Genomic DNA, 98531 nt, shown 5'->3' on the forward strand with positions numbered 1-98531 from the left:
GCTCGCAGAAGAAGCGGGATGCCGGATCAAGTCTGGCATGACGAATGGGTAGGATGATAGTTATGACCGACAAGCCGACATTGGACCAGTGGGCCGCCGCTGCCGCCAAGGAAGTGAAGGGCAAGGATCTGAACTGGGATACCCCCGAAGGTATTCAGGTGAAGCCGCTCTATACGGCCGAGGATGTGACCGTCGATCCGGGCCTGCCGGGCTTCGCGCCGTTCACGCGGGGCGTGCGCGCCTCCATGTATGCGGGGCGGCCATGGACCGTGCGGCAATATGCGGGCTTTTCGACGGCGGAGGAATCCAACGCATTCTATCGCCGCAATCTGGCGGCCGGGCAGAAAGGGCTGTCCGTCGCGTTCGACCTGGCCACCCATCGCGGTTATGACAGCGACCATCCCCGCGTGACGGGCGACGTGGGCAAGGCGGGCGTGGCGATCGACACGATCGAGGATATGAAGATCCTGTTCGACGGCATTCCGCTCGACAAGATGTCGGTCAGCATGACCATGAACGGCGCGATCATCCCGGTGCTGGCCTTCTTCATCGTCGCGGGCGAGGAACAGGGGGTCGATCGCAAGCTGCTCGACGGGACGGTCCAGAACGACATTCTCAAGGAGTTCATGGTCCGCAACACCTATATCTACCCGCCCGAACCCTCCATGCGGATCATCAGCGACATTTTCGGCTATACGTCGCGGGAAATGCCCAAGTTCAACAGCATCTCCATTTCCGGCTATCATATGCAGGAAGCGGGCGCGACGCAGGTGCAGGAACTGGCCTTCACCATCGCCGACGGCATCGAATATGCGCGCTATGGCATGGCAAGCGGGCTGGACATCGACAATTTTGCCGGGCGGTTGAGCTTCTTTTTTGCGATCGGCATGAATTTCTTCATGGAGATCGCCAAGCTGCGCGCCGCCCGCGTGCTGTGGCACCGCGCCATGACCAAGCTGGGCGCTCAGAGCGAGCGCAGCAAGATGCTGCGCACCCATTGCCAGACCAGCGGCGTATCGCTGACCGAGCAGGATCCGTATAACAACGTCATGCGCACCACGATCGAGGCGATGGCCGCGATGCTTGGGGGCACGCAGTCGCTGCACACCAATGCCCTGGACGAGGCGATCGCGCTGCCGACGGATTTTTCCGCCCGGATTGCGCGCAACACCCAGATCGTCATTCAGGAAGAGACGGGCATGTGCAATGTCGTCGATCCGCTGGGTGGCAGTTACTATGTAGAGAGCCTGACGCAGCAACTGGTGGACGCCGCGCAGGAGATTATCGACCGGGTCGAAAGCGAAGGCGGCATGGCGAAGGCCGTGGCGGCGGGATGGCCCAAGGCGATGATCGAAACGGCAGCAGCAGCGCGGCAGGCGCGGGTCGATCGCGCCGAAGACGTGATCGTGGGCGTCAACAAATATCGGCTGGCGAACGAGGATTTGCTGGAAACACTGGATATCGACAATGCCAAGGTGCGCGAGGCGCAGATCGCCCGCATCAACCGGGTCAAGGCGGAGCGTGACGAGGAAAAGTGTCAGGCCGCGTTGCAGGCGCTGCGCGATGCCGCCGCCGCGCCGCAATCGATCGAGACAAACCTTCTGGCTCATGCGGTGGAAGCGGCGCGCGCCCGCGCCACGCTGGGCGAAATCTCCTCCGCCATGGAGGATAGTTTCCAGCGCTACGGCACGCAGCCGACGCCGGTGAAGGGCGTCTATGCGGCGCCCTATGCCGGCGACAGTCGCTGGCAACAGGTTCTCGACGGCGTGCAGGCCGTCGAACGGCGCCTCGGTCGTAAACCCAAATTGCTCGTCGCAAAAATGGGACAGGATGGCCACGACCGGGGCGCCAACATCATCGCATCGGCCTTTGGCGATCTGGGGTTCGACGTCGTGTCCGGCCCCTTGTTCCAGACGCCCGAGGAAACGGTGGTGCTGGCGCTGGACAGCGGCGTCGATGTAGTGGGCGCGTCCAGCCTTGCGGCGGGGCACAAAACCTTGATCCCCGAACTCATCAATCGGCTGCGGGAAAAGGGGCGCACCGACATCAAGGTGATCGCCGGTGGCGTCATCCCGCCGCAGGATTACGACTATCTTCGTGACGCCGGGGTTCAGGGCATTTATGGGCCGGGTTCCAACGTCGTGGAGTGCGCTGCCGATGTGCTGCGCCTGCTCGGCCACAATATGCCCCCTGCCGGGCTGGAGGAAGCTGCTTGACCCGTAATTCTGCCTTTTGTGTCGTCGATGGATCGTTTATAGATTTCGTCAGACAATCGGAGGATGCCCATGTTTGACGCTCGCAACGACTGGACCCGTGAGGAAATCGCGGCGCTGTTCGATCTGCCCTTCAACGATCTGATGTTCGAAGCGCAATCGATCCACCGCAACAATTTCCCGCGCAACGAAGTGCAACTGTCCACCTTGTTGTCGATCAAGACCGGCGGTTGTCCGGAGGATTGCGGCTATTGCAATCAGTCGGCATCGGCGGAAAGCGGCCTGAAGGCCGAAAAGCTGATGAGCGTGCAGGCGGTGATGCAGGCGGCGGCGCAGGCCAAGGACGCGGGCTCCTCACGTTTTTGCATGGGCGCGGCCTGGCGCAACCCCAAGGAGCGCGACATGCCCGCCATCGTCCAGATGGTGAAGGGCGTGCGCCAGATGGGCATGGAAACCTGCATGACCTTGGGCATGCTGGACGAAAAGCAGGCCAAGACATTGGCCGATGCGGGCCTCGATTATTACAACCATAATATCGACACCTCGCCCGAACATTATGAGAAGGTCATCACCACCCGGACGTTTGACGACCGGTTGGTGACGCTGGAGAACGTCCGCAATTCGGGCATCAACGTGTGCAGCGGCGGGATCGTCGGCATGGGCGAAACGCGCGACGATCGCGTCGGCTTCCTGCACGCGCTGGCCGTGCTGCCGGCCCATCCGCAGAGCGTACCGATCAACGCGCTGGTCCCGGTCAAGGGCACGGTGCTGGGCAATATGCTGGCCGACACGCCGCTCGCCAAGATCGACGAGATCGAATTCGTGCGCACCGTTGCGGTCGCGCGGATCGTGATGCCGGAGAGCATGGTGCGGTTGTCAGCCGGGCGCGAGAGCATGTCGGATAGCTGCCAGGCGCTCTGCTTCATGGCAGGCGCGAACAGCATCTTCACCGGCGACAAGCTGCTGACCACGGCCAATGCGGGCGACAATGCGGATGCCGCGCTGTTCGCGAAGCTGGGCGTCGTGCCGATGCAGGCTGAGGTCAAGGTCGAGATGGAAGCGGCCGAGTGAAATCAGCGCTCCCCTTCGTCACCACGGACTTGATCCGGGGCCCCGCTTCTTCTCTGCCGTCGCGCGAGAAGACAGCGGGATGCCGGATCAAGTCCGGCATGACGGGGTGGGGTGAGGCTTCGGAGGGGTGATCCATTGTGCCTCCCTCCGTCATGCTGGTCTTGGTTCAGCATCCATCGCGTCTCCGGGCGCGATGCGCCGTGTGGAGGAATGAACCCTGAAACAAGTTCAGGGTGACGATTGGAAATAGAAAGGCTGACGGGCGTCGAGAAATGTCGCCCGCATGCCCGATAGGATAGGACTGGGACAGGAATTATAATGGCAATCACCAAGATCCTGATCGCGAACCGTGGCGAAATTGCGTGCCGGGTCATGCGTACGGCCAAGAAAATGGGCATCAAGACCGTCGCGGTCTATTCCGATGCCGATGCCCGTGCGCCGCATGTGCTGATGGCCGATGAAGCCGTCCATATCGGCCCATCGCCCGCCGCCCAATCCTATCTGATCGCCGACAAGATCATCGACGCCTGCAAGCAGACCGGCGCCGATGCGGTACATCCGGGCTACGGCTTCCTCTCCGAGCGGGAGAGCTTTCGCAAGGCGCTGGACGCGGAGGGGATCATCTTCGTGGGGCCGCCCGCCAATGCGATCGCGGCGATGGGCGACAAGATCGAGTCCAAGAAGCTGGCATTGGAAGCGGGCGTCAACGTCGTGCCGGGCTATGTCGGCGTGATCGACGATACCGAACATGCCGTGAAGATCTCCAATGAGATCGGCTATCCCGTGATGATGAAGGCGTCGGCGGGCGGCGGCGGCAAGGGGATGCGCCTCGCCTATAGCGAACAGGATGTCCGCGAAGGCTTCGAGGCGACCAAGCGCGAGGGGCTGAACAGCTTCGGCGACGACCGCGTCTTCATCGAGAAGTTCATCGAAAGCCCGCGCCATATCGAAATTCAGGTGCTGGGCGACCAGCACGGCAATATCGTTTACCTGAACGAACGCGAATGTTCGATCCAGCGCCGACACCAGAAGGTGGTGGAGGAAGCGCCGTCGCCCTTCGTATCACCCGAAATGCGCAAGAAGATGGGCGAACAATGCGTCGCGCTCGCCCGCGCGGTCGGCTATTTCAGCGCCGGCACGGTCGAACTTATCGTCAGCGGTGAGGACAAGACCGGGGACGGCTTCTACTTCCTGGAAATGAACACCCGGTTGCAGGTGGAGCATCCCGTCACCGAAGAAATCACCGGTGTCGATCTGGTCGAACAGATGATCCGCGTGGCCAATGGCGAGGCGCTGTCGTTCGGGCAGGCTGACGTGAAGATCAATGGCTGGTCGATCGAGAACCGCGTCTATGCCGAAGATCCCTATCGCGGCTTTCTGCCGTCCACCGGCCGCCTGATCCGCTATAACCCGCCCGAAACCGGGACGGATGACAATGGCGCGCTGATCCGTGTCGATGACGGCGTGGAAGAGGGGGGCGAAGTCTCCATCTTCTACGATCCGATGATCGCCAAGCTCATCACCTGGGCGCCGACCCGCCTCGAAGCCATCGACAAGCAGATCGAGGCGCTCGACAAGTTCGAGATTGAAGGGCCGGGCCACAATATCGATTTCGTGTCCGCGCTGATGCAGCATGAGCGGTTCCGGTCGGGCAATATCACCACCGGCTTCATCGCGGAGGAATATCCCGACGGGTTCCAGGGCGCGCCTGCTTCGGCCGAACTGCTGGTGAGGCTGTCGGCGATCGGCGCCTTTGCCGCCATGGCGCAGGCCGACCGGGCACGCCGGATCGACGGGCAATTGGGCAAGCGCCTCGCGCCGCCGACCGGCTGGCAGGTGAAGATCGGCGACGCCATCCATGATGTGGAGATCGACGGCGACGAGGTCACGGTCGATGGGGACGCCATCGACATGGCGCTGGAATATACGCCCGGCGATCGTTTGATCGAAGCGGAGTTTGGCGAGGAGGATCTGGCGGTGCGGATCGCGCCGGTGCGATCCGGCTTCGTGCTGACGGCGCATGGGGCGAGCCATCGCCTGCGCATCCTGCCTGCCCATGCCGCGCCGCATGCGCAGCATATGATCGAAAAGATCCCGCCGGACCTGTCGCGCTACCTGATCTGCCCGATGCCCGGCCTGCTCGTCGCGCTGCATGTGGCGGAGGGCGACAAGGTCGAAGCCGGCCAGCCGCTGGCGGTGATCGAAGCAATGAAGATGGAAAATATCCTGCGCGCGCAAAAGGCAGGCGTAGTGAAGAGCGTGTCGGCGGCGCAGGGCGAAAGCCTGCCGGTGGACGCCATCATCCTTGAAATGGAATAATCGCCTTATTGCGAAATTCTCGCAATAGCCTTGTCTTTCCGCATTTCGCCGCCATGGTGGAATGCGGAAAGCGAGGGCAGAATGACGCAAAGCATAACCGCACCATCGGCCACCATGAATGCGGTCGGATGGACCGGCGCCAATGGTGATGTCTGGGCGCTGGAGTGGGAGCGGACCGACCGCAGCTTCATCGCCCTGTCGGCGGAACTCGACCGGACCATAAGCGACGCCGTGGCGGGCAGGTCGGCTGCGGTGGCCGATGTGGGATGCGGCGCGGGCGGAACCGCGCTGGCGGCGGCGCGCGCCAATCCGAACGCGCAGCTTACCGGAATCGATATTTCACCGGCACTGATTGCGGTCGCGCAGGCACGGGCGGCCGCCGCCCCCAATGTCCGCTTCATCGTGGCGCCGGTGGAACAGGCCATTGATGATGCCGGGCCGTTCGACCTGATCGTTTCGCGCCATGGCGTGATGTTCTTCGACGATCCGGTGGACGCCTTCACCCGTTTGCGCGGGGCGACGCGACCGGGCGGGCGGTTGATCTTTTCCTGCTTCCGCGCCGCGCCGCTCAACGGCTGGGCGCGCGACATGATGACCGCCGTCGGCGAAACGCCGCCCGCAAAAACCGGCTATGTCCCCGGTCCCTTCGCCTTCGCCGATGAGGCTTTCGTGCGCGATCTGCTCGCCCATGCAGGATGGTCGGATATCGAGGCGCACCCGGTCGATTTCCCCTATCGCGCCGGCGGCGGTGACGATCCGGTGGCCGATGCCGTCAGCTTCTTCAGCCGGATCGGACCGGCCGCGCGGGCGCTCAAGCTGGCCGATCCGGCGGACCGCGCTTCGATCCTCGAACGCGTGGCCACACTATGCCGCGCGCGATTGCAGGATGGCCATGTGGACTTTCCGGCTGCGGCCTGGATATGGTCGATGCGCAATCCATATTGAGGGCCGCCCGATGCACCTGACCCATGATCCCGCCACGCCGGTGAGCGACATGATCGACTTCGACGATTTCCTGAAGGTCGACATAAGAATCGGCACGATCATCTCGGCCGATCCCTTTCCGGAGGCGCGCAAGCCGGCCTACAAACTGCTCATCGATTTCGGCCCGGCGATCGGCCAGAAACGATCGAGCGCACAAATTACCGAAAATCATGCGCTGCAGGATCTGCCGGGGCGGCAGATTGCCGCCGTCGTCAACTTCCCCCCGCGCCAGATCGGCAAGTTCATGTCGCAGGTTCTGACATTGGGCTTTGCCGACGAGGTCGGCGCCGTCACCCTCTTCGCGCCCGACAAGCCGGTGCCGAACGGAGCGCGATTGTTCTGACGGGAAGGCCTGTCCTATCGCCATCCTTCCTGCGATAAAGGCGCGGCCGGGTAGAGGCGATGATGGACATAAGATTTCCTACTCCCGCATGATAATGTCAGGAATTGCGGGAAATGTGCGAAGTTAAGGGGGCGGGATGACGGCGGCGGTGGGCGATACCTATGTGATGGATGCGAAGCGGGACCGATTGGTCATCACCGCGTCCGCGCTGGGCACCGTGTTCGAATGGTATGATTTCTATATCTATGGCGTGCTGGCGCCGATCATCGGGCGGACCTTCTTTCCGACCGACAATCCGACCGTCGAACTGCTCTACACGCTGGCGGGCTTTGCGATCGGCTTTGCGTTTCGGCCGATCGGGGCGGTGCTGTTCGGCTATCTGGGCGATCGGCTGGGGCGGAAATACACGTTTCTGACGACCATCATCCTGATGGGCCTGGCGACGGCGGGCGTGGGACTGACACCGGCGGCGGCCAGCATCGGCGTGGCGGCGCCGATCATCCTCATCGCGCTGCGGATCGCGCAGGGGCTGGCGCTGGGCGGCGAATATGGCGGCGCAGCGATCTATGTCGCGGAACATGCCCCGCCGGGCAAGCGCGGCTTCTATACCAGCTTCATCCAGGCCGGTGTGATCGGCGGATTCATCCTGTCGCTGATCGTCGTGGTCGGCACGCAGGCGATCGTGGGGCAGGCGGTTTGGGACGCATGGGGATGGCGTATCCCCTTCATCTTCTCGCTCGCGCTGCTGGCGATTTCGCTGTGGATGCGATTGATGCTGCGCGAAAGCCCGGTGTTCCTGGCGATGAAGAAGGCGGGGACGCAGGCCAAGAACCCGATTCTGGAAGCCTTTACCGCGCCGGGCAACAAGAAACGGATGTTCGTCGCGATGATCGGCATCGCGGCGGGCTTTACCGTCATCGCCTATACGGTGATGTTTCAGGCGCTCTATTTCCTGCAAAACGGCCTGCAGGTCGCGGCGGGTGTGGCGCAATTGCTGGTCGGCGGCAGCGCCTTCATCGGCATGGGCGCCTTCATCTTCTTCGGCTGGCTGTCGGACAGGATCGGGCGCAAGAAGCCGATCGTGATCGGCTATGCGCTGGTGCTGCTGCTGGCATTGCCGCTCTATCAGTTCATGGGGGCGACGGCCAATCCGGGGCTGGTGCAGGCATCGGAGCGGGCGCCGGTGGTGGTGAGCGGTCCCGATTGCCGTTTCGACCCCTTCGCCAAGATACAGCCGACCGCCTGCGGCAAGTTGCTCGACCATTTTTCCAAGCGCGGCATTCCCTATGACAAGCGGGAGGGCGCGGTGCCGACGGTGGCGATCGGCGGGATCGGGGTGGCGGATCTGAGCAGTGGCGGGCTGGACGCGGCGCTGAAGGGACAGGGCTATGATTTTGGCGCAGTGACGCCCGACTGGCCCCGCGCGATGATGGTCTTTGCCGCGTTGCTGCTACTCTGGACATTGTCGGGCGCGACCTATGGACCGGTCGCGGCCTTGCTGTCGGAATATTTCCCGGCGCGCATCCGCTATTCGTCGCTATCCATCCCCTATCATATCGGCACCGGTTATTTCGGCGGTTTCCTGCCGCTGGTCAGCCAATATATCGTCGCGCGGACGGGCAATCCCTATGCCGGATTGTGGTACACGCTGGCGATCGTCGCGCTGGCGCTGGTCACCTGTCTGGTGGCTTTGCCGGAAACGAAGGATCGGTCGCTCGACGTATAAGGGATTGAAACGGATGCCACGCGGAGTCGCTAAACGGGATTTGCCGACGAAGACCTGCCCGGTGTGCCAGCGCCCCTTTGCCTGGCGGAAGAAGTGGGAACGCGACTGGGACAATGTCGTCTATTGTTCCGACCGCTGCCGGAGCGCCGGCAAAAAGGGCTGATAAACAAAAAAGCCGCCGCTCCCTTTTGGAGCGGCGGCTTTTTTTGCCGGTTCAATATGAGATCAGCGTTCGATGCAAAGGGCCACGCCCATGCCGCCGCCGATGCAGAGGGTAGCCAGCCCCTTCTTCGCATCGCGCTTGGCCATTTCGTAGAGCAGGGTGGTCAGCACGCGCGCGCCAGACGCGCCGATCGGGTGGCCGATGGCAATCGCGCCGCCATTGACGTTCACCTTTTCGGGATCGAAGCCCAGTTCCTTGCCCACGGACAAGGCCTGCGCGGCGAAGGCTTCATTGGCTTCGATCAGGTCCAGGTCGGCGACCGACCAGCCAGCCTTGGCCAGCGCCTTGCGACTGGCCGGCGCCGGGCCGATGCCCATGATCGAGGGATCGACGCCGGCGGTCGCGAAGCCGGCGAGACGGCCGAGGATGGTCGCACCGCGCTTGGCGGCATCGTCGGCCGTCATCAGCACCAGCGCGGCGGCGCCGTCGTTCAGGCCGCTGGCGTTGCCGGCGGTGACGGTGCCGTCCTTCTTGAAGGCCGGCTTGAGCTTTTCCATCGCTTCGATCGTCGCGCCGTCGCGAATATATTCGTCGGCATCGACGATGGTGTCGCCCTTGCGGCCCTTGACCGTGACGGCGGCGATTTCATCCTTGAAGCGGCCCGATGCGCGGGCGGCCGACGCCTTGTTCTGGCTGCCGACGGCGAAGGCGTCCTGCTCTTCGCGGGTGATCTGATATTTCTCGGCCAGATTTTCGGCAGTGATGCCCATATGATAGGCATTGAAGGCGTCGGTCAGGCCGTCCTGGATCATCGTATCGACCAGGCTGAGATTGCCCATCTTCTGCCCGGCGCGCAGGAATTGCGCATGGGGGCTGAGCGACATATTTTCCTGACCGCCCGCGACCATGATGCTGGCGTCGCCATTGGCGATCGCCTGGGCCGCGAGCGCGACGGCGCGCAGGCCCGAACCGCACACCTGGTTGATGGCGAAGGCGGTGCGATCAACCGGGATGCCGGCGGCGACGGCGGCCTGGCGCGCGGGGTTCTGGCCCAGGCCGGCGGTCAGCACATGGCCCAGAATGACTTCATCCACTTCATCGGGGGCGACACCCGCCTGCTCCAGCGCGGCGATGATCGCGGTCTGCCCCAGCACATGCGCGGGAGTCGTTGCATAGGCACCCAGAAAGCTACCGACAGGCGTGCGCTTGGCGGCGGTAATGACGATGTCTGACAAAGTCCTGATCCTCTTTGGTGGTGAATATGTTTTCGCAGGTGCGATAGCATCATGCGCCGTGACTGGAAAGCCAAAGGGACAGGGGCTCCCACAGCATTTCGCGGGCGCGGCCACCCACCACCATGCCGACATGGCCTAGCGAGAAACGGCGCTCTTCGCGCAAGCGAGGGCCGGCAGTGGCGGGCACGATGCGGTCGGTCGCGGACACGATGGACAGGGTCGGGCAGGAGAGCGTGGAAGGATCGACGGTCTGCCCGTCGATCTGCCAGCGCCCGGTGCCGCTGAGATTGCCGGCATAGAGATGGTCGAACAAGTCCCGGCCGGCCGCGAAGGTCAGGGGCGCGCCACCGTTGGCCCAATCCTCCACGGCCAGGAAGGCGCGTTCCGCATCCGATCCCGGCGCTGCATCGGCAAAGGCGGCATATTTGCGGATGGTGCGCACAGGGTCCATCGCCCAGAAGCCTGATTGCATCACTTCCATCGGCACATAGCCGATCCGTTCGCACATCGGTCTTGCGCCGCGCCACAGGCCGGCGATCAGGTCGAGATCATCCGACGCGAAGGCATCGAAATGCCACGGGGCCGCTATGGTAGCGACGGCGGGAAAGGATTGCAGCGCGGCGGCACCGAGCGCGAGGCTGCCGCCCAGGCAATAACCGACCAGGATCGGCGGGCGGGGCAGGCCCGCAAGCAGTAGCAGTAGCCTGTCCGTTACATGGCCATCCAGGCCGAGCATCGCGTCCTGCGCAGATGGCGTGCCCCAGTCCAGCAGATAGGCATCATGTCCTGCTGCACCCATGTGGCGCAGCAAGGATCGACTTTCCGACAGGTCCAACACCCGCGGCGGGTTGATGAGCGAGGGGATGAAAACCACCGGATTACGGTCACTTGCCGCACCATATTGCAGCAAACGGGCCGGCCCGGCCGTGGCGACGCAGCGGGCCTGTGGCGGGGCGGGCGGGCGCATTGCGTCCTGATATTTGCGCAACCCCTGGAAGGCCCGGCGCCGAAGGTCCGGATCATTCTCCGTTTCGCGCCATAAAATATTGAGAAAAAGGGGTAAAGGCCGCGGCCCATGTTGCGGTGCGGCATCGCCCTGTGCTAATGCGAGATGGTCAGGTGTGGGAGAGGAATCCATGGCCAAGTCCAAGACCGCTAATGAATCAGAACCGGTCGTCATCAAGAAGTACGCCAACAGGCGGCTCTATAATACCGAAACTTCGAGTTATATCACGTTGGACCTTCTGTCGCAGATGACGCGCGAGGGGCGCGAATTCGTGGTCGTGGACGCCAAGACCGGCGAGGACATCACCCATAATGTCCTGACCCAGATCATCATGGAAGAAGAACAGCGTGGCAAGAATATGCTGCCTGTCAATTTCCTGCGTCAGTTGATCGCCATGTATGGCGATTCCATGCAGTCGATGGTGCCGCAATATCTGGAAGCGTCGATGGACGCTTTCCGCAAGAACCAGCAGCAGTTTCAGGAAGCGATGAAGGGTGCGTTCGGCGGCGGTCCGCTGGCCGATATCGCCAAGCGCAACCTGCAGATGTTCGAAGCCGCTGCCAGCGCATTTGGCAATGGGGTGCCGGGGATGCCTAATGTTCCGGGCGTGACGCCCGCTGCTTCTGCACCGACCCCGGCTGCGGCCGAGGAAAGCAAGGATGAGGAAATCAGCGACCTCAAGGCGCAATTGGCGGCGCTCAATGCCAAGATCGACAAGCTGACCTGAACCGATGGCCAAGGCGGATCGACTGGAGCGGCTCGACGTCCGCCGTATCGAAGTGGAAGCGGAGTATCGCGATGCCTTGATCGCGGCGCTCCGCGTCACGGCAGCGGGGCGGTGGGGCCTGTTCGATCATCAGAAGGACAAGGCCGCCCGCGCCCGCACGGCGCCGGTCATCGCCGCGCTGGAGGAACTGGCGGACGAGATTGGCGCCATGCGCGACACGTTAGGGCTGGAGCCTTTTGCGCTGCATCAGGATTTCATGGCGGTTCGCGGGCCGGCCGCCGCCGATGCCGTCGGCGAACCCAAGCAGGCCAAGATCTGGCTGGAGCAGTTGGGCGCGGACGCCTGAACCCGCATCATCGCGCCCTTGTGGGGGTCGACATATATGGCGCGTCTGGCCTATGGCGCGCCATTCTTCTTTTCGTTCTAGCCAAGGTCCGCATCCCGTGAAGCACGCCCTCAACGTCACCCGCGAACAGGATTTCGCCGCCTGGTATCAGGCCGTCATCACCGAAGCCGATATGGCCGAGGAAAGCGGCGTACGCGGCTGCATGGTCATTCGTCCCTGGGGCTATGGCATCTGGGAACGCATCCAGAAATTGCTGGATGAGCAGATCAAGGCGACCGGCCATGAAAACTGCTATTTCCCGCTGTTCATCCCGCTGTCTTACTTCGAGAAGGAAGCCGAGCATGTCGACGGCTTCGCCAAGGAAATGGCGGTCGTCACCCATCATCGCCTGATCCAAAAGGACGGCAAGATGGTGCCCGATCCCGAAGCGAAGCTGGAAGAACCGCTGGTCGTGCGGCCGACGTCGGAAACGGTGATCGGCGCTGCGTTCAGCCGTTGGGTGCAAAGCTGGCGCGACCTGCCGGTGCTGATAAACCAGTGGGCAAACGTCGTGCGCTGGGAAATGCGCACCCGCATGTTCCTGCGCACCGCCGAATTCCTGTGGCAGGAAGGGCATACCGCCCACGCCACCGTCGAAGAGGCGATGGAAGAAACGCTCAAGATGCTGGAAGTCTATCGCGCCTTTGCAGAGGATTGCGTGGGGCTGCCGGTCGTGGCTGGCGAAAAGCCGGAGAATGAACGCTTCCCCGGCGCGGTGGCAACCTATTCGATCGAAGCGATGATGCAGGACGGCAAGGCGTTGCAGGCCGGCACCTCGCATTTCCTGGGCACGACCTTCTCTTCGGCGCAGAATATCAAGTTCCAGAATGCCGAAGGGCAGCAGGAGCTGGCGCAGACGACCAGTTGGGGCGTGTCCACCCGCATGATCGGCGGCCTGATCATGGTTCATGGCGATGATGATGGCCTGCGCGTGCCGCCGCGCGTGGCGCCCTATCAGATCGTCGTCGTACCGATGCTGCGCGACAATGACGAAGATGCCGCGATCGTCGATTATTGCACCGATTTGGTGAACCAGTTGAACGGTCTGGACATATTCCGCGAGCCGGTGCGTGCGCTGCTCGACAAGCGCCCGGCCAAGGCGGCGACCAAGCGTTGGGGCTGGGTCAAGAAGGGCGCACCGATCGTGATCGAGGTTGGCGGGCGCGATGTCGCGGGCGGCAATGTGTCGGTCATCCGCCGCGATCGCCTGTATCGCGAGGATGGCAAGCTCAACAGCCAGATCGTAGCCAAGGGTGATTTCGTGGGCAGCGCGGCCGCAACGCTGGAGGATATTCAGACGTCACTGTTCGCAGATGCCAAGGCGCGGCTGGACGGCAGCATTGATAGGTCGATCGGCGATCTCGATGCGCTCAAGGCCTATTTCAACGCGTCGAAGAAGCCGGGCTGGGCACTGGTCCAATGGTCCAAGCCGACTGGCGAAGGGCTGGAGAAGGTCGTGCAATGGCTGAAAGGCGAGAAGCTGACCCTGCGCAACGTGCCGCTGGATGCGCAGGCGGCGGACGGTGCGTGCATCTTCACCGGTGAAAAGGCGGTGGAGCGCGTGTTGGTGGGGCGCTCTTATTAAACCAGACATTCCCCGGCGCAGGCCGGGGAACAGCTGAAACGGCAGAACTGGACCCCGGCCTGCGCCGGGGAACAGTCAGTTAAAGCACATATTTGCTCAGGTCGGTGTCGTGCGCGACGGCCGACAACTGCTTTTCGACATAAGCCTGATCGATTACCAGCGTTTCGCCGCGACGATCCTCCGCTTCGAAGCTGACATCTTCCAGCAGCTTTTCCATCACCGTCTGGAGGCGGCGAGCGCCGATATTCTCGATCTCGCTGTTCACGTCGGCGGCGATCTTCGCGACGGCGCGGATGCCTTCGGGCGTGAGGTCGATCGTCACTTCCTCCGTTGCCAGCAGCGCGCGATATTGCGCAACAAGGCTGGCCTTGGTGTCGGAGAGGATCGCGACGAAATCTTCCTCCGTCAGCGCCTTGAGTTCCACGCGGATCGGCAGGCGGCCCTGGAGTTCGGGCAGCAGGTCGCTGGGCTTTGCGACATGGAAGGCGCCCGACGCGATGAACAGGATATGATCCGTCTTGAGCGGGCCATATTTGGTCGAAACGGTCGTCCCTTCGATCAACGGCAGCAGGTCGCGTTGCACGCCTTCGCGGCTCACCGAACCGCCGCGCACGTCGCTGACCGCGATCTTGTCGATCTCGTCCAGGAAGACGATGCCATTCTGCTCGGCACTGGTGATGGCGACGCGGGCGACGTCATCCTGATCCAGGCGCTTGTCCTGTTCTTCCTCGACCAGCTTGTCCCAGGCTTCGGCCACACGCATCTTGCGGCGCTTCTTCTGGGTCTGGCCGAACGCCTTGGACATCATGTCGCTGATGTTGATCATGCCGACCTGACCGCCCATGCCGGGAATTTCCATCGGCATGGAGGGAGTGTCGGCGACCTCCACCTCGACCTCCACATCGTTCATCTGGTCGTTCTCAATCTTCTGGCGGAAGGAGAGGCGGGTGGCTTCGCTCGCTTCCTTGCCGGTCAGCGCGTCGAGCAGGCGAGCCATGGCGGCTTCGGACGCGGCTTCGCGGACCGCTTCGCGGCGGCGGTCCTTTTCGAGGCGCACCGCTTCCTCCACCAGATCGCGGACGATCTGTTCGACGTCGCGGCCGACATAGCCGACTTCGGTGAACTTGGTGGCTTCCACCTTCACGAAGGGCGCGTCGGCCAGCTTGGCAAGGCGACGGCTGATCTCCGTCTTGCCGCAGCCCGTCGGCCCGATCATCAGGATATTTTTGGGCGTCACCTCGTCGCGCAGATCGGCGGGCAGGTGCTGGCGGCGCCAGCGGTTGCGCAGAGCGACGGCCACGGCGCGCTTGGCGTCATGCTGGCCGATGATGTGCGCGTCCAGCGCGGCGACGATGGCTTTGGGGGTCAGATTGTCGTTCATGGTCTTTTCTTGAAATCTCAGTTGGCGCTGTCGAGCGTTTCGATGGTCAGCTGGTCATTGGTGTAGACGCAGATGTCGGCGGCCACGCCCATCGCCTTGCGGGCGAGGGTTTCGGCGTCCTCCTCATATTCCACCAGCGCGCGGGCGGCGGCGAGGGCGAAATTGCCGCCCGAACCGATCGCGGCGACGCCACCCAGCGGCTCCAGCACGTCTCCATTGCCGGTCAGGATCAACGTCACGTCCTTGTCCGCGACGATCATCATCGCTTCCAGATTGCGGAGGTATTTGTCGGTGCGCCAGTCCTTGGCCAGTTCAACGGCGGCGCGCATCAACTGGCCGTTATGGCGTTCCAGCTTTGCTTCGAGCCGCTCGAACAAGGTGAAGGCATCGGCTGTCGCACCTGCAAAGCCGCCGATGACGCTGCCGTCATGCAGCCGGCGGACCTTGCGAGCGTTGGGCTTCATCACCGTCTGGCCCATGGAAACCTGACCGTCGCCCGCGACGACGACCTTTCCATTTTTGCGGACGGACATGATGGTGGTGCCATGCCAGACCGGCATGGAGGCGCTGCGTTGGTCGTTCATGGGCCGGCATATGGGACGCTGCGCCGCCCTGTGCAAGTCGCGCCGCGCATAACGGCGAAGCGTGTCGTTTCGGCGACAATATTCTTACAATATGGTCAGGAACAAAAGTCGATCAATTGACATTGTGCAGTGCACAAACAATGATGAGCCAACTTATTCGAAAGCGAGAACAGGTGATGTCCCTCAAGGCCAGAGCACAGGAAAAGGTCGAACGAGCCGGGATTTCCAATTACTCGTTCGATCAGGATGTGCTGGTCATGTGCGGCGTGCGCTACACGATCGAAGCGTGCGAATGTGGCGAACCCGATTGCGATGGCGTTCGCCTGAACAAAAACATGGCCCTGATGGGCCGCGCGCTTCAATAAGGTCGAAGGAGGCCGACGCCTCCTTAATGAATGGCGTCCTTCCCGGCGCGACCCACTGATTCGATATCCCGGCCGACACCCTGAACCGTATTGCACGCGGCAAGCGCCGAAAGCAGCAGGCTGCCGATCAGCAGGGCGATAGTTTGACGCATAGATAGATAGTCCACTTTTTAAAATTGAACGCCGATTATAGGCACCGACAGGGCAAAGGCGAAAGCATTTTGCATCAAATCGCCCGCAGCATGTTGACAGGGTGCGCGCCCGATGCCAAAGGCCGCCTCCTCCTTACAGGGGGCGCGTAGCTCAGCGGTAGAGCACACCCTTCACACGGGTGGGGTCACAGGTTCAATCCCTGTCGCGCCCACCATCCTCGACAAGAGGATGGCAGGACAGTTTATTTCCCGGCATTGATCTTTTCTTGTTCATCGCGCTAAGCCGTCGGCATCAAGCGGTGCGTTTTCGCGCCGGCCGGAAAGGATCATCATGCCCCCCTATCTGAAATGCGGCGCTGCGCTTGGCGTGCTGCTGCTTTCCCCCACTATCGGCGCGCAAGCCCAGGAAAAGCTGACCCTGGAGCGCGTCTTTGCCAGCCCCGACCTGGCCGGGCCGCAGCCGCGCGCGCTGAAATTGTCGCCCGACGGATCGCTGGTCACGTTGCTGAAACCGCGCGCGGATGAGAAGGAACGGCTCGACCTGTGGGCGATCGACAGCAAAACCGGCGCGGAACGCATGCTGGTCGATTCGAAGAAGACCGGCAGCGGCGCAGCTTTGAGCGAAGCCGAAAAGATGCAGCGGGAACGCGATCGCAGTGTCGCGGGCAGCACGGGCATCACCAGCTATGACTGGGCGCCTGACGGCAAGAGCCTGTTGGTGCCGGTCGATGGCGACCTCTATCTGGCCGGCCTGGATGGCAAGGTCACGCGCCTGACCGATACGCCCGATGGCGAACTGAATGGCGTGGTCAGCCCCAAGGGCGGTTTTGTGTCCTTCGTGCGGGGCGGCAATCTCTTTACCCAGCCGATCGGCGGGCAGGAACGGCAGTTGACGCAGGGCGCCAGCGACACGTTGAACTGGGGCGTGGCGGAATTCGTCGCGCAGGAGGAAATGGATCGGCGCACCGGTTACTGGTGGTCGCCCGACGATAGCCGCATCGCCGTCGCCCGCGTCGATGAAAGCCCGGTCGGCATCGTCACCCGGACCGCGATCGGCGGCGAGGGGACGAAAGTCTATCAGCAGCGTTACCCCGCAGCCGGCACACCCAATGCCATCGTCGACCTGTTCGTCATGAAACCGGACGGATCGGGGCAGGTACAGGTCGATTTGGGCACGGATAAAGATATCTATCTCGCCCGCGTCGATTGGTCGAAGGATGGCAAGACGTTATACGTCCAGCGTGAGAGCCGGGATCAGAAGCGACTGGACCTGCTGACGGTCGATCCGACTACGGGCAAGGCGAAGATGGCGCTGACCGAGACGGCAAAAAGCTGGATCAACCTGTCGAACAATTTCCATGCGCTGGGCGACGGCAGTTTCCTGTGGTGGTCGGAAAAAAGCGGCCATGGCCATCTTTATCGCGTCAATGGCGCCAAGTGGACGGCGCTCACCAGCGGCAATTGGGAAGTGCGCGATGTGGTGGGCGTGGATGAGGCCAGGGGCCTGGTCTATTTCACCGGCAATCGTGAGACGCCGCTTGAGCAGCAGCTTTATGTGACGTCACTCGACAAGGCGGGGCAGGCGCGGGCGCTGACCGCCAATGGCTGGTGGAATGACGCCGTAATGGACGGCGCCGCCAGCAAGGTCGTGGTGACGCGCCAGAATGCGGACCAGCCCAAGCAGGTCTATCTGGCCGACAGCAGCGGCAAGCAATTGCAATGGCTGTCGCAAAATGCGCTGAAGGGCAGCCATCCCTATGCACCCTATGTTGCCGATCATGTGAAGACCACCTTCGGCACCGTGAAGGCCGCCGATGGATCGACGCTCTATACCAAGATCATGACGCCAAAGATGGAGACGGGAAAACGCTATCCCGTCTTCATGATCCACTATGGCGGTCCCAATGGTGGGCGGCAGGTGACCAACACATGGTCGGGCGCTCTGAACCAATATCTGGTGGATCGTGGCTGGATCGTGTTCGCCATCGACAATCGCGGCACGCCCGATCGCGGCAAGGCGTTCGAGGATCAGCTGTATCGCGCCATGGGCACGGTGGAGGTCGAGGACCAGTTGAAGGGCGTGGAGTGGCTGAAAGCGCAGTCCTTTGTCGATCCGCAGCGGATCGCGACCTATGGCTGGTCCTATGGCGGCTATATGTCGCTCAAGCTGTTGGAGAAGGCGCCGGGCGTGTTTGCCGCCGCCGTATCCGGTGCGCCGGTGACGAAGTGGGAACTGTACGACACCCATTATACCGAACGCTATCTGGGCAAGCCGCAGGACAAGCCCAGCGCCTATCCGGCGTCGGGTGCCGTGGATGAGGCGGTGAAGATCAAGGATCCGATGCTGCTGATCCACGGCATGTCGGACGACAATGTGGTGTTCGACAATGCCACCGCGCTGATGGCGAAGATGCAGGGCGCGGCGGTGCCGTTCCAGATGATGGCCTATCCGGGCCAGACCCATCGCGTCGGTGGGCCGGGCATCAGCGTGCACCTGTGGAAGACGATCGAGCATTTCCTGGCGCAGGAAGCAGGCGGGCCACCGTTGAAATGACGCACTATCGAAATTAAATTACGCTGTTGAAGGGCTTTGCAGCAGCAAAGCCCTTCTTTCTGGACAAATGCGGCCACATCGCTATGGCGCGCACTCCGCAATGATGCGTTGAAATGGAGACTTTAGTCATGGGTTACAGGGTCGTCGTCGTAGGTGCCACCGGTAATGTGGGCCGCGAGATGCTGACCATTCTCGCCGAGCGCGAGTTCCCTATTGACGAGATTGCGGCGGTCGCATCGTCGCGGTCGCAGGGCCTGACCGTCGATTTCGGTGAGACCGGCAAGACCATTAAATGCCAGAATATCGAACATTTCGACTTTACCGGATGGGACATCGCTTTGTTCGCTGCCGGCAGTGGCCCGACGGCAATCTATGCGCCCAAGGCGGCGGCGGCCGGCTGCGTCGTGATCGACAACAGCTCGCTTTACCGCATGGATCCGGATGTGCCGCTGATCGTGCCCGAAGTGAACCCGGACGCGATCGACGGCTATACGAAGAAGAACATCATCGCCAACCCCAACTGCTCGACCGCGCAGATGGTCGTTGCCCTGAAGCCGTTGCATGACGCGGCGAAGATCAAGCGCGTGGTCGTGTCGACGTACCAGTCGGTTTCCGGCGCGGGCAAGGCGGGCATGGACGAGCTGTTCGAACAGAGCCGCAACATCTTCGTCGGCGATCCGGCCGAGCCCAAGCAGTTCACCAAGCAGATCGCCTTCAACGTGATCCCGCATATCGACGTTTTCCTGGACGATGGTTCGACCAAGGAAGAATGGAAGATGGTCGCGGAAACCAAGAAGATCCTCGATCCCAAAGTAAAGGTCACGGCGACCTGCGTGCGCGTGCCCGTGTTCGTCGGCCATTCGGAATCGATAAACATCGAATTCGAAAATGAGATTTCGGCCAAGGAAGCGCAGGACATTCTGCGTGAAGCGCCGGGCATCATGCTGGTCGATAAGCGCGAAGACGGCGGATACATCACGCCGATCGAATGCGTGGGCGATTTTGCGACCTTCATCAGCCGCGTGCGTGAAGATTCCACGATCGAGAATGGCATCAACCTGTGGTGCGTCAGCGATAACCTGCGCAAGGGCGCAGCGCTGAATGCGGTGCAAATCGCCGAACTGCTGGGCCGTCGTCACCTCAAGAAAGGCTGAGGCCTAGTTGCGTTGATACGATTCAAGAGTTCAATCATACTGTTCCCCGGCGAAGGCCGGGGTCCAGTTGATAGCGCGGAACTGGACCCCGGCCTTCGCCGGGGAACAGTAAAAAATCAGTCCCTATCTATGCTTCGTTTCATAGGGAGCCTATGATTTCCCGCCCTGTCACGATGTGGAAGACGCTTCCGATCGCGCAGCGCCGGATGATCCTGCTGCTGCTGGCCGCAATCGGCCTGGCCAATATCGCGCAGCCCTATCCCGATCTTGCCCCGCTTCAGCATGGGCCGACGATCGCGCTAATCATGGCCACGCCATGGCTTTTGCGGCGCTGGCCGCTTTCCACATCCGCTGTCGCCTGCATCTGGCTATTCCTGCTGCTCCACACTTTGGGTGCGCGCTGGATCTACAGCTATGTGCCCTATGACGATTGGGCGCGGGCGGTGAGCGGGCATGATATTTCAAGCTTCTTCGGCACGACCCGCAACGGCTATGACCGGCTGGTGCATTTTTCATTCGGTGCGCTGCTGACACTGCCGGTCGCGGAGTTTGCGCGGCGGCATGGCGGGCTGTCATGGGGATGGAGCCTGACTTTCGCCTTTGCCGCCATCGGCCTTGGCAGCGCGCTGTACGAAATATTCGAATGGCTGCTCACCATCATGGCGGCCGGCGAAACAGCCGACTATTATAATGGGCAGCAGGGCGATGTCTGGGACGCGCAAAAGGATATGGCTGCCGCGCAAGTGGGGAGTGGATTGGCCCTCATCGCGCTCTTGCGCCTCCGGGGATGAAGCCATAACGGCTAGGCAAGCCAGCCGATAAGGAAATGCCTGCGATGACCGACCTCAACATCGAACGCCATGATATCAAGGGGCGGGATGGGCTACCTATTGCGGTACATGTGGTCGGACAGGGGCGTGATCTGGTCCTGATCCATGGCTATTTCTCCAACGCCTTCACCAACTGGATACGCTACGGTCATGCCGCCAGGCTGGTAGAGGCGGGCTTTCGCCTGATCCTGCCGGACCTGCGGGGCCATGGCGAAAGCGCCAAGCCGCATGATCCCGCGGCTTATCCGGCAGATGCGCTGACCGACGATAATCTGGCGCTGATCGAGCAGATGGGCCTGACCGATTATGATCTGGGCGGCTATTCGCTGGGCGCGCGGACGACGGTGCGGATGCTGGCACGGGGCGCTACGCCGCGACGCGTCATCCTGTCGGGCATGGGCCTGCGCGGTCTTGTCCAGACACTGGATAATGGAGGCTATTATCGCAACGTGCTGACCAATCTTGGCACGTTCGAACGCGGCACATCGGAATGGATGACCGAAGCCTTCCTGCGGACGACGAAGGGCGATCCGATAGCGCTGCTGAACATTCTCAACACCTTCGTCGATACGCCGCAGGAGGTGATAGCCGGTTTCACCCAGCCGACCGCTGTCATTTGCGGCGCGGACGATGACAGCAACGGCAACGCGCGCGAACTGGCCGACACATTGGCCGATGGCCGCTATGTCGAGATACCGGGCAATCATATGAACGCCGTCACTCGCAAGGAACTGGGGCAGGCGATGGTCGATTTCTTGACCGCTTGACTGTATCGCTCTGCCAAGTCAGTTTCCCCTCATAAACCTATAGGGGACACTCATGAAAATCGCTATTTCCATGGCCGCGCTTGCGGCCGCCCTCGTTGTGTCGCCGGTGCTGGCGCAGCAGGCGCCCGCCGCTGCTACACCGACTGCGGCCGAAGCGGACGCCTTCCTGACCAAGGCGGAGAAGGCCCTGTTCGACCAGTCCATCGTCAGCGGCCGGGCGGCGTGGATAAACGCGACCTATATCACGGACGATACCGATGCGATCGCCTCCTATTTCGGCGCGATCGACACCAGGCAGCGCGTCGATTACGCGCTGGAGGCCGCGAAATATGCGACCGCGCCGGGCCTGAGCGAGGAAACTAAGCGCAGACTGACCCTGCTGCGCACCGCGCTGACCCTGCCCGCGCCGACGACGCCGGGCGCGGCCGAGGAGCTGAACGACCTCGCGACCAAGCTCCAGTCGGCCTATGGCAAGGGCAAGGGCACGCTCAAAGGGCAGCCAATCAACGGCAGCGATATCGAAGAGCAGATGGGGGAAAACCGCAACCCCGAAGAGTTGAAGGAAATGTGGGTCAGCTGGCACGACAATGTCGGCGCGCCGATGCGTGCGGACTATACAAAGCTGGTGGGCATCGCGAACGCCGGGGCCAAGGAACTGGGCTTTGCCGATACAGGCGCGATGTGGCGGTCCAAATATGACATGCCAGCCGACGATTTCGCCAAGCTGACCGACAAGATCTGGGCGGAGGTCAAGCCGCTCTATGACGACCTACATTGCTATACCCGCACCAAGCTCAACGAGAAATATGGCGATGCGGTACAGGCCAAGACCGGGCCGATCCGCGCCGACCTGCTCGGCAATATGTGGGCGCAGGAATGGGGCAATATCTACGACGTCGTGGCGCCGGCGGGTGCGGGCGACCTGGGCTTCGACACAACCGACCTGCTCAAGGCCAAGGGCTATGACCCGGTGAAGATGGTGAAGGCGGGTGAGGGCTTCTACAGCTCGCTCGGTTTTGAGGTGCTGCCGCAGAGCTTCTGGGATCGGTCGCAAATTACCAAGCCACGCGACCGGGAAGTCATCTGCCACGCATCGGCCTGGGATCTCGACAACAAGAACGATATCCGCATCAAGATGTGTACCAAGGTGAATGGCGACGATTTCGTCACCATCCATCATGAGCTGGGCCATAATTATTATCAGCGGGCCTATCAGATCCAAAAGCCACTTTACCTGGATGGCGCGAATGATGGCTTCCACGAAGCGATCGGCGATTTCGTCGCCCTGTCGATTACGCCCGACTATCTGGTGAAGATCGGCCTGCTGGACCAAGCCAAAGTGCCGGGCGCGGACAAGGATCTGGGCCTGCTGCTGCGTCAGGCGATGGACAAGGTCGCGTTCCTGCCGTTCGGCCTGCTGATCGACAAATGGCGCTGGGGCGTGTTCGACGGGTCGATTCCGCAGAGTCAGTATGAGAAGAGCTGGACCGACCTGCGCCGCCAATATCAGGGCATCGTTCCGCCCGTGTCCCGCGATGAAACGAAGTTCGATGCCGGTGGTAAATATCATATACCCGGCAACACGCCTTATACCCGCTACTTCCTGGCGCGGGTGCTGCAATTCCAATTTTATGAAGCCGCCTGCAAGCAGGCGGGATGGAAGGGTCCGCTCCACCGCTGTTCCTTCTATGGAAACAAGGCCGTAGGCGCGAAACTTGATGCGATGTTGAAGATGGGCGCCTCAAAGCCCTGGCCCGACGCGTTGCAGGCCTTCACCGGCAGCCGCGAAATGTCCGGCAAGGCATTGGTCAATTATTTCGCACCACTGCAGAAGTGGTTGGTTCAACAGAATAAAGGCAAGTCTTGCGGCTGGTAAGTCGGTGTAAAGATTGATAAGCGGCTGGCGCATGAACGCGCCAGCCATTCTTCTTGCCCTGCTCTTTGGCACGGCGACCGTCATGACGATCGCACTGGCTGTGGCCTGGTCCCATTTCGGGCGGCAGAAGCATGTGCTGACCTGGACCGCATCCTATGCGGTCGGCATGTTGCAATGGATGGCCAATGCCGGCGGCTTCTTCCTGAAAAGCCCTTTCTGGTTCATTATTACTGGTATTGGCCTCATCATCAGCGGATCGCTGCTGGCGATCGGCGTGCGCCAGCGATCGGGCAAGCCGTTGCGTCTGGCCGGTTTTGCCGTGCCGGCTGCGATCGTGATAGCGGCGATGGCTTTCGCCATCGGGCCGGTCGGCAGCCAGATCATGCAGGGTTTCATCATTCCGGCTTATGTCGGCGCGTTGCTGGCCGTGAGCGCCTTCTCTCTATGGCCCAAAGATCGGCGCTTTACGCCGCCCGAACTGGCTTTCTGCGCTGCGCTGCTGGCTTTCGTCGTCGTGCAGCTGGCACTGGCGGGGTCGGCCACGCTGATCCGGGGGCCGGAGGCCGGCAAGGATATCTATCGGCTGATCTTCAGCATCTTCATGCCGACCATCTATGTGGCCACCGCCGTCACTGCCGTGCTGGTGGTGGCGGGCGACCTGGCGCTGCAATTGCGCACGCAGATGCGGCACGATCCGCTGACCCAGGTGCTCAACCGTCGGGGGCTGGACGAAGCAGCGGCGCAGGCGATCGCGCAGGCGCGGCGCCACAAGCGACCGCTGGCGCTGGTGGTGTGCGATCTGGATGGGTTCAAGGGGCTGAATGATGGCCATGGCCATATCGCCGGGGACCAGGCTCTGCGCGGCTTCGCTCGCCTGTTGGTGAGTGCGGTGCGGCGCGGTGACGTGGTCGGCCGTATGGGTGGCGACGAGTTCGGCCTGCTGCTGCTGGACAGCGCCGCCACCGCGGCGGCCGAAGTGATGGAGCGTGTGCGCGCCGAGGTTGCCCATCTGGCGCTGCCCGGCGTGCCCGTTACCGGGCTGCGCGCCAGTTTTGGCGTGGCCGAACTCGTGCCGACCGATCAGCAATTGGAAGACATGTTCGCCCGTGCCGATGCGGCCCTCTACACCGCCAAGAAGGACGGCAAGGACCGCATCGCCATCTGGAGCGAAGCTGCTTAGAGCCACCGATCCGATTGCATCGGATCAGCAGCTCTAAATTCTTGGTTAGCCGCGCTTTCCGAGTCGGCAGCCGATTCCGGCCGCCTGGAAAACGCTTTAACGAAAAGGCGGTTCGTTGAAGGCGCGCAGCTTGCGGCTGTGCAGCTTCGCCCCTTCTTCCCGCAGCAATTCGCAGGTCATGAGGCCCACGCGCAAATGGCTGGCGATCGCTTCTTCATAGAAGCGGTTCGCCTGACCAGGCAGCTTCAATTCGCCATGGATTGGCTTGTCCGACACGCAGAGCAGCGTGCCGTATGGGACGCGGAAACGATAGCCCTGCGCCGCGATGGTCGCCGACTCCATGTCGATGCCGACCGCGCGCGACAGGCTGAAGCGCAGGGCCGAGCTGGAATAGCGCAATTCCCAGTTGCGATCGTCGGTGGTGACGACCGTGCCGGTGCGCAGGCGGCGCTTGAAATCCTCCGGATCGCCCTTGCCAAGAACCGCTTCGGCGGCCTGGGCCATGGCGACCTGCACTTCGGCGATGGCCGGCACCGGGATTTCCGGCGGCAGCATTTCGTCCAGCACATGATCGTCGCGCAGATAGGCGTGGGCCAGAACATAGTCGCCGATCCGCTGGCTGGGGCGCAGGCCGCCGCAATGGCCGATCATCAGCCAGGCTTCGGGACGGACGACCGCCAGATGGTCGCAGATCGTCTTCGCGTTGGACGGGCCGACGCCGATATTGACCAAGGTAATGCCGCTGCGATCGGGCGCGATCAGATGATAGGCGGGCATCTGATGCCGGCGCCACGCGCTATCGGCGATCATGCGCGCCGGGTCGGCCGTTTCGGGTGTCACATAGACGCCGCCCGCGCCGGACAAGGCAGTATAACGGCTGCCTTCCCGCTGTAGCTCCTCGCAGGCCCAGGCGACGAATTCGTCGACATAGCGGTGATAGTTGGTGAACAGGATGTATCGCTGCACATGTTCGGCAGGGGTGCCGGTATAATGTTTCAGCCGCGCGAGAGAGAAGTCGGTGCGCAGCCCGTCGAACAGCGCCAGCGGACGGTCGCCATCGACGTCCGGCATGAACAGGCCGTCGGCGATCTCGTCGCCGATCTCGGCCAATTCGGTGGCCGGGAAATAGCGGGCCAATTCGGTCGGCGGCGTGCCGTCCAGCGCGCTCATGTCCAGACCGTCGAGCACATAAGGGAAGGGAATTTGCTGTTCGCTCAGCCCCGTTTCGACCTCTACGCCATAGTCGCGGACCAGCAGGTCGATCTGTTCAGCCAGATAGTCGGCGAACATCGCCGGGCGGGTGACGGTGGTGACATAGCGGCCCGGCTTCGACAGGCGCGCGAAGGAGCGGCCCGGCGGCGGCGCGTCGCTGTCCCCATGATAGATGATCCGCAATTCGGGATAGCAATAGCGCCGGTCGGCCTTCGCCTCGGGCGGCGGGACGCTGCCGTCGCGGGCATAGGCCCGCATCGCTTCCCGCAGAGTTTCGATAGATGTCTGATAGATATGGTCGAGCTGCGCGACCGCCTTGCTGCCGATGCTTTGTGTCATCGCCTCCTGTTAACGCCTTTGCGTGACGGAAGGAAGACGTCGCGTGCAGATCGGGCGGCGGATTTCCGATCCGCCGCCCGATCCGTAAACAATCAGAGCTGTTCGAGCAGGTAATCGGCCGAGGACACCTTGAAATCGCCCGGTGCTTCGATGTTCAGTTCCTCTACCACACCGTCCTTGACGATCATGGAGAAACGCTGGCCGCGCGTGCCCAGGCCGAACTTGCTGCCGTCCATCGTCAGGCCAACCGCCTGCGCAAAATCGGCATTGCCGTCGGCCAGCATCGTAACCTTGCCATCGGCGCCGGCCGACTTGCCCCAGGCGCCCATGACGAAGGCGTCGTTGACGGCGGTGCAGGCGATTTCGTCCACGCCCTTCGCCTTCAAGGCTTCGCTCTTGTCGATGAAGCCGGGCAGATGCTTGGCCGAGCAAGTCGGGGTGAAGGCCCCAGGGACCGAGAAGATCGCAACGGTCTTGCCCGCGAAATAGTCTTCGGACGGCACGGCTTCGGGACCGTTTTCGGTCATCTTCGTGAAAGTGGTGCTGGGAAGGCGATCGCCCTTGGAAATGGTCATGGTCTTGTCTCCTGGCCTTGTGACGGGCGGGAGGTCGGCGCTGGGGGCTTTTCTGTCAAGGGATGCGCCCATGAATATGTCGTGCCGCCCCAATGCTGCGACGCGTGTCCTTGGCAAGTTCATGCGGCCCTCTATATTCGAAGCATGACTGAAACACGCTTCTACGGCGGGCATTTCCTGCTCGCTCTGCCCGGCATGGCCGACACACGCTTCGACCATTCGGTGGTGGCGCTATGCGTGCATGACGAGAATGGCGCGCTGGGCATCGCCGTGGGCGAGGAGATGGAGGGCGTATCCTTCCGCGAACTGCTGGAAAGTTTCGACATCGACGGCAGCCAGGTGCCGGACGTGCCCGTGCTGCGCGGTGGCCCGGTCGAGCCACGTCGCGGCTTCGTCCTCCATTCGCTCGATTGGGGCGGACAGGACATGGTGCAGGTCGGCGACCGCTGGGGCCTGTCCGGTTCGCTCGACATATTGAAGGCGATCGCGGAGGGGCGGGGACCGAACCGTTATCTGGTGGCGCTGGGCTATGCCGGCTGGGGCGCCGGGCAGTTGGAGCAGGAAATGACCGGGGAAAGCTGGTTCCTGGCGGATGGCGATCCCGACCTGCTGTTCGACATTCCCACCCGGCGCAAATGGGCCGCCGCCTACGCCGCCGCCGGGGTGGATGCCTCCCACCTCGTATCGGGCGCCGGTTCGGCATAAGCCACATAAAGAAATCTTTATATGAGTTGCCATGCGCGCCGGCCATTGGTAAGGCGCTTTCCATCGCCTCGCCCGGCATGACGCTGGCAAGGCCTAATCTTTAGCTGACGGAGATACGATCGTGGCCACTGCACCCGCCACCCAGGCGCAGGATTATGTGATCGCCGACATCGCCCTTGCCGCCTTTGGCCGCAAGGAAATCGAGATCGCGGAAACCGAAATGCCCGGCCTGATGGCCCTGCGCGCCGAATTCGGTGCGTCGCAGCCGCTCAAGGGCGCGCGCATCACCGGTTCGCTGCACATGACGATCCAGACCGCCGTGCTGATCGAAACGCTGACCGCGCTGGGTGCGCAGGTCCGCTGGGCGACCTGCAACATCTATTCCACGCAGGATCATGCCGCCGCCGCGATCGCCGCGTCGGGCGTGCCGGTCTTCGCGATCAAAGGCGAAACGCTCCAGGAATATTGGGACTATGTCGAGCGCATCTTCGACTGGCACAATGACGACAGCGGCGTGTGCAACCTGATCCTGGACGATGGCGGCGACGCCACCATGTTCGCCCTGTGGGGCGCGCGCGTCGAGGCGGGCGAAGAGCTGTTCACGCCGTCGAACGAGGAAGAGGAAATCTTCGTCGCCGTGCTGAAGCGCGTGTTGAAGGAACGCCCCGGCTTCCTGACCAAGACCGTCCAGTCGATCAAGGGCGTTTCGGAAGAAACCACCACCGGCGTGCATCGCCTGTATGAACTGTCGAAGAAGGGCAAGCTGCCTTTCCCCGCGATCAACGTGAACGACAGCGTCACCAAGTCGAAGTTCGACAATCTCTATGGCTGCAAGGAATCGCTGGTCGACGCGATCCGTCGCGGCACCGACGTCATGCTGGCCGGCAAGGTCGCCTGCGTCGCCGGCTTCGGTGACGTCGGCAAGGGTTCGGCCGCGTCGCTGCGCAATGGCGGCGCCCGCGTGCTGGTAACCGAAGTCGATCCGATCTGCGCGTTGCAGGCCGCGATGGAAGGCTATGAAGTCGTGACGATGGAAGACGCCGCCCCGCGCGCCGACATCTTCGTCACCGCGACCGGCAACGAAGGCGTCCTGACCGTCGATCACATGCGCGCCATGAAGAATATGGCGATCGTGTCGAACATCGGCCATTTCGACAGCGAAATCGAAATCGCCGGTCTGTCGAACATGAAGTGGACCGAAATCAAGCCGCAGGTCGACGAAGTCGAATTCCCCGACGGCAAGAAGATCATCGTCCTGTCGAAGGGCCGTCTGGTCAATCTGGGCAACGCCACCGGCCACCCCAGCTTCGTGATGTCGGCCAGCTTCACCAACCAGACGCTGGCGCAGATCGAACTGTGGACCAAGAGCGAAACCTACGGCAACGACGTCTATGTCCTGCCCAAGCATCTGGACGAAAAGGTCGCCGCGCTGCATCTGGAAAAGCTGGGCGTGAAGCTGACCCAGCTCAGCCAGCGTCAGGCCGACTATATCGGCGTGCCGGTGGAAGGCCCGTTCAAGCCTGACCATTATCGCTACTAAGCGAACGCCGTCAGGCAAAAGGAAATGGGGGAGGCGGCAACGCCTCCCTTTTTTCTTGTCCGCTTGGCTTGGCCATGGCGCCGTTCTGGTTTAGGCCCGGTCGGCTTATGAACAGGGACAGGCAGGCTAGGGCGCGCAAGGGGCGGATGTCATGACGACATTGTCGCCTTATGCCGCGATCATCTTCGGCGTGGTGCTGGCCGGATGGCTGGGCGCGGCGGTCTGGGCGCTGCTCAGCGGACAGCGGATGCGCCGTGAAGGGACGCAGGCGCAGGGCAAGCTGGATCGGCTGACGACCCTGTTGGCGTCGGCCCCCGCCGCGCCGATCATCATCCATCCCGACGGCCGGCTGGAAGCCGCCGACCGCCTCGCCAAATGGCTGGGCAAGCCGCGTGTGCCGACCTTCGCTTCCGAACTGACTGCCCCCGATGGCGGGCTGGAGCCGGAAGATGCGGCCGTGCTGGCGCAGGAAATCGCGTCGGCCCAGCGAGCGGGGAAGAGTTTCTCGCTACCGGTGCGCGGCCATGGCTCTTCGCGCTTGCTGCTTGTACGCGGTGCGCCCGCCGGGCCGGGCATCGCGGCGAGCGGTGGCGTCATCCTGTGGATTTTCGACGCGACCGACAGCCAGGCCGAAATCCAGTCTCTGCGCGGCCATGTCGAGCAATTGCGCGATGCACTGGAGGCTTTGGCGGGACTGGTCGAGGCTGCGCCCTTCCCGATGTGGCATCGCACACCGGACCTGCGCCTCAGCCTGGTCAACAGCGCCTATGTGCGCGCGGTCGATGCGTCGGGCGCGGCCGATGTCATCGCTCACGGCACCGAACTGGTCGAAACGGTGGCGGGCCTGACCCCCGAGGCGGCCGCCGCCGATGCGATCGCCCGCGACGAACCGATCGAGCGCATGGTGCCCGCCACGATCGATGGTGAGCGGCGCACAATGCGAGTCGTGGACGTGCCGCTGGGGCCGGCCGGCGTAGCGGGCTATGCGGTCGATCAGCATGAACTGGAACAGGCGCGGACCGAGCATCGGCGGCTGGAAACGGCGCAACGCGACCTGCTCGATCGGCTGTCGGCTGGCGTGGCGCGCTTTGGTCCGGATCGGGCGCTGCGCTTCTGGAACCAGCCCTTCATCAGCCTGTTCGGCCTGCGCCAGGACGCGCTGACCGACGCGCCTTTGTTCGAGCGTGTGCTGGACCAGATGCGCGACGCGCGCCGTATTCCCGAACATCGCGATTTCCCGGCATGGCGGACCGAAAGGCGACAATGGTTCCTGTCGCCCAACCCGCTGGAAGAAAACTGGCTGTTGCAGGATGGCACCCATTTACGCGTCTATGCCCAGCCGCTGCCCGATGGCGGCCTGCTGCTGATTTTCGAAGATCGGACCGAGCAGGTGCAATTGTCGAGCGCGCGCGACACGCTGCTCCGGGTGCGAACCGCAACCTTCGACAATCTGTTCGAATCGATCGGCGTCTTCTCGTCGGACGGCAAATTGCAGATGTGGAACAGCCGGTTCCGCACCATCTGGGGCGCGAGCGAGGATCTGCTCGCCGGTCATCCGCGCATCGACGATCTGATGCGGGCGGTACAGGCCAAACTGACGAAGCCGGAACAGGCCAATCTGGTACGCGAACTGGTGCGTGCTGCCACGGTCGAGCGCAAACAGCGCATCGGCCATGTCGGTTTTGCCGATGGGCGCATCTTCGAATTTGCCGCCATCCCGCTGCCGGACGGCAATGCGCTTTTCACCATGCTGGACGTAACCGACAGCCGCCGCGTCGAGCAGGTGCTGCGCGACCGGAACGAGGCGCTGGAGCAGGCGGACAAGGTCAAGACCGCTTTCGTCACCAATATGAGCTATGAATTGCGCACCCCGCTGACCACCATTTCCGGCTTCGCCGAGATGATGAGCGCGGGCTATGCAGGCGAATTGAGCGTGCCGGCGCAGGGCTATGTCGACGGCATTCTGCAAAGCACGGCGCGCCTGTCGATGCTGATCGACAATGTGCTGGACCTGACACAGGGGGAGGTCGGCACACTGCCGATCGAACATGCGCGGGTCGATCTGGCCAAGGTGGTGCAGGACAGCGCCAGCCGGATGACGATGGACGCCATCGCCAAGGGCATAGAGATTGAGATCGCGTTGAAGGAGAGCCTGGGCGCGGTGCAGGGCGATGCGCGCCGGATCGGTCAGGCGATCGACCATCTGCTGGAAAATGCGATCCGCTATTGCGGCAAGGGTGCGCGCATCCTGCTGCATGGTGACGGTACAAGCGAAAAGGCCCGGATCGTCGTGTCGGATAATGGTCCCGGCATCGCCGCGCCGCAGCAGACGGCCATCTTCGATCCCGCTGCCCGCGCGGGGCAGGCGCGCAATGGTGGCCGGGCCGGTATCGGCCTCCCGCTCGCGCGGCAACTGGCAGAGGCACATGATGGAACGTTGCAACTGGTATCGGAAGCCGGGCAGGGCACCATGGTGGTGATCGAATTGCCCCGTGGCTGAGGTCGTGATGGAGTTGAGCGGTGAGGCTGCGATGCTGGATCTGGGCCGGCGGATCGCGATCCATGCCCGGATCGGCGACGTCATCGCGCTGGAAGGCGGGCTTGGCGCGGGCAAGACGACGCTGGCGCGTGGCATATTGGAGGCATTGGGTCTGGAGGGCGAAGCGCCCAGTCCCAGCTTCGCCATCGTCCAGCCCTATGATGTGCCGGACGTTCGCCTGCCGGTCGCGCATGTCGATCTCTATCGGCTGGATGCGCCGGAAGAGGCCGAGGAACTGGCGCTGGGCGACTATCTGATGGACAGTCTGCTCATCATCGAATGGCCCGACCGGCTGGGCGATGGGCTTTGGGGCCATGCCCTGCGCCTTAACATCGACTTTACGGAAGATAACGCGCGGCGCTTGACAGCGGACGTGCCGGACGCTTGGACGGATCGATGGTCACAGATATGATCCCCCCCGCCACCGCGCCCGCCTTCCTTGCCGACGCGGGATGGGATGGAGCCGCCATCGTCCCGCTTGCCGGCGACGCATCCTTCCGCCGCTATTTTCGCGTGCTGGACGGCGGCCGCCGCGCCGTGCTGATGGACGCGCCGCCGCCCCATGAAGATCCGCGCCCCTTCATCGCCATCGCCGAACATCTGCTGGCCGACGGTTTCGCCGCGCCGCGGATATTGGCGCGCGATCTGGAGCAAGGGCTGGTGCTGATCGAGGATTTCGGCGACCTGCGCGTCAAGGAACATCTGGACGAGGCGCCTGACGCCGAACTGGCCGTGTATGCCCGCGCGATCGACCTGCTGGCGGATCTGCACACATTGCCCGCCGCCGATGTTCCGCCCTATGACCGGGCCGTCTATCAGCGCGAGGCCGGGCTGCTGACCGAATGGTATTGCCCGGCGATCGGCATTGACGTCGATGCAGACGGCTATGCCCGCGCCTGGGACGCGGTGCTGCCGATCGTGGAACAGTCGGCCAGCCCGACCGTGACGGTGCTGCGCGACTATCATGCCGAAAATATCATGTTGATCGATGGGCCGGCCTCCCATGGCCTGGGCCTGCTCGACTTCCAGGATGCGCTGGCCGGCCACCCGGCCTATGATCTGGTGTCGCTGTTGCAGGATGCCCGACGCGACGTGCCGGTCGACGTCGAAGCCGCGATGCTCGCCCATTACAAGACTGTCGCCAATCCGCCGGCCGATTTCGACGCCGCCTATGCGGTGCTGGGTGCGCAGCGCAATGCCAAGATCATCGGCATTTTCACGCGCCTGTGGAAACGCGACGGCAAGCCGCGTTACCTGTCTTACCTGCCGCGTATGTGGAGCCTGCTGGAGCGCGACCTCCAGCATCCGGCCCTGGCGCCCGTCGCCGACTGGTTCGCCGCCAATATTCCCGCCGACAAGCGCCATGATGCGCTCGAGGAGCATATTCCCGCATGATCGACACCGCCATGCTGATGGCCGCCGGGCTGGGCAAGCGCATGCGTCCGCTGACCGCGACCCGGCCCAAGCCGCTGGTCAAGGTCGCGGGCAAGCCGCTGATGGACCATGCCCTGGACCGGCTGGAGGCGGGCGGCATCAGGAAGGTGGTGGTGAACGTCCATTATCTGGCCGACACGGTCGAGGCGCATTTGAAGGCGCGCAAATGCGGGCTGGATTTCGCCGTGTCGGACGAGCGGGCAAAGCTGCTGGAAACCGGTGGCGGGCTGATCAAGGCAAAGCCGCTGCTGGGCGACGCGCCGTTCATCTGCGCCAATAGCGACAATTTGTGGATCGACGGGCCGCAGGAAACGCTGGGCATGATGCAGCGTGTCTGGAACCCGGACAAGATGGACGCGCTGCTGTTGCTAGTGCCGCTGGCGCGCGCCAACTGTCACAAGGGGCCGGGCGATTTCCATATGGACCCGACCGGCCGGTTGACCCGGCGCAAGACCGCCCATGTCGCGCCGTTCGTCTTTACCGGCGTGCAGATCATGACGCCATCGCTGCTGATCGATCCGCCGGCGGATGTCTTTTCCACCAACATCTTCTGGAACCGCGCGATCGAGGCGGGCCGTCTTTACGGCGTGTCGCATCAGGGCCTGTGGTTCGATGTCGGTACGCCGCAGGCCATTCCCGTCGTGGAGTCGATGCTCGCTCATGGGTGAGCGCAGCCAACCCGCTTTGTTCACCATCCCCGCGCATCGCGCCTTTGCCGATGCGCTGGTAGCGGGCCTGCTGGCGCAGCATCGCGGCGATCCGATGGCGCTGGCGCAGGGCATGGTGCTGCTGCCCAACAACCGGGCGATCCGTGCCGTCAGCGACGCCTTCGTGCGCCAGTCGAACGGCGGTCTGCTGTTGCCGCGCCTGGTCGCGATCGGCGATCCGGAGCTTGGGGAACAGGTCGGCGGCGCGCTCGATCCGCTGGGTGAGGAAGACGCGGTGCCGCCCGCGATCGCACCGATGCGCCGGCAGATGATCCTGGCGCGGATGGTACAGGCGGCCAAGCCAGACATCGACGCGGGCCAGGCATTGCTGCTGGGGCAGGCGTTGGGCGCCGTGCTGGATCAGATGCAGGTGGAGCGAGTGCCGCTGAGCGCGCTGCACAAGCTGCAACTGTCCGACGAACTGTCGAAACATTGGCAGACGTCGTTGACCATGTTCGAAATTTTGATCGCGCAGTGGCCGATGGAACTGGCCCGGACCGGTTGCATCGACTTGGCCGATCGCCGGAACCGGCTGTTCGATCGGCTGACGGTGCGTTGGGGCGCGCATCCGCCTGCCGGCTTCGTGGCGGCGGCGGGCATCGCCTCTACCGCGCCCGCTGTCGCCGCATTGCTCCGCCGGATCGGCATGATGGCGACCGGCATGGTCGTGTTCGCCGGCCTCGACCAGCATATGGATGAGGAAGCATGGCAGGCGATCGGTCCGTTCGACCCCGATCCCGTCACCGGTCGCGCGCCGTCCGGCCATGAAAGCCATCCCCAATATGCGCTGAAGCGCCTGCTCGACGCCATGAGCGCAACCCGCGAGGATGTCGCCAACTGGCGCTGGGGCAGCGAGCATGATGCCCGTGCGGTGCGCAGCCGCAATATCTCCAACGCGATGCTCCCACCCCGGCTGACCAGCCGCTGGCGCGACCTGAAAACCGCCGACCGTTCGCTGAGCGGCGTGGAAGCACTGGAAGTCGCGACACCGGGCGAGGAGGCGCAGGCGATCGCCATTGCCCTGCGCGAGGCTCTGGAAACGCCCGAACGCACCGCCGCTTTGGTGACGCCCGACCGGCAACTGGCGACGCGCGTGTCCGCTCATCTGCGCCGCTGGGGCATAGCGGCCGACGATTCCGCCGGTCAGCCTCTCTCGCGCCTGCTCCCCGGTACGCTGCTGATCACCATGGCGGAGGCGGTCGCGGAACGCTTCGCGCCGGTGCCGCTGCTGACGCTGCTGAAACATCCGCTGGTCATGCGTGGCGAAGGACGGCTTGGCTGGCTGGAAGGCGTACGCGCGCTCGACCTGCTGCTGCGCGGACCGCGGCCGCAGGCGGGGCTGCACGGCATCGACCTGCTGCTGCTCCCACGTCCGGACGATCGCCAGCGCGTGCTGCGCGAGGCGGTACGGGAGTGGTGGCCGCAAGCCCGCGCCCTGCTGGAGCCATTGGAAAGCGGCTTTGACCGGGCCATCGATCTTGGCGAGCAACTGGCGGCCTTGCGCGAGCAGGCTGGGGCATTGTCAGGCGATGCGGTCTGGTCCGGCCATCAGGGTCACGCCGCCGCCGACCTGTTCGCCGAAATGGAGGCTGCCGCGCCCGAAGGCCCACGTCAGGCCGATCCGCGCGCGCTACCGGTATTGCTGGACCATATGCTGGGCGGCGTTTCGGTGCGCCCGCCACAGGGCGGCCATCCGCGCATCAGCATATTGGGCCTGATCGAAGCGCAGTTGATGCAGGCCGACCTCATGATCCTGGGCGGCCTGAACGAAGGCACATGGCCGGGCCTGCCATCTCCCGACCCTTGGCTGGCGCCGCGCATCCGGCGCGAACTGGGGTTGCCGGGGCTGGAAATGCGGATCGGCCTTGCCGCGCATGATTTCGCCAGCGCACTAGGTGCGCCCCATGTCCTTATCACCCGCGCGCGGCGCGGGAGCGGCGGGCCGGCGGTTGCTTCACGCTTCTGGTTGCGCCTGAAGGCCATGGCCGGACCGCAATGGAAAACGGCGCAGCGCTACGCGATGCTGGCGCAGGCGATGGATGCGCCCGGCGCGCATCGCCCGGCCGAACGCCCAGCGCCTGCGCCGCCCGCTTCCGTGCGACCGAACCTCATTCCCGTCACCGATGTCGATCGGCTGAAGGCCGACCCCTTCGCCTTCTACGCCAAGCGGGTGTTGCGCCTGGCCCGGCTCGACCCGGTCGATGCCGATGCCGGCCCGGCCTGGCGTGGCACGGCGGTCCACGACATTCTCCAGCGCTGGGCGGAAGCCGGAACGCTGGACCCCGCCGATCTGGAAGAACGCGCACGCGCCATGTTCGACCAGCCGGAGGTCCACCCGCTGCTCAAGGCCCTGTGGCAGCCCCGGTTGATCGAAGCGATCCGCTGGATCGCGGCCGAAGTGGTGAAGGACAAGGCGGAAGGCCGCACCATCCTGGCGGTCGAGCGGGAAGGGCGAGCCGACATTGCCGGCGTGACGCTGATGGGCAAGGCCGACCGGATCGATCGGCTCGCCGACGGAGGCATCGGCATCATCGATTACAAGACCGGCAAGCCGCCCAGCGCGCGGCAGGTGAAGGCCGGCTTTTCCCTGCAATTGGGGTTGCTGGGCATCATCGCCGAGATGGGCGGATTCGACGGGCTGGGATCGCAACCCAAGGCCGGCGATTTCGAATATTGGTCGCTGGCCAAGAAGGGCGACCAGTTCGGCTATCGCGAACGTCCGGTCGATCCGCTGGGCAAGCGTGACAAGATCGTCACCGACCAGTTCACCGCCCACGCCCATGAGCATTTCGAGGAACTGGCCAACGCCTTCCTTCTGGGCACCGCGCCTTTCCGGGCGGAGATCAACCCCGAAGTCGCCAATTATGGCGATTATGATCAGCTGATGCGGCTGGAGGAATGGTATGGCCGCGACGATGGCTAAGACGCGCGCGCTTCAGAAATTGCTGGGCGATCAGGCGCGGGCCGCCGCGCCCGACGCGCATGTGTGGCTGTCGGCATCGGCCGGCACGGGCAAGACCCATGTGCTGACCGCCCGCGTCTTCCGCTTGCTACTGCAAGGCGTGAGGCCGGAAAATATCCTGTGCCTGACCTTCACCAAGGCGGGCGCCGCGGAAATGGCGGACCGCATCCATGACCGACTGGCGGCATGGGTTCAAATGGACGGGCCCGCGCTGGCGGGTGACCTGATCGCACTGGGCGAAGATCATGGGCCGGAGCAGCAGGAGCAGGCCCGGCGCCTCTTCGCCGAAGTGCTGGAATCCACCGGCGGCGGCCTGCGCATCCAGACCATTCACGGCTTTTGCCAGCAATTGCTGACCGCCTTCCCTCTGGAAGCCGAACTGACGCCGGGCTTTCGCCCCCTCGACCAGCGCGAACAGTCCGGGTTGGCCCGGCAGACGCTGGCGGACATGGTGGTGCAGGCGCATGATCTGGGCGATGAAGCGCTGATCGGCGCGTTGCAGGCGATCAGCCTGCGGCTGGGCGAGGGCGGCGCGGAACAGTTTCTGCTGCGCTGCGCGGCGAAGGGCGATGCGCTGGACGAACTGCCCGACGCGATCGGGCCGTGGCTGGCGGCCGAACTGGAATTGCCCGATGGCGATATCGATCAATGGCTTGGCGAACAATGTTCCGACGCCATGTTCGATATGAGGACGCTGGACGGGATCGTTCGGGCCAATGTGGATTGGGGCAAGGGACGCGGACTGGAGCGGTGCGATCGCATCGCGGCCTGGCGGGCGCTGGACCCGGCGGGTCGGGCGGCGACGCTTGTCGACCTGCACCGCGCCTGGGCCAAGGCGGACGGCGACCTGATCGATGCCAAGGGGTGGGTGCCACCGGTCGACGGCTATATCGAGATGGCGGCGCGGCTGCATGAGCGCAGCGGCGCGCTGATCGCGATGAAATTGCGCGCCGACTATGCCGCCTTGTTGGCGCAGGCATTGCATGCCGGGCGCGCTTATGCTCGCGCCTATGCGCACGGCAAGCGACTGGCGGGCGCGGTCGATTTCGACGATCTGATCGCGCGCACCGCATCGCTGCTGGAACAGCCGGGTATTGCCGAATGGATTCGCTATAAGCTGGACCAGCGGATCGACCATATCTTGGTGGACGAAGCACAGGACACCAATGCCGCGCAATGGCGGATCGTCCGCACCCTGGCCGAAGAGTTTTTCGCAACCGAATGGGAGCCGGGGCAGAAGGTCCGCACCATCTTCACCGTGGGCGATTTCAAACAGGCGATCTTCGGTTTTCAGGGCACCAGCCCGGCCAATTTCGAAGCCGCCCGTCTGCTGTTCAATCGGGATGCCGACCAGTCGGGACATGAATTTTTCAACCTTTCGCTGGACCAGAGTTTCCGATCGACGCCGGCCGTGCTGGACGTGGTGGATCGCACCATCGCCACGCTGACCGCGCAGAAGCTGGGCATGGCGCCGAGCGAGGTCCGCCACATCAGCGCCAACCGTCATCCCGGCGAAGTGCAACTGTGGAAACCCGTCGTCGCTGGCCTGTCCGAGGATGCAGAGGGTGAAGAGGATTGGGCCGCCGATCAGGAAAGAACGTTGGCGACCAAGATCGCCCGCCAGATCCGCCAATGGATCGACGACGGGTTGATGCTGGAAAGCCGGGGTCGGCCGGTTCGAGCGGGCGACATCATGATTCTCGTGCGGCGGCGTAGCGAACTGGCACGCCTGATCGTCGCGCGCCTCTATGAGGAGAAGGTGGCGGTCGCGGGAATCGACCGGTTGCGGCTGAACAGCCCGCTCGCGGTACGCGACCTTCTGGCGGCGTTGCGCTTTGCGGTGCAGCCGGAGGATGAACTGAACCTCGCCGCACTGCTGGTGTCGCCGCTGATCGGCTGGACCCAGGACGAGTTGATGACGCGCCTGATCGGCCGCAAGGGCGGACTGTGGCGGCATTTGCGCGAGACGCGGGACGAGGTGCTGCTGCAACCGCTGCGCGATCTGCTGGCTATGGCGGATTTCTCGACCCCCTATCGCTATCTAGAGGGGATCCTGTCCGGGCCGATGAACGGCCGCCGTCGCCTGATCGAGCGGCTGGGAACCGAAGCTGCCGACCCGATCGAGGAATTGCTGAACGCCGCGCTCGCCTTCGAAAGCGACGACCATCCATCGCTTCAGCGGTTCATCGACTGGTTCGACCGGGGCGAGGTGGACATCGTTCGCGACGCGGCGGCGCAGGGCGACATGCTACGCCTGCTGACCGTCCATGGCGCCAAGGGATTGCAGGCACCGATCGTGGTCCTGGCCGACGCCTGCCTGGACCCGGACGCCGGCAACCGCGCGGACTCGCTGGTCTGGAACGGCCTGCCGATCCTGGCCCCGCGCAAGCCCGAGCGGCAGGGGCCGATCGGCGACGTCGCCGAAGCCGCCGCGCAGGTGGAGCGGGAGGAGCATTGGCGCCTGCTCTATGTCGCGTTGACGCGCGCGGAAGAGCGGCTGATCGTCGCCGGATCGCTTGGCCCCCGCGCGAAGGGGGAGGTGAAGCCGGAAAGCTGGTACGCAGCGGTCGAGGCCGCGATGATCTCGCTCGGCGCGGAATGGGATGCCGATCCGCTCTGGGGCGCGACCCGGCGCTGGCGTGGTACGGAAGTGCTGCCGCCCAAGGCTCCGGAGGCTGAAAGCGCGATCGAAGCGGTCACGCTGGATCAGCCGACCTGGCTGCGCCAGCCCGCCCCGGCCGAATCGCGGCCACCCCGGCCGCTCGCGCCGTCGGCCCCGGTCGAGGATGATGTGCCCTATCCGCCGCCGACCCTAGCGATGCGCGCGGCGGCGGAGCGGGGCCGCTGGCTCCATGCGTTGTTCGAACGGTTGCCTGTCCTTGCATCTGATCGTCGGCGCGACGCAGCGGATCGCTGGCTGGTGCAGCAGGGCGTCACCGACGCGGCGCAGCGGCATGACGTCATCGACCAGGCACTCCGCGTGATCGAAGCGCCGGACTTTGCCGCGCTGTTCGGGCCGGATGCGCTGGCCGAAGCACCGATCGCTGCCGTGGTGGGGGAGGCGGTCATCGCCGGCACGGTCGACCGCCTGTGCATCGGTCCCGATCGCATCCAGATCGCCGATTTCAAGACCGGCCGGGTCGCGCCGCTGACGCTGGCGGACGTCCCGATCCCGCACATCCGGCAAATGGCGGCCTATGTCGCGGCGCTGGAGGTGATCTTTCCTGATCGCATGATCGAGGCAGGGCTGCTCTACACCAGCGCGCCCCGGCTGATCATCATACCACCCGCAGCGCTGGCGGCGCACAAGCCGGGCCTCGCGCCGCTCGCGGCGCACAAGCCCGACTATGTGCCCGCGCAGGAGAATTTGCCGCTCTGACCCGTTGAGCCGGATGCGCGCTCACCCTAGATAGACTTCAAGTAAAGGAGACACTCATGGCCACCAAGGCAGTTACCGACCTCAGCTTCAAGGACGACGTCATCAACGCGGACAAGCCCGTGCTTGTCGATTTCTGGGCCGAATGGTGCGGCCCGTGCAAGATGATCGGCCCGGCTCTGGAGGAAATCTCCGAAGAGCTGGCCGACAAGGTCATCATCGCGAAGATCAATATCGACGAAAATCCCGACGCGCCGGGCCAATATGGCGTGCGCGGCATCCCGACGATGATCCTGTTCAAGAATGGCGAAGCGGCCGCGACCAAGGTCGGCGCCGCGCCCAAGAGCGCGCTCAAGGGCTGGATCGAAAGCGTCCTGTAAGCGGTTAAGCGTGCGGGCCTATGTCAGCGGGATCATCACCGACTGGGCATAGGCCGGCCGCCCACGCAGCCGGTCGTACCAAGCGCGCACATGCGGCACATCGGGCCGCTCCATATCCAGCGTGAAAAATGTGTGGGCGTAAACGCCCATCGGCACATCCGCGACACCGAAAGAGACACCCGAAAGCCAGGGCTGCACCGCAAGCGTGCGGTCCAATATCCGCATCGCCGCGCCGGATGCCGCCGCCGATGCCGCCAATAGCTGTCCATCTCGCTGTTCGGGCGCGCGCCGCACCAGTTGCAGGAAAGCGTCGCGCTGCGCATCTGCAAACGCGAATTGCCAGTCCATCCACTTGTCGCCCTGCGCCCGTTCCGCAGGATTGGCCGGCCATAGGGCAGGGGCATAACGCGCCGCCAGATAGCGCAGGGTCGCGTTGGATTCCCACAAGGTGACGTCGCCATCCTCGATCGTGGGGATCAACGCATTGGGGTTTTTCGCCAGATAGTCGGCGCTCATGCCGAATGCGCCGCCCACATCATGGCGGACATAGGGCAGGCCGATTTCGTCGGCGAACCAGGCAACCTTCTTCACATTATGCGAATTCAACCGGCCCCAGATCGTCAGCATGGCATATCCTTCTATCCGAACAGCGTCGCCGCCGCCCGATCCCATAGGCGCGGCGAGGATGCCCCCATCAACCCGCGCCGCAAGTCGCCCACTATATAAGGCGTCCCGTCGGTGCGCTGGCAGCAACCGCCCGCCTCATTGACGAACAGCGTGCCCGCCGCATGATCCCAGGGCAAAGTCCGCGCAAAGACCGAGACGTCATTCTGACCCAGCACCAGTCGGGGATATTGTTCGGCGGCACAGCGGGGGATATCCACCAGCGTGAAACTGCCGTGCGACCGGCGCTGAATGTCGGCGCGTTCTTCCTCCGGCATGAAATAAACGGCCAGCGCCGCGATCGGCAGGTCGCCGCCACTCTCGCGCGCCTGCACCCGTTCGCCATCGATATGGCTGCCGCCGCCCAGCATCGCATGGCACAATCGCCCGGTCAGCGGATCGAGGATCCATCCGGCCAGCGTCGTGCCGCCATCGACCAGCGCCACCATGATGCCGAAGGGTGCCTTGCCCGCCGCGAAATTGCCGGTCCCGTCGATCGGGTCGATGATCCAGTTCAGGCCCTGACCGGCCCGGTCCAATATGGCAGGATCGACGGCGCAGGCTTCCTCACCGATGACGCCGGCTTCGGGCAGGATCGCGGCCAGCCCTTCGGCCAGCCGCAATTCGCTTTCCTTGTCGGCGATGGTGACGAAATCATTCGCCGCCTTCTCGCTGACTTCGTCGCTGGACAGGTTTTGGTAACGCGGCATGACGATGTCGCGCCCAACCTGCCGCATCAGCGCGACGACGGGTTCGTGCAGTTCCAGCATCAGCTCCGCCCTCTCAACTGCGGTAATCCGCATTGATGGAGATATAGCCATGGGTCAGGTCGCAGGTCCAAACCTGCGCTCGCCCTTCGCCCAGGCCGATGTCGACGCCGATGACGATATCCTGGCCCTTCAGGTGCGCGGCGACGGGCGCCTCGTCATAGCCCTCGACTGCAAGGCCGCCGGTCGCCACCTGCGTCGCGCCGAAGCGGATCGACAGCTTGTCGCGGTCGGCCGGTTCGCCCGCCTTGCCCACGGCCATGACGACGCGGCCCCAATTGGCATCCTCACCAGCGATCGCGGTCTTGACCAGAGGAGAGTTGGCAATCGACAAAGCGATGCGATGCGCGCTTTCGTCGCTCTCCGCGCCTTCGACGCTGATGTCGATGAACTTGCTCGCGCCTTCGCCGTCGCGCACCACCAGATGCGCAAGCTGGCGGCACAGATCGCTCAGCGCCGCATGGAAGGCGTCGGCGCCGGCATCGTCCATGGATGCGAGCAGAACATTGCCGGCCTTGCCGGTGGCGAAGGCCAGCACAGTGTCGCTGGTCGACGTATCGCTATCGACCGTTATGCAGGAGAAGGTCTTGCGATTGGCGGCCGAGAGCATCTGTTGCAACAGGGCCGGGTCGATCGAAGCATCGGTGAAGATATAGCCCAGCATCGTCGCCATATCGGGCGCGATCATGCCCGATCCCTTGATGATGCCGACCAGTTCGACGCGCTGCTCGCCGATCATGGCGGACACATGCGCGCCCTTGGCGAAGGTGTCGGTCGTGCCGATCGTGGTCGCGGCCTCTTCCCAACCACAGGGTGTGACGGTGAAGGCCGCTTCCAGCCCGGCTTCGGCCTTGTCGATCGGCAGCGGCACGCCGATCACGCCGGTCGAAGACACGAAAATATCCGATGGCAGGCAGCCAAGATGATTGGCGACCTTGGCCGCGATCGCTTCTACCGCTGCGCGGCCGCGATGACCGGTGAAGGCATTGGCGTTGCCGGCATTGACCACCAGCGCGCGGGCCGAGCCCAGCGGAATGGCGTCGCGGCACCATTCGACTTCCGGAGAGGGGCATTTGCTCTGCGTTGTCACCCCGGCGACGGCGGTGCCGGCTTCCAGTTCCACATAGGTCAGGTCGCATCGCGTCCATGCCTTGTACCCGGCGCGCGCGGTGCGCAGCGTCACTCCATCAATGACGGGCAGGATCGGGAAGGCGGCGGGGGCGAGGGGGGAGCGATCGGTCATAACGGGCGAAATGCGGCAAAATCGGGCGAGGGTCAATCATTGCGCGACAGGGAAAAGCGACCCGTCCGAAGATAGAGCCGCCCCACGCCATCGGGCATCGACAACATGCGATAGCCATGGCGACGGGCATAGGAGATCAGGCCGTCATCGGGGCGCATCGGCAATTTGCGGGTGCCGTCTTCGTAGCCGGTCAGAATGGCGGCGGGCGGATCGCGATCCATGTCGCCCAGCGTCGCCGGGATTATCGCATGCACCTGCCGCGCCAGCACCGGCCCCATCGTCCAGCCGGTGCGGTAGGCGAAGGGACCGGCGGCAAAGCGCGGGTCCAGGTCAAGGCCGCTACCGAGGATCATGTGCGGAGAGAGGGTGGCAATATCACCACCGCCCATGGCGCGCACGCTCGCACCGGCCCAGCGCGCACCGGCATCGGCCTGCAAGACGGGCGAACCTGCGCGCAGCATCGCCACGACATGGCGGGTTACTGCCAGCATGCCGGGGATGGCGGCCAGGCAAAGCAGCCCCAGCAACGCCTGTCGCCGGGCAAACGTCCAGCGCCGCGCATCGTCGAGCAGATAGCCCAGCGCTAGCGCCAGCGGTGGCAGCAGCGGCATCACATATTGGACCTGCGACGGAGTCGGCAGCGCCGCGCCGATCAACGCGCCGCCCGTCATCCAGATCGCCAGTCGCCGGCCGGGCGATCGGATGCGGCCCCGCGTCGCGATCCAGTTGGCACAGAGCAGAAGGAGCGCAACGAGCGCCGGCCCTTTCCACAGATATTTGAGCAGGTCGGTCAGCTTTTCCAGCGTGTCGAGTTCGTCGAACGCCCCGTTGGCGGCGTACCAGGCATGGGGCGCAGTCGCGCCATAGGTCAGTACGCCATAGAAGAAGGCATCCGGTGCCGCCGCCCAGGCGACCAGCATCGGCGCCATGCCCGCACAGGCCCCCAATGCCAGAAAACAGGCCGCCTTGAAGCCGCAGCGTCCCCCCGTCAGCAGCACGAACAGTCCGGTCATCAGGCCCAGCGGCGCGAAATTCAGCTTGGTGGCGATGGCAAGTCCGAACAGCACGCCGGCCGCAAACCAATATCGGCGCGTGCAATGGCGCAGCGCGAGCAAGCTGACCAGCAACCCCATTGCGGACAGCAAGGTCGGCAGCATGTCATTGCGCACCACGGCGCCCGTGAACTGAAAGGCGGCGGTGGTCGCCACCAGCAACGTCGCGATGGCCGCACTGTCGCGCGACACGCCCGCGATACGCTGCGCCGTCCAGAGCGTTGCCAGTGTGAAAATTGCCGTCACCGCTGTCGCCAGCCGCATCGCCAGCACCATATGATCGGGGAATAGCCAGGCCAGCGGCGCGAAGGCCCAACTGTGCAACGGCGGCTGAAGATAGAGAAAGTCGCGGAAGATCAGCAGCCGGCTGCTGAAATAGGCGCCGGCGACATATTGGCTTTCGTCATGGTCGAATGGAGTCGCGATCGCCGTGAGGCCGAACCACAGAATCAGGGCCATCGCCATCAGGATAGCGACCGGCAGGGCACGACTGCGCGCCGGGACCAGGACGAACGAACGATACAATTTTGCGACCCTTGCTCTTGCCATGCCGTTGTGGCCCAGCGTGCGCGACGTGCAAAGCCCCCCGCGCCCTGATGACGCCACCACCCGACGAAAACCGCCTGCCGCACGATCATGACATCGATACGACAGGTCGGGTTCAGCCGCACTCTGATTGACTAAAGGATGTGCCGTGCCTAAATCGCGGCGCATATCTGCGTGCGTCTCTCGCAAGGAGGCGGAACGTCCCCCTATTGTCAGGAATTTGCATGTTCGGCGCACTCGCCAAGTCCATCTTCGGATCGTCCAACGAACGTTATGTGAAGTCGCTGGGCAAGATCGTCGACCAGATCGCCTCTTTCGAAGGCGCGGTACAGGCGATGAATGATGAGGAACTGGTCGCCCAGACCAGCCGGTTCCGCGAACGGCTGGCCAATGGCGAGACGCTGGACGCGCTGCTGCCCGAAGCCTTCGCCACGGTCCGTGAAGCGGCCGTCCGCGTTCTGGGCATGCGCCATTTCGATGTGCAGATGGTGGGCGGCATCGTCCTGCATCGCGGCGAAATCGCCGAAATGCGCACGGGTGAGGGCAAGACGCTGGTCGCGACGCTGGCCACCTATCTCAACGCGCTGGAGGGGAAGGGCGTTCACGTCGTTACCGTGAACGATTACCTCGCCAGCCGCGACTGCGAATGGATGGGCCAGGTCTATCGCTTCCTCGGCCTCACCACCGGCGTCATCGTGCCCAACATCAGCGAAGATCAGCGGCGCGACGCCTATGCCGCCGACATCACCTATGCGACGAACAACGAACTCGGCTTCGACTATCTGCGCGACAATATGAAATATGACCGCGCGTCGATGGTCCAGCGCCCGTTCAACTATGCGATCGTCGATGAAGTCGACTCGATCCTGATCGACGAAGCGCGCACGCCGCTCATCATCTCCGGCCCGACCGACGACAAATCGGAACTCTATGTCGCCGTCGATGCGATCGTGAAGCAGATCGTCGAGGCCGACTATGAGAAGGACGAAAAGCAGCGCACCGTCACGCTGACCGAAGACGGCACCGAGAAGATCGAGCGCCTGCTGGAGGACGCCGGCCTGTTGCAGGGCGCGAACCTCTATGATTTCGAGAATACGGCCGTCGTTCACCATGTGAACCAGGCGCTGCGCGCAGTCGTGATGTTCCGCCGCGACATCGACTATATCGTCAAGGACGGCAAGGTCGTCATCATCGACGAATTTACCGGCCGCATGATGGACGGACGCCGCTGGTCCGATGGCCTGCATCAGGCGGTCGAAGCCAAGGAAGGCGTGCAGATCGAGCCGGAGAACCAGACTCTGGCCTCCATCACCTTCCAGAATTATTTCCGCATGTATCCCAAGCTGGGCGGCATGACCGGTACCGCCGCGACCGAAGCGGCGGAATTCTTCGAAATCTACAAGATGAACGTCGTCACCATCCCGACCAACCGGGCGGTGCAGCGCATCGACGAAGAAGACAGTTTCTACAAAAACCTGGATGACAAGTTCCGTGGCATCGCCAAGACCATCAAGGTCCATGCGGAGCAGGGCCAGCCGGTTCTGGTCGGCACCGTGTCGATCGAAAAATCGGAAATGCTGTCGGAATTCCTGACGCAGGAAGGCGTGCCGCACGCGGTGCTGAACGCCCGTTTCCATGACAGCGAAGCGCATATCGTCGCGCAGGCGGGCCGCAAGGGCGCGGTGACGATCGCCACCAACATGGCTGGTCGCGGCACCGACATCAAATTGGGCGGCAACCTGGAAATGCGCGTCGAAGACGAGCTGCGCGACGTGCCGGAAGGCCCGGAGCGCGACGCTGCCATCGCCCGGATCGAAGCCGAGATCGAGGTCGAGAAGCAGGAAGTCCTGGCCGCCGGCGGCCTGTTCGTGCTGGCCACCGAGCGGCATGAAAGCCGCCGCATCGACAACCAGCTACGCGGTCGTTCGGGCCGCCAGGGCGACCCCGGCCTGTCGCGCTTCTACCTCAGCCTCGACGACGATCTGATGCGCATCTTCGGCCCGGACACGATGTTCGCCAAGATGATCCGGTCGAACCTGGAAGATGGCGAGGCATTGCCGCCTTCCAAATGGTTGAGCAAGGCGATCGAGACGGCGCAGCGCAAGGTCGAGGCCCGCAACTATGATATCCGCAAGCAGGTCGTCGAATATGATGACGTGATGAACGATCAGCGCAAGGTCATCTATGAACAGCGCAGCGACATCATGGACAGCGACACCGTCGATGACGTCGTGATCGACATGCGCCATGAGACGGTGAACGATCTGGTCGGCGCATCCTGCCCGCCGGGCACCTATCCCGAACAGTGGGATATGGAGCGCCTCAAAGTTCGTACCGCCGAAATTCTTGGGCTTGAGCCTGATTTCGACGCCTGGCTGGCCGAGGATTCGGTAGACCCCGAAATGATCGAGGAACGGCTGTCGGCGCTGGCCGACGAAGCCGTCGCGGAAAAGACCAAGGAGGTCGAGGCGTCCGACTGGCACATGATCGAAAAGTCGATCCTGCTCCAGAGCCTGGACCATCATTGGAAGGAGCATCTTTCGACGCTCGACGCCCTGCGCCAGGTCGTGCATCTGCGCGCTTATGCGCAAAAGACGCCGATCAACGAATATAAGCAGGAGGCCTTCGCGCTGTTCGAGCGGATGCTGGAAAATATCCGCGAGGATGTGACCGGCTCCATCGCGCGCGTGCAGTTCCGCATGGAACAGCCGCCGCTGGAAGATTATGGCCTGCCGGTCCTGCCCGACTTCATCACCACCCATATCGACCCCTTCTCGGGCGAAGATAACAGCGCGGATATCGACGCCGGCAGCTTCGGCGGCGTCACTACCACCATTCCGCGCGCGCCCGTGGGCAACGTTCCGGCCGGCGAATATGCCAATCTGGACATCAGCCGCAACGCGCCATGCCCGTGCGGTTCGGGCCAGAAATACAAACATTGCCACGGCGCTCTGGCGTGATCTGATAAGGGAGGGCCGGGCGTAATGTTCGGCCCTTTTCCGTTCAATCCGCTGTTAACCAAGCCCTTTCATTCTTCCGCAATCTTCTGGATCGACTTTGGTCTAATCCCGGGGGGCAACCGGGAGAGAGGTTATGGACAGCATGATCTATCGCGCGCGCGCCGAACGCCGCCGCGAAAGCCGCTACGACGCAGAGGTCGAGGCGACGTTGAACTGGGATGGCATTAGCCAGACCGTCACCATTCGCAATATTTCCATCTATGGCGCGCTACTCACCGGCAACTGGCTGCCACCGATCGGCGAATGGGTGACGCTGATCACCGAAGGGCTGGAAGTGTGCGGCACCGTGATCTGGGATGGTCCGGATCGCTGCGGCCTGCTGCTCAGCCATCCCGTCGATCCGCTGGCGATCATCGCGGAAGCCAGCATTCACAAGATGGAACTGCCGCCCGTCATCCTGCATGGCACCGGCCCCAGCAGCTACGCCTGACGCCTTATCCAGAACGGGAATGGCGGAAGCGGTGGGATTCGAACCCACGGTGAGCGTAAACCCACGGCGGTTTTCAAGACCGCTGCCTTAAACCACTCGGCCACACTTCCGTTGCGGGCTTCCTAGCGTGCCGCGCGCCGTTGCCAAGCGAAAATCGCAACGACCACGGTTCGTCGCCTTAACCGACCGGACGTCGCAATAAAGGATTCACCTGCCGCCCTGCCTGTGCAACAACAAGGGGATGAGGGATTCTTTGCGTTCGTCCGTCCTGTCCTTGTTGCTCGGCCTGACTGCCATTACCGGTGGCAGTGTCGCGATTGCCCCTGCGCAAGCGCAGGATAGTGCCGATTTCCGTGCCTATCTGGAGAGCCTGCGGCCCAAGGCGCGGGCCATGGGCATCCGCGATGCGACGCTGGATAGCGTCTTCCCCACGCTGACGATCAATCCGCGCGTCGTGCAACTGGACCAGAGTCAGCCGGGCGGCGGCGCCTATTCGCCTATCCCCAATTTCGAACCCTATCGCCGCCAGCATGTCGACGCCGCGCGCATCAGCCGGGGTCGGGTCGCCTATCAGGCGAACCGGTCGCGCCTTGCGCGCATCGAAGCGGAAACGGGCGTGCCGGAGGAGATCATGGTCGCCATCTACGGCCATGAAACCAATTATGGCAGCTATACCGGCGATTTCGATCTGATCCGGTCGCTCGCGACGCTGGCGCATGAAGGTCGCCGCCGTGCCTTGTTCGAACCGGAATTGCTGGCGACGCTCAAGATGCTGGACAATGGCGTGCCGCGTAGCCGCCTGGTGGGTAGCTGGGCCGGCGCGACCGGCTATCCGCAATTCCTGCCGTCCGTCTATCTGCGCATCGCCAAGGATGGCGATGGCGACGGGAAGGCCGACATCTGGACCAGCGAGGCCGACGCGCTCGCCTCCATCGCCAATTATTTCGTGCAATCGGGATGGCGCAAGGGTCAGCCTTGGGGCGTGGCCGTCAGCGTGCCGGCCAGTTTCAACCGCGCGTCGGTGGCGGCCAAGACCGATCCGGCCCGTTGCCCGCGCGTGTTCAACCGGCATAGCCGCTGGCTGACGATGGCGGAGTGGCGCAAGCTGGGCCTCTTCCCCAATAGCGGCGTCTGGCCAGCCGATGGCGTCATGGCGACGCTGCTGGAACCCGATGGTCCTGGCAAGACCGCCTATCTGCTGACCAGCAATTATCGGGCGATTCTGGATTATAATTGCTCCAATTTCTATGCCTTGTCGGTGGGATTGCTGGCGGATGCTGTCAAACAATAAGGGGCTGTTCGTTACGGCCATGATGCTGGCGCTGGTTGGCGGCAGCGCGGGCGCCGCGCAGCCGCAAAGCGCTGGGGCGCCTGCTTCCATGGCCAGCGACACGCCGGTGCCTTTGGGCGCGTCCTATGCGGTGGGCGGCGTCAGCTACACACCGGCCGATCCTGTTTCCTATGACGAGGTCGGCTATGCCGGCGAAAGCACGGATGGCAGCCAAAGTGGCGCGACCGCCAATGGCGAAGCGTTCATGCCCGCCGCCATCACGGCCGCGCACAAAACCTTGCCGCTCCCCAGCTATGTCGAGGTGACGGCACTGGATAGCGGGCGAACGATTTTGGTGCGGGTCAATGATCGCGGACCGATGCGGGGCGACCAGTTGATCGCGCTGTCGCCCGGCGCGGCATCGCAACTGGGCGTGAGCGGGCAGGCCGTGATTCCTGTGCGTGTGCGCCGGGTCAACCCGCCAGAGCAGGAGCGCGCGGCGCTACGCGGGCAGGGGCGGGCAGCCGAACGGCTGGAAACGCCGGCTGCGTTGTTGCGGGTGCTGCGGACCAAATTGCCGGCCGTTTCGCACGCCGCCGCCACGCCGGCGCGAGCAGTAGCAGCGACCAAGCCCAAGCCTGCCCCAGCCGCCACCCGGCCGGTTGCGGCGCCAAGGCCCGGCGCCGATTTCGATCAGGCGCCACCGCCGCCGCGTATCGCGACCCAGTCGGCAAAACCAGCGCCCAAGCCGGTTCAGGCTACAGCGCCCGCAGCGCCGACGCGCGCTGGTGGCTATATCGTTCAGGTCGGCGCCTTCTCGTCTCAGGCGCGCGCCGAAACCGTGGCGAAGAGCATCGGCGCCCGTGCCGAAGCAGGCGGCGGCCTGTGGCGCGTGCGGCTTGGCCCCTATCCCACGCAACAGGCAGCGCAGGCCGGTGTGCGGTTCGCCGCAGCCAAAGGCTTTGAGAATGCCCGCATCATGGCTAATGACGCACGATAGAGATCGCGCCCGTACAGCGATTCCATCATAATCGAAGGCAGTTTTCCGATGAAGAAAAGCGTTGCAGTCCTCCTTGCCGCCGGGCTGCTGGCCCAGCCGCTGATCGCGGCCGCGCCGCCCTACACCAGCGAAGCGCCGATCGCTTATATGAAGGATCTGTCGTCGGGCGCCGTGCTGTACGACAAGGGCGGCGAAACGCGCATGCCGCCGGCGTCGCTGGCAAAGATGATGACGGCGCATGTCGCCTTCCGCCTGATCCAGAAGGGTGAGTTGAAGCTCGATACGAAATTCACGGTCCGCCCGGAAACCTGGAAGCAGTGGCATGGCCCGCAGGCCGGATCGACCATGTTCCTGTCGGTCGGCGAGCAGGTGTCGGTCGAAAATCTGCTGCACGGCATCGTCACCCTGTCGGGCAATGACGCCTGCGTCGTTCTGGCGGAGGGGATTGCCGGCACGGAACAGGCATTCGTCGCCGCCATGAACGAGGAGGCCAAGCGGCTTGGCCTGAAGAACAGCCATTTCGGCACCAGCAATGGCTGGCCGGACGAAGGCGTGACCTATGTGACCGCCGAGGATCTGGCCAAGCTGGCCGAGGCGACGATCGTCGAGACGCCCGACCTCTACAAGCGTTTCTACGCCACCCGCTCCTTCACATGGGGCAAGACAATGGGCGGATCGGACATCGCACAGGCGAACCGCAACCCCATTTTGGGCAAGATCGCCGGTGCCGATGGCCTGAAGACCGGCCATACCGAGGAAGCTGGTTTCGGCTTCACCGGGTCGGCGGAGCAGGATGGTCGCCGCCTGGTGATCGTTACCGCCGGCTCCACCAGCTTCAACGGCCGCGCGACCGAAGCCGTGCGCTTCATGGACTGGGGCTTCAAGGCGTGGAAGGCCCAGCCTTTGTTCAAGAAGGGCCAGACGGTCGAAACGGCCGCGGTCCAGATGGGCAGCGCGACGAGCGTGGCGCTGGTCGCGCCGCAGAATCTGGCCGTCACCCTGCCGCGCACGGCGTCCGCCAATGTGCAGGTTAAGGTGGTTTATACCGGTCCGATCAAGGCGCCGATCGCCAAGGGTCAACAGATCGCCCAGTTGATCGTCCAGACGCCCGACACGCCGCCGCAGATCATGCCGCTGGTCGCGGGTGAAGATGTTGCCGAAGCGGGCATTTTCGGCCGTCTGTGGAATGGCATGAAGTCGCTGTTCGCTTGACCGCAGGGCGTTTCATATCGCTGGAGGGCGGTGAAGGGGCGGGCAAGTCCACGCAACTTCGCGCTCTGGCGGCGGCACTGCGCGTGCGCGGGCTGGAGGTTGTCGAGACGCGCGAACCGGGCGGAAGCGAGGGGGCGGAGGCGATCCGCGCCCTGCTGCTGACCGGTGGCGCCGATCGGTGGAGTCCGCGCGCCGAGGCGTTGCTGTTTGCGGCAGCGCGGGCGGATCATATCGAAAAGACGATCCGGCCGGCGCTGGAACGTGGGGCCTGGGTGCTATCCGACCGTTTCCTCGATTCCAGCCGCGCCTATCAGGGGCAGGGTGAGTTGAGCGACGCCGACATTTTGGCGCTGCATCGAATCGGCAGCGCGGGCTTCCTGCCGGATCGCACCCTATTGTTGACGCTGCCCGAAGCGGAAGCGAGCGGCCGAGCACGGGCGCGCGATGGCGATACGACCGACCGGATCGGCGGGCGGGCGAGCGATTTCCATCGCGCCGTCGCCGATGCGTTCACCCGCTTCGCACAGGAAGAAAGCGACCGCGTCCATGGCGTCGATGCCTCCGGCCCGGCCGAGGTGGTGACGGTGCGCCTGCTGGACGCGATCGAAGACCTGCTGCCATGACCATATTGCTGGGGCATGAGGCCCAGACGCGCACGTTGACCATGGCTGCGCGCAGCGGGCGGATGCACCATGGCTGGATCCTTGCCGGCCCCAGGGGCATCGGCAAAGCCAGCTTTGCGCGCGCCCTGGCAATGCGATTGCTGGCCGATGCCGCCGGTCCGCCGGTCGAAGAAGAGGGGCTGTTCGTTCCACAAAGCCATCCGATCCGCCGCCTGATCGAGGCCAGCGCCCATCCCGACTATGCCGAACTCGCGCCATTGGAGAAGGAAACCGGCACCGCCCGCAATATCAGCGTGGACCAGATACGCGGTCTTGCGCGGCTGACCCAATCGGCCCCATCGCTGTCGCAGCGCCGCGTGGTGGTGGTCGACAGCGCCGACGATCTGGAGCGGGGCGCGGCCAATGCGCTGCTTAAGACGCTGGAGGAGCCGCCGGCGGACATGATCTTCCTGCTGGTCAGCCATGCGCCAGGGCGGTTGTTGCCGACGATCCGGTCGCGTTGTCGCACGCTGCGCTTCGCCCCGCTGGACGCTGCGACGATGCGCGCGGTGCTGAAGGGAACGGACGAAACGCTTTCGCCGCAGGAAGTTGATGCGCTGGTACGCGCAGGCGAGGGATCGCCAGGGCAAGCACTGCGCTATGCGGGCCTCAACCTGTCGGAGATCGAACAGGCGCTGAGCAGCCTAGCGACGGCAGGCGATCCCGGTAATCGGCAACGGCTGGCGCTGGCCAAAGCGCTGGCGCTCAAGGCGGCCAAGCCGCGCTATGAGGCGTTTCTTGAGCGCGCGCCCGCCTTCATCGCGCAGGCGGCGCGGACGAAACAGGGGCCGGCACTGGGCCAGGCGCTCGATCATTGGGAAAAAGCACGCCATCTGGCCGGTGGTGCTGTGATCCTGTCGCTTGATCCGGCGGCGGTCGTGTTCGAACTGGCCGGCCATGTCGCGGCGCTGGCGCCTTCGCACGCATAAAGCGACTTTGCGCCGTCCATAACAGCCGCTAGGGATGGCGCCATGTCCAAGCCCTTCACCATCACCACCGCCATTTCCTATCCCAACGGCCGTCCGCATATCGGCCACGCCTATGAGGTGATCGCTACCGACGCGGTCGCCCGGTTCCAGCGGATGATGGGCCGCGACGTCTTTTTCCAGACCGGCACCGACGAACATGGGCTGAAAATGGCCCAGACCGCGCGCAACCGGGGGATCGAGCCGCGGGAACTGGCCGATGAGATGGCCGGCTATTTCAAGCAGATGAACGAGAGGCTGAATATCAGCCATGATCGTTTCATCCGCACCAGCGAGCCCGATCATCATGCCGCCAGCCAGGCGATCTGGCAGGCGATGGAGGCCAATGGCGACCTGTATCTGGGCCGCTATGAAGGCTGGTATTCGGTCCGGGACGAAGCCTTTTACGACGAAAAGGAAATCGTCGAGGGGGAAGGCGGCGCGAAGCTCTCCCCCCAGGGTACGCCGGTCGAATGGACGGTCGAGGAAAGCTGGTTCTTCCGCCTGTCGGCCTATCAGGACCGGCTGCTGGCGCTCTATGAAAGCCAGCCGGACTTCATCCAGCCCGATAGCCGCCGCAATGAAATCATGCGGTTCGTCGAAGGCGGCCTCTCCGACCTCAGCGTCTCGCGCACCAGCTTCGACTGGGGCGTGAAGGTGCCGGGTAGTGAAGGCCATGTCATGTATGTGTGGGTCGATGCGCTCACCAATTATCTGACCGGCTGCGGCTATCCCGACGACGCGGAGCGGATGGCGCGCTACTGGGCCGAGGAGGGCGACATCACGCACATTATCGGCAAGGATATCGTACGTTTTCATACGGTCTACTGGCCGGCCTTTCTGATGAGCGCGAAGCTGCCTTTGCCAAAGCAGGTCTTCGGTCACGGCTTCCTGCTGAACCGGGGTGAGAAGATGTCGAAGTCGGTCGGCAATGTTGCCGATCCGATGGAACTGGCCGATCGCTTCGGCGTCGATCAGCTGCGCTATTTCCTGCTGTCCGAGGTCACGTTCGGCAATGATGGCAGCTATAGCGCGGAGGCGATCGTCGCCCGGTCGAACAGCGATCTGGCCAACAGCTTCGGCAATCTGGCGCAGCGGACATTGAGCTTCATCGCCAAGAATCTGGAAGGGCGGTTGCCCGAACCGGCGCCGCAGGATGTCGACAGCGAATTGCTCAAAAGCATTGCGGAGGCCGCGCAGACCTTTCAGACTGCCATGGCTGACTTGGCGCCTTCGGTCGCGATCGAGGCGTGGATGCGCGCCGTCTTCGCCTGCAACGCCTATATCGACGCGCAGGCGCCATGGGCATTGCGCAAGACCGACCCGGCGCGGATGGAAGCGGTGCTGGCCACGCTCTATGAAGCGATCGCCAGCCTGGCCATCATGATCCAGCCGGTCATTCCAGCCAGCGCCACCGCACTGCTGGACCAGATGGGCATCGATGGAGAGACGCGCGGCTATGACGTTATCGGCAGCAAATTCTACGCCGATCTGCGCGCGTCGGGCTTCATCCTCGGCGCGCCCAAGCCACTCTTCCCGCGCCTGGAACTGACCGAGGCGGAAGGCTGATCCCATGCTCATCGACAGCCATTGCCACCTGAATTACAAAGGCTTGATCGAGGATCAGGCCAATGTGCTGGAACGGTCGCGGGCAGCGGGCGTAGATCTGATGCTCAACATCGCCACGCGCGAAAGCGAATGGGATGCGGTGCTGGATACCGCCGTGCGCGAACCGGACGTATGGGCGACGGTCGGCATCCATCCGCATGAGGCGGACGAGCATCCCCATGTCGATACCGCCAAACTGGTCGAGCGCGCCGCGCATCCGCGTGTCGTGGGCATCGGCGAAACTGGCCTCGATTATTATTACGACCATAGCGACCGCGAACGGCAGCAGAAAAGCTTCCGGTCCCATATCGCCGCTTGCCGCGAAACCGGCCTGCCGATGATCGTCCATACCCGCGATGCGGAGGAGGATACGCTGCGCATCATGCGGGAGGAGATGGAGACGGGGCCTTATGGCGGCGTCATCCATTGCTTCACCGCCAGCGGCGCCTTTGCCGATGCGGCGATGGATCTGGGCTTCTACATCAGCATTTCGGGCATCGTCACGTTCAAGAGCGCGAAGGATTTGCAGGAGACGGCGGCACGGCTGCCGCTCGATCGGCTGCTGGTAGAAACGGACTCGCCCTTCCTGGCGCCGGTCCCGCATCGCGGCAAGTCGTGCGAGCCGGCCTATGTCGCGGACACCGCCAAATTCCTGGCCAATCTGCGCGGCGAGAGTATCGAGCAACTGGCGGCGGCGACCTCGGCCAATTTCCGCACCCTCTTCTCGAAGGTCGCATGAGCCTGAAGCTGACGATCCTGGGCAGCGGCACCTCTTCGGGCGTGCCCCGGATCGGCAATGACTGGGGCGATTGCGACCCCAAAGAGCCGAAAAACCGTCGGACGCGGGTATCGATTTTGGTCGAAAGCCCCACGACCCGTATCCTGGTCGATACGTCGCCGGACATGCGGGCGCAGCTGCTGGCGGCGGACGTGATCCAGATCGACGCGATCCTGTGGACGCACGACCATGCCGACCATAGCCATGGCATCGACGACGTTCGTCAGCTTTTCCATCATCGGCGCACCCCCGTGCCCGGCTATGCGCGGGCGCAGACAATGAAGTTGCTGGGCCAGCGCTTCGCTTATGCGTTCGAGGGGCGCAATGGCTATCATCCCACGATCGACGCCCATGTCCTGCCCGACGGTTTGCGCATCGGCGACATCGACATCGCCTGCGTCGATCAGCCTCATGGCGAGATCTACTCCACCGGGTTCCGCTTCACGCATGGTGGCCGATCGATCGGCTATGCCACGGATTTCCACGCGCTGACGCCGGACATGCTGGCGCTCTATGATGGGCTGGACGTGTGGGTGGTGGACGCATTGCGGGAAAAGCCACATCCGACCCATCCGCATCTGGCGCTGACACTGGACGGCATCGCCGCGGCCCGGCCCGATCGCGCCATTCTGACCCATATGGACCAGAGCATGGATTATGCCACGCTGCTTCGCACCCTCCCCAAGGGCGTGGAGCCGGGCTATGACGGACTGGTGATCGCGTTGGACACGAAAGAGCAGGGGGCCTGAATGGACGGCACGGATCAGGCGGCATCGACCATCTGGTATGTGCTGGCGATCATATTGGTCGGGTCCGCGTTGATCGGGCGGCACATGGCCTGGGGCAGCCTGCTGCGTATGGCGTTGCTGTGGGTCGCGATCTTTGCCGGTCTGCTGGGCCTGTTCAAATTCGGGCAGAGCCAGGGTTTTCTGACCGGGCGCTGGGCGGAGGAGGGGAGTGCCGTCACCCCAGACGAGGCGCCCGCCGCTTTGCCGCGCGCGCAGGTCGAAGGGCAGGCATTGCGCATCCCCGTCGCGCCGGACGGCCATTATTGGGTGGAGGCGACGATCAACGGCACGCCCGCCCGCTTCCTGATCGACAGCGGAGCGACCATCACCGCCCTTTCCGACAGTACGGCGCGCGCCGCCGGCCTCAACTATGATGTCGGCGAACCTAATGTCATCATGACCACCGCCAATGGCAAGGTGGAGGCGAAGCGATCCAGCATCGCCACCCTGGCCATCGGCCCCATTTCGGCGAGCGACCTGCCCGTCGTCGTCTCACCCGCTTTCGGAGAGGTCAACGTCATCGGCATGAACATGCTTTCGCGGCTGAAAAGCTGGGGTGTCCAGGATGGCGCCATGGTGCTGAAACCATGAGCGCGGCGACGGAGCAGGACGCGCCGACCCAGGCGCAGCGGCTGAAGGCCATTATCGGCGGGTCCACCGGCAATCTAGTGGAATGGTATGACTGGTATGCCTATGCCGCCTTCACCATCTATTTCGCGCCGCATTTCTTCCCGAGCGAGGATCGCACCGCGCAATTGCTGAGCGCGGCGGGCATCTTCGCCGTTGGGTTCCTGATGCGGCCGATCGGGGCGTGGCTGATGGGCGTCTATGCTGATCGCCATGGGCGCAAGAGCGGGCTGACGCTGTCGGTGGCGCTGATGTGCGCGGGGTCGCTGCTGATCGCGGTGACGCCGGGCTATGAGACGATCGGGGTTGCGGCGCCGCTGCTTCTGGTGCTGGCCCGGCTGATGCAGGGGCTGTCGATCGGTGGCGAATATGGCGCCAGCGCGACCTATCTGTCCGAAATGGCGGGCAAGAACCGGCGCGGTTTCTTCTCCAGCTTTCAATATGTGACATTGATCGCCGGGCAGTTGGTGGCGATCTGCGTCCTGCTGCTGTTGCAGGCGACGCTGAGCGAGGCGCAACTGGACGCTTGGGGATGGCGGATACCCTTCTTCATCGGCGGGTTGCTGGCGGTCATCGTCTTCTGGCTGCGGCGCGGGCTGGCGGAGACACAGAGCTTTGCAGTAGCCAAGGCGCAGGGTGCGCCGAAATCGGGCTTTGTCGAGTTGATCACCAACCATCCGCGCGAGACGCTGACGGTGATGCTGCTGACGGCCGGCGGCACAATCGCTTTCTATGCCTACAGCATCTACATGCAGAAATTCCTGGTGATCACCAGTGGGCTGAGCCGTGAGGTCGCGTCGCAGATCAATGCGGCGACGCTATTCCTGTTCATGCTGCTCCAGCCGGTCGCCGGTGCTCTGTCCGACCGGATCGGGCGCAAGCCGTTGATGATCGGCTTCGGCGTGATGGGCGTGCTTTGCACCTATCCGATCTTCACGACCCTGGCCGTGACCAAAGACCCGATCGTCGCCGGGCTGCTGGTGATGGCCGGACTGGTCATCGTGACAGGTTACACGTCGATCAATGCCGTCGTGAAGGCGGAGTTGTTTCCCGCGCATATCCGCGCGCTGGGCGTGGCGCTGCCTTATGCGCTGGCCAATACATTGTTCGGCGGAACGGCAGAGTTCGTGGCTTTGTGGTTCAAGCAGGCCGGCATTGAACAGGCTTTCTACATCTATGTCACGGTGATGATCGCCATATCACTGACCGTCTATGTGCGGATGCGCGACACCGCGAAACATAGCCAGATCCAGGAGGATTGATCGCCTGACGGGATGGCATGAGACAGCGAGTTGGACAGCGGTAATGCTGTGGAGATGTGGTGGCGTTTAACATAATCTTTATTATCGCACTTTCATAAAGTCGGGCCTGATTTCCTTATCGAAGTCGCTCGCTTGTTATGGGCTGGCCACTGCGCCATGCACGCCTTATCGCCAGCCGGCCAATTTCAACAAAGATCGGGTTCCCATGTCCAAAGCCAGTCCCGCCGATATCATGCCGCTCGCCGACGTCATGGCGCGGTTGCGCGATCCCGATAGCGGCTGCCCTTGGGATATCGAACAGGATTTCGCGTCGATCGTGCCTTATACGATCGAGGAAGCCTATGAGGTCGCCGATGCGGTCGAGCGGCAGGATATGGACGCGCTGCGCGACGAATTGGGCGACCTGTTGCTTCAGGTCGCCTTTCACAGCCGCATGGCAGAACAGGCCGGCCATTTCGCGTTGCAGGATGTGATCGACGCCATCACGCAGAAGATGATCCGGCGGCACCCCCATGTCTTTGGCGACGGCGCAAGGCGCGAGGACGGCCATGCCCAGTGGGAAACCATCAAGGCGGCCGAGCGTGCCGAAAAAGATCCCGATCCCAGCGCTCTGGCGGGTGTGGCGATCGCCCTGCCCGCACTACTGCGCGCCGAAAAATTGCAGAAGCGTGCTGCGCGTACCGGCTTCGATTGGCCTGAAACGGACCGCGTGATCGACAAGGTTGTCGAAGAACTGGAAGAGGTGCGTGATGCGACCACGCCGGACGAACGCGAAGAGGAAGTCGGTGATCTGCTATTTGCCGTGGTCAACCTCGCACGCCATCTGAAGATCGATCCGGAAACAGCTCTGCGCAAGGCAAATGGGAAATTCGATCGGCGCTTCCGATCGATGGAGGATATGGCTGGCGATGCCTTCGCCGGCCTGTCGCTCGATGAGCAGGAAGCGCTGTGGCAGCGGGCGAAGCAGTTGGAGAAAGGCGTCTGATACAGGCCAAGGTTGGTCGTTTTTCAAACATGGCTCAGACAAAGTTCGGACTTGAAACCTATATTTGACACTATCTTGCAAAGCCGATAGTTTTTCTCCTCAAAGAGGAGAAATGTGCAATGCGTTTGACAGTCCTTCTTCCCCTAATCTGCGCCATTGCGGTGCCGGCGCATGCGCAGCAAGCCGGCGGCGTGTCAGGCATTCATTTCAATATCGCATCCCCATTGGTCTCGCCTATGTTCGACAATAGCCTCTACACGGCTCAACTAGGACCGCGTCGCGTCAATGTGGCGCATGCGCAAAAGCTGATTGCGGCCGGTAACTATGCCGAAGCTGATGCAATGTTGTCGAAAATAATCGGCGAAACCAGTAGCAAGCAAGTCCCTTTCCTAAAGGGCGTCGCAAAGCTCGGCATGGGTGATGCGGCTGCGGCACGCCGCTATTTCGAGAAGAGCCTATATTACGGAAAAAATGGCATGCCAGGCGCCATGTCCGGATTGGCCTTGGCGGAAATCCGCCTCGGCAATCGCGATGCTGCACAGAATATTCTGGACAAGCTGCGCTACCAGCAGGAAAAATGCAGCAGCAACTGCGATCGCGCCAAGCCATTGGATCAGGCCGTCGCTGTCGTGGAAAAGGCGCTGATCTAATAGGATGGGGCGGCGTGGGCCGCCCTATCGCTCGACTTCAGGCCTTCGCCCGCTTCGAATAGCGGGCGAAGGCGGCGTCGGACAGGCGTACGTCGACCCGGCTTTCTTCACCTTCGACGCTGCTCGACAGCACTTCGCCATGTTCGTGCAGCCAAGCCACGGTCGCGCCATCCGATACGGGGATGCGCAGGCCATAGACTTTGGCGCCGCGTGTCATGCGGTCGCTGATCGCGCGCTGGAGGTCATCCACCCCTTCCCCGGTCAGGGCCGAGAGAATGACGACATCGTCGCGGCGGGCTGCGGTTTCCCGCGTTAGGGCAGCATCCTCTTCGCTCAGCAGGTCTAGCTTGTTCCATGCCTCTAGGATCGGCGGCGGTTCCGGCTCCCCTTCCCCGCGATCCAGCGCCGCTTCGCCAGCGACGCCCAGTTCGCCGAGTACATCCAGCACATCGTCGCGCTGCGCCTCGCTATCGGGGTGGGCGATATCCCGGACATGGACGATGAGGTCGGCCGACAGCACTTCCTCCAGCGTCGCGCGAAAGGCAGCGATCAACTGGGTCGGCAGGTCGGACACGAAACCAACCGTGTCGGACAGGATCGCCTTGTCTAGCCCCGGCAACGCAATTTGGCGCATGGTGGGGTCCAGCGTAGCGAAAAGCAGGTCTTCCGCCATGACGGTGGCGCCGGTCATGCGGTTGAAAAGTGTGGATTTGCCGGCATTGGTGTAGCCGACCAGTGCAATCACCGGCCAGGGCGCGCGTTGGCGCCGGGCGCGGTGAAGGCCACGGGTGCGCGTGACCTGATCCAGTTCGCGGCGGATCTTCGCCATGCGATCACGGATCATGCGCCTGTCCGCCTCGATCTGGGTTTCGCCCGGACCACCGAGGAAGCCGAAGCCGCCGCGTTGCCGCTCAAGATGGGTCCAACTGCGCACCAGACGCCCCGCCTGATAATCGAGATGCGCGAGTTCGACCTGCAAGCGGCCTTCGTTGGTGGCCGCACGCTCGCCGAAAATTTCGAGGATCAGGCCGGTCCGGTCGATGACCTTGGCCTCGCATGCCTTTTCGAGATTGCTTTGCTGCACCGGCGACAGGCTGTTGTCGACGATGATGAGCTCGGCCTCTTCCTGCCGCGCCAGCGTGGCGATCTGGTCCACCTGTCCGCTGCCGAACAAAGTCGCCGGCTTGCGGTCGCGGACGCGGAAAGCCTGCGCCGCGCGCACGTCGATGCCGATGGCCAGGGCCAGGCCGCGCGCTTCCTCCAACCGGGCATCGCTGTCCCGGCGATCTGCATTATGGGTTTCGGCATGAACGACGACGGCGCGCGCGCCGCGCGCCACTTCGTCATCGGAGTCGCGGTTGAATATGGCCATGCATGTTTAGAGCATCTTGCAGCGGCCCGGTCCACCGCTGGGCGGACCGGGCGCCGGATAGACGATCAGTCGTCCTGTTCATTCTCGCCAGTGAGGTCGAGCGCATGGAGCGGCTGGACCGTCGAAATGGCGTGCTTGTAGACGAGCTGCACCATGCCGTCGCGTTCGAGCAGCATGCAGAACAGGTCGAAGGCGGCGATTTCGCCCTGAAGCATGACGCCGTTCACCAGGAACATCGTCACCGGGCTGCCCGACTTGCGGACGGCCGACAGGAAGATTTCCTGAAGCAGCTTGGACTTGCCATTGCCATCGCTGGCCTTGCGCAGGTCCGTCAGGTCCATCGACGCCGCCGGCATGACGGTGGAAATGGCATGCTTATAGACCAGCTGCGACTGGCCATCGCGGCGCAGCAGCACGGAGAAATTGTCGAACCAGGTGATGATGCCCTGCAGCTTCACGCCCTTGACCAAGAACATGGTCACCGGGGTCTTGCTCTTGCGCAGGCTGTTGAGGAAAATATCCTGAAGGTTGTTTACCTTGTCGGCCATGGTCGTCGCCAGTCCTTTTCTTGGCGGGACGTTACCCGCTCTCGCATCCTAAGCAGGATGTCTTGCTTGCCCCCGCCTGTCGGGAGCGCGTGCGATCCTATCGCAATTGCGAAGGGGCGTCCATGGCCGAGATGCGCTTTGGCAAAAGTTCGGCAATCGTTTGGATACCCCTTCCCGGATTCGCTCAATCCTTGCCTTCGGTAATGCCCAGCAGCTTGAGTTTGCGGTGCAGCGCGGAACGCTCCATGCCGATGAAGGTCGCGGTGCGCGAGATATTGCCGGAAAATCGGCGAATCTGGATACGCAGATATTCGCGCTCGAAACTTTCGCGCGCTTCCCGCAGGGGCGCGCCCATGATGGCGGACTGGCCCATCCCCTCCCCACCGCCGCCACTAGTGAGTTCGGCGGGCAGCATGTCCAGTTCGATCCGACCGATCCGGTCGCCCGGCGCCAGGATCATCGTGCGTTCGATCACGTTGCGGAGCTGACGCACGTTGCCCGGCCACTCATTGGCCTGCAATGCGGCCATGGCGTCGCTCGCGATTTCGGGCGGCGGCACGCGCCGTTCGGCAGCGAAGCGGGCGAGATAATGTTCGACCAGCGGCGGAATATCGTCGCGCCGTTCCGACAGCGGCGGAATGGCCAGCGGCACGACGTTGAGGCGATAGAAGAGATCTTCGCGGAAACGGCGCTCCTCAATCTCGCTCGCCAGATTGAGCGCGGTCGAGGAGATGACACGGACGTCCACCTTCACCTGCCGCTGGCCGCCGACGCGGGTGAAACTCTGGTCGGTGAGGACGCGAAGGATCTTGCCCTGCGTCGTGATCGGCATGTCGGCGATTTCATCGAGATAGAGCGTGCCGCCATGCGACTGCTCCAGAAAGCCGGGGCGCACGAGGCCACTGGGGTCTTCGACGCCGAACAGTTCCTCTTCGACCCGATCCGGGTCCATGCGCGCGGCGGCGACGATGATGAAGGGCGAATCGGCGCGGCCGCTCCAGCTATGGAGCATGCGCGCGGCGACTTCCTTGCCAACGCCGGCGGGACCAGAGATGAGGACCCGGCTGCCGGTGCCGGCGACCTTCTTGATCGTGGCGCGTACGCCGTTGATCGACGCCGATGTGCCGGTCAGTTCGTCATCCTGGCCGAAGCGGGCCCGCAGCACCTGATTTTCGCGCCGCAGCCGCTCCGTCTCCGTCGCGCGGGCGACGAGGTGGAGCAGGCGATCAGCCTCGAACGGCTTTTCGATGAAGTCGGCCGCGCCCTTGCGGATTGCTGCCACGGCGGTGTCGATATTGCCATGGCCTGAAATCATCAGGACAGGGACGGTGGGATCGCGGCGCTTGATCTCGTCGAGCAATTCCAGGCCGTCCATGCGGGAGCCCTGCAACCATACGTCGAGCAGGACCAGCGACGGGCGCCGGTTGTCCAGCGCCTCGATCGCGCTGTCGCTGTTGGCCGCGGTTCGCGTCGTGAACCCTTCATCTTCCAGCACGCCCGCGACCAGATCGCGAATGTCCTCTTCATCGTCGACAATCAGAATATCAAGCGCCATTGGCCGTCACTTTTCCTTTTGGCAGGGCTATAATTTGCCCTTCTTCCATTTTTTCGAGCGCCCCTGCGGCGAAGCGCAATGTCACGCATGCGCCTCCCCCCTGTGCATCGTCGAAGCGGATCTCGCCCAGATGCTCTTCGACAATCTTCTTGACGATGGCGAGGCCAAGGCCGGTGCCCTTGGTCCGCGTCGTCATATAAGGTTCCAATATCCGGTCGCGTTCGGGCGGCAGCCCGATGCCGTCGTCCCGGACCGTGATAATGATATCGTCGCCTGACTGACCAAGCGCCATGCGCACATGCCCATGCGGACCGCCATCTTCGGAAACTGGTTTTTGTTCAATGGATTCGACGGCATTCTTGACGATATTCGTCAAGGCCTGACCCAGCTGTCGGCGGTCGCAGACCAGATCCAGATCGGGCAAGTCCGCCTCATATTCGAAGCGGATATCGGGATGCGCGACCTCATGCAGGAACAGGGCATGGCGCGCGATGTCGCCGACCGCTTCGCGCCGGAACACCGGCTTGGGCATGCGGGCGAAGGAGGAGAATTCGTCCACGATGCGGCGCAGATCGCCCACCTGCCGCACGATCGTGCCGGTCAGGCGGGTGAAGGTCGCCTTGTCGCTCGTCACCTCTTCGGCATAGCGACGTTGCAAACGCTCGGCGGCCAGTTGGATCGGGGTTAGCGGGTTCTTGATCTCGTGCGCGATGCGGCGGGCGACGTCGGACCAGGCGGCGCGGCGCTGATCCGACAGTTGCTGCGTGATATCGTCGAAGGTCAGGATATGGCGCGAGGCGTCCTGCGAGCGCTTGACCGCCAACGTGCGCAGGTCGCCATGGGCCCGCACCTGAACGATGCCGGCGCTTTCCTCCGACGCGATGAATTCGGCCAGTTCGGCCGACACCTTGAGCAATGGGCGGCCGACCGGATCGTCGCCATCCTCCACCAGGATCGCGGCGGCCGAGCTGTTGAGCAGCTGCACCACGCCATCGAAATCGACGGACAATACGCCGGCGCTGACGCCAGACAGGATCGCCTCGATAAAGGCGCGGCGTTCGTCCAGTTGGCTGTTGGCGGCGACCAAAGCGCCGGTCTGCGCCTCCAGCCTTTGCGTCATGCGGTTGAAGGCGGCAGCCAGCGTGCCGATCTCGTCACGCGATTTGGGACCGGTGACGCGCGCCGACAGGTCACCCGCCGTAATCCGCCGCGCGGCCGTCACCAGCTCGTTGACCGGCCGCACCATCCAGTCCGCCACTGCAAGCGCGATATAGACGGCGATGCCGACCAGCAGCAGCGACCCCACGAACAGAGCGATGTTGAACCGCAGCTGGAGCGCGCGCGATTGCGCGGCGAACAGGTCGTAATCCGACAACACCTTCTGCGCGCGCGCGACGTTGGAGAAGGACGAGCTGTCCGCGTTGCGCGAGGCGTAGAGATAGACCTTCGAACCGGGATAGAGCAGGGTCACTGCGTCGATCTGATTATTGCGGGTCTGGACGACGATCGTCTCCCCCTGCCCCAGTCGCTTGACCACTTCGGGCGTCAGCTTGTCGGCGGCGGGGCGGTTTTCCGGATCGACCGTGGCCGCCGTTCGCGCGATACCGTCCTTGCCCAGCTCGATGATCGCCGCGCGGCTCAGCTTGCGGCCGACCACCTGATAGAGGAGATATTCGGCAAAGCGCGGGCTGTTCACCTGCGAATCCGTCAATTCCTTGCGCAGGTCGCTCGACATGGTGACCGTCTCGTCGCCCACTTCGCGCAAATTCTGTTCATAATAGCCGCGCGCCAGATCGCTGGCATTTTGCAGCATGCTGCGCGCACTGTCCGAAAACCAGAATTGCACGCCATATTGGAACAGCAAAGACGCGAAGATCACGACCAGCAGCATCGGCACGCTGGCGACGATCGAGAAGATGGCGACCAAGCGGACGTGCAACTGACCGTCGCTGCCGATGGCGGATTGCGCCGCGCGCCGCTTGGCCACGCGCCGCCCCAGCAGCATCAGCAGAGCGATCGCCGGGACCAGATTGGCCACCAGCAGCAAGGCGACGATGGGCGGGGTCAGCAGCGTATAAGATTGGCCGCTGCCCGACAGGATATAATAGGTCAGGCCCGCCATGCCCAGGAACAGGGCCAGGGTGAAGCCCTCCACCAAAGCGGCCAGACGCCCGTGGCGCAGGAAGGCCGGCAATTGCCTCCGCCATGCCGATGCCCGCTTGGGCAATGTCGTCGCGCCACTCATCGTGGCTTTGTTACAACAAGGACCGTGCCCGTTCAAACACAGTATTTGATTAAAACCCTGTCGCTGGTCGAGGAAGACCGTCGGTTCGTCCCGGCAAAGGATTGAGAGCGGGCTTCAATCCGATCAATCGTTGAGGCGCAGCTGCATGGGATCCAGCCCATAGTCGGTCAGCTTCTTGCGCAAGGTGTTGCGATTGATGCCCAGCAGGCCCGCCGCGCGGATCTGGTTGCCATCGACGCTCGCCAGCGCTTCCTGAAGCAGGATCGGTTCGACCACCGCCAGCAGATCGTCGTGCAGGGCACGGTTGGGCTGGGCAAGGCCAATGCCCAATTGGCGCCTCGCCCATTCGCGCACGGCATGGGCCAGTTGATCGGCGGGCGCGGCATAGTCCGCCGGCACCGCGTCGAGCGGCAGCATATGCCGCAAAATCTCGGCCGTGATGACGTTTTCGCGGCTCAGCACCGACAGCCGCTGCATCAGATTTTGGAGTTCGCGCACATTGCCGGGCCAGTGATAGGCCATCAGCAATTGGGCGGCATCGTCGGCCAGCGTCTTGCGCGGCAAGCCTTCAAGCGCGGCCCGTTCCATGAAATGACGGGCGAGCAGGATGACGTCCTCGCGCCGTTCGCGCAGCGCCGGCAGCGCGATGGGCACGACATTCAGCCGATAATAGAGATCCTGCCGGAAGCGCCCATCCTCGATCAACAGGGGCAGATCCTTGTTGGTCGCGGCGATGATGCGCACATTGACCCGCACCGGCTTCGACCCGCCGACGGTCGTGACCTCGCCCGATTGCAGCACGCGCAACAGACGCGTCTGCGCTTCCATCGGCATGTCGCCGATTTCGTCGAGGAACAGCGTTCCGCCCTGTGCCTGCTCGAATTTGCCGGCGGTGCGGGCATGGGCGCCGGTGAAGGCGCCCTTTTCATAGCCGAACAATTCCGCTTCGATCAGTTCGCGCGGGATCGCGGCCATGTTGATCGCGATGAAGGGCTTGGTGCGGCGCTGGCCCAGGCTGTGGATCGCTTCGGCCACCAGTTCCTTGCCCGTCCCCGATTCGCCCAGGACCAGAATGGACAGGTCGTTGGAAAGGACGCGCGCGATGGTGCGATAGACTTCCTGCATCGCCGGCGATCGACCGACGAGCGGCAAGCCGTCATGCGGCAGGCCCGGCTCACCTTCCGGTTCCTCCGAACCTTGCCGCGTACCGAGCGCGTCGGACACGGCGCGCGTCAGTTCGTTGAGGTCGAAGGGCTTGGGCAGATATTCGAATGCGCCCTTCTCGGTCGCGCGGATCGCTGTGTTGAGCGTGTTCTGCGCCGACAGGATGATGACGTTGAGGTCGGGGCGGTCCGCAATGATATCTGCCACGCCGTCGAGCCCATCGCCATCGGGCAGCATCACGTCGGTGATCAGGATGTCGGGCACAAAACTGTCCATCAGCGCGCTGCGTTCGCGGATCGAGGCCGCGGTCTTCACCTTATGCCCTTGCCGCCGCAGCGCTTCGCCCACCACCACGCAAATGGCGGGATCGTCGTCGACGACCAATATGGTGCCGGTCGCCGCCATCAGCCCATGCTCATCGGCAGGAGGATGCGGAAGGTGGATTCACCCGCTTCGGTATCGCGCGAATATTGGACGAAGCCGCTCATATCGCGGACCAGCTTGTCCACCAGAGCAAGGCCCAGCCCCTGCCCGTCCCGCTTGCCGGTGATGAAGGGATTGAAGAGATGGTCGAGAATATGTTCGGGCACGCCAGGTCCATTGTCGATGACGAGAATTTCGATCGGCAGCACGGCGCTGCCCTTGCCACCACCGACCACGACGGACACGCCGTGGCGAAAGGCCGTTTCGACCCTGATGCGGGGGTTATCCGTATATTCAAGCGCTTCCGCTGCGTTCTTCAGCAGGTTTATCATCACCTGCACCAATGCATCATCGTTGATGTTGGCAAATGGCAAGGATGGATCATAATGTTTTATGATCTTTATGTTTTTTGCAAACCCCGCCGCAGCGATCCCGGCTGCGCGGTCGATCAGCGGATAGATGTTGCCCCCATGACATTCCAGCGTTCGGTCGGTCGTGAAATCCTGCATTCGGTCGATCAAGGCAGCGATCCGGTCCACCTCGTTACAGATCAGCTGCGTCAGAGCGGCGTCGCGCCCGCCATGGCTGGATTCCAGAAGTTGCGCGGCGCCACGTATGCCCGACAGCGGGTTCTTGATCTCATGCGCCAGGATCGCTGCCGCGCCCATGGCGGAGCGCGCGCCGCCCGCCGATCCGCGATGGCCGATCTTGCGGGCCTGGCTCTGGGCATGGAGCGACACGACCCGCCAGCCATCATGATCGACGATCGGGGAGATCATGAGGTCCACCTCCATTTCGGCGGTGCGGCCGGCATGGACCTTTATGTCATAGGCGGCGATCGGCTTGTTGCTGTGCCAGATATCGAAGCGGGCGCCAGCCTCCGCGATGCGGATGGTGCGCGCCACGTCGCTGCCGATGATGGCCGATCGCGCCATGTTCAGCAGGGTTTCGGCGCGCACATTGGCTTCGGATATGCCGTTGTCCGGTCGGACGAGCAGGGTCGCGACCGGCAAAGCCGTCATCTGTTCGGTCAGCGAAGGTCCGTCCTGCGCCATGCGGAGTGGCGGGACGGACGTCAGCAGGTTGGTCATGCAGCCTTGCGCAAAGCAGCGGCACGCAGCGCTTGCGCATCGAGGCCGCTGGCAATCAGCGGTTCGTAGAAACGGGCCAGCATGTCGAGCACCACATCGGCATCGGGTTGCTGGTTCACGGCGTTGCGGAACTCGGCCGAACCGGTCAGCCCCTTGGTGTACCAGCCGATATGCTTACGCGCCATATTGACGCCGGTGTAGGTGTCATAATGTTCGAGCATTGCATGATAATGCCCTATGATAGCGTGATATTGCTCTTCGAGCGATGGATCGGGAAGGCGGGTGCCGTCGGTCAGCCAGGCCATGACCTGACCGATCAGCCAAGGCCGGCCATAGGCGCCGCGACCGATCATCACGCCATCCGCGCCGCTCTGTTCAAGTGCGGTGTCGGCATCCTCGATCGAACAGATGTCGCCGTTGACGATGACGGGCAGTTTCACCGCATCCTTGACCGAGCGAACAAAGGCCCAGTCGGCCGAACCCTTGTACATCTGGTTGCGGGTGCGGCCATGGACGGTGATGAGCTTGGCGCCGAGATCCTCGGCGATATGGGCGAGTTCCGGGGCATTGAGGCTGCTATGGTCCCAGCCCATGCGCATCTTCACGGTAACGGGCACATCGACCGCCTCCACCGTCGCCTTGATCAGCGAGGCGGCGAGCGGCAAGTCGCGCATCAGCGCGCTGCCCGCGTCGCCATTCACGACCTTCTTCACCGGGCAACCCATATTGATATCGATGATCGCCGCGCCGCGATCCGCGTTCAGCTTCGCAGCCTCGGCCATTTCTGTGGGCGAGCAGCCGGCCAGCTGCATCGACACCGGCTCTTCCAAGGGGTGCCAGGCGGCCTTTTGCAACGACTGGCGAGTCTCACGGATCATCGCGGCGGACGCGATCATTTCCGTCACGTTGAGGCCGCAGCCATAGCGGCGCACCAGTGTGCGGAAGGGCATGTCGGTGACGCCGGTCATCGGCGCCAGCACGACGGGCATGTCGATGGACACAGGACCGATGGAAATAGGAGCGAGTTTGCGCATGATCTGTTTCGAAATACTGCCTAAAAAACAGGCAGCCCTTAGCGGAAAATGGGTCGGGCGGCAAGCGACTCCCCCTTTCGGCCGGTTCCCCTTTCGATGCGTCCCGCGACCCGCTATGCGCCGTGGCATGACATCACAACGCAAGATCGTCGCGCTGATCGTCGCAGCCGGCCAGGGCAGCCGGGCGGGCGGCGACATTCCCAAACAGTTTCGCATGGTGGCCGGCAAGGCCGTGCTGGCGCATGCCTATGACGCGCTGGCGGTGCATGGCGGCGTCGACGCGATCCATATCATGCTCGGCGATGGGCAGGAAGATCAGGCGCGCGCGCTGCTGGGCGATCGCGTTGCGACATTCGTCACCGGGGCGGACAGCCGCCGCGGGTCGGTGCGCGCAGGGCTGGAAGCGATCGCGGCGGCGGGTGGCGCGGATATCGTCCTGATCCATGATGCCGCCCGGCCCTTCCTGCCTGGCGCTGTCGTGGGCCGACTGCTTGCCGCGCTGGACGATGCGACGGGCGCCATCCCCGCTTTGCCGGTTGCAGATACGCTGGTGCGTGGCGACGGCGCGATCATGGGCGATACTGTGGACCGCGCCGCTCTGCACCGCGTGCAGACGCCGCAGGCTTTCCGTTTCGACGCCATCTTGGCGGCGCATCGCGCATGGGATGACGCGCGCGAGGCGACCGACGACGCGCAGATATTGAGGGCCTGGGGCCATGACGTCATTTTGGTGCAAGGCGACGAAAGGCTTGAAAAATTGACCTACCCGCAGGACTTCGCCCGCGCCGAGGCGGCCCATGCCACGCCGCGCCATACCCGCGTCGGCATGGGCTATGACGTCCACCGACTCGCCCCCAACGAAGAATTATGGCTAGGCGGCATATTGGTCCCGCATGATCGGGGCCTCGCGGGACATAGCGATGCGGACGTTGCCCTGCATGCCATCGTCGACGCGATGCTAGGTGCGCTGGCGGCGGGCGATATCGGCAGCCATTTCCCGCCGTCAGACCCGCAATGGCGCGGCGCCGCGTCCGACCGTTTCCTGGCCTATGCGCGCGATCGGGTTGCGGCGCGCGACGGCATCATCGACCATATCGACCTGACCATCATCTGCGAAGCGCCCAAGATCGGCCCGCATCGCGACGCCATGCGCGCGCGGATCGCCGAAATATTGGAAGTGCCGATCGACCGGGTCAGCGTGAAGGCGACGACGACCGAGCGGCTGGGCTTTGCCGGCCGGCGCGAAGGCATCGCCGCGCAAGCGGTTGCCACCCTGTCCCTTCCCGCGCTATCCTGATCCCATGCCAGATACGATCCTGCCGGCCCAGTTGGTCGAACTCGCCGAAAAGGTCATCATTGCCAACCGTCGCGCCGGGCGCACGATCGCGGTTGCGGAAAGCTGCACCGGGGGCCTGGTGTCCGCCGCGCTCACCGAAATCGCGGGATCATCCGACGTGTTCGACGCCGGTTTCATCACCTATTCCAATGACATGAAGGCGGAACTTCTGAAAGTTTCGCATGATGTGCTGGACACGTTCGGCGCCGTATCGATCGCCACCGCATGGGCCATGGCGCAGGGCGCGCTCAAGAAAAGCCACGCTCATGTCGCGGTCGCCATCACCGGCATCGCCGGGCCGGGCGGCGGCAGCGAACAAAAGCCGGTCGGCACCGTCGTCTTCGCCCGCGCAGAACGCGGTGCCAGCCCCGACAAAGTCGTGGCCGACATGCATCATTTCGAAAATAACGGCCGAGGCGGCGTCCGCCTTCAGGCAGCGTTGTGTGCGCTGGAACTGCTGTTGCCCGACTCGCCTGCATAAAGCTGCGCGGCGCGGGTTTCGAACGCGCCGATCATCTTGCGCAGCGCCTTGTCGAAAAACTGGCCGGCCAGCATTTCGAACAATCGGTTCTTGAATTCGAACTCGACCTCGAAATCGACCAGCACCCCGCCCTGCCCGTCGTCGCGGAACGCCCACTCATTGTGCAGATGTTTGAGCGGACCGTCGAGATAATCGACCCGGACATGATCCGGACGATGCTTGTGGACGCGAGAGGTGAAGCTTTCCTTCACCCCTTTGAAGCCCACGATCATATCCGCGACCATTTCCGTCTCGCTGTCGGATCGGACGCGGATCGCGCTGATCCAGGGCAGGAATTCCGGATAGGCCTCTACATTCGACACCAGGTCGAACATCTGCGTCGGCGTGTAGGGAAGGTGGCGCGTTTCCTGATGCTTGGGCATGGAATGATCAGGCCTTGGCCAGCGCTGCCTTGGCGAGCTTCGCTTCGCGCGCAGCCTTCATTTCGGCGAAATCCTTGCCGGCATGATAGCTGGAACGCGTGAGCGGACTGGACGCCACCTGAAGGAAGCCCTTTGCCCGCGCGATCGCCGCATAGGCATTGAACGCTGCGGGGGTGACGAATTCCATCACCTTGGCATGTTTGGGCGTGGGCTGAAGATATTGCCCCATGGTCAGGAAGTCGATGTCCGCCGAGCGCATATCGTCCATCACCTGATGCACTTCCAGACGCTCTTCGCCCAGACCCAGCATGATGCCCGACTTGGTGAAGATGGACGGATCAAGCCGCTTGACCGACTCCAGCAGGCGCAGCGACGCATAATAGCGCGCGCCAGGGCGGATGGTCGGGTAGAGGCGCGGCACCGTCTCCAGATTATGGTTGTAAACGTCCGGGCGGGCGGTGACGATCATTTCGACCGCGCGCTCATGCTTGTTGCGGAAGTCGGGCGTCAGGATCTCGATCGTCGTGTTCGGCGTCGTGCGGCGCAACGCCTCGATCACCTTCACGAATTGCGAGGCACCGCCGTCGGGCAGGTCGTCGCGGTCGACCGAGGTGATGACGATATGTTCCAGGCCCATTTCGGCGCAGGCATCGGCCAGATTCTGCGGCTCATTGGGATCGACCTTGCGCGGCATGCCAGTCTTCACGTTGCAGAAGGCGCAGGCGCGCGTGCAGACATCGCCCAGGATCATCACCGTGGCGTGCTTCTTCGTCCAGCATTCGCCGATATTGGGACAGGCCGCTTCCTCGCACACCGTCGCGAGCTTCTTGTCGCGCATCAACTGGCGGGTTTCGTTATAGCCTTTGCTGGTCGGCGCCTTGACGCGGATCCAGTCGGGCTTGCGAACGCGCTCAGGATTATTAGCAGACTGAGCGGACACGGGGATCGGGCTGATGTCGTTCATGCGCCCCAGATAGCGATGCCGGGCCGCTCTTGCCAGTCCTGTCTTTGTGCGGCACATCTGCGCCCATGACCGACTTTGCTGACATGATCACCGGCTATCGCCGCTTCCGCACCACCGGCTGGAGCCAGCAGCGCGAACGATGGGACGAACTGAGCGAAGGACAGAGCCCCAAGGTGATGGTGATCGCCTGTTCGGACAGCCGAGTCGATCCGGCGCAGATTTTCGATACCAGCCCCGGCGAGATTTTCGTCGTGCGCAACGTGGCCGCACTGGTGCCGCCGTTCGAAACCAATCCCGGCTGGCATGGCGTGTCGGCGGCGCTGGAATTTGCCGTGCAGGTGCTGAAAGTCGGCGAAATCGTCGTCATGGGCCATGGCAAATGCGGTGGTTGCAAGGCGGCGCTCAGCCAGGATCTGAAGGATGCGCCTCCGGGCGAAGGCGGTTTCATCCATAACTGGATCGAATTGCTGGACGACGCCCGCGACGTGGTGGTGGAGCAATATGGCGAGCAGCGCGACCGCGACGTGGAACGCGCCATGGAGCAGGAAGGCGTGAAGGTCAGCCTGAAGAACCTCCGCAGCTTCCCCTGTGTCCGCGCCAAGGAAAAGAGCGGCGAATTGAAGCTGGTCGGCAGCTTCTTCGCCATATCCGACGGCCAACTACATATATTGAACGAAGAGAGCGGCGCCTTCGCGCCCGCCTGAAAGGATAGCATAGCATGGCCACAGGGCAGGAAGGCCGCGGCAATATCGCCCTGCTGATCGACGCGGATAATGCGTCGGCGGCACATTTCGATTCGGTCATGACCGTGCTGGCGGAACTGGGCACGGTGAATATCCGCCGCGCCTATGGCAATTGGAGCAAGGCGACGCTCAAGACCTGGGCGGCTCTGTCGGTCGCCCACGCGATCGAACCGCAGCAGCAGTTCGACCTGACCAAGGGCAAGAACGCCACCGACATGAAGATGACGATCGACGCCATGGACCTGATGGCGTCGGGACGGGTCGATGGTTTCGGCCTGATGTCCAGCGATAGCGACTTTACGCCGCTGGCGACTCGCATCCGCCAGCAGGGCATCCCCGTCTATGGCTTCGGATCAGCCAACACGCCCGAAGGTTTCCGCCGGGCCTGCACCCGCTTCCTCAATGTCGCAGCGCTCAAGCCTGCCGAAATACCGGTGGCCGCCAAGGCGCCGGTCAGGAAAGCGACACCCGCCAGCGTCGCACCGGCCAAGGCAGCGCCGGCAAAGGCTGCTGCCGCGCCGGTCACGCCCCCACCCGCTCCTGCGCCGGCCCCTGCCAAGGCGGTCGATGCCGAGGTCGTCCGCTTGCTGATCGACGCCTATGATGAAGCGAAGCGGGACGAGCGCGGCTTCGTGGCATTGGGTCCGGTGGGGCAGCGCGTGGGCAACCGCTCCAGCTTCGACGTGCGCAACTATGGTTTCAAGCGGCTGTCCGACCTGGTCGGCGCGATCCCCAATTTCATCACCGAAGTGCGCGAGGGCGGCCAGACCTGGATCAAGCGGGTCAAGTGACGCCATGATCGCCCGGCACCTAATGATCCATGGCCGGGTGCAGGGCGTCTGGTATCGGGCCTGGACCGTGGAAACGGCTCGCGGCCTGGGGCTGACCGGATGGGTCCGCAACCGGACGGACGGCAGCGTCGAAGCCGTGATCGAAGGTGAAGACGCTGCGGTCGCGCAGTTTATGGCGCTGGCCCAAGGCGGCCCGCCGGCGGCAAAAGTGGCGCGGATCGATGCGACCGATGTGTCAGTGGCGCCCTTCATGACATTTGAAAAGCGCGAGACAGCCGGGACGCGATAGCCTTTCTCCAGCCCCTTCCACCCATGCTTTACGCCGCCCTGCGGATCGTGCAGCCTCCTGCGTCTTGCATGGGTGAAGGGGACAGGCCTTGCGGGCAGGGATAGCGGCGATCGTCGGTATAACATGGGTGTTGGCAACCGGCGGAGTGGCCGGTCAGCCGTCATGGCGCTGGCCGCATCTGCCCGCCGGCATCGCCGCACCGACTGTCCCGATCGATAACGGCATGAACGCGGCCAAGGTCGCGCTGGGCCGTCGCCTTTTCTACGATCGGGCTTTGTCGCGGGACGGCAGCATGGCCTGTGCCGATTGCCACCAGCAATCGCACGGCTTCAGCGATGGCCAGCCGACCCATGTCGGCGTAACCGGCGACATGGGCGTGCGCAACGTACCCGGCTTGACGAACCTCGCCTGGCGCAGCGGCTTCACCTGGACAGAAGCAGGCATCACGTCGCTGGAGGCGCAGGCGATGGTGCCCATGACCGGCACCAAGCCGGTCGAAATGGGCATGGCGGGATATGAAGCGCAACTGACCCAGCGATTGAATGCCGATCCCTGTTATCGCCTGCTATTCCTGCGGGCCTTTCCCAAGGCCCCCGACGGCGCGAATTATGTCAGGGTCACGCAAGCGCTGGGCGCTTTTCAGCGCACGATGATTTCGTTCGGCAGTCCGCATGACCGGGGCATGCTGACGCCTCTTGCGCAGAAGGGCGCAGCGCAGTTTGCAGCGGCAGGATGCGCAACCTGCCATAGCGGCCCGGACTTGACCGACGGGCAGGTTCATTATGTCGGCACGGCCGCCTTGGGTGAAGCGGACGGCAGCCTGTACGGCGGCAAGCCGCTGCCGCCCGGCTTCGAGCCGCCGCCGGAACAGTTTCGTACGCCATCGCTCCGCAATGTCGCGATGACAGGCCCCTGGCTGCATGATGGCCAAAGCCCGAGCATGGACGCTGCGATCCGCCGTCATGCCGCCGCCCAACTGGCTGGCGTCGACATGAGCGCCCTACTGGCCTTCCTCGATTCGCTGACCGATCCTGACTTTCTGACCAACAAGGATCTTGGTCCGCCACCGGCCGGCTGCCCGGTGAACGTCGGATAAAAAAAAGGGCCGATCCGTGCGGACCAGCCCTGAAAGTTTTTAGGAGAGGATGCCTGAAAGGCCCGCTCTCTATGAAATGTTAGCGCCACCATCGCAATTGCGAAAAATTCAGGCGCGATTGCAAAAAATGCAATCGCGCCTGCGGTGACGGATCAGCGGGTGAGCTTCTTGTAGGCCAGCGCGGTCGGGCGATCTGCCGCATCGCCCAGGCGACGGCGCTTATCTTCCTCATAAGCCTCGAAATTGCCTTCGAACCATTCGACATGGCTGTTGCCTTCGAATGCCAGTATGTGGGTGGCAAGGCGATCGAGGAAGAAGCGGTCATGGCTGATGACCACGGCGCAACCCGCGAAGTTTTCGATGGCTTCTTCCAGCGCCCCCAGCGTTTCGACGTCGAGATCGTTGGTCGGTTCGTCGAGCAGCAACACGTTGCCACCCTTTTTCAGCATCTTGGCGATGTGGACGCGGTTGCGCTCACCACCCGACAGCTTGCCGACATTCTTCTGCTGGTCCTGCCCCTTGAAGTTGAAGGCGCCGACATAGGCACGGGTCGACATGTCGTGGCCGTTGACCTTCACATAATCCAGGCCGTCCGACACTTCTTCCCAGACATTCTTGGTGTCGTCCAGATGGTCGCGGCTCTGATCGACGAAGCCCAGACGCACGGTGGTGCCCATGTCGATTTCGCCCGAATCGGGCGTTTCCTGACCGGTGATCAGCTTGAACAGGGTCGATTTACCCGCACCGTTCGGCCCGATGACACCCACGATGCCACCCGGCGGCAACAGGAAGGACAGATCCTCGAACAGCAGCTTGTCGCCGAACGCCTTGGTGATGTTCTTGAATTCGATCACCTTGCCGCCCAGGCGCTCCGGCACCTGGATGACGATCTGCGCCTTGCCGGGCGAACGGTTGTTCTGCCCTGCGACCAGTTCCTCGAACTTCTTGATACGCGCCTTGGACTTGGTCTGGCGGCCCTTGGTACCGGCCCGGATCCATTCCAGCTCGTCGTTGATCGCCTTCTGGCGGCCGGTCGCTTCGCGATCTTCCTGTTCCAGACGCTTGGCCTTCTTCTCCAGATAGGTGGAGTAGTTGCCCTCATACGGGAAATATTTTCCGCGATCGAGTTCCAGGATCCAGCCGACCACATTGTCGAGGAAATAGCGGTCATGGGTGATCATCAGGACCGACCCGGCATATTCCTTCAGGTGATTTTCCAGCCAGGTGACGCTTTCGGCATCCAGATGGTTGGTCGGTTCGTCGAGCAGCAGGATGTCGGGCTTCTGGATCAGCAGACGCGTGAGCGCGATACGGCGCTTTTCACCGCCCGACAGGCTTTCCACCGACCAGTCGGACGGCGGGCAGCGCAGCGCTTCCATCGCGATTTCGAGCTGGTTGTCGAGCGTCCAGCCATCGACCGCATCGATCTGTTCCTGGAGCGTGCCCATTTCCTCCATCAGCGCGTCGAAATCGACGTCTTCCGGCGGATCGGCCATGATCATGCTGATCTCGTTGAAACGGTCCATCTTGTCCGCGATCTCGCGGGCGCCGTCCTTCACATTTTCCAGCACCGACTTGTTGGGATCGAGCTGCGGCTCCTGCGGCAGATAGCCGACCGTGATATTCTCGCCCGGCCAGGCTTCACCGCTGAAATCGGTGTCGATGCCGGCCATGATCTTGATCAGGGTCGACTTACCAGCGCCGTTCGGGCCGACGATACCGATCTTGGAACCACGGTAGAATTGCAGGTTGATATTGCTCAACACCGGCTTGGCCGCGCCGGGGAAGGTCTTCGTCATGCTCTTCATGACATAGGCATATTGCGAGGATGCGGACATAGGTGCGCGCTGCTCCGAAATCAGGACGGGAAAGTCGGTTTGAAAATCTGCGCCGAGTTAGCGGACGCGGAACATATTGGCAAATGAGGGATGCCCCGTTACGCCTTCACCCATGCAGAAAATCCGATCGGGCCCGCTCGCCGCCCTCCTCCTTGGCAGCATCTTCACCCCGGTTCTGGCCCATGCGGCCGATGGCAGCGCGATTCGCGAAGCGGCGCTCAAGGACGATGTCGCCTGGGACATTACCGAAGGGCTGACCACGGAAGTCGGCCCCCGCCCCGCCGGCACCGCGCAAGAAGCGCTCGCCCGCGACTGGTCGGTGGCCAAGCTGAAGGCGCTGGGCTTTTCCAATGTCCGCGCCGAACCCTATAAGATGCCGGTGTGGCAGCGCGTGCGCGACGAAGCGCATATCGTCAGCCCCTTCCCGCAAAATCTGGTCGTGGCAGCGCTGGGCAATAGCGGTTCCACCCCCGAAGCGGGAATCGAAGGCGAAATCGTCTATTTCCCGACCATCGCCGACCTGCTGGCCGCGCCCGACGGCAGCCTGAAGGGCAAGATCGCCTTTGTCAGTCATGAGATGAAGGCGGCGCAGGACGGTTCGGGCTATGGTTATTATGGTGCGGCCCGCCGCCAGGGACCGAGTGTGGCGGCCAAGAAGGGCGCGATCGCCATTCTCGTCAAGTCGATCGGCACCGACCATCACCGCATCGCCCATACCGGTGTGCAGATGTGGGCCGAGGGTGTGACCCCGATTCCCGCCGTGGCGCTGAGCGTGCCCGATGCCGAGCAACTCGCCCGCGTCGCCGCGCGCGGCAAACCGGTGCGTCTGCATCTGACCGCCGTGTCGAAGCGATTGAAGGACCAGCCTTCGGGCAATGTCATCGCCGAAATCCCCGGCACCGATCCAAAGGCCGGACTGGTCGTCGCCGCCTGCCACCTCGACAGTTGGGATCAGGGCACCGGCGCGATCGACGACGCATCGGGCTGCGGCATCATCGCCGCTGCCGCGTTGCAGGTGGCGAAGGCCGGCCAGCCGCGCCGCACCATCCGCGTGCTGTTTGCCGGTGCCGAAGAAGTGGGCGGCGATGGTGGCCGCGCCTATTTCGCCGCGCATGGCAACGAGCCGCATGCGCTGGTGGCGGAATCGGATTTCGGCGCGGACAAGGTGTGGCGGGTCGACTTCACCCTGCCGACCGGCCATGACGCCCTCACCGCGCGCATTGCGCAGGGCTTGGCCCCGCTTGGCATCGTACCCAGCAAGGACAAGGCCCATGGCGGATCGGACATCGAACCGCTGGTCAAGGCCGGCGTCCCGGTGATCGACCTGCAACAGGACGGCACCCGCTATTTCGACATTCACCACACGCCGGACGATACGCTGGACAAGGTGGATCCCGCGCAGTTGCGTCAGAATGTCGCGGCATGGGCCGTCACGCTCGATAGCGTCGCCAACGCGCCAGAATCCATGGGCGTTAACTGAACTTTTATAGTAGAGAACGCCCTGCCGCGTGATTCCATCGTCTCACCGGCGCAGAAAAGCATTGATTTGTGCAACGCACACGTTAATGCGGGTCGCTCGCGTAGGGTCACATTTGTAACGTGCCAGACGCGGCATAATGCTATGGGAGCCGTACACAATGAAGAAGATCGCTGTTGTTTTCGCTTCGGCCAGCCTGATGGCCCTCGCTGCTTGCGGTGAGAAGCCGGCCAACGAAACCGCGAACGCTTCGAACGCCGTTGTTGAAAACGTTGTCGAAAACGCCGCTAACGCTGCCGACAACGCTGCGAACGCCGCCAATGTTGCTGCGAACGCCGCCAACGTTGCTGAGAACGCCGCGAACGCTGCGCACTAATCTTCGCGTTAGCGAGATTTCCGAAGGGCGGGCCTTTATGGCCCGCCCTTTTTGTTTGTGCGCGCACCATGGATCGCCGACCAGCCGCCGCATCGGCATCGCCCGGCAGTTAGCGGGCGTGGAATAACAGCCAGGTGGCGCGGGCCACTAAGACGGTATCAAGAGAATGGATCGGGATGACATGCCCTTCCACGGCCCGGCTGTAGCACGCGCCGCACAGGCGGGCGCTTGAGGACAAGCCAGATCGGTGGACAGGGATGAGTGGTCGGGGAGACAGGATTCGAACCTGCGACATCCTGCTCCCAAAGCAGGCGCGCTACCAGACTGCGCTACTCCCCGACGAGGGGCGGCCTTGCCGGGAAAATTGCGCTTCGTCAATCGCGATTGGGCAATCAGTGAAAGAAAAGCCACAAAAGCAGAATGATTGGAATGGGCACGCCCAGCAACCACAATAATATGCCCTTGCCCATGTCAGTCTCTCCTTACTGTATAAGGATCAAACCCTTGAATGGGCAGGGATGTTCCGCCGCGTCGACAGCGGCCATGAAGGTGCCTGCGTCCCTGACCCGGTGAGTGCGCATGGCGCCCGTCACCGCCAACGGTCGGCTTGGCCGGGTTGCGGGCCTATCCGTTCAGGATGCAAATCGGGGCGGGAAGCTGCCCATGGCCCCTCGCCCCAAAATGCACCGTTCGATGCGGACATCCTCACCGCGTCGCGACGACATGGCGAACCGCAACGGCTAAGCCTCTCATCTGCCTGTCATGCGCGGGATAGGCGCCGGGCATCACTCCGCCGCAATCGCGCCCTCATGTTCCGCCTCGAACAAGGCGCTCAGTACGCGGCGGGCCTGGTTGACCGCACCGTCGCTGGCGATACCAACAAAGGCGCGCTCCGGCTCGTCATCAATCCGCGCCTGCTGCGCCTGCAACGTTTCCTCATCCTCCGTGATCGTGTCGAAAAACTGGTCGAACAACACATCCGGCACACCGCTTTCTTTGGGTGCGGTGGTGCAGATGGTCCACAGATAATGGCTCGTCGTCTCGGTTTCCGGGGTGATGAAATGATTGTTCGCCAGCATGAAGCCATGGTCGCGCTTGCCCTCATAGGCGCCCGTACCCGCATCACAGCCACCGGCGTTGACGCGGCAGGTCATGCCGATACCGGGGTTGAAGCGCACTTCCTGCCAGCGATCCACCCGCCCCTTGAAGCCGCCCGCATCGACATAGGATTTGGGCGGGATGCTGTTGGGCATCTTGCGCAGCAGCGTGACCTTGCGCCCGTCAAACTCGACCTTGGTATCCGCGCCATAATGCTGCTCGGGATTGCCGCCAATCGTGCGCGCATGGATATAGGGGACATGGGTCAAGTCCATGATATTATCGATGATCAGCTGCCAATTGGCCTTCACCGGGAAATTATAGGGCCGCCACGTCCATTTGGGATCGTCATGCTCGGGATTGTCGACGATGATCGACGGATCGGCCAGCGCGGGTTCGCCCATCCAGATCCAGATCAGATGATCCTTCTCGACCACCGGATAATAGCGCACATTGGCGGCCGGCGGGATGCGGGTCTGGTTGGGAATACGGGTGCAGGCGCCGCGCTTGTCGAACTCTACACCATGATAACAGCAGCGAATTATTTCGCCTTCGACATGACCGGCGGACAGCGGCATGGCGCGGTGGCTGCACCGATCCTCCAGCGCGGCGACCTCACCGGTTTCGGTGCGGAACAGGACGACGGGTTTGTTCAGATATTTGCGGCCCAGCGTCTTGCCGGGGGCAATGTCGGCGGCGAAGGCGGCCACATACCAGGCGTTATAAATGAACATCCGACTCTCCTTACCCTGGCCGATAGCGTTGCCGGCCTCATTTGCTGTTGTGCCATAAATATGCCGCGCGCACCGGCGCAGCCAATCGCTATGCGATAATGCCATAAGATTAGCGGGATGAGCGATAAGATTAGCGGACCGATCACCCGCTTTCCCAATGTCAGCGCAGGTAAAGCCCGCCATTCATGTCCAGCGTCGCGCCCACGAAAAAGCCGCCGCGATCCGATGCCAGCAGCGCCGCCGCCGCCGCGATCTCGCTGACTGCCATGAAGCGGCCGGCCGGCACCTCGCCCTCCACCCGCGCGATCTGTTCGGCGGACAGCCGCGCCTTGGCGGTGTCGATCGGGCCGGGCGCGATGGCGTTTACGGTGACGCCGGTGCCGGCCAGATAGCGGGCGAAATATTTGGTCAGCATGATAGCCCCCGCCTTGGACGCGGCATAATGGGGCGAGGCTACCGTTCCGCCATTCTGCCCGGCCAGCGATGTGATGTTGACGATCCGGCCATAGCCATGGTCGCGCATGTGTTCGGAAAAAATCTGGCAGCTCAGGAACACGCTGCGCATGTTGATCTGGACGATCGCGTCGAATTCTTCGGGGGTGATATCCTGCGTCGGGGTGCGTTTGGCGAACCCGGCATTGTTGACGACGATATCGACCTTGCCCCACTCCGCCACGATCCGGTCGCGCGCGGCAAGAAACTGCGCTTTCTCTCGCACGTCGAGCGGCAGGGCGATGGCGCTCGCGCCGCTTGGGTCCAGCGAGTCCGCCACCTGCTGCGCCACGGCCAGATCGACGTCGCTGACCGCCACCTTGCCGCCGCCGGCATGGATTTCTCGCGCGATCGCCTCCCCCACGCCTCGCCCGCCGCCGGTGATGAGGGCCGACCGCCCAGCGAAGGAAAAGCTGCCATTGGCGGGCAAATCGAAATGTTCGGCCATGATCCGTCCTGATACTGAATAGAAAAAGGGGGGAGGCTGCACCCTCCCCCCGTAACGCCTTTGGGCTTACGGCCTGATGGAGAGGGTCAGGCCATAGGTGCGCGGCGTGTTGGTGAAGATCTTCCAATAGGTGGTGCCGTTACCCGGCACCGCCAGGAAGGCGGTGATGTCGTCGGCATTGACGATCTGATAGTTGTTGGTGAGGTTCTTGCCCCAGACGCCCAATGTCCAACGACCATCGGCGGACTCATAATTGAGCCGCGCGTTCAGCGTCCGCCCCTTGGTATCGTTATGCAGATTTTCGTACAGGCGCAGCGTGTTGGCATCGTCCGTCGAAATGCGGCTGGAATAGTTGAAGTCGGCCTGCGGTATCAGCTTGGCGCCATTGCCCATCGCCAGGTCGTAGCTCGCCCCCAGCGTGAAGCTGTCGCGCGGCGCGAACTTGGCCGGATTGCCCGAATAGTCGAGATTGACCAGCGGATCGCGCAGATCGGTATAGGTACCGATCAGATGCGTGTAGTTGCCGGTCAGACGCAGCCCGTCGATCGGCCGGATCACGGATTCGACCTCCCACCCCTTCATTTCCAGCGTGCCGTTATAGGTATGGGCGATCCCGCCCGCGCCCGAGAAGTTCTGGAGATTTTTGGTCTTCTGCTTGAACAGCGCGACGTTGAAATCGAGCATGTTGTTGAACAGCCGCGTCTTGGCGCCGATTTCGTAATTTTGCGCCTTTTCCGGCTCCAGCGGAATGGTGGGATTGCGATAGGCATTGTCTACGAACCCGCCGGACTTGAAGCCCTTCGCCCAGGTCGCATAGAGATTCACATTGTCGATCGGCTCATATTTCAGCGTCACGCGCGGGGTGAAGGCGTTCCAGGTCTTGCCACCCGACGCCAGCACTTCGCCCGGAAAACCGAAGCCGGGGATCGTCCCCGCATCGGTGGTCGAGAAGGCATGATAGTCGATCTTCTTGCGGTCCGATGTGTAGCGACCGCCGGCCACCAGCGAGAGCCGGTCGGTGACCTCGAACGTGCCTTCGCCGAACACCGCAAAACTGCGGACATTGCCGTCCTGAACGCGGGTGATGTTGGTGATGTTGGGGTTCCGGCGGACGGATGCCGGCACGGCCGATCCGGGCAACGGGCTGTAATTGAAGATGTTGGTGGTCGATACGTCGGCCGACAGATAATAGGCGCCCACCACATAGGAGAAGCGACCCGGCGCGGAGGCGAAGCGGACTTCCTGCGTGAAGCTCCTGTTCTTCACCACCTGCCGGCGGTCGAACACTGGCACCTGCGTGGCGACCGGCACGTCGTCGTTGGTCGCGTGGCTGTCATTCAGGCGATAGCCGGTGATCGCGGTCAGCGTGCCGCCCAGCACTTCCAGATCACCGCGCAGATAACCGCCGCGCAACCGCTGGCGATAGGGGGAGCGGGAGAAATCATTGTTCGTCCATTTGCCATCGTCAAAGTCGCCGAAGGTCGCCGGAATGCGCTGCACCCCGCCAATGCCCAGGCCAATCGCACCGCCATTGCCTTCGGTATAGCTATAGTCGCCCGACAGGACGATCTTGAGCGTGTCGGTCGGCTGGTACAGCAGCTTGCCGCGCATGGCGACGCCGTCGGTCTTGCCATAGCTGCCCTTCTGGTTGGGCGTGTCGATCAGGCCGTTGGACGTTTCCGTGCTGAACGATGCGCGGAACGCCAGCTTGTCGTCCACCAGCATGCCGTTCACCATGCCTTCGGTGCGGACATAGGCGCCATTGCCCGCCGTCACCTGGCCGTACCAGTCTTCCTTCATTTCGGGATTGTTGGTGATGACCGCGATCGCGCCACCCACCACGTTGCGGCCGAACAATGTGCCCTGCGGCCCGCGCAGCACTTCCACGCGCTGAATGTCGTAGAAATTGGCGTTCAGGTCATTGTTGAACACATAATAGACGTCGTCCATGAAATAGGCGACCGGCGTGTCCAGTGTCGCCGTGCGGAACGTCGACACATTGCCGCGGATCGCGACGATCGACAGCGACTTGTCGGACGTGTTTACGGTGATGCCCGGCATCTGCTGCGTCAGGGCGGTGGGGCTGAACACCTGCGTCTTGCGCAGATCTTCGCCGCCAAAGGCCGCGATCGAGAAAGGCACTTCCCGCACCGTCGATTCGCGACGCTGCGCCGTTACGATAATGTCCCCGCTGACCGATTGCTGCGGCGCACCTTCCTGCGGCGCGGCGGCATCCGCCTGCGCCATGGCCGGCGCGCTGACGCCGATCATCAAGGCGCCCAGAACGGCGCTGATGGCGGTGGAGGTGTGGATTTTGAACGGCATGAAACGCGTCTCCCCTGGGATGTGAGCGGCTTGCCTGCCGCCTTGGTAGAGGGGTGAAGCAGCAAATTTCTCCGCCGCACAATAGCTTCGTCCCGATTTTTGAATGGTACGACCATATTCCGATTGGGGTCGTCGTTCGCCAACGTCTAGCGAGGATATAGCAGATGCAACGAACGGCGGCGGCATTGGCGGGTTTCCCGCGAAGGACCGACCGTCCAACAGGGTAGTGTAGGAAGAGCCTGAACCATGCAGTCCAGTGATAGCGCAGACCTGACCAAAGTTGGTCCCGGAACCGTGATGGGCAATTTCATGCGGCAATATTGGTTGCCCGCTTGCCTCTCGTCCGAAGTGCAGAGCGATAGCGATCCGGTCCGCCTGATGATCCTGTGCGAAAAGCTGATCGCCTTCCGCGACAGTTCGGGTCGCGTCGGCATCATGGACCATCGCTGCCCGCATCGCTGCGCGTCGCTCTTCATCGGCCGCAACGAGCAGAACGGCATCCGCTGCGTCTATCATGGCTGGAAGTTCGACGTGGATGGCAAATGCGTGGACATGCCGTCCGTCCCCGCCCGCATGGACTTCAAGGAAAAGGTCCATGCCAAGGCGTACAAGACCCATGAGGCCAACGGCCTGATCTGGGTCTATATGGGGCAGGACCAGGCGAACCCGCCGCCGCTGCCGGAAATCGAAGCGACGATGCATCCGGACGCCGAAATCTGGTGCCTGCAACGCGACTGCAACTGGCTTCAGGCGCTGGAAGGCGACATCGACACCAGCCATGTCGGCTTCCTGCATGTCGGCGGGATCGAAGCGGACGATCTGGAACCCGATCATCCGATGCGCCCGACCGTGCTGGACCGCGCGCCGGAATATGAAGTGGCCCAGTCCGACTGGGGCGTCATGTATGGCGGCTATCGCCCCAATGACGATGGCCAGATGAGCTGGCGCGTCGCCCATTATATGTTCCCGATGTGGACGCAGACGCCGAACAACCGTTTCGCCACCCGCGCCATCGCCCGCGCCTGGGTGCCGATGGACGACGAACATTCGATGCTGTTCGACATCACCTGCGGCGTGGATGCCGGCAACCCGGCCTATAATTCGACGCTGAAGGACGGCACGCCGCTGTTCGACCAGATCAGCTATGCCCCCAACACGACCGACTGGTTCGGCCGCTGGCGCTCGACCGACAGCGAAGCGAACGACTGGGCGATCGACCGGGAATCGCAGCGCAACGGCCATCAGTTCACCGGCATCCCCAACATCACGATGCAGGATCAGGCCGTCACCGAAAGCATGGGGCCGGTCACCGACCACAGCTTCGAGAACCTTGCGCCGACCGACCAGATGATCGCCCGCGTCCGCCGCCGCGTGCTGCTGGCCGCCCGCGCCTTCGCCAACAAGGGCGTCGTGCCGCCGGGTATCGAAAATCCCGGCGTCTTCTACCGCGCCCGCGCCGGCTCTTTCCTGCACGATCCCAGCGATAGCCTGCAAAATGCCTATGAAACGGCCTTGGCAAAAGCGGTGCGCTGGCCCGAGAAGGTAGAAGCGGCAGAGTGAGCCGAACCGGCGGCCGGCACGATCCATGTGCCAGGCCGCCCCGAATGAGAGGACATAAGGTGACGAGACGCATTGCGATCCGCACCGGGCGCCTATCCATTGCGCACCGGCCGGATCAAGAGACGCATCGCGCCAAGGAGAGTGTGTGATGCAGGTACGTATTCGGACCATCCGTTGGGAAGCGGACGGGATCAACAGCTATATTTTGGAACCGGTCGGCGGTGGCATGATGCCCCCGTTCGAACCGGGCGCCCATGTCGACCTCCAGCTGGAAAAAGGGCTGGCGCGCAGCTATTCGCTGGTCAACGATCCCGCCATTCGTGGCTATTATGAAATCGCCGTCCATCACGCGATCGACGGTCGCGGCGGATCGCGCCACATCCATGAACAATGGCGCGTCGGCCAGATCGTGGAAATGTCGGAGCCGAAGAACAACTTCCCCATGGTCGAGGACGCCAGCCACACGGTGCTGGTTGCCGGCGGCATCGGCATCACGCCCATGCTGCCCATGATCGCGCGGCTGGAAAAGCTCGGCCGCAGCTGGGAATTGCATTATGTCGCCGCCAGCCCGGATCGCGCCGCCTATGTCGACCGGGTCGAGGACTATGATCGGGTCGAAATCGCCTATGATGGCGTACCGGGCGGCCAGCGGCTGGACCTGAAGGCCATTTGCGGCCGCGCCCCGACCGACGCGCACCTCTATTGCTGCGGCCCGACCGGCATGCTGGACGCCTTCGTCGCGACCAATGCCGACCGGCCCAAGGGCCACGCCCATATCGAATATTTCTCCGCCGAAACCGAACTGGCGACCGACGGCGGCTACACGCTGGAACTCGTCAAAAGCGGCAAGACCATCGCGGTCGAGGAAGGCGAAACGATGCTGGACGCGCTGCTGATGGCGGGCGTCGATATCGGCTTCGCCTGTTCGGAAGGGATTTGCGGCACCTGCCAGGTGAAGGTGCTGGACGGCGTGCCCGACCATCGCGACCATTTCCTGACCGATGAGGAAAAGGCGGCGAACAAGCTGATCATGGTCTGCTGCTCTGGCGCGAAGACCGCCAATCTGGTTCTGGATATATAAGGGTAAGTGCGCGGCCCAAGGGTAAGGGCGGCGATGAATGATAACAGGGCAAAAGCCCATTGAGGAGAAGCCTTTTGGCAGGGATCGCGTTGGAGCCGGAAGGCAAGGGCATGCTGGACGCATTGCCCCTGTCCTCCTTTCAGGTCTGGGCTGTGCTGATGATCGCCGCGACCGTCGTTCTGGACGGTCTGGATAATCAGATGCTGGGCCTTGCCGCCCCGTCCCTGCTGAAGGAATGGAATATCAGCCGCGACGCGCTGGGCTTCGTCTTTGCGCTCGGCTTCGTCGGCATGGCCATCGGCACGCTGACGTCCGGCTTCATCGGTGACCGGTTCGGCCGGCGTGGCGCTTTGCTGATCGGCGTCGCCATCTTCGGCGTGGCCACGCTCGCCACCGGCTTTTCGGTCGAACTGTGGCATGTCGCCCTGCTCAAGACGCTGGCCGGCGTCGGCCTGGGCGGCGTGCCCGGCACGGCGAGCGCGATGATCGCGGAATTCACCCCCGCCCGCTGGCGCAGCGTCGCCGTCACCTTCGGCGTGGTGTGCGTGTCGATCGGCGGCATATTGGGCGGCGTCGCGGCCGCCGCGATCCTGCCGGTGCTGGGCTGGCGCTGGCTCTTCTATCTGGGCGGCCTGCTGACCATGGCCTTTGTCGCCCTGCTCTGGTTCATCCTGCCGGAATCGCCCCGTTATCTGGCCGAACGGCCCGATCGTCGCGCGGAACTGGACGCGATCCTGCGCCGCATCGCCCATCCCGATCCGGCGTCCGTCCAACCGGCGGAGAAGGTGGACGGTAAAGCCCCCTACACCCCGTTCAGCGCCTTGCTGAGAGGCACCATGTTGCGCGACAGCCTGGCCCTCAGCCTTGCCATGTTCTCGGGCATGTTCATGATCTATCTCATGTTTAACTGGGCGCCGACCATGCTCTTCAGCGCCGGCTTCGGGCTTCAGACCGCCAGCCTTGGCCTGACCAGCTTCAACCTGGGCGGCACGATCGGCGCGATGTTCGCCAGCCTCGCGATCATCCGTTTCGGATCGCGCCCCACGCTGATCCTGATGGCGATCACCGGCGCGGGCGTCTGTGCATTGCTGGCGCTTCTCCCCATCGACGGCGGGCGTAACGAGCCGGCGGTGCTGGCCGCGCTCGGCGCGCTCGGCCTGTTCGCCAGCGCCGCGCAATCGGCCATGTTCGCGGTCGGCGCCCACGCCTTCCCCACGGCCGTGCGCGCCCGTGGCCTTGGCCTGATGGGGGCCGCCGGCCGCGCTGGCGCGATCGTCAGTGCCGTGTCCGGCGCCACCTTGATCGGCGGCGGGAATATGGGCTTTTTCGGCGTCTTGGCTGCCCTTATGCTGGTCAACGCCCTTGGTTTCATCGCCGTGCGGGGCCATGTCCCCCGCCTCGGCCGGCAGGATGCACGCGCATGAGCGACTATGACTATATCGTGATCGGCTCCGGCTCGGCGGGCAGCCTGATGGCCAATCGCCTGTCCGCCGACCCGGCCAACCGCGTCGCCCTGATCGAAGCCGGCCCTTCCGACCGCAATTGGCCGGTCAACATCAAGACCGCCATGCCGGTCGGCAACATCTTCCTGCTGCCGCACGAAAAATATAATTGGAAACAGTCGCTCGCCGGCAACGACGCCGTCAATAATCGCCAGATCAACTTTCCGCGCGGCAAATTGTTCGGCGGATGCAGCGCCATCAACGGCGGCGTCTATATTCGCGGGCAAAAGGCGGATTATGATGGCTGGGCCGATGCCGGCAACGCCGGCTGGTCCCATGACGACGTCCTTCCCGCGTTCAAGGCAGTCGAAAATTACCATGGCCCCGACCAGCCCTGGCACGGCAAGGGCGGCGAACTGGACGTGGAAAAGCCCAAAAGCTGGAACCCCATCGCCACCGCCATCGTGGACGCCGCCGCGCAGGCCGGCCATCATCGCAACGCAGACTTTGCAGGGGAACGGCAGGACGGCTTCGGCCGCTACGACCTCAACCAGCGCAACGGCACCCGCCTGTCCAGCGCCCGCGCCTTCCTCCACCCCGCGCTGCGGCGCGAGAATCTAACCGTTCTCGACGAGACCATGGTCCGCCGCATCCTTTTCGATCGCGGCCGCGCCAGCGGCATCGAGGTCGAGAAGGACGGCGCACGCCGCATCCTCACCGCTCGCTGCGAAATTATCCTGTGCGCCGGCGCGACGAATTCGCCGCAATTGCTGATGCTCTCGGGCATCGGGCCGCAGGATCATCTGCGCGACATGGGCATCGACCTGGTCCATCACCTGCCCGGCGTCGGCCAGCATTTGCAGGACCATCCGACCGTCCATGTCGCGATGGAAAATCCGTCGGGGGAATCCTACGCCATCTCGCCCAAGGCGCTGCCGCGCATCCTCGCCAGCCCGTTCCGCTACCTCTTCAATCGCACCGGCATGCTCGCCTCCAACGTCGCCGAATGCGGCGGCTTCCTCTGCACCGACGGCAGCGGTCGGCCGGATATCCAGATCACCTTCCTGGTCGGATTGAAGATCGACGCCCGCTCGGTCCCGCGCCGCCACGGCTATATGGCGCTGATCCAGCTGCTCCGCCCCAAAAGCGCCGGCTCGGTCCGCCTCACCAGCAACCGGCCGGAGGACAAGCCGGTCATCAACCCCAATTTTTTCGCCGACCCCTATGACATGAAGACGTTGATCGCCGGCTTCCGCGAAGCCCGCCGCATCTTCGCCCAGCCCGCGCTGGCCGCCATGACCGGTGACGAAATAGAACCCGGCGCCCAGCATCAGAGCGATGCCGAAATCGACGCGGCCCTGCGCAGGATCGTCAACACCGCCTACCATCCGACCGGCACAGCCAAGATGGGGCCGGACAGCGACCCCATGGCCGTGGTCGACAACCGCCTGCGCGTGCGCGGCGTTGCCGGCCTGCGCGTGGTCGACGCGTCAGTCATGCCAGAGATCATCAGCGGCAACACCAGCGCGCCCACGATGATGATCGCCGAACGCGCCGCCCGCTTCATCCTCGAAGACGCCCTTCGATCCAATATCGCCGCCTGATCCCGGCCCGGAGAGACTTATGACCATCACCACCATCCCGCCTCGCCCTGCCCTGCTCGACCGACCCGAACAGGATATGCTGATCGGCGGTCAGCGCGTGCCGGCCTTGTCGGGCAAGCGGTTCGAAACTCGCAACCCCGCTACCGGCGAATTGCTCGCGCTGGTGGCGCAGGGCGGCGCGGAAGATGTCGATCGCGCGGTCAAGGCCGCTCGCGCTGCGCTCACTGGTCCATGGAGCCGCATGAAGGGCGCGGAACGGCAACGCATCATGCTGCGCCTCGCCGATCTGGTGGAGGCCCATTATGAAGAACTGGCGATGCTCGACACGCTGGACCTGGGCGCGCCCTATGGCCGCACCATTCTTGGCAAGGCGCGCGCGGGGAGCCTGCTACGCTATTATGCGGGTCAGGCGACGCTGATCGCCGGCGAAACGCTGGATAACAGCGCGCCCGGCGATGTCCTGTCCCATACGCTGAAGGAACCGATCGGCGTCGTCGCGGCGATCAACCCGTGGAACGGTCCGATCGGCATGTCCGTGTGGAAGGCCGGCCCGGTCCTAGCCAGCGGATGCACCCTCGTCATGAAGCCGGCCGAACAGACCCCGCTGTCCGCCCTGCGCTTTGGCGAATTGTGCCTGGAGGCCGGCGTGCCCGAGGGCGTCATCAACATCCTGACCGGCATGGGCGACGCCGGTGCGGCGCTCTCCAGCCATCCCGGCGTGGACAAGATCGCCTTCACCGGATCAACGGGCGTGGGCGAAAAGATCCTGCACGCCGCCGCCGCCTCCATGAAGCGGGTCACGGTCGAGCTGGGCGGCAAGTCCCCCAATATCGTCTTTGCCGACGCGGATCTGGACAAGGCGGTGCCCGCCGCTGCCATGGCCGTCTTCGCCAATTCAGGCCAGATCTGTTCGGCCGGCACTCGCCTCTTCGTCCAGTCCTCGATCCGGGCCGAGTTCATGGAACGGCTCGCCGCCTTCACGAAAACGATCAAGGTCGGCGATCCGCTGAACCCGGAAACCCAGATCGGCCCGGTCGTCTCCGCGCTTCAGATGGACAAGATATTGGGCTTCATGGACAGCGCCGTGGCGGAAGGCGCCAGTGCGCTGGCCGGCGGCGGCCGCCTGTCGGGCACCGGCTATGACGACGGCTATTTCCTGGCGCCCACCATCTTCGACAATGTCACCGACGACATGACGATCGCGCGGGAGGAGATTTTCGGCCCGGTCCTGTCCGCCTTCTCTTTCGAGACGATCGAGGAAGTGCTGGAGCGCGCGAACGCCACCCGCTTTGGCCTGGGCAGCGGCGTGTGGACCCGCGATCTCGCCACTGCGCACCGCATGGCGCGGGGGATCAGAGCCGGATCGGTCTGGGTCAATTGCTACCAGATGCTCGACCCCGGCGTCCCCTTCGGCGGCTATGGCATGAGCGGTTTCGGCCGGGAGTCCGGACCGCACCATATCGAGGACTATCTGGAAACCAAGGCGGTGTGGATCAAGCTGGACTGAAGAAGAGCGGGCGCATTTTTGAAACGGCGGCGGTGGAGTTGCTCCGGCCCGCGCCGTTTCAAATCTGGGCGCCCCTTTTTGGGAAGGGTAAAATCCTTATTCGGCCATTCCCGATTTCGTCTCCATTGCAAACTCCAGCGCGATGGCAGCGTCGAGTATGTTGAGTGCCCCCACTCTTGACGCCACTTTCTCAGCCAGAGCCGCTTCGACCGCCCAGGCCTTGGCCGCCGCCAGCGCGATTTTCCGGCGGTTTTCCAAAGGTTCGCTCAGGGCCTTTCCCCTGTGCAGGGCTTCCTGCTCGCGACAATGCGCCACTGAAATTCTCATGTGCCTTGCTCCTTCCCTACCGCTTCATATGTTCCAGTCCCGGCACGACGCCGCCCTTTTCCGATGGCTTGGATGCGTTGCTCTTGGGCTTTTCCGCCTTGGGCTTGCGAATTTCGCGGTTCGATTTTTTCTGTGACTTGGCCATGCTATTGTCCTTTCAGGACCGGATGAGGGGAAGGCGAAGGGCAGATCTTCAGGCAGCCACGACTTCCCGCACGGCAGTATGAAGCGGGATCGGCGGCACATATGCTTTCGCCCGATAGATATTCGCTGCGGGGGATCGCAGATGATTTTCCAGCAAAGTCAGAATGTCCGGATCTTCCTCGGCATCGAATTTACGCGCGAAAAGATCGTCGCTGCGTTGCAGCTGATCCAGATCGGCCCCTTCATAATTGCGCGGGCGCAACTTGATGTCGCCATCGGGCACCCAGTCGATCATGCGCAAATCGTCGTTCATGACGCTGCTCTGATCGCAACTGTTCATCATGACCGTCTGGAAAAAGGCTTCGTCGGCGATAAAGCTGTTACGATAGAATGCCTTGAACCGATCGGCCTGCGGATCATGACAGACAAATTCGCAAAAGCTGCGGGTCACGGCTTTCCATTGCGTGCCGATAAACGGCGTATCGCCCGGCAGATAGGGCCGCGCCACACCCGTCGCCGTCATCACGCCATCCTCCTCCGTGAAGATATGGCTGATCCTGTTCAGCGTGTCGGGGCGTTCCTTGCGCTGGTCCAGCGCGCGAATAAATTGCTTGCCGGGATGGGCGGCAAAAAACTGGCGGATGTAATTCTGACTCTTGAGCGGAAAATCCTGCCCGGACAGATTGATATAATGGGTCCAGGACGCATCCATGGAAAGAAGCCGGGCCATGCCGCGCAGTTCGGCGTCGACCAGGCTATATCCACCCCATAGCGCGTTTTTCGGTTCCAGAAGTTCCACCCCCTGGAACGGTTCCAGAAAAGTCGCGATGTCCTTTTCCAGATCTTCGCCCGAACTTTTGTCCACATGGACGACATATTGATTGCCAGGAAGGTAGATCGCCTTGAACAAGCGCTTAAACTGTTCTGGGTAACGATGGACGAGAAGAAAATATGCGATCATTGGGCACGCCTCATCGACTGCGCCATTCGCCGGCTGCCATATGCCCGGAAATGACGACAACTGCCTCCTGCCTCAGGAAAGCCAATCAAATGAATTTCTGATCGTGAAGAGGCAACGCCAGACAGAATTGCGTTTTTTTAAAAGCAAAGGCGCTTCATATATATGGCGACGCCGCATCGAAATTACAAGAATATCGCCCGCGTAGATATTATCATTTCGCTAGTCCGGCTTGAGAAGGATATTTGCAGGTTAATACCGGTATATCAGGGGTTACGAAATATTTTCTGATATTTTTCCATCTGTCATTTTTGAAATATTTATCGAATTGCCAAGACGCGCAAACCGTCACAGCCCTAGACCCATCCTTCACCGCGCAACCCAACGACTGCCGCTTCTTCCACGCGCCGCGTGGCCGCGTCCTTCACAAGGTCCAGAAATCGCCGCTGGATCGCGGTCGGGCGCCAGCTACGGCGCGTGGTGATGCCCACCAGGCGGCGGCTGGTTTCCAGCGGCGGGCCGATTTGGGTCAGCAATCCGCTGCGGATCTGCAACGCCACCTGATCGGGCGACAGCAAGGTCAGGAAATGCCCCTCGGTCAACAGCCGACCAATGATCATCACCGATCCGCACTCGATCGGCGTCGCCGGCTGCGGCTGGTCGGCGAAGAGTTGCTGCCATTGTTCGCGCAGCGGCGAATTGGCCGGCGCGACGATCCAGGGATAGGCCGCCAGTTGCGCCATGGTCGGCGTTGCAACCTGCGCCAGTGGATGGCCGCTACCCGCCGCAATCACCAGCCGGTCCTCCACCAGCGGCATCTGGTAAAGATCGGCAATCTCATAGGGGCGGAGCGCTCCGACGATCATGTCGATCACCCCGTCGCGCAGCGGCTCGACCAGTTCGCGCCAACTGCCCTCCAGCACCTTGAACGCCGCGCGCGGCTCCTCCCGCGTCAACCGGCCCATGGCAGCCGGTACCAGATAGGGCCGTGACAGCGGCAGCGCGCCGAAGGCGATCAACTCACTGCCGCTGCCGCTATCCAGACCCAGATCGGCGATCGCCGCCGATATTTCCGCCACCGCCAGCCGCGTACCGCGCGCCAGCCGCTTGCCCGCCGGGTTCAGCCACACCACCCGCCCGCGCCGCTCGACCAGCTTGCCGCCGATCATCTGCTCCAGATCGCCGACCGCGCGATGCACCGCCGTCTGCGACAGGCCGGTGCCCTGCGCAGCAGACGCGAAGCTGCCTGCCTCCGCCAGCGCCAGAAAGGCACGCAATTGCGTCATCGTCATCAACCGCTCGGGATGCAGGAAAACCGCAGACAGGCCCTTGGCCCCGACCGACAGATGCTCCAGCGCCGCCTGCGCGCGATCGATCACGATTTCGCCCATCGGCGTTGCAATCATGCCGCCCGACCGCCGCTCGAACAACGTATATCCGAACTGTCGCTCCAACTTCGCCAGACCCTGCGTCAGTGCAGGTTGCGACAGGCTGACCGCATCGGCGGCGGCCGTGATGCCGCCATGCTCCCGGATCGCGAGGAGCGCGCGCAGGTGCCGCAGGTTGAGATCGAACGGGTCGGTAGACATGGTGGCTGCATCCTAATCCCTCCCACCGGGAACGCCAGCCGGATCGAAATTTTAAATGGACTGACCATTTATCAAATGGTAGGACCATTATAGACAATAAAGCAATTCAGTTGTCCAACTCGTTGTCTCATTCATGAAGGAGGGGAAGCCCCGTGGATTTCGAACTGCCAGACGATATCAAGGAATTTTGCGACGTGACGCGCACCATCGTGCGCGACCTGTTGCCCCATGAAGTCGCATTTCAGGAAACAGGCGTCATCCCGCCGATCGTGCGCCAGACGCTCGTCGATAACGGCTATTTCGGCATGGCCCTGCCCGAAGCCTATGGCGGGCTTGGCCTCGGCGCCCTGGCACAGGCGGCGGTACAGATCGAACTCGCCCGCCTTCCGCCCCAATTCTGGACCGAACTGCGTCCGCTGATGGGACCGGGCGCGAAGAACATCATCTATCATGCCAGTGAGGAACAGCGCGCAGCCCTCCTCCCCGGCATGGCCACGGGCGAAATTCCGATCGCCTTTGCGCTGACCGAACCCAATAGCGGTTCCGATCCGGGTTCGATGCGCACCACCGCTGTCCGCAACGCCGACGGCTGGCGCATCAATGGCAGCAAGACCTTCATTTCCAACGGGAAGAAGGCCAAATATGTCATCGTCTACGCCTATACGGACAAGGCAGCGGGCGCCCGCAACGGCATCTCCGCTTTCCTGATGCCGGCCGACACCCCCGGCTTCTCCGTCACCGGGACGATCGAACTGATGGGCACCGCCTCGCCCGGCGTCTATGAACTTAGCTTCGACGAATGCCAGGTTCCGGCCGACGCGCTGCTGGGCGAAGAGGGCCAGGGTTTCCGTTACGCGCTCGAAGGCCTCAATGAAGGCCGGATCAATGTCGGCGCCACGGCGGTCGGCATGGGCGAATATGCGCTGGAACTGGCGATCGAGGAAGCGAAGGTGCGCCCGGCCTTTGGCGGCGTCATCTCCGAATTTCAGGCGATCCGCCACTATCTCGCCAATATGGCGACCGACATGCGCGCCGCCCGGCTGATGCTGCTCGACGCCGCCTGGCGCTATGATCAGGGTGACAAGAGCCGCGAACGCGCGTCCATGGCCAAGCTGTTCGCGACCGAAGCGGGCAGCCGCACAGTCGATACCGCCGTCCAGATTTTCGGCGGCAACGGCTATTGTCGCGGCTTTGCGGTGGAGCGCCTCTATCGCGACATCCGCATCACCCGGATCTACGAAGGCTCCTCGGAAATCCAGCGCAACACCATCGCACGCGAATTGCTGCGCTAAACGTTTCGGGAGGGGAAGCCATTCCCCTCCCACAATCGTCAGATCAATTGCCCGGCCGTCCGCAAGTCCGCGACCGCCTCCTCGGACAATCCCAGCTCTTCCCGCAGCAACGATGCGCCATGTTCGCCCAGCTGCGCCACCAGATCGCGCGGCTGCGCCCGCGACCCGCTCATGCGGAACGGTGGATTGGGCACGGCAAAAGGACCGGCGCCGTCATGGATCGTCGTCCAAGCCTCCCGTGCGGCGAGTTGCGGATCGTCCAGCACCGCCGCCATGTCCCGATAACATGCACATGGCACGCCATGCCGTGACAGGATCGCCTCCGCCTCGGCCGATGTCCGCTCGATCGTCCATTGCTCGGTCAGGCCCAGCAGCGTCGCCCAATTGGCATTGCGATCGGCGTTGGTGCGAAAACGCGGATCATCGCGCCATTCCGGATGCCCCACCGCATCGCTCAACTGCTCGAAATTGCGGGGGCTGGTCGGCGCCACCATGATGAAGCCGTCGCTCGTGCGCAGGGGCGAGTAGAGCGGCCGCCGCGCGCCACCAGGAAATTGCGCTTCCTGCGCCTCGAACACCAGCATGCCGACCATCGCCTCCAGCATCGACAGGTCGATATGCTGCCCCTGACCGGTCTTTTCCCGCTGATAGAGCGCCGCCTGGATCGCGCCGAAGGCATGGGTACCGCCCAGCACATCGGCAACGAAAACGCCACCGGTAGCCGGGCGATCGGCACCATCCTGATAATGGAGATTCACCATGTCGAAACCGCTGGCCGCGTGGATCACCGGCGCATAGGCGGGATGATGCGCCTTCGGCCCCTCCTGCCCATAGCCGGAGATCGAACAATAGATGAGGCGCGGATTGATCGCCGAGAGGGTCGCATAATCCAGCCCGAAACGCTGCATCACGCCAGGTCGGAAATTTTCCACAACCACGTCGAACCGCTCGACCAGATCCAGGATGAGCGCGCGAATGTCCGGAGATTTGAGGTTGCAGGCGATCGAGCGCTTGCCCGCGTTCAGATGACCGAAATAGGCGCTATGCCCATCGCGCACCGGCGGTCGCGCCCGTACCTGATCGCCTTCCAGCGATTCGATCTTCACCACGTCCGCGCCCAGATCGGACAGCATCCGCGTCGCGAACGGGCCTGCCATCACGCTGGTAAAATCCAGCACGCGCACGTCGGCCAGCGCATCGCCCCTGGTCGCTGCCTGTTGTTCAGCCATGCCTCATCCCCGATAGAACCAAAATGTTGAATGGTCCTACCTATTGCATGATAGAAATGAGCGGTCAATCTAGGCGGGGGCCTTGCCCCGCGCCTTCGCTGCCTTGGCCGGGATGTTTTGCGCCTTGAGCGTCTTGCGGACATGGCGATGCACCCGTTCCAGATGCTTGCGCATCTCCGCTGCGGCGGCATCGGCATCGCGCGCCCGCAAATGGCGGACCAGCTTGAAACGGGATTCGATCAACGTCTCCTGCAACGTCTCATAATCCGGCCCCTGCACGAATTCATGCAGGATGGCGGACAGCGAATCCACGAAGATGCCGAACATGCGATTCTTCGTCGCGCGCGCCAGTACGCGATAATAGGCCGCCGCACATTCGTAGCGCGCCTCTACATCGCTTTCCTGCCGCGTCCGCTCGGCAATCGCCTCCAGTTCGGCCAGATCGGCGTCGCTCGCCCGCTCGCAGGCCAGCCGGACGATGATATCCTGCGTCGCCAAACGCGCCTCGGTCAGTTCGTCCAGCGATATATTGCCCAGATGCACATAGTCCTGCATCGCCTGCACGATCCGGTCGGGTTCGGCCGACTGGATGAAAGACCCGCCCTTCACGCCCTTGACGTTACGGATGATCCCCGCGACCTCCAGACTGCGCAACGCTTCCCGCAGGGCGCTGCGGCTCACCTGAAACTCCGCCGCCAATTCGCGCTCCGCCGGCAGTTTGTCGCCGGTCTTCAACGTGCCCGCCGCCAATTGCGCGCGGATCTGCTCGCATATGACCTCGAAGGCACGTTGCGTCCTGATCGGCGCGAAGTTGGGGATGGCGGACGGCGTTTTCATGTCGGGCGAACCTATAAAGCGAAAATGCACGCTAACCTGCTGCATCGCATCGGGCAATGGTTCGACCAGCATGCTTGACACAGGCACATAAAATTATAATGGTCTGACCATTAAAGGAGGATGTTGAGATGAAGATCCTTGTGCCCGTGAAGCGGGTTATCGATTATAATGTGAAGCCGCGTGTGAAGGCGGACGGTACGGGCGTCGATCTGGCGAACGTGAAGATGAGCATGAACCCGTTCGACGAGATCGCGGTCGAGGAAGCCATCCGCCTGAAGGAAAAGGGCGTGGCGACCGAGGTCGTGGCGGTGTCGATCGGCGTCGCCAAGGCGCAGGATACGCTGCGCACGGCGCTCGCCATGGGCGCCGACCGGGCGATCCTGATCCAGACGGATGACGAGGTCGAACCGCTGGGCGTGGCCAAGCTGCTCGCCAAGGTGCAGGAAGAGGAGGCCGCTGGCCTCATCATCCTGGGCAAGCAGGCGATCGACGACGACAGCAACCAGACCGGCCAGATGCTCGCCGCGCTGCTGAACCTGCCGCAGGGTACGTTCGCCAGCAAGGTCGAGGTTGCCGATGGCAGCGTCAACGTGACCCGCGAAGTCGATGGCGGACTGGAAACGGTGAAGCTGAACACCCCGGCGATCATCACCACCGACCTGCGCTTGAACGAACCGCGCTATGCGTCGCTGCCCAACATCATGAAGGCCAAGGCCAAGCCT

85 protein-coding genes and 3 tRNA genes are annotated in these 98531 nt (G+C 63.2%); 56 read left to right on the plus strand and 32 right to left on the minus strand.

What is annotated here, in order from left to right; genetic code table 11:
- Positions 1–62 precede the first annotated feature (62 nt).
- The 7 genes from scpA to F4U95_RS13500 all read left to right on the plus strand — a co-directional run bounded on the left by scpA (position 63) and on the right by F4U95_RS13500 (position 8819).
- Complete coding sequence (gene scpA / locus F4U95_RS13470) at positions 63–2216, plus strand: methylmalonyl-CoA mutase (protein WP_120250099.1); 2154 nt, start codon at positions 63–65, stop codon at positions 2214–2216.
- A 69-nt stretch (positions 2217–2285) separates the two neighbouring features.
- On the plus strand, positions 2286–3284 hold the full coding sequence (gene bioB / locus F4U95_RS13475; protein ID WP_246171592.1) for a biotin synthase BioB: 999 nt from the start codon (positions 2286–2288) through the stop codon (positions 3282–3284).
- A gap of 318 nt (positions 3285–3602) precedes the next feature.
- Entirely contained in the window at positions 3603–5603 is a 2001-nt protein-coding gene (locus tag F4U95_RS13480) for an acetyl-CoA carboxylase biotin carboxylase subunit (protein ID WP_150426022.1), read from the plus strand.
- 81 nt (positions 5604–5684) lie between these two features.
- The gene (locus F4U95_RS13485; RefSeq protein ID WP_150426023.1) at positions 5685–6548 is read left to right on the plus strand and encodes a class I SAM-dependent methyltransferase; all 864 of its coding nucleotides are present in this window, start codon (positions 5685–5687) and stop codon (positions 6546–6548) included.
- Positions 6549–6558: 10 nt separating this feature from the next.
- Entirely contained in the window at positions 6559–6930 is a 372-nt protein-coding gene (locus F4U95_RS13490; protein ID WP_150426024.1) for a tRNA-binding protein, read from the plus strand.
- A gap of 136 nt (positions 6931–7066) precedes the next feature.
- Positions 7067–8656 carry an MFS transporter gene (locus tag F4U95_RS13495; RefSeq protein WP_150426025.1) on the plus strand — a complete coding sequence of 530 codons (1590 nt, stop codon included), beginning with the start codon at positions 7067–7069 and terminating at the stop codon, positions 8654–8656.
- Between the two features lie 13 nt (positions 8657–8669).
- Complete coding sequence (locus tag F4U95_RS13500) at positions 8670–8819, plus strand: DUF2256 domain-containing protein (protein ID WP_120250105.1); 150 nt, start codon at positions 8670–8672, stop codon at positions 8817–8819.
- 62 nt (positions 8820–8881) lie between these two features.
- Here F4U95_RS13500 and F4U95_RS13505 read toward each other — a convergent pair whose 3' ends face one another.
- The gene (locus F4U95_RS13505) at positions 8882–10054 is read right to left on the minus strand and encodes an acetyl-CoA C-acetyltransferase (RefSeq protein WP_150426026.1); all 1173 of its coding nucleotides are present in this window, start codon (positions 10052–10054) and stop codon (positions 8882–8884) included.
- A 49-nt stretch (positions 10055–10103) separates the two neighbouring features.
- A complete protein-coding gene (locus F4U95_RS13510) occupies positions 10104–11192 on the minus strand; it encodes an alpha/beta hydrolase (protein ID WP_150426027.1) in 1089 nt (362 codons plus the stop codon).
- Between F4U95_RS13510 and phaR the strand changes: the two genes are divergently transcribed.
- The 3 genes from phaR (at position 11191) to proS (ending at position 13757) form a co-directional block, all read left to right on the plus strand.
- Positions 11191–11787, plus strand: a complete 597-nt coding sequence (gene phaR / locus F4U95_RS13515; RefSeq protein WP_120250108.1) for a polyhydroxyalkanoate synthesis repressor PhaR — start codon at positions 11191–11193, stop codon at positions 11785–11787. The genes F4U95_RS13510 and phaR overlap by 2 nt on opposite strands.
- A 4-nt stretch (positions 11788–11791) precedes the next feature.
- The gene (locus F4U95_RS13520; RefSeq protein WP_150426028.1) at positions 11792–12133 is read left to right on the plus strand and encodes a hypothetical protein; all 342 of its coding nucleotides are present in this window, start codon (positions 11792–11794) and stop codon (positions 12131–12133) included.
- A gap of 97 nt (positions 12134–12230) precedes the next feature.
- Complete coding sequence (proS, locus tag F4U95_RS13525; RefSeq protein WP_150426029.1) at positions 12231–13757, plus strand: proline--tRNA ligase; 1527 nt, start codon at positions 12231–12233, stop codon at positions 13755–13757.
- 79 nt (positions 13758–13836) lie between these two features.
- Here the strand turns inward: proS and hslU are convergent, their stop codons facing one another.
- Complete coding sequence (hslU, locus tag F4U95_RS13530; protein WP_120250111.1) at positions 13837–15138, minus strand: ATP-dependent protease ATPase subunit HslU; 1302 nt, start codon at positions 15136–15138, stop codon at positions 13837–13839.
- A gap of 17 nt (positions 15139–15155) precedes the next feature.
- Entirely contained in the window at positions 15156–15722 is a 567-nt protein-coding gene (hslV, locus tag F4U95_RS13535; RefSeq protein WP_120250112.1) for an ATP-dependent protease subunit HslV, read from the minus strand.
- Positions 15723–15898: 176 nt separating this feature from the next.
- Here hslV and F4U95_RS13540 point away from each other — a divergent pair, with 176 nt between their 5' ends.
- Positions 15899–16087, plus strand: coding sequence for a hypothetical protein (locus tag F4U95_RS13540; RefSeq protein ID WP_120250113.1), 189 nt, complete (start codon positions 15899–15901; stop codon positions 16085–16087).
- A 23-nt stretch (positions 16088–16110) separates the two neighbouring features.
- Here the strand turns inward: F4U95_RS13540 and F4U95_RS13545 are convergent, their stop codons facing one another.
- A complete protein-coding gene (locus F4U95_RS13545; protein ID WP_120250114.1) occupies positions 16111–16239 on the minus strand; it encodes an entericidin A/B family lipoprotein in 129 nt (42 codons plus the stop codon).
- Positions 16240–16379: 140 nt separating this feature from the next.
- Here F4U95_RS13545 and F4U95_RS13550 point away from each other — a divergent pair.
- From F4U95_RS13550 to F4U95_RS13580, 7 genes are all read left to right on the plus strand, one after another.
- Positions 16380–16454: transfer RNA gene (locus F4U95_RS13550), tRNA-Val, on the plus strand.
- 116 nt (positions 16455–16570) lie between these two features.
- Positions 16571–18793 (plus strand): S9 family peptidase, encoded by a 2223-nt coding sequence (locus F4U95_RS13555; RefSeq protein WP_150426030.1) that lies wholly within the window; start codon positions 16571–16573, stop codon positions 18791–18793.
- Positions 18794–18921: 128 nt separating this feature from the next.
- Positions 18922–19947, plus strand: a complete 1026-nt coding sequence (locus F4U95_RS13560) for an aspartate-semialdehyde dehydrogenase (RefSeq protein WP_150426031.1) — start codon at positions 18922–18924, stop codon at positions 19945–19947.
- A 152-nt stretch (positions 19948–20099) separates the two neighbouring features.
- Positions 20100–20738, plus strand: coding sequence for a DUF2238 domain-containing protein (locus F4U95_RS13565; protein WP_150426032.1), 639 nt, complete (start codon positions 20100–20102; stop codon positions 20736–20738).
- 44 nt (positions 20739–20782) lie between these two features.
- A complete protein-coding gene (locus F4U95_RS13570) occupies positions 20783–21544 on the plus strand; it encodes an alpha/beta fold hydrolase (RefSeq protein WP_150426033.1) in 762 nt (253 codons plus the stop codon).
- A gap of 52 nt (positions 21545–21596) precedes the next feature.
- A complete protein-coding gene (locus F4U95_RS13575) occupies positions 21597–23420 on the plus strand; it encodes a M2 family metallopeptidase (RefSeq protein ID WP_150426034.1) in 1824 nt (607 codons plus the stop codon).
- A 31-nt stretch (positions 23421–23451) separates the two neighbouring features.
- Positions 23452–24600 carry a GGDEF domain-containing protein gene (locus tag F4U95_RS13580; RefSeq protein WP_150426035.1) on the plus strand — a complete coding sequence of 383 codons (1149 nt, stop codon included), beginning with the start codon at positions 23452–23454 and terminating at the stop codon, positions 24598–24600.
- A 96-nt stretch (positions 24601–24696) separates the two neighbouring features.
- Here the strand turns inward: F4U95_RS13580 and F4U95_RS13585 are convergent, their stop codons facing one another.
- Entirely contained in the window at positions 24697–26151 is a 1455-nt protein-coding gene (locus F4U95_RS13585) for an AMP nucleosidase (RefSeq protein WP_150426036.1), read from the minus strand.
- A gap of 92 nt (positions 26152–26243) precedes the next feature.
- Complete coding sequence (locus F4U95_RS13590) at positions 26244–26726, minus strand: peroxiredoxin (protein WP_150426037.1); 483 nt, start codon at positions 26724–26726, stop codon at positions 26244–26246.
- 144 nt (positions 26727–26870) lie between these two features.
- Here F4U95_RS13590 and F4U95_RS13595 point away from each other — a divergent pair, with 144 nt between their 5' ends.
- The 9 genes from F4U95_RS13595 to trxA all read left to right on the plus strand — a co-directional run bounded on the left by F4U95_RS13595 (position 26871) and on the right by trxA (position 40369).
- Positions 26871–27431 carry a YqgE/AlgH family protein gene (locus F4U95_RS13595; RefSeq protein ID WP_150426038.1) on the plus strand — a complete coding sequence of 187 codons (561 nt, stop codon included), beginning with the start codon at positions 26871–26873 and terminating at the stop codon, positions 27429–27431.
- A gap of 121 nt (positions 27432–27552) precedes the next feature.
- Entirely contained in the window at positions 27553–28971 is a 1419-nt protein-coding gene (ahcY, locus tag F4U95_RS13600; RefSeq protein ID WP_120250124.1) for an adenosylhomocysteinase, read from the plus strand.
- A 151-nt stretch (positions 28972–29122) separates the two neighbouring features.
- A complete protein-coding gene (locus F4U95_RS13605) occupies positions 29123–31471 on the plus strand; it encodes a sensor histidine kinase (RefSeq protein WP_150426039.1) in 2349 nt (782 codons plus the stop codon).
- A gap of 7 nt (positions 31472–31478) precedes the next feature.
- On the plus strand, positions 31479–31922 hold the full coding sequence (tsaE, locus tag F4U95_RS13610) for a tRNA (adenosine(37)-N6)-threonylcarbamoyltransferase complex ATPase subunit type 1 TsaE (RefSeq protein ID WP_425505060.1): 444 nt from the start codon (positions 31479–31481) through the stop codon (positions 31920–31922).
- Complete coding sequence (locus F4U95_RS13615; protein WP_150426041.1) at positions 31919–32905, plus strand: aminoglycoside phosphotransferase family protein; 987 nt, start codon at positions 31919–31921, stop codon at positions 32903–32905. The genes tsaE and F4U95_RS13615 overlap by 4 nt, the downstream gene beginning before the upstream one ends.
- Positions 32902–33612: a nucleotidyltransferase family protein gene (locus F4U95_RS13620; RefSeq protein ID WP_150426042.1), complete on the plus strand. Its 711-nt coding sequence runs from the start codon at positions 32902–32904 to the stop codon at positions 33610–33612. The genes F4U95_RS13615 and F4U95_RS13620 overlap by 4 nt, the downstream gene beginning before the upstream one ends.
- Positions 33605–36574, plus strand: coding sequence for a double-strand break repair protein AddB (addB, locus tag F4U95_RS13625; protein ID WP_150426043.1), 2970 nt, complete (start codon positions 33605–33607; stop codon positions 36572–36574). Before F4U95_RS13620 ends, addB begins: the two co-directional genes overlap by 8 nt.
- Complete coding sequence (gene addA, locus F4U95_RS13630; RefSeq protein ID WP_150426044.1) at positions 36555–39992, plus strand: double-strand break repair helicase AddA; 3438 nt, start codon at positions 36555–36557, stop codon at positions 39990–39992. Before addB ends, addA begins: the two co-directional genes overlap by 20 nt.
- Before the next feature lie 56 nt (positions 39993–40048).
- Positions 40049–40369, plus strand: coding sequence for a thioredoxin (trxA, locus tag F4U95_RS13635; protein ID WP_120250131.1), 321 nt, complete (start codon positions 40049–40051; stop codon positions 40367–40369).
- A gap of 18 nt (positions 40370–40387) precedes the next feature.
- Here the strand turns inward: trxA and F4U95_RS13640 are convergent, their stop codons facing one another.
- Genes F4U95_RS13640 through F4U95_RS13655 form a run of 4 tightly spaced genes read right to left on the minus strand, consistent with a single transcriptional unit; the run spans position 40388 to position 44619 of the window.
- The gene (locus tag F4U95_RS13640) at positions 40388–40996 is read right to left on the minus strand and encodes a glutathione S-transferase family protein (RefSeq protein WP_150426045.1); all 609 of its coding nucleotides are present in this window, start codon (positions 40994–40996) and stop codon (positions 40388–40390) included.
- Between the two features lie 11 nt (positions 40997–41007).
- Positions 41008–41802, minus strand: a complete 795-nt coding sequence (locus F4U95_RS13645; RefSeq protein WP_425505061.1) for an inositol monophosphatase family protein — start codon at positions 41800–41802, stop codon at positions 41008–41010.
- Between the two features lie 13 nt (positions 41803–41815).
- Positions 41816–43042: a bifunctional glutamate N-acetyltransferase/amino-acid acetyltransferase ArgJ gene (gene argJ, locus F4U95_RS13650; protein ID WP_150426046.1), complete on the minus strand. Its 1227-nt coding sequence runs from the start codon at positions 43040–43042 to the stop codon at positions 41816–41818.
- A 32-nt stretch (positions 43043–43074) separates the two neighbouring features.
- A complete protein-coding gene (locus F4U95_RS13655; RefSeq protein WP_246171593.1) occupies positions 43075–44619 on the minus strand; it encodes an ArnT family glycosyltransferase in 1545 nt (514 codons plus the stop codon).
- 245 nt (positions 44620–44864) lie between these two features.
- Between F4U95_RS13655 and secA the strand changes: the two genes are divergently transcribed.
- On the plus strand, positions 44865–47600 hold the full coding sequence (gene secA, locus F4U95_RS13660) for a preprotein translocase subunit SecA (protein WP_120250134.1): 2736 nt from the start codon (positions 44865–44867) through the stop codon (positions 47598–47600).
- A 133-nt stretch (positions 47601–47733) separates the two neighbouring features.
- Entirely contained in the window at positions 47734–48090 is a 357-nt protein-coding gene (locus F4U95_RS13665; protein WP_120250135.1) for a PilZ domain-containing protein, read from the plus strand.
- Positions 48091–48110: 20 nt separating this feature from the next.
- Here F4U95_RS13665 and F4U95_RS13670 read toward each other — a convergent pair.
- Positions 48111–48200, minus strand: a tRNA-Ser gene (locus F4U95_RS13670).
- 143 nt (positions 48201–48343) lie between these two features.
- Between F4U95_RS13670 and F4U95_RS13675 the strand changes: the two genes are divergently transcribed.
- The 12 genes from F4U95_RS13675 to F4U95_RS13730 all read left to right on the plus strand — a co-directional run bounded on the left by F4U95_RS13675 (position 48344) and on the right by F4U95_RS13730 (position 59897).
- The gene (locus F4U95_RS13675; protein WP_425505059.1) at positions 48344–49381 is read left to right on the plus strand and encodes a lytic murein transglycosylase; all 1038 of its coding nucleotides are present in this window, start codon (positions 48344–48346) and stop codon (positions 49379–49381) included.
- Positions 49365–50360, plus strand: coding sequence for a septal ring lytic transglycosylase RlpA family protein (locus F4U95_RS13680; protein WP_150426047.1), 996 nt, complete (start codon positions 49365–49367; stop codon positions 50358–50360). The genes F4U95_RS13675 and F4U95_RS13680 overlap by 17 nt, the downstream gene beginning before the upstream one ends.
- Positions 50361–50408: 48 nt before the next feature.
- Positions 50409–51572, plus strand: a complete 1164-nt coding sequence (locus tag F4U95_RS13685; RefSeq protein WP_150426048.1) for a D-alanyl-D-alanine carboxypeptidase family protein — start codon at positions 50409–50411, stop codon at positions 51570–51572.
- Positions 51569–52195, plus strand: a complete 627-nt coding sequence (gene tmk / locus F4U95_RS13690; RefSeq protein ID WP_150426049.1) for a dTMP kinase — start codon at positions 51569–51571, stop codon at positions 52193–52195. Before F4U95_RS13685 ends, tmk begins: the two co-directional genes overlap by 4 nt.
- Complete coding sequence (locus F4U95_RS13695) at positions 52192–53163, plus strand: AAA family ATPase (RefSeq protein ID WP_150426050.1); 972 nt, start codon at positions 52192–52194, stop codon at positions 53161–53163. The genes tmk and F4U95_RS13695 overlap by 4 nt, the downstream gene beginning before the upstream one ends.
- 42 nt (positions 53164–53205) lie before the next feature.
- Positions 53206–54768: a methionine--tRNA ligase gene (gene metG, locus F4U95_RS13700; protein WP_150426051.1), complete on the plus strand. Its 1563-nt coding sequence runs from the start codon at positions 53206–53208 to the stop codon at positions 54766–54768.
- Positions 54769–54772: 4 nt separating this feature from the next.
- Positions 54773–55546 carry a TatD family hydrolase gene (locus F4U95_RS13705; protein WP_150426052.1) on the plus strand — a complete coding sequence of 258 codons (774 nt, stop codon included), beginning with the start codon at positions 54773–54775 and terminating at the stop codon, positions 55544–55546.
- On the plus strand, positions 55543–56334 hold the full coding sequence (locus tag F4U95_RS13710; RefSeq protein ID WP_150426053.1) for an MBL fold metallo-hydrolase: 792 nt from the start codon (positions 55543–55545) through the stop codon (positions 56332–56334). The genes F4U95_RS13705 and F4U95_RS13710 overlap by 4 nt, the downstream gene beginning before the upstream one ends.
- A complete protein-coding gene (locus F4U95_RS13715) occupies positions 56335–56964 on the plus strand; it encodes a retropepsin-like aspartic protease family protein (RefSeq protein WP_150426054.1) in 630 nt (209 codons plus the stop codon).
- Positions 56961–58262: an MFS transporter gene (locus F4U95_RS13720; RefSeq protein WP_150426055.1), complete on the plus strand. Its 1302-nt coding sequence runs from the start codon at positions 56961–56963 to the stop codon at positions 58260–58262. Before F4U95_RS13715 ends, F4U95_RS13720 begins: the two co-directional genes overlap by 4 nt.
- A 205-nt stretch (positions 58263–58467) precedes the next feature.
- Complete coding sequence (mazG, locus tag F4U95_RS13725; RefSeq protein WP_150426056.1) at positions 58468–59247, plus strand: nucleoside triphosphate pyrophosphohydrolase; 780 nt, start codon at positions 58468–58470, stop codon at positions 59245–59247.
- 119 nt (positions 59248–59366) lie between these two features.
- Entirely contained in the window at positions 59367–59897 is a 531-nt protein-coding gene (locus tag F4U95_RS13730; protein ID WP_150426057.1) for a tetratricopeptide repeat protein, read from the plus strand.
- 37 nt (positions 59898–59934) lie between these two features.
- Here the strand turns inward: F4U95_RS13730 and hflX are convergent, their stop codons facing one another.
- From hflX to dusB, 7 genes are all read right to left on the minus strand, one after another.
- A complete protein-coding gene (gene hflX, locus F4U95_RS13735; protein WP_150426058.1) occupies positions 59935–61269 on the minus strand; it encodes a GTPase HflX in 1335 nt (444 codons plus the stop codon).
- A 65-nt stretch (positions 61270–61334) separates the two neighbouring features.
- Positions 61335–61829, minus strand: a complete 495-nt coding sequence (hfq, locus tag F4U95_RS13740) for an RNA chaperone Hfq (protein WP_120250149.1) — start codon at positions 61827–61829, stop codon at positions 61335–61337.
- 172 nt (positions 61830–62001) lie between these two features.
- Positions 62002–63372: a nitrogen assimilation response regulator NtrX gene (gene ntrX, locus F4U95_RS13745; protein ID WP_120250150.1), complete on the minus strand. Its 1371-nt coding sequence runs from the start codon at positions 63370–63372 to the stop codon at positions 62002–62004.
- Positions 63362–65617, minus strand: coding sequence for a sensor histidine kinase (locus tag F4U95_RS13750; protein WP_150426059.1), 2256 nt, complete (start codon positions 65615–65617; stop codon positions 63362–63364). The genes ntrX and F4U95_RS13750 overlap by 11 nt, the downstream gene beginning before the upstream one ends.
- Before the next feature lie 123 nt (positions 65618–65740).
- Positions 65741–67186: a nitrogen regulation protein NR(I) gene (ntrC, locus tag F4U95_RS13755; protein ID WP_120250152.1), complete on the minus strand. Its 1446-nt coding sequence runs from the start codon at positions 67184–67186 to the stop codon at positions 65741–65743.
- Positions 67186–68295, minus strand: coding sequence for a two-component system sensor histidine kinase NtrB (locus F4U95_RS13760; RefSeq protein ID WP_120250153.1), 1110 nt, complete (start codon positions 68293–68295; stop codon positions 67186–67188). Before F4U95_RS13760 ends, ntrC begins: the two co-directional genes overlap by 1 nt.
- Positions 68292–69329: a tRNA dihydrouridine synthase DusB gene (gene dusB, locus F4U95_RS13765; protein ID WP_150426060.1), complete on the minus strand. Its 1038-nt coding sequence runs from the start codon at positions 69327–69329 to the stop codon at positions 68292–68294. Before dusB ends, F4U95_RS13760 begins: the two co-directional genes overlap by 4 nt.
- A 115-nt stretch (positions 69330–69444) precedes the next feature.
- On the opposite strand from dusB, the gene F4U95_RS13770 reads away from it, so the two are divergent.
- Together F4U95_RS13770 and F4U95_RS13775 are read left to right on the plus strand one after the other, a co-directional pair.
- Complete coding sequence (locus F4U95_RS13770; RefSeq protein ID WP_150426061.1) at positions 69445–70626, plus strand: bifunctional 2-C-methyl-D-erythritol 4-phosphate cytidylyltransferase/2-C-methyl-D-erythritol 2,4-cyclodiphosphate synthase; 1182 nt, start codon at positions 69445–69447, stop codon at positions 70624–70626.
- A gap of 4 nt (positions 70627–70630) precedes the next feature.
- Positions 70631–71146 carry a CinA family protein gene (locus F4U95_RS13775; protein WP_150426062.1) on the plus strand — a complete coding sequence of 172 codons (516 nt, stop codon included), beginning with the start codon at positions 70631–70633 and terminating at the stop codon, positions 71144–71146.
- Here the strand turns inward: F4U95_RS13775 and F4U95_RS13780 are convergent.
- Together F4U95_RS13780 and lipA are read right to left on the minus strand one after the other, a co-directional pair.
- Positions 71095–71568, minus strand: a complete 474-nt coding sequence (locus tag F4U95_RS13780) for a type II toxin-antitoxin system RatA family toxin (RefSeq protein ID WP_150426063.1) — start codon at positions 71566–71568, stop codon at positions 71095–71097. The genes F4U95_RS13775 and F4U95_RS13780 overlap by 52 nt on opposite strands.
- A gap of 7 nt (positions 71569–71575) precedes the next feature.
- Positions 71576–72589, minus strand: a complete 1014-nt coding sequence (lipA, locus tag F4U95_RS13785) for a lipoyl synthase (protein WP_150426064.1) — start codon at positions 72587–72589, stop codon at positions 71576–71578.
- A gap of 8 nt (positions 72590–72597) precedes the next feature.
- On the opposite strand from lipA, the gene F4U95_RS13790 reads away from it, so the two are divergent.
- The 4 genes from F4U95_RS13790 (at position 72598) to F4U95_RS13805 (ending at position 75451) form a co-directional block, all read left to right on the plus strand.
- A complete protein-coding gene (locus F4U95_RS13790; RefSeq protein ID WP_150426065.1) occupies positions 72598–73236 on the plus strand; it encodes a carbonic anhydrase in 639 nt (212 codons plus the stop codon).
- Positions 73237–73250: 14 nt separating this feature from the next.
- Positions 73251–74066 (plus strand): NYN domain-containing protein, encoded by an 816-nt coding sequence (locus F4U95_RS13795; protein ID WP_150426066.1) that lies wholly within the window; start codon positions 73251–73253, stop codon positions 74064–74066.
- A 4-nt stretch (positions 74067–74070) separates the two neighbouring features.
- Positions 74071–74355 (plus strand): acylphosphatase, encoded by a 285-nt coding sequence (locus F4U95_RS13800; RefSeq protein ID WP_150426067.1) that lies wholly within the window; start codon positions 74071–74073, stop codon positions 74353–74355.
- An 88-nt stretch (positions 74356–74443) separates the two neighbouring features.
- Positions 74444–75451, plus strand: coding sequence for a cytochrome-c peroxidase (locus F4U95_RS13805; RefSeq protein ID WP_150426068.1), 1008 nt, complete (start codon positions 74444–74446; stop codon positions 75449–75451).
- Between the two features lie 152 nt (positions 75452–75603).
- Here the strand turns inward: F4U95_RS13805 and ettA are convergent, their stop codons facing one another.
- Complete coding sequence (ettA, locus tag F4U95_RS13810) at positions 75604–77289, minus strand: energy-dependent translational throttle protein EttA (protein ID WP_120250163.1); 1686 nt, start codon at positions 77287–77289, stop codon at positions 75604–75606.
- A gap of 112 nt (positions 77290–77401) precedes the next feature.
- On the opposite strand from ettA, the gene F4U95_RS13815 reads away from it, so the two are divergent.
- Both F4U95_RS13815 and F4U95_RS13820 read left to right on the plus strand, forming a co-directional pair.
- Positions 77402–78769 carry a M20/M25/M40 family metallo-hydrolase gene (locus tag F4U95_RS13815; RefSeq protein WP_150426069.1) on the plus strand — a complete coding sequence of 456 codons (1368 nt, stop codon included), beginning with the start codon at positions 77402–77404 and terminating at the stop codon, positions 78767–78769.
- A gap of 157 nt (positions 78770–78926) precedes the next feature.
- A complete protein-coding gene (locus F4U95_RS13820; protein ID WP_056684845.1) occupies positions 78927–79142 on the plus strand; it encodes a hypothetical protein in 216 nt (71 codons plus the stop codon).
- A 262-nt stretch (positions 79143–79404) separates the two neighbouring features.
- On the opposite strand, the gene F4U95_RS13825 is transcribed toward F4U95_RS13820, so the two are convergent.
- The 4 genes from F4U95_RS13825 to F4U95_RS13840 form a co-directional block, all read right to left on the minus strand.
- A tRNA-Pro gene (locus F4U95_RS13825) sits at positions 79405–79481 on the minus strand.
- A gap of 446 nt (positions 79482–79927) precedes the next feature.
- The gene (locus F4U95_RS13830) at positions 79928–80974 is read right to left on the minus strand and encodes an aromatic ring-hydroxylating oxygenase subunit alpha (RefSeq protein WP_150426070.1); all 1047 of its coding nucleotides are present in this window, start codon (positions 80972–80974) and stop codon (positions 79928–79930) included.
- Positions 80975–81134: 160 nt separating this feature from the next.
- Entirely contained in the window at positions 81135–81914 is a 780-nt protein-coding gene (locus F4U95_RS13835; protein ID WP_150426071.1) for an SDR family NAD(P)-dependent oxidoreductase, read from the minus strand.
- A 66-nt stretch (positions 81915–81980) separates the two neighbouring features.
- Positions 81981–84239 (minus strand): TonB-dependent receptor, encoded by a 2259-nt coding sequence (locus F4U95_RS13840; protein ID WP_150426072.1) that lies wholly within the window; start codon positions 84237–84239, stop codon positions 81981–81983.
- 246 nt (positions 84240–84485) lie between these two features.
- Between F4U95_RS13840 and F4U95_RS13845 the strand changes: the two genes are divergently transcribed.
- The 5 genes from F4U95_RS13845 to F4U95_RS13865 all read left to right on the plus strand — a co-directional run bounded on the left by F4U95_RS13845 (position 84486) and on the right by F4U95_RS13865 (position 91433).
- Complete coding sequence (locus tag F4U95_RS13845) at positions 84486–85799, plus strand: Rieske 2Fe-2S domain-containing protein (protein WP_246171594.1); 1314 nt, start codon at positions 84486–84488, stop codon at positions 85797–85799.
- A 148-nt stretch (positions 85800–85947) separates the two neighbouring features.
- The gene (locus F4U95_RS13850; protein ID WP_150426073.1) at positions 85948–86880 is read left to right on the plus strand and encodes a PDR/VanB family oxidoreductase; all 933 of its coding nucleotides are present in this window, start codon (positions 85948–85950) and stop codon (positions 86878–86880) included.
- A 74-nt stretch (positions 86881–86954) separates the two neighbouring features.
- Entirely contained in the window at positions 86955–88304 is a 1350-nt protein-coding gene (locus tag F4U95_RS13855) for an MFS transporter (RefSeq protein ID WP_246171595.1), read from the plus strand.
- Positions 88301–89926, plus strand: a complete 1626-nt coding sequence (locus tag F4U95_RS13860; protein WP_150426074.1) for a GMC family oxidoreductase — start codon at positions 88301–88303, stop codon at positions 89924–89926. Before F4U95_RS13855 ends, F4U95_RS13860 begins: the two co-directional genes overlap by 4 nt.
- Before the next feature lie 19 nt (positions 89927–89945).
- The gene (locus F4U95_RS13865) at positions 89946–91433 is read left to right on the plus strand and encodes an aldehyde dehydrogenase family protein (protein ID WP_150426075.1); all 1488 of its coding nucleotides are present in this window, start codon (positions 89946–89948) and stop codon (positions 91431–91433) included.
- Positions 91434–91529: 96 nt separating this feature from the next.
- Here F4U95_RS13865 and F4U95_RS13870 read toward each other — a convergent pair whose 3' ends face one another.
- The 4 genes from F4U95_RS13870 to F4U95_RS13880 form a co-directional block, all read right to left on the minus strand.
- A complete protein-coding gene (locus F4U95_RS13870; RefSeq protein ID WP_150426076.1) occupies positions 91530–91760 on the minus strand; it encodes a hypothetical protein in 231 nt (76 codons plus the stop codon).
- Between the two features lie 16 nt (positions 91761–91776).
- On the minus strand, positions 91777–91905 hold the full coding sequence (locus tag F4U95_RS25375) for a hypothetical protein (RefSeq protein WP_269462532.1): 129 nt from the start codon (positions 91903–91905) through the stop codon (positions 91777–91779).
- Positions 91906–91953: 48 nt separating this feature from the next.
- Positions 91954–92865: a beta-1,6-N-acetylglucosaminyltransferase gene (locus F4U95_RS13875; RefSeq protein WP_150426077.1), complete on the minus strand. Its 912-nt coding sequence runs from the start codon at positions 92863–92865 to the stop codon at positions 91954–91956.
- 353 nt (positions 92866–93218) lie between these two features.
- The gene (locus tag F4U95_RS13880) at positions 93219–94451 is read right to left on the minus strand and encodes a LysR family transcriptional regulator (protein ID WP_120250174.1); all 1233 of its coding nucleotides are present in this window, start codon (positions 94449–94451) and stop codon (positions 93219–93221) included.
- 152 nt (positions 94452–94603) lie between these two features.
- Here F4U95_RS13880 and F4U95_RS13885 point away from each other — a divergent pair, with 152 nt between their 5' ends.
- Positions 94604–95743, plus strand: coding sequence for an acyl-CoA dehydrogenase family protein (locus F4U95_RS13885; protein ID WP_150426078.1), 1140 nt, complete (start codon positions 94604–94606; stop codon positions 95741–95743).
- A 38-nt stretch (positions 95744–95781) separates the two neighbouring features.
- On the opposite strand, the gene F4U95_RS13890 is transcribed toward F4U95_RS13885, so the two are convergent.
- A complete protein-coding gene (locus tag F4U95_RS13890; protein ID WP_150426079.1) occupies positions 95782–96972 on the minus strand; it encodes a CaiB/BaiF CoA transferase family protein in 1191 nt (396 codons plus the stop codon).
- A gap of 69 nt (positions 96973–97041) precedes the next feature.
- The gene (locus F4U95_RS13895; protein WP_150426094.1) at positions 97042–97809 is read right to left on the minus strand and encodes a FadR/GntR family transcriptional regulator; all 768 of its coding nucleotides are present in this window, start codon (positions 97807–97809) and stop codon (positions 97042–97044) included.
- Positions 97810–97937: 128 nt separating this feature from the next.
- Here F4U95_RS13895 and F4U95_RS13900 point away from each other — a divergent pair.
- Positions 97938–98531: electron transfer flavoprotein subunit beta/FixA family protein (locus tag F4U95_RS13900; protein WP_150426080.1), on the plus strand; the 594-nt coding region annotated here is incomplete at its 3' end.

The sequence above is a fragment of the Sphingobium limneticum genome, assembly GCF_008710165.1.
GTDB lineage: Bacteria > Pseudomonadota > Alphaproteobacteria > Sphingomonadales > Sphingomonadaceae > Sphingobium > Sphingobium limneticum.

Bases quoted from the DNA above. Each gene is read 5' to 3' on its own strand.
- scpA (WP_120250099.1), top strand. From the start codon at position 63: ATGACCGACAAGCCGACATTGGACCAGTGGGCCGCCGCTGCCGCCAAG.
- bioB (WP_246171592.1), top strand. From the start codon at position 2,286: ATGTTTGACGCTCGCAACGACTGGACCCGTGAGGAAATCGCGGCGCTG.
- F4U95_RS13480 (WP_150426022.1), top strand. From the start codon at position 3,603: ATGGCAATCACCAAGATCCTGATCGCGAACCGTGGCGAAATTGCGTGC.
- F4U95_RS13485 (WP_150426023.1), top strand. From the start codon at position 5,685: ATGACGCAAAGCATAACCGCACCATCGGCCACCATGAATGCGGTCGGA.
- F4U95_RS13490 (WP_150426024.1), top strand. From the start codon at position 6,559: ATGCACCTGACCCATGATCCCGCCACGCCGGTGAGCGACATGATCGAC.
- F4U95_RS13495 (WP_150426025.1), top strand. From the start codon at position 7,067: ATGACGGCGGCGGTGGGCGATACCTATGTGATGGATGCGAAGCGGGAC.
- F4U95_RS13500 (WP_120250105.1), top strand. From the start codon at position 8,670: ATGCCACGCGGAGTCGCTAAACGGGATTTGCCGACGAAGACCTGCCCG.
- phaR (WP_120250108.1), top strand. From the start codon at position 11,191: ATGGCCAAGTCCAAGACCGCTAATGAATCAGAACCGGTCGTCATCAAG.
- F4U95_RS13510 (WP_150426027.1), bottom strand. From the start codon at position 11,192: ATGGATTCCTCTCCCACACCTGACCATCTCGCATTAGCACAGGGCGAT.
- F4U95_RS13520 (WP_150426028.1), top strand. From the start codon at position 11,792: ATGGCCAAGGCGGATCGACTGGAGCGGCTCGACGTCCGCCGTATCGAA.
- hslU (WP_120250111.1), bottom strand. From the start codon at position 15,138: ATGAACGACAATCTGACCCCCAAAGCCATCGTCGCCGCGCTGGACGCG.
- hslV (WP_120250112.1), bottom strand. From the start codon at position 15,722: ATGAACGACCAACGCAGCGCCTCCATGCCGGTCTGGCATGGCACCACC.
- F4U95_RS13540 (WP_120250113.1), top strand. From the start codon at position 15,899: ATGTCCCTCAAGGCCAGAGCACAGGAAAAGGTCGAACGAGCCGGGATT.
- F4U95_RS13545 (WP_120250114.1), bottom strand. From the start codon at position 16,239: ATGCGTCAAACTATCGCCCTGCTGATCGGCAGCCTGCTGCTTTCGGCG.
- F4U95_RS13555 (WP_150426030.1), top strand. From the start codon at position 16,571: ATGCCCCCCTATCTGAAATGCGGCGCTGCGCTTGGCGTGCTGCTGCTT.
- F4U95_RS13560 (WP_150426031.1), top strand. From the start codon at position 18,922: ATGGGTTACAGGGTCGTCGTCGTAGGTGCCACCGGTAATGTGGGCCGC.
- F4U95_RS13565 (WP_150426032.1), top strand. From the start codon at position 20,100: ATGATTTCCCGCCCTGTCACGATGTGGAAGACGCTTCCGATCGCGCAG.
- F4U95_RS13570 (WP_150426033.1), top strand. From the start codon at position 20,783: ATGACCGACCTCAACATCGAACGCCATGATATCAAGGGGCGGGATGGG.
- F4U95_RS13575 (WP_150426034.1), top strand. From the start codon at position 21,597: ATGAAAATCGCTATTTCCATGGCCGCGCTTGCGGCCGCCCTCGTTGTG.
- F4U95_RS13580 (WP_150426035.1), top strand. From the start codon at position 23,452: ATGAACGCGCCAGCCATTCTTCTTGCCCTGCTCTTTGGCACGGCGACC.
- F4U95_RS13585 (WP_150426036.1), bottom strand. From the start codon at position 26,151: ATGACACAAAGCATCGGCAGCAAGGCGGTCGCGCAGCTCGACCATATC.
- F4U95_RS13590 (WP_150426037.1), bottom strand. From the start codon at position 26,726: ATGACCATTTCCAAGGGCGATCGCCTTCCCAGCACCACTTTCACGAAG.
- F4U95_RS13595 (WP_150426038.1), top strand. From the start codon at position 26,871: ATGACTGAAACACGCTTCTACGGCGGGCATTTCCTGCTCGCTCTGCCC.
- F4U95_RS13605 (WP_150426039.1), top strand. From the start codon at position 29,123: ATGACGACATTGTCGCCTTATGCCGCGATCATCTTCGGCGTGGTGCTG.
- tsaE (WP_425505060.1), top strand. From the start codon at position 31,479: ATGGAGTTGAGCGGTGAGGCTGCGATGCTGGATCTGGGCCGGCGGATC.
- F4U95_RS13615 (WP_150426041.1), top strand. From the start codon at position 31,919: ATGATCCCCCCCGCCACCGCGCCCGCCTTCCTTGCCGACGCGGGATGG.
- F4U95_RS13620 (WP_150426042.1), top strand. From the start codon at position 32,902: ATGATCGACACCGCCATGCTGATGGCCGCCGGGCTGGGCAAGCGCATG.
- addB (WP_150426043.1), top strand. From the start codon at position 33,605: ATGGGTGAGCGCAGCCAACCCGCTTTGTTCACCATCCCCGCGCATCGC.
- addA (WP_150426044.1), top strand. From the start codon at position 36,555: ATGGCCGCGACGATGGCTAAGACGCGCGCGCTTCAGAAATTGCTGGGC.
- trxA (WP_120250131.1), top strand. From the start codon at position 40,049: ATGGCCACCAAGGCAGTTACCGACCTCAGCTTCAAGGACGACGTCATC.
- F4U95_RS13640 (WP_150426045.1), bottom strand. From the start codon at position 40,996: ATGCTGACGATCTGGGGCCGGTTGAATTCGCATAATGTGAAGAAGGTT.
- F4U95_RS13645 (WP_425505061.1), bottom strand. From the start codon at position 41,802: ATGCTGGAACTGCACGAACCCGTCGTCGCGCTGATGCGGCAGGTTGGG.
- argJ (WP_150426046.1), bottom strand. From the start codon at position 43,042: ATGACCGATCGCTCCCCCCTCGCCCCCGCCGCCTTCCCGATCCTGCCC.
- secA (WP_120250134.1), top strand. From the start codon at position 44,865: ATGTTCGGCGCACTCGCCAAGTCCATCTTCGGATCGTCCAACGAACGT.
- F4U95_RS13665 (WP_120250135.1), top strand. From the start codon at position 47,734: ATGGACAGCATGATCTATCGCGCGCGCGCCGAACGCCGCCGCGAAAGC.
- F4U95_RS13680 (WP_150426047.1), top strand. From the start codon at position 49,365: ATGCTGTCAAACAATAAGGGGCTGTTCGTTACGGCCATGATGCTGGCG.
- F4U95_RS13685 (WP_150426048.1), top strand. From the start codon at position 50,409: ATGAAGAAAAGCGTTGCAGTCCTCCTTGCCGCCGGGCTGCTGGCCCAG.
- F4U95_RS13695 (WP_150426050.1), top strand. From the start codon at position 52,192: ATGACCATATTGCTGGGGCATGAGGCCCAGACGCGCACGTTGACCATG.
- metG (WP_150426051.1), top strand. From the start codon at position 53,206: ATGTCCAAGCCCTTCACCATCACCACCGCCATTTCCTATCCCAACGGC.
- F4U95_RS13705 (WP_150426052.1), top strand. From the start codon at position 54,773: ATGCTCATCGACAGCCATTGCCACCTGAATTACAAAGGCTTGATCGAG.
- F4U95_RS13710 (WP_150426053.1), top strand. From the start codon at position 55,543: ATGAGCCTGAAGCTGACGATCCTGGGCAGCGGCACCTCTTCGGGCGTG.
- F4U95_RS13715 (WP_150426054.1), top strand. From the start codon at position 56,335: ATGGACGGCACGGATCAGGCGGCATCGACCATCTGGTATGTGCTGGCG.
- F4U95_RS13720 (WP_150426055.1), top strand. From the start codon at position 56,961: ATGAGCGCGGCGACGGAGCAGGACGCGCCGACCCAGGCGCAGCGGCTG.
- mazG (WP_150426056.1), top strand. From the start codon at position 58,468: ATGTCCAAAGCCAGTCCCGCCGATATCATGCCGCTCGCCGACGTCATG.
- F4U95_RS13730 (WP_150426057.1), top strand. From the start codon at position 59,367: ATGCGTTTGACAGTCCTTCTTCCCCTAATCTGCGCCATTGCGGTGCCG.
- hflX (WP_150426058.1), bottom strand. From the start codon at position 61,269: ATGGCCATATTCAACCGCGACTCCGATGACGAAGTGGCGCGCGGCGCG.
- ntrX (WP_120250150.1), bottom strand. From the start codon at position 63,372: ATGGCGCTTGATATTCTGATTGTCGACGATGAAGAGGACATTCGCGAT.
- F4U95_RS13750 (WP_150426059.1), bottom strand. From the start codon at position 65,617: ATGAGTGGCGCGACGACATTGCCCAAGCGGGCATCGGCATGGCGGAGG.
- ntrC (WP_120250152.1), bottom strand. From the start codon at position 67,186: ATGGCGGCGACCGGCACCATATTGGTCGTCGACGACGATCCCGCCATT.
- F4U95_RS13760 (WP_120250153.1), bottom strand. From the start codon at position 68,295: ATGACCAACCTGCTGACGTCCGTCCCGCCACTCCGCATGGCGCAGGAC.
- dusB (WP_150426060.1), bottom strand. From the start codon at position 69,329: ATGCGCAAACTCGCTCCTATTTCCATCGGTCCTGTGTCCATCGACATG.
- F4U95_RS13770 (WP_150426061.1), top strand. From the start codon at position 69,445: ATGCGCCGTGGCATGACATCACAACGCAAGATCGTCGCGCTGATCGTC.
- F4U95_RS13775 (WP_150426062.1), top strand. From the start codon at position 70,631: ATGCCAGATACGATCCTGCCGGCCCAGTTGGTCGAACTCGCCGAAAAG.
- F4U95_RS13780 (WP_150426063.1), bottom strand. From the start codon at position 71,568: ATGCCCAAGCATCAGGAAACGCGCCACCTTCCCTACACGCCGACGCAG.
- lipA (WP_150426064.1), bottom strand. From the start codon at position 72,589: ATGTGCCGCACAAAGACAGGACTGGCAAGAGCGGCCCGGCATCGCTAT.
- F4U95_RS13790 (WP_150426065.1), top strand. From the start codon at position 72,598: ATGACCGACTTTGCTGACATGATCACCGGCTATCGCCGCTTCCGCACC.
- F4U95_RS13795 (WP_150426066.1), top strand. From the start codon at position 73,251: ATGGCCACAGGGCAGGAAGGCCGCGGCAATATCGCCCTGCTGATCGAC.
- F4U95_RS13800 (WP_150426067.1), top strand. From the start codon at position 74,071: ATGATCGCCCGGCACCTAATGATCCATGGCCGGGTGCAGGGCGTCTGG.
- ettA (WP_120250163.1), bottom strand. From the start codon at position 77,289: ATGTCCGCATCCTCGCAATATGCCTATGTCATGAAGAGCATGACGAAG.
- F4U95_RS13815 (WP_150426069.1), top strand. From the start codon at position 77,402: ATGCAGAAAATCCGATCGGGCCCGCTCGCCGCCCTCCTCCTTGGCAGC.
- F4U95_RS13820 (WP_056684845.1), top strand. From the start codon at position 78,927: ATGAAGAAGATCGCTGTTGTTTTCGCTTCGGCCAGCCTGATGGCCCTC.
- F4U95_RS13830 (WP_150426070.1), bottom strand. From the start codon at position 80,974: ATGTTCATTTATAACGCCTGGTATGTGGCCGCCTTCGCCGCCGACATT.
- F4U95_RS13835 (WP_150426071.1), bottom strand. From the start codon at position 81,914: ATGGCCGAACATTTCGATTTGCCCGCCAATGGCAGCTTTTCCTTCGCT.
- F4U95_RS13840 (WP_150426072.1), bottom strand. From the start codon at position 84,239: ATGCCGTTCAAAATCCACACCTCCACCGCCATCAGCGCCGTTCTGGGC.
- F4U95_RS13845 (WP_246171594.1), top strand. From the start codon at position 84,486: ATGCAGTCCAGTGATAGCGCAGACCTGACCAAAGTTGGTCCCGGAACC.
- F4U95_RS13850 (WP_150426073.1), top strand. From the start codon at position 85,948: ATGCAGGTACGTATTCGGACCATCCGTTGGGAAGCGGACGGGATCAAC.
- F4U95_RS13860 (WP_150426074.1), top strand. From the start codon at position 88,301: ATGAGCGACTATGACTATATCGTGATCGGCTCCGGCTCGGCGGGCAGC.
- F4U95_RS13865 (WP_150426075.1), top strand. From the start codon at position 89,946: ATGACCATCACCACCATCCCGCCTCGCCCTGCCCTGCTCGACCGACCC.
- F4U95_RS13870 (WP_150426076.1), bottom strand. From the start codon at position 91,760: ATGAGAATTTCAGTGGCGCATTGTCGCGAGCAGGAAGCCCTGCACAGG.
- F4U95_RS25375 (WP_269462532.1), bottom strand. From the start codon at position 91,905: ATGGCCAAGTCACAGAAAAAATCGAACCGCGAAATTCGCAAGCCCAAG.
- F4U95_RS13875 (WP_150426077.1), bottom strand. From the start codon at position 92,865: ATGATCGCATATTTTCTTCTCGTCCATCGTTACCCAGAACAGTTTAAG.
- F4U95_RS13880 (WP_120250174.1), bottom strand. From the start codon at position 94,451: ATGTCTACCGACCCGTTCGATCTCAACCTGCGGCACCTGCGCGCGCTC.
- F4U95_RS13890 (WP_150426079.1), bottom strand. From the start codon at position 96,972: ATGGCTGAACAACAGGCAGCGACCAGGGGCGATGCGCTGGCCGACGTG.
- F4U95_RS13895 (WP_150426094.1), bottom strand. From the start codon at position 97,809: ATGAAAACGCCGTCCGCCATCCCCAACTTCGCGCCGATCAGGACGCAA.